Source organism: Altererythrobacter sp. CAU 1644, assembly GCF_029623755.1.
Classification (GTDB): Bacteria; Pseudomonadota; Alphaproteobacteria; order Sphingomonadales; family Sphingomonadaceae; genus Erythrobacter; species Erythrobacter arenosus.
This window is the reverse complement of the sequence record NZ_CP121106.1, coordinates 2789353-2902886: the sequence shown is the minus strand read 5'-3', so window position 1 is coordinate 2902886 and position 113534 is coordinate 2789353. Positions and strand designations below refer to the sequence as shown.

111 protein-coding genes and 2 tRNA genes (2 of these 113 only partly in view) are annotated in these 113534 nt (G+C 61.7%); 63 read left to right on the top strand and 50 right to left on the bottom strand.

The genetic code is table 11. The annotated features are described in order from the left end of the window. Positions 1-784, bottom strand: partial view of an Rne/Rng family ribonuclease gene (locus P7228_RS14440; RefSeq protein WP_278015930.1) — the 5' end (the start) only. 1955 nt of this gene lie to the left of the window's left edge; 784 of the gene's 2739 nt are visible here — the first part of the coding sequence; it begins with the start codon at positions 782-784; its stop codon lies off the left edge, out of view. A gap of 432 nt (positions 785-1216) precedes the next feature. Here P7228_RS14440 and P7228_RS14435 point away from each other — a divergent pair, with 432 nt between their 5' ends. From P7228_RS14435 to P7228_RS14410, 6 genes are all read left to right on the top strand, one after another. Beyond that, a complete protein-coding gene (locus tag P7228_RS14435; protein WP_278015929.1) occupies positions 1217-2098 on the top strand; it encodes an N-acetylmuramoyl-L-alanine amidase family protein in 882 nt (293 codons plus the stop codon). Positions 2099-2178: 80 nt separating this feature from the next. Further along, positions 2179-4692 carry a penicillin-binding protein 1A gene (locus P7228_RS14430; protein ID WP_278015928.1) on the top strand — a complete coding sequence of 838 codons (2514 nt, stop codon included), beginning with the start codon at positions 2179-2181 and terminating at the stop codon, positions 4690-4692. A gap of 33 nt (positions 4693-4725) precedes the next feature. Next, positions 4726-5280, top strand: a complete 555-nt coding sequence (locus P7228_RS14425) for a peroxiredoxin (protein WP_278015927.1) — start codon at positions 4726-4728, stop codon at positions 5278-5280. An 82-nt stretch (positions 5281-5362) separates the two neighbouring features. Further along, positions 5363-6490, top strand: a complete 1128-nt coding sequence (gene prfB, locus P7228_RS14420; protein ID WP_278015926.1) for a peptide chain release factor 2 — start codon at positions 5363-5365, stop codon at positions 6488-6490. Further along, positions 6490-7212 (top strand): class I SAM-dependent methyltransferase, encoded by a 723-nt coding sequence (locus P7228_RS14415; RefSeq protein ID WP_278015925.1) that lies wholly within the window; start codon positions 6490-6492, stop codon positions 7210-7212. Before prfB ends, P7228_RS14415 begins: the two co-directional genes overlap by 1 nt. Positions 7213-7329: 117 nt before the next feature. Further along, positions 7330-8733 carry an NAD(P)H-dependent flavin oxidoreductase gene (locus P7228_RS14410; protein ID WP_278015924.1) on the top strand — a complete coding sequence of 468 codons (1404 nt, stop codon included), beginning with the start codon at positions 7330-7332 and terminating at the stop codon, positions 8731-8733. A gap of 75 nt (positions 8734-8808) precedes the next feature. Here P7228_RS14410 and P7228_RS14405 read toward each other — a convergent pair whose 3' ends face one another. Beyond that, a complete protein-coding gene (locus tag P7228_RS14405) occupies positions 8809-9024 on the bottom strand; it encodes a tautomerase family protein (RefSeq protein WP_278015923.1) in 216 nt (71 codons plus the stop codon). Positions 9025-9143: 119 nt separating this feature from the next. Between P7228_RS14405 and P7228_RS14400 the strand changes: the two genes are divergently transcribed. Further along, positions 9144-10718: a winged helix-turn-helix domain-containing tetratricopeptide repeat protein gene (locus tag P7228_RS14400; RefSeq protein ID WP_278015922.1), complete on the top strand. Its 1575-nt coding sequence runs from the start codon at positions 9144-9146 to the stop codon at positions 10716-10718. A gap of 1 nt (position 10719) precedes the next feature. Here P7228_RS14400 and P7228_RS14395 read toward each other — a convergent pair whose 3' ends face one another. Together P7228_RS14395 and P7228_RS14390 are read right to left on the bottom strand one after the other, a co-directional pair. Next, on the bottom strand, positions 10720-12018 hold the full coding sequence (locus tag P7228_RS14395; RefSeq protein WP_430732479.1) for an ammonium transporter: 1299 nt from the start codon (positions 12016-12018) through the stop codon (positions 10720-10722). A 124-nt stretch (positions 12019-12142) separates the two neighbouring features. Continuing rightward, the gene (locus P7228_RS14390) at positions 12143-13159 is read right to left on the bottom strand and encodes a 2-hydroxyacid dehydrogenase (RefSeq protein WP_278015921.1); all 1017 of its coding nucleotides are present in this window, start codon (positions 13157-13159) and stop codon (positions 12143-12145) included. A 211-nt stretch (positions 13160-13370) separates the two neighbouring features. On the opposite strand from P7228_RS14390, the gene P7228_RS14385 reads away from it, so the two are divergent. After that, positions 13371-13724 carry an SH3 domain-containing protein gene (locus P7228_RS14385; protein ID WP_347402845.1) on the top strand — a complete coding sequence of 118 codons (354 nt, stop codon included), beginning with the start codon at positions 13371-13373 and terminating at the stop codon, positions 13722-13724. A 57-nt stretch (positions 13725-13781) separates the two neighbouring features. On the opposite strand, the gene P7228_RS14380 is transcribed toward P7228_RS14385, so the two are convergent. The 5 genes from P7228_RS14380 to P7228_RS14360 all read right to left on the bottom strand — a co-directional run bounded on the left by P7228_RS14380 (position 13782) and on the right by P7228_RS14360 (position 16792). Further along, positions 13782-14183 (bottom strand): hypothetical protein, encoded by a 402-nt coding sequence (locus P7228_RS14380; RefSeq protein WP_278015919.1) that lies wholly within the window; start codon positions 14181-14183, stop codon positions 13782-13784. A gap of 42 nt (positions 14184-14225) precedes the next feature. Continuing rightward, positions 14226-14492, bottom strand: a complete 267-nt coding sequence (locus tag P7228_RS14375; protein WP_278015918.1) for a hypothetical protein — start codon at positions 14490-14492, stop codon at positions 14226-14228. A 198-nt stretch (positions 14493-14690) separates the two neighbouring features. Continuing rightward, entirely contained in the window at positions 14691-15092 is a 402-nt protein-coding gene (locus P7228_RS14370; RefSeq protein WP_278015917.1) for a hypothetical protein, read from the bottom strand. A 42-nt stretch (positions 15093-15134) separates the two neighbouring features. Then, positions 15135-15521, bottom strand: a complete 387-nt coding sequence (locus P7228_RS14365) for a hypothetical protein (RefSeq protein ID WP_278015916.1) — start codon at positions 15519-15521, stop codon at positions 15135-15137. Between the two features lie 71 nt (positions 15522-15592). Then, positions 15593-16792 carry an acetyl-CoA C-acyltransferase gene (locus P7228_RS14360; protein WP_278015915.1) on the bottom strand — a complete coding sequence of 400 codons (1200 nt, stop codon included), beginning with the start codon at positions 16790-16792 and terminating at the stop codon, positions 15593-15595. 175 nt (positions 16793-16967) lie between these two features. On the opposite strand from P7228_RS14360, the gene P7228_RS14355 reads away from it, so the two are divergent. The 22 genes from P7228_RS14355 (at position 16968) to P7228_RS14250 (ending at position 38647) form a co-directional block, all read left to right on the top strand. Further along, the gene (locus P7228_RS14355; protein WP_278015914.1) at positions 16968-18398 is read left to right on the top strand and encodes a coniferyl aldehyde dehydrogenase; all 1431 of its coding nucleotides are present in this window, start codon (positions 16968-16970) and stop codon (positions 18396-18398) included. Then, the gene (locus P7228_RS14350) at positions 18395-19678 is read left to right on the top strand and encodes a YncE family protein (RefSeq protein ID WP_278015913.1); all 1284 of its coding nucleotides are present in this window, start codon (positions 18395-18397) and stop codon (positions 19676-19678) included. The genes P7228_RS14355 and P7228_RS14350 overlap by 4 nt, the downstream gene beginning before the upstream one ends. Before the next feature lie 120 nt (positions 19679-19798). After that, positions 19799-20173, top strand: coding sequence for an NADH-quinone oxidoreductase subunit A (locus P7228_RS14345; protein WP_278015912.1), 375 nt, complete (start codon positions 19799-19801; stop codon positions 20171-20173). Further along, positions 20170-20733: a NuoB/complex I 20 kDa subunit family protein gene (locus tag P7228_RS14340; protein WP_278015911.1), complete on the top strand. Its 564-nt coding sequence runs from the start codon at positions 20170-20172 to the stop codon at positions 20731-20733. The genes P7228_RS14345 and P7228_RS14340 overlap by 4 nt, the downstream gene beginning before the upstream one ends. 1 nt (position 20734) lies before the next feature. After that, positions 20735-21589 carry an NADH-quinone oxidoreductase subunit C gene (locus P7228_RS14335; protein WP_278015910.1) on the top strand — a complete coding sequence of 285 codons (855 nt, stop codon included), beginning with the start codon at positions 20735-20737 and terminating at the stop codon, positions 21587-21589. Then, the gene (locus P7228_RS14330) at positions 21586-22797 is read left to right on the top strand and encodes an NADH-quinone oxidoreductase subunit D (RefSeq protein ID WP_278015909.1); all 1212 of its coding nucleotides are present in this window, start codon (positions 21586-21588) and stop codon (positions 22795-22797) included. Before P7228_RS14335 ends, P7228_RS14330 begins: the two co-directional genes overlap by 4 nt. Next, positions 22797-23465 (top strand): NADH-quinone oxidoreductase subunit NuoE, encoded by a 669-nt coding sequence (gene nuoE / locus P7228_RS14325; protein WP_278015908.1) that lies wholly within the window; start codon positions 22797-22799, stop codon positions 23463-23465. Before P7228_RS14330 ends, nuoE begins: the two co-directional genes overlap by 1 nt. Then, positions 23465-23662, top strand: a complete 198-nt coding sequence (locus P7228_RS14320; RefSeq protein WP_278015907.1) for a hypothetical protein — start codon at positions 23465-23467, stop codon at positions 23660-23662. The genes nuoE and P7228_RS14320 overlap by 1 nt, the downstream gene beginning before the upstream one ends. After that, positions 23652-24944 carry an NADH-quinone oxidoreductase subunit NuoF gene (gene nuoF / locus P7228_RS14315; protein ID WP_278015906.1) on the top strand — a complete coding sequence of 431 codons (1293 nt, stop codon included), beginning with the start codon at positions 23652-23654 and terminating at the stop codon, positions 24942-24944. Before P7228_RS14320 ends, nuoF begins: the two co-directional genes overlap by 11 nt. Further along, positions 24941-25666: a hypothetical protein gene (locus P7228_RS14310; protein WP_278015905.1), complete on the top strand. Its 726-nt coding sequence runs from the start codon at positions 24941-24943 to the stop codon at positions 25664-25666. Before nuoF ends, P7228_RS14310 begins: the two co-directional genes overlap by 4 nt. A 9-nt stretch (positions 25667-25675) precedes the next feature. Continuing rightward, positions 25676-27691 carry an NADH-quinone oxidoreductase subunit NuoG gene (nuoG, locus tag P7228_RS14305; RefSeq protein WP_278015904.1) on the top strand — a complete coding sequence of 672 codons (2016 nt, stop codon included), beginning with the start codon at positions 25676-25678 and terminating at the stop codon, positions 27689-27691. Next, positions 27688-28743: an NADH-quinone oxidoreductase subunit NuoH gene (gene nuoH / locus P7228_RS14300; protein WP_278015903.1), complete on the top strand. Its 1056-nt coding sequence runs from the start codon at positions 27688-27690 to the stop codon at positions 28741-28743. Before nuoG ends, nuoH begins: the two co-directional genes overlap by 4 nt. Continuing rightward, entirely contained in the window at positions 28740-29225 is a 486-nt protein-coding gene (gene nuoI, locus P7228_RS14295) for an NADH-quinone oxidoreductase subunit NuoI (protein ID WP_061924172.1), read from the top strand. Before nuoH ends, nuoI begins: the two co-directional genes overlap by 4 nt. A 12-nt stretch (positions 29226-29237) precedes the next feature. Continuing rightward, complete coding sequence (locus tag P7228_RS14290; RefSeq protein ID WP_278015902.1) at positions 29238-29861, top strand: NADH-quinone oxidoreductase subunit J; 624 nt, start codon at positions 29238-29240, stop codon at positions 29859-29861. Continuing rightward, entirely contained in the window at positions 29858-30163 is a 306-nt protein-coding gene (gene nuoK / locus P7228_RS14285; RefSeq protein WP_278015901.1) for an NADH-quinone oxidoreductase subunit NuoK, read from the top strand. The genes P7228_RS14290 and nuoK overlap by 4 nt, the downstream gene beginning before the upstream one ends. Positions 30164-30169: 6 nt before the next feature. Continuing rightward, positions 30170-32161, top strand: coding sequence for an NADH-quinone oxidoreductase subunit L (nuoL, locus tag P7228_RS14280; protein WP_278015900.1), 1992 nt, complete (start codon positions 30170-30172; stop codon positions 32159-32161). Then, complete coding sequence (locus P7228_RS14275) at positions 32161-33717, top strand: NADH-quinone oxidoreductase subunit M (RefSeq protein ID WP_278015899.1); 1557 nt, start codon at positions 32161-32163, stop codon at positions 33715-33717. Before nuoL ends, P7228_RS14275 begins: the two co-directional genes overlap by 1 nt. Further along, the gene (gene nuoN / locus P7228_RS14270; protein ID WP_278015898.1) at positions 33717-35180 is read left to right on the top strand and encodes an NADH-quinone oxidoreductase subunit NuoN; all 1464 of its coding nucleotides are present in this window, start codon (positions 33717-33719) and stop codon (positions 35178-35180) included. The genes P7228_RS14275 and nuoN overlap by 1 nt, the downstream gene beginning before the upstream one ends. Positions 35181-35207: 27 nt before the next feature. Next, complete coding sequence (locus P7228_RS14265; protein ID WP_278015897.1) at positions 35208-35918, top strand: biotin--[acetyl-CoA-carboxylase] ligase; 711 nt, start codon at positions 35208-35210, stop codon at positions 35916-35918. 11 nt (positions 35919-35929) lie between these two features. Beyond that, a complete protein-coding gene (locus tag P7228_RS14260) occupies positions 35930-36703 on the top strand; it encodes a type III pantothenate kinase (RefSeq protein ID WP_278015896.1) in 774 nt (257 codons plus the stop codon). Between the two features lie 13 nt (positions 36704-36716). Further along, positions 36717-38378: a ribonuclease J gene (locus P7228_RS14255; RefSeq protein WP_278015895.1), complete on the top strand. Its 1662-nt coding sequence runs from the start codon at positions 36717-36719 to the stop codon at positions 38376-38378. Then, positions 38375-38647, top strand: a complete 273-nt coding sequence (locus P7228_RS14250) for a DUF1467 family protein (RefSeq protein ID WP_278015894.1) — start codon at positions 38375-38377, stop codon at positions 38645-38647. The genes P7228_RS14255 and P7228_RS14250 overlap by 4 nt, the downstream gene beginning before the upstream one ends. A 15-nt stretch (positions 38648-38662) precedes the next feature. Here P7228_RS14250 and P7228_RS14245 read toward each other — a convergent pair whose 3' ends face one another. Then, complete coding sequence (locus P7228_RS14245) at positions 38663-41290, bottom strand: ATPase (RefSeq protein WP_278015893.1); 2628 nt, start codon at positions 41288-41290, stop codon at positions 38663-38665. 70 nt (positions 41291-41360) lie between these two features. Here P7228_RS14245 and P7228_RS14240 point away from each other — a divergent pair, with 70 nt between their 5' ends. The 4 genes from P7228_RS14240 (at position 41361) to P7228_RS14225 (ending at position 45312) form a co-directional block, all read left to right on the top strand. Next, the gene (locus tag P7228_RS14240) at positions 41361-41672 is read left to right on the top strand and encodes an Hpt domain-containing protein (RefSeq protein ID WP_278015892.1); all 312 of its coding nucleotides are present in this window, start codon (positions 41361-41363) and stop codon (positions 41670-41672) included. A 145-nt stretch (positions 41673-41817) separates the two neighbouring features. Beyond that, positions 41818-42939: a hypothetical protein gene (locus tag P7228_RS14235; RefSeq protein WP_278015891.1), complete on the top strand. Its 1122-nt coding sequence runs from the start codon at positions 41818-41820 to the stop codon at positions 42937-42939. A 23-nt stretch (positions 42940-42962) separates the two neighbouring features. Further along, positions 42963-43925, top strand: a complete 963-nt coding sequence (locus P7228_RS14230; protein WP_278015890.1) for a hypothetical protein — start codon at positions 42963-42965, stop codon at positions 43923-43925. 4 nt (positions 43926-43929) lie between these two features. Then, positions 43930-45312, top strand: a complete 1383-nt coding sequence (locus tag P7228_RS14225) for a sensor histidine kinase (RefSeq protein ID WP_278015889.1) — start codon at positions 43930-43932, stop codon at positions 45310-45312. Here the strand turns inward: P7228_RS14225 and P7228_RS14220 are convergent. From P7228_RS14220 to gltX, 3 genes are read right to left on the bottom strand one after another with little or no spacing between them, the layout of a single operon-like run. Continuing rightward, complete coding sequence (locus tag P7228_RS14220; RefSeq protein WP_278015888.1) at positions 45309-45518, bottom strand: hypothetical protein; 210 nt, start codon at positions 45516-45518, stop codon at positions 45309-45311. The two genes, P7228_RS14225 and P7228_RS14220, sit on opposite strands and share 4 nt — an antisense overlap. A 3-nt stretch (positions 45519-45521) precedes the next feature. After that, complete coding sequence (locus P7228_RS14215; protein WP_278015887.1) at positions 45522-46808, bottom strand: citrate synthase; 1287 nt, start codon at positions 46806-46808, stop codon at positions 45522-45524. 30 nt (positions 46809-46838) lie between these two features. Next, the gene (gene gltX, locus P7228_RS14210) at positions 46839-48272 is read right to left on the bottom strand and encodes a glutamate--tRNA ligase (RefSeq protein WP_278015886.1); all 1434 of its coding nucleotides are present in this window, start codon (positions 48270-48272) and stop codon (positions 46839-46841) included. 120 nt (positions 48273-48392) lie between these two features. On the opposite strand from gltX, the gene P7228_RS14205 reads away from it, so the two are divergent. Beyond that, positions 48393-50477 carry a ComEC/Rec2 family competence protein gene (locus P7228_RS14205; protein ID WP_278015885.1) on the top strand — a complete coding sequence of 695 codons (2085 nt, stop codon included), beginning with the start codon at positions 48393-48395 and terminating at the stop codon, positions 50475-50477. A gap of 22 nt (positions 50478-50499) precedes the next feature. Here P7228_RS14205 and lexA read toward each other — a convergent pair whose 3' ends face one another. The 10 genes from lexA to P7228_RS14155 form a co-directional block, all read right to left on the bottom strand. Next, positions 50500-51189: a transcriptional repressor LexA gene (gene lexA / locus P7228_RS14200; RefSeq protein WP_278015884.1), complete on the bottom strand. Its 690-nt coding sequence runs from the start codon at positions 51187-51189 to the stop codon at positions 50500-50502. Positions 51190-51294: 105 nt separating this feature from the next. Then, positions 51295-52467 carry a molybdopterin molybdotransferase MoeA gene (locus tag P7228_RS14195; RefSeq protein WP_278017780.1) on the bottom strand — a complete coding sequence of 391 codons (1173 nt, stop codon included), beginning with the start codon at positions 52465-52467 and terminating at the stop codon, positions 51295-51297. A gap of 5 nt (positions 52468-52472) precedes the next feature. Beyond that, positions 52473-52952 (bottom strand): cyclic pyranopterin monophosphate synthase MoaC, encoded by a 480-nt coding sequence (moaC, locus tag P7228_RS14190; protein WP_278015883.1) that lies wholly within the window; start codon positions 52950-52952, stop codon positions 52473-52475. Between the two features lie 169 nt (positions 52953-53121). Further along, positions 53122-53907 (bottom strand): indole-3-glycerol phosphate synthase TrpC, encoded by a 786-nt coding sequence (gene trpC / locus P7228_RS14185; protein WP_278015882.1) that lies wholly within the window; start codon positions 53905-53907, stop codon positions 53122-53124. 2 nt (positions 53908-53909) lie between these two features. Next, the gene (trpD, locus tag P7228_RS14180; protein WP_278015881.1) at positions 53910-54902 is read right to left on the bottom strand and encodes an anthranilate phosphoribosyltransferase; all 993 of its coding nucleotides are present in this window, start codon (positions 54900-54902) and stop codon (positions 53910-53912) included. Beyond that, positions 54899-55483 (bottom strand): anthranilate synthase component II, encoded by a 585-nt coding sequence (locus P7228_RS14175; RefSeq protein ID WP_278015880.1) that lies wholly within the window; start codon positions 55481-55483, stop codon positions 54899-54901. The genes trpD and P7228_RS14175 overlap by 4 nt, the downstream gene beginning before the upstream one ends. 51 nt (positions 55484-55534) lie before the next feature. Further along, positions 55535-56494: a prolyl aminopeptidase gene (pip, locus tag P7228_RS14170; RefSeq protein WP_278015879.1), complete on the bottom strand. Its 960-nt coding sequence runs from the start codon at positions 56492-56494 to the stop codon at positions 55535-55537. Beyond that, the gene (locus tag P7228_RS14165; RefSeq protein ID WP_278015878.1) at positions 56494-57315 is read right to left on the bottom strand and encodes a phosphodiester glycosidase family protein; all 822 of its coding nucleotides are present in this window, start codon (positions 57313-57315) and stop codon (positions 56494-56496) included. Before P7228_RS14165 ends, pip begins: the two co-directional genes overlap by 1 nt. Further along, on the bottom strand, positions 57312-58811 hold the full coding sequence (gene trpE / locus P7228_RS14160) for an anthranilate synthase component I (protein WP_278017779.1): 1500 nt from the start codon (positions 58809-58811) through the stop codon (positions 57312-57314). The genes P7228_RS14165 and trpE overlap by 4 nt, the downstream gene beginning before the upstream one ends. A 22-nt stretch (positions 58812-58833) precedes the next feature. Then, the gene (locus tag P7228_RS14155) at positions 58834-60768 is read right to left on the bottom strand and encodes a peptidylprolyl isomerase (RefSeq protein ID WP_278015877.1); all 1935 of its coding nucleotides are present in this window, start codon (positions 60766-60768) and stop codon (positions 58834-58836) included. 192 nt (positions 60769-60960) lie between these two features. Between P7228_RS14155 and tpiA the strand changes: the two genes are divergently transcribed. The 3 genes from tpiA (at position 60961) to pyrG (ending at position 63935) form a co-directional block, all read left to right on the top strand. Next, positions 60961-61722 (top strand): triose-phosphate isomerase, encoded by a 762-nt coding sequence (tpiA, locus tag P7228_RS14150; protein WP_278015876.1) that lies wholly within the window; start codon positions 60961-60963, stop codon positions 61720-61722. Positions 61723-61806: 84 nt separating this feature from the next. Then, the gene (gene secG, locus P7228_RS14145; protein WP_278015875.1) at positions 61807-62208 is read left to right on the top strand and encodes a preprotein translocase subunit SecG; all 402 of its coding nucleotides are present in this window, start codon (positions 61807-61809) and stop codon (positions 62206-62208) included. Between the two features lie 92 nt (positions 62209-62300). Further along, entirely contained in the window at positions 62301-63935 is a 1635-nt protein-coding gene (gene pyrG, locus P7228_RS14140) for a CTP synthase (protein WP_278015874.1), read from the top strand. A gap of 359 nt (positions 63936-64294) precedes the next feature. Here the strand turns inward: pyrG and P7228_RS14135 are convergent, their stop codons facing one another. Further along, positions 64295-64765: an Hsp20 family protein gene (locus P7228_RS14135; protein WP_278015873.1), complete on the bottom strand. Its 471-nt coding sequence runs from the start codon at positions 64763-64765 to the stop codon at positions 64295-64297. A gap of 176 nt (positions 64766-64941) precedes the next feature. Here P7228_RS14135 and grxC point away from each other — a divergent pair, with 176 nt between their 5' ends. From grxC to P7228_RS14115, 4 genes are all read left to right on the top strand, one after another. Continuing rightward, complete coding sequence (grxC, locus tag P7228_RS14130) at positions 64942-65205, top strand: glutaredoxin 3 (protein ID WP_278015872.1); 264 nt, start codon at positions 64942-64944, stop codon at positions 65203-65205. A gap of 9 nt (positions 65206-65214) precedes the next feature. After that, positions 65215-66033, top strand: coding sequence for a carbon-nitrogen hydrolase family protein (locus P7228_RS14125; RefSeq protein ID WP_278015871.1), 819 nt, complete (start codon positions 65215-65217; stop codon positions 66031-66033). A gap of 9 nt (positions 66034-66042) precedes the next feature. Then, on the top strand, positions 66043-66516 hold the full coding sequence (locus P7228_RS14120) for a DUF1178 family protein (RefSeq protein WP_278015870.1): 474 nt from the start codon (positions 66043-66045) through the stop codon (positions 66514-66516). 38 nt (positions 66517-66554) lie between these two features. Next, positions 66555-66631: transfer RNA gene (locus P7228_RS14115), tRNA-Arg, on the top strand. A 142-nt stretch (positions 66632-66773) separates the two neighbouring features. Here the strand turns inward: P7228_RS14115 and P7228_RS14110 are convergent. Continuing rightward, positions 66774-67625: a mechanosensitive ion channel family protein gene (locus P7228_RS14110; protein WP_278015869.1), complete on the bottom strand. Its 852-nt coding sequence runs from the start codon at positions 67623-67625 to the stop codon at positions 66774-66776. Positions 67626-67766: 141 nt separating this feature from the next. On the opposite strand from P7228_RS14110, the gene P7228_RS14105 reads away from it, so the two are divergent. The 4 genes from P7228_RS14105 to P7228_RS14090 all read left to right on the top strand — a co-directional run bounded on the left by P7228_RS14105 (position 67767) and on the right by P7228_RS14090 (position 71943). Next, complete coding sequence (locus tag P7228_RS14105; protein WP_278017778.1) at positions 67767-68927, top strand: acyl-CoA dehydrogenase family protein; 1161 nt, start codon at positions 67767-67769, stop codon at positions 68925-68927. Between the two features lie 107 nt (positions 68928-69034). Beyond that, positions 69035-69313: an FtsB family cell division protein gene (locus P7228_RS14100; protein ID WP_278015868.1), complete on the top strand. Its 279-nt coding sequence runs from the start codon at positions 69035-69037 to the stop codon at positions 69311-69313. Positions 69314-69465: 152 nt separating this feature from the next. Next, positions 69466-70539 (top strand): pyruvate dehydrogenase (acetyl-transferring) E1 component subunit alpha, encoded by a 1074-nt coding sequence (gene pdhA / locus P7228_RS14095; protein ID WP_278015867.1) that lies wholly within the window; start codon positions 69466-69468, stop codon positions 70537-70539. A gap of 3 nt (positions 70540-70542) precedes the next feature. Next, entirely contained in the window at positions 70543-71943 is a 1401-nt protein-coding gene (locus tag P7228_RS14090) for a pyruvate dehydrogenase complex E1 component subunit beta (RefSeq protein ID WP_278015866.1), read from the top strand. 26 nt (positions 71944-71969) lie between these two features. Here the strand turns inward: P7228_RS14090 and P7228_RS14085 are convergent, their stop codons facing one another. The 3 genes from P7228_RS14085 to P7228_RS14075 are packed head-to-tail and all read right to left on the bottom strand — an operon-like array spanning position 71970 to position 74187. After that, positions 71970-72446, bottom strand: a complete 477-nt coding sequence (locus P7228_RS14085) for a TadE/TadG family type IV pilus assembly protein (RefSeq protein ID WP_278015865.1) — start codon at positions 72444-72446, stop codon at positions 71970-71972. Continuing rightward, a complete protein-coding gene (locus P7228_RS14080) occupies positions 72443-72850 on the bottom strand; it encodes a TadE/TadG family type IV pilus assembly protein (RefSeq protein ID WP_278015864.1) in 408 nt (135 codons plus the stop codon). The genes P7228_RS14085 and P7228_RS14080 overlap by 4 nt, the downstream gene beginning before the upstream one ends. Before the next feature lie 53 nt (positions 72851-72903). Beyond that, positions 72904-74187, bottom strand: coding sequence for a pilus assembly protein TadG-related protein (locus tag P7228_RS14075; protein ID WP_278015863.1), 1284 nt, complete (start codon positions 74185-74187; stop codon positions 72904-72906). 181 nt (positions 74188-74368) lie between these two features. Here P7228_RS14075 and P7228_RS14070 point away from each other — a divergent pair, with 181 nt between their 5' ends. Together P7228_RS14070 and P7228_RS14065 are read left to right on the top strand one after the other, a co-directional pair. Further along, a complete protein-coding gene (locus P7228_RS14070; protein WP_278015862.1) occupies positions 74369-75025 on the top strand; it encodes a squalene/phytoene synthase family protein in 657 nt (218 codons plus the stop codon). Between the two features lie 39 nt (positions 75026-75064). Next, a complete protein-coding gene (locus tag P7228_RS14065; RefSeq protein ID WP_278015861.1) occupies positions 75065-75526 on the top strand; it encodes an EF-hand domain-containing protein in 462 nt (153 codons plus the stop codon). A 3-nt stretch (positions 75527-75529) separates the two neighbouring features. On the opposite strand, the gene trmFO is transcribed toward P7228_RS14065, so the two are convergent. Further along, complete coding sequence (gene trmFO / locus P7228_RS14060; protein WP_278015860.1) at positions 75530-76909, bottom strand: methylenetetrahydrofolate--tRNA-(uracil(54)-C(5))-methyltransferase (FADH(2)-oxidizing) TrmFO; 1380 nt, start codon at positions 76907-76909, stop codon at positions 75530-75532. 68 nt (positions 76910-76977) lie between these two features. Between trmFO and P7228_RS14055 the strand changes: the two genes are divergently transcribed. After that, entirely contained in the window at positions 76978-77634 is a 657-nt protein-coding gene (locus P7228_RS14055; protein WP_278015859.1) for a lysoplasmalogenase, read from the top strand. A gap of 3 nt (positions 77635-77637) precedes the next feature. On the opposite strand, the gene P7228_RS14050 is transcribed toward P7228_RS14055, so the two are convergent. Both P7228_RS14050 and gyrA read right to left on the bottom strand, forming a co-directional pair. Then, a complete protein-coding gene (locus P7228_RS14050; protein ID WP_278015858.1) occupies positions 77638-78483 on the bottom strand; it encodes a TauD/TfdA dioxygenase family protein in 846 nt (281 codons plus the stop codon). Positions 78484-78493: 10 nt separating this feature from the next. Continuing rightward, positions 78494-81322: a DNA gyrase subunit A gene (gene gyrA, locus P7228_RS14045; protein WP_278015857.1), complete on the bottom strand. Its 2829-nt coding sequence runs from the start codon at positions 81320-81322 to the stop codon at positions 78494-78496. A 305-nt stretch (positions 81323-81627) separates the two neighbouring features. Between gyrA and P7228_RS14040 the strand changes: the two genes are divergently transcribed. After that, positions 81628-82938 carry a hypothetical protein gene (locus P7228_RS14040; RefSeq protein WP_278015856.1) on the top strand — a complete coding sequence of 437 codons (1311 nt, stop codon included), beginning with the start codon at positions 81628-81630 and terminating at the stop codon, positions 82936-82938. Between the two features lie 80 nt (positions 82939-83018). On the opposite strand, the gene P7228_RS14035 is transcribed toward P7228_RS14040, so the two are convergent. From P7228_RS14035 to P7228_RS14020, 4 genes are read right to left on the bottom strand one after another with little or no spacing between them, the layout of a single operon-like run. Further along, on the bottom strand, positions 83019-83726 hold the full coding sequence (locus P7228_RS14035) for an NYN domain-containing protein (protein WP_278015855.1): 708 nt from the start codon (positions 83724-83726) through the stop codon (positions 83019-83021). Positions 83727-83765: 39 nt separating this feature from the next. Beyond that, the gene (locus tag P7228_RS14030; protein WP_278015854.1) at positions 83766-84407 is read right to left on the bottom strand and encodes a carbonic anhydrase; all 642 of its coding nucleotides are present in this window, start codon (positions 84405-84407) and stop codon (positions 83766-83768) included. Beyond that, on the bottom strand, positions 84407-84715 hold the full coding sequence (locus P7228_RS14025) for a P-II family nitrogen regulator (protein WP_278015853.1): 309 nt from the start codon (positions 84713-84715) through the stop codon (positions 84407-84409). The genes P7228_RS14030 and P7228_RS14025 overlap by 1 nt, the downstream gene beginning before the upstream one ends. A gap of 2 nt (positions 84716-84717) precedes the next feature. Beyond that, positions 84718-85695 (bottom strand): sodium-dependent bicarbonate transport family permease, encoded by a 978-nt coding sequence (locus P7228_RS14020; RefSeq protein WP_278015852.1) that lies wholly within the window; start codon positions 85693-85695, stop codon positions 84718-84720. Positions 85696-85811: 116 nt separating this feature from the next. Between P7228_RS14020 and P7228_RS14015 the strand changes: the two genes are divergently transcribed. The 3 genes from P7228_RS14015 to P7228_RS14005 are packed head-to-tail and all read left to right on the top strand — an operon-like array spanning position 85812 to position 87783. After that, positions 85812-86327 carry a hypothetical protein gene (locus P7228_RS14015; protein ID WP_278015851.1) on the top strand — a complete coding sequence of 172 codons (516 nt, stop codon included), beginning with the start codon at positions 85812-85814 and terminating at the stop codon, positions 86325-86327. 47 nt (positions 86328-86374) lie between these two features. Further along, positions 86375-87328, top strand: coding sequence for a lipoyl synthase (gene lipA / locus P7228_RS14010; RefSeq protein WP_278015850.1), 954 nt, complete (start codon positions 86375-86377; stop codon positions 87326-87328). Further along, entirely contained in the window at positions 87328-87783 is a 456-nt protein-coding gene (locus P7228_RS14005; protein WP_278015849.1) for a type II toxin-antitoxin system RatA family toxin, read from the top strand. The genes lipA and P7228_RS14005 overlap by 1 nt, the downstream gene beginning before the upstream one ends. On the opposite strand, the gene P7228_RS14000 is transcribed toward P7228_RS14005, so the two are convergent. Both P7228_RS14000 and P7228_RS13995 read right to left on the bottom strand, forming a co-directional pair. Then, complete coding sequence (locus P7228_RS14000; protein ID WP_278015848.1) at positions 87780-88286, bottom strand: CinA family protein; 507 nt, start codon at positions 88284-88286, stop codon at positions 87780-87782. The genes P7228_RS14005 and P7228_RS14000 overlap by 4 nt on opposite strands. 14 nt (positions 88287-88300) lie before the next feature. Continuing rightward, a complete protein-coding gene (locus P7228_RS13995; RefSeq protein WP_278015847.1) occupies positions 88301-89449 on the bottom strand; it encodes a bifunctional 2-C-methyl-D-erythritol 4-phosphate cytidylyltransferase/2-C-methyl-D-erythritol 2,4-cyclodiphosphate synthase in 1149 nt (382 codons plus the stop codon). Positions 89450-89529: 80 nt separating this feature from the next. Between P7228_RS13995 and dusB the strand changes: the two genes are divergently transcribed. From dusB to hflX, 7 genes are all read left to right on the top strand, one after another. Continuing rightward, positions 89530-90546 (top strand): tRNA dihydrouridine synthase DusB, encoded by a 1017-nt coding sequence (gene dusB / locus P7228_RS13990; RefSeq protein WP_278015846.1) that lies wholly within the window; start codon positions 89530-89532, stop codon positions 90544-90546. After that, a complete protein-coding gene (locus P7228_RS13985) occupies positions 90543-91619 on the top strand; it encodes a two-component system sensor histidine kinase NtrB (RefSeq protein WP_278015845.1) in 1077 nt (358 codons plus the stop codon). The genes dusB and P7228_RS13985 overlap by 4 nt, the downstream gene beginning before the upstream one ends. Continuing rightward, positions 91616-93028 (top strand): sigma-54-dependent transcriptional regulator, encoded by a 1413-nt coding sequence (locus P7228_RS13980; RefSeq protein WP_278015844.1) that lies wholly within the window; start codon positions 91616-91618, stop codon positions 93026-93028. Before P7228_RS13985 ends, P7228_RS13980 begins: the two co-directional genes overlap by 4 nt. A gap of 59 nt (positions 93029-93087) precedes the next feature. After that, a complete protein-coding gene (locus P7228_RS13975) occupies positions 93088-95301 on the top strand; it encodes a sensor histidine kinase (RefSeq protein WP_278015843.1) in 2214 nt (737 codons plus the stop codon). Positions 95302-95341: 40 nt separating this feature from the next. After that, a complete protein-coding gene (ntrX, locus tag P7228_RS13970) occupies positions 95342-96736 on the top strand; it encodes a nitrogen assimilation response regulator NtrX (RefSeq protein ID WP_278015842.1) in 1395 nt (464 codons plus the stop codon). Between the two features lie 142 nt (positions 96737-96878). Further along, a complete protein-coding gene (gene hfq / locus P7228_RS13965; protein WP_278015841.1) occupies positions 96879-97421 on the top strand; it encodes an RNA chaperone Hfq in 543 nt (180 codons plus the stop codon). After that, positions 97400-98740 carry a GTPase HflX gene (gene hflX / locus P7228_RS13960; protein WP_278015840.1) on the top strand — a complete coding sequence of 447 codons (1341 nt, stop codon included), beginning with the start codon at positions 97400-97402 and terminating at the stop codon, positions 98738-98740. Before hfq ends, hflX begins: the two co-directional genes overlap by 22 nt. Here hflX and mazG read toward each other — a convergent pair. The 12 genes from mazG to P7228_RS13900 all read right to left on the bottom strand — a co-directional run bounded on the left by mazG (position 98735) and on the right by P7228_RS13900 (position 109344). Continuing rightward, positions 98735-99499, bottom strand: a complete 765-nt coding sequence (gene mazG / locus P7228_RS13955; protein ID WP_278015839.1) for a nucleoside triphosphate pyrophosphohydrolase — start codon at positions 99497-99499, stop codon at positions 98735-98737. The two genes, hflX and mazG, sit on opposite strands and share 6 nt — an antisense overlap. Before the next feature lie 70 nt (positions 99500-99569). Continuing rightward, a complete protein-coding gene (locus P7228_RS13950) occupies positions 99570-99743 on the bottom strand; it encodes a hypothetical protein (protein WP_278015838.1) in 174 nt (57 codons plus the stop codon). Then, positions 99740-100507 (bottom strand): MBL fold metallo-hydrolase, encoded by a 768-nt coding sequence (locus P7228_RS13945; protein ID WP_278015837.1) that lies wholly within the window; start codon positions 100505-100507, stop codon positions 99740-99742. Before P7228_RS13945 ends, P7228_RS13950 begins: the two co-directional genes overlap by 4 nt. Then, entirely contained in the window at positions 100504-101280 is a 777-nt protein-coding gene (locus tag P7228_RS13940) for a TatD family hydrolase (protein WP_278015836.1), read from the bottom strand. Before P7228_RS13940 ends, P7228_RS13945 begins: the two co-directional genes overlap by 4 nt. Next, positions 101280-102848 (bottom strand): methionine--tRNA ligase, encoded by a 1569-nt coding sequence (gene metG, locus P7228_RS13935; RefSeq protein ID WP_278015835.1) that lies wholly within the window; start codon positions 102846-102848, stop codon positions 101280-101282. The genes P7228_RS13940 and metG overlap by 1 nt, the downstream gene beginning before the upstream one ends. After that, positions 102841-103797 carry a DNA polymerase III subunit delta' gene (locus P7228_RS13930; protein ID WP_278015834.1) on the bottom strand — a complete coding sequence of 319 codons (957 nt, stop codon included), beginning with the start codon at positions 103795-103797 and terminating at the stop codon, positions 102841-102843. Before P7228_RS13930 ends, metG begins: the two co-directional genes overlap by 8 nt. Beyond that, the gene (gene tmk, locus P7228_RS13925; RefSeq protein WP_278015833.1) at positions 103794-104432 is read right to left on the bottom strand and encodes a dTMP kinase; all 639 of its coding nucleotides are present in this window, start codon (positions 104430-104432) and stop codon (positions 103794-103796) included. The genes P7228_RS13930 and tmk overlap by 4 nt, the downstream gene beginning before the upstream one ends. Continuing rightward, positions 104429-105598 (bottom strand): D-alanyl-D-alanine carboxypeptidase family protein, encoded by a 1170-nt coding sequence (locus P7228_RS13920; RefSeq protein ID WP_278015832.1) that lies wholly within the window; start codon positions 105596-105598, stop codon positions 104429-104431. Before P7228_RS13920 ends, tmk begins: the two co-directional genes overlap by 4 nt. A 30-nt stretch (positions 105599-105628) precedes the next feature. Further along, a complete protein-coding gene (locus P7228_RS13915) occupies positions 105629-106528 on the bottom strand; it encodes an SPOR domain-containing protein (protein ID WP_278015831.1) in 900 nt (299 codons plus the stop codon). A 55-nt stretch (positions 106529-106583) separates the two neighbouring features. Further along, positions 106584-107609 (bottom strand): lytic murein transglycosylase, encoded by a 1026-nt coding sequence (locus P7228_RS13910; protein WP_278017777.1) that lies wholly within the window; start codon positions 107607-107609, stop codon positions 106584-106586. Positions 107610-107701: 92 nt separating this feature from the next. After that, positions 107702-108430 carry a sulfotransferase-like domain-containing protein gene (locus P7228_RS13905; RefSeq protein WP_278015830.1) on the bottom strand — a complete coding sequence of 243 codons (729 nt, stop codon included), beginning with the start codon at positions 108428-108430 and terminating at the stop codon, positions 107702-107704. After that, complete coding sequence (locus P7228_RS13900; RefSeq protein ID WP_278015829.1) at positions 108430-109344, bottom strand: aminotransferase class IV; 915 nt, start codon at positions 109342-109344, stop codon at positions 108430-108432. Before P7228_RS13900 ends, P7228_RS13905 begins: the two co-directional genes overlap by 1 nt. 66 nt (positions 109345-109410) lie before the next feature. Here P7228_RS13900 and P7228_RS13895 point away from each other — a divergent pair. The 3 genes from P7228_RS13895 to P7228_RS13885 all read left to right on the top strand — a co-directional run bounded on the left by P7228_RS13895 (position 109411) and on the right by P7228_RS13885 (position 113112). Continuing rightward, positions 109411-109500: transfer RNA gene (locus P7228_RS13895), tRNA-Ser, on the top strand. Between the two features lie 116 nt (positions 109501-109616). Next, positions 109617-110915: a FecR family protein gene (locus P7228_RS13890; protein WP_278015828.1), complete on the top strand. Its 1299-nt coding sequence runs from the start codon at positions 109617-109619 to the stop codon at positions 110913-110915. A 25-nt stretch (positions 110916-110940) separates the two neighbouring features. Further along, entirely contained in the window at positions 110941-113112 is a 2172-nt protein-coding gene (locus P7228_RS13885) for a CHASE2 and HATPase_c domain-containing protein (RefSeq protein ID WP_278015827.1), read from the top strand. A gap of 11 nt (positions 113113-113123) precedes the next feature. Here the strand turns inward: P7228_RS13885 and P7228_RS13880 are convergent, their stop codons facing one another. Continuing rightward, positions 113124-113534: the 3' portion of a hypothetical protein gene (locus P7228_RS13880; protein WP_278015826.1), read on the bottom strand. The gene runs 123 nt beyond the window's last position; only the last 411 of its 534 coding nucleotides appear in the window; its start codon lies beyond the right edge, outside the window — the gene reads right to left on this strand; its stop codon occupies positions 113124-113126.

The following is a 113534-nucleotide window of genomic DNA, read 5'->3' as shown; positions in this document are numbered from 1 at the left end:
CGAGGCTGAGGTAGGTCGTCAGTGCTGCGCCCTTGTTGCCGCGCTCTTCCTTGACGACCTGGACCAGCAGCACCTGGCGGCGCTGGATGACGTCCTGGATCTTGTAGCGCCGGCGCAGCGCCTGGCGCCGGGCACGCACTTCGTCGACTTCCTTGGCGCGGCTTTTGCCACCGCCCTGGCGCCGACCGCGACCGCGGCGACCGCGGCCCCGGCGATCGTTCTTGCCGTTCGATTCCCCGGAGTCCTCTTCGTCGGCTTCGGACGACTCATCCTCGTCGGAATCGTCATCCTCGTCCTCGTCGTCGCCATTGCCATCAACATGGCCGTCTTCGATCGTCGAGACGCGGTCCTTTTCGGAAGTGTCGATTTCCTCGAGCCCGTCTTCGGCAAGGTCCTCGACCAGGGCCTCGGAGCTTTCGTCCTCGGCATCGTATTCCTCGCCCGGCATTTCGCCGCGCTCTTCCTCTTCGGCGCGCAGGCGAGCTTCTTCTTCGGCCGCCTCTGCCTCTTCGGCGAGCAGGCGTTCACGATCGGCCTGGGGTATCTGGTAATAGTCGGGGTGGATTTCGCTGAAAGCGAGGAAGCCGTGGCGGTTGCCGCCAAAATCGACGAAGGCCGCCTGCAGCGATGGTTCTACTCGGGTTACCTTGGCGAGGTAGATGTTACCCTTGATCTGCTTGTGTTCGGCAGATTCAAAATCAAATTCTTCGATCCGGTTGTTTTTGACTACTGCCACCCGTGTTTCTTCCGGGTGGCGCGCGTCGATTAGCATGCGCGTTGCCATTATGAATTCTCCGGGCGCATCCGGGCGGTGACGAAGCCGTTACCCGAGTGCGCGCATATGTGTGGGAACCGGCGACGATCAGCGTCTGCCCGGTCTTGTTTATTCGGCCCCGGGCCTGTGGCCAGCGGGGCGAAAGCTGCGTGTCTGCAGGGAAGCGATCGCAAATTGTGTGTGCGGCCCGGCCCGAAAAGACAGGGACATGCGCCTGGCACATCGTCTGAATTTGCGGGGAGGGAATTCGATTCACTGCATCAACCTGTCTTGATTTCCTTGCAAAAATGTTCCGCAAGGATGCCGGCGAAGCTGTCGGGCGCTGCTCAAACGGGAGCGGCCTGGTTCGACCTTTTCTCGGCTACAGCCTGCTAGCACCGTGCATTACACCTCGCAACTATATTGCGCTTGAGCTTGCCATAGCCCTAACGATGATCTGCGATGTCCCTGCGATTGCACCTCGGTCTGATGTTCCTCGCGCCAATCCTCGTGCTGATGGGGCTTTCGGCGAGTGGATTGAGATTGCCCGTGCCCGAGTTCGGGCGCGAGTATGTGCTGAGGTTCCTGTTGCCCGGCGACGGCGAACTGGCACTTCCGTCCATCCTCGGCTCGCGCGACGACAGCCGACCGCTCGTCGTGATCGATGCCGGGCATGGCGGGAGAGATCCGGGCGCCACTGGTTCGGGCGTCCGCGAGAAGGATATCGTCCTCGGTCTCGCGCTGGCCCTACGTGACGAGTTGGTTGCCAGCGGCGGCATTCGGGTCGCACTGACGCGCGACGATGATCGCCTGCTGGCGCTCGACGAGCGGCCCGAGATTGCGCGCCGACTTGGCGCAGACCTGTTCATCTCGATCCACGCCGATTCAGCGGGCGAGCAGGAGGCGGTAACCGGTGCCAGCGTCTACACGCTATCGAGCAAGGCTTCGTCGCAGGCGGCGGCACGTTTTGCGGCACGCGAGAACGATGCGGACCGGGTCAACGGCCTGTCGATCGAAGGTCAGAGCGAAGAAGTGAGCGCGATCCTGGTCGAGCTTTCACAGCGGCGCACGCAGGAGGTGTCCGATGAGTTCGCGCGCCTCGTTATTCGCGAAGGTGAGGGGAAGATCCAGTTTCACCCCCAGGCGAAGCGTTCGGCCACGCTCGCGGTGCTACGCGCCCCCGATGTTCCCTCGGTCCTGTACGAGGCCGGTTTCGTGACCAATCCGTCCGATGCCGAGCGCCTGACTTCGCCCGCGGGGCGCGAGCGATTTGCCGATGTCATGGGCCGCGCCATACGGGTCTATTTCGCGCGGCGCAGCGCGACCGCGACGACATCCTCCTGACCCGCTCGAATTTTGCATTCATCGCACGGCAAATCCTGTGGCCTATGGCGATTTTTGCGTGCTAAGAGGCTGGCCAAATCATGGAAGAACAATCGACAGTCGAATACGCCCGCTATCGCCTGAGGCGTGACAGCAACGCCGCGTTGGAGTGGTTTCGAAGCAATTGGCGCGAACATCGCCTGTTCCGCTGGGGTGCCCGGGCGCTCGCCGCGGCGGTCGTGCTGGCGATTGTCATCTGGGCATTGCTGGCGCGCGATCTTCCCGATGCCGAATCGCTGGTGGATTACGAGACTCCGCTGCCGACCGTCGTGCGCGGGATCGATGGTGAAATCGTCCATTCCTATGCCCGCGAACGACGCGTGCAGCTGCAGTATATTGATTTCCCGCAACAGATGATCGAGGCGTTCCTGTCGGCGGAGGACAAGACCTTCTTCAGCCATGGCGGTGTCGACCTTACCGGGACCGCCAACGCCGTGTTCGACTATGCGGTCAAGTTCGGTTCGGGCGAGCGCGCGGTGGGCGGCTCGACCATTACCCAGCAGGTCGCCAAGAACCTGCTGCTGGGCGATGAGTATTCGGTGACGCGCAAGCTTAAGGAGATGATCCTTGCCCGGCGCATCGAAGGGGTTCTCACCAAACAGGAAATCCTCGAACTCTATCTCAACGAAATCCCGCTCGGTCGGCGCAGCTTCGGCGTGCAAGCCGCCGCTCGCGCCTATTTCGACAAGGACGTGGGCCAGCTCGAACTGCACGAGATGGCTTTCTTGTCGATCCTTCCAAAGGCGCCGGAGCGCTATGGCCGCAAGGCAAACGAGCAACTCGCCATCACGCGGCGGAATTTCGTGCTCGGCCAGATGGAAGACAACGGTTTCATCAATGCCGAACAAATGCGCGAGGCGCAGGCAAAGCCGCTGGGCCTGGTCACACAGCGACGCGAGCGCTCGGTCGATGCAGGCTACTTCCTCGAGGAGGTGCGGCGCCAATTGATCGAGCAATTTGGAGAGACCGCGGAAACCGGTCCGAACAGCGTTTATGCGGGCGGCCTGTGGGTGCGCACCTCGCTCGATCCCGAATTGCAGGAAGCGGCGCGCGACGCCCTGCGGGCTGGATTGCTGCGCTATCATGGCAACCGCGGGTGGACCGGCCCGATCGCGACGATTGACGTGAGCGAAGGCAATTGGGCCGGCCAGCTTGCCAGCTCCTATCTCGGGATCGGCTACAAGGATTGGCGCGTCGGCGTGGTTACCCGGCGTAGCGGGTCCTCGGCCAGCATCGGGTTTTCCGACGGTTCGGAAGCCCCGCTTTCAGGTCTGCCCGACAAACTCAAGGCGGGCGATATCATCGCGGCCGCACCGCAAGGCAGCGGCTATGTCGTGCGCACAATCCCCGAGGTATCGGGCGGCTTCCTGGCCGAGGCCGTGCAAACCGGCCGGGTGCTGGCCATGCAGGGTGGCTTCGACAATCGCCTCTCCGACTTCAACCGCGCGACCCAGGCGCAGCGCCAGCCCGGCTCGACCATCAAGCCCTTCGTCTATGCGACCGGTCTCGAGACCGGGATGACGCCGGCGAGCGAAGTGCCCGACCAGACGTTCTGCTTCTACCAGGGGGCGAACCTCGGCGAGAAGTGCTTCCGCAACTTCGGCGGTGGGGGTGGCGGCGTCCACACCATGCGCTGGGGCCTGGAGCAGTCACGCAACCTGATGACCGTCCATATCGCGATGGAAGCGGGCATGCCCGAGGTGATCAAGACGTTCGAAAGCGTCGGGATCGGCTCCTATGAGCCCTATCCTGCTTTTGCACTGGGTGCCGGTGACACCACCGTGGGCAAGATGGTCAACGCCTATGCCGCCCTCGCCAATCATGGACGTCTGCACGAGCAGACGGTCATCGACTACGTGCAGGATCGCCGCGGCAACGTGATCTGGCGCGCCGACAAGCGGAAGTGCGAAAGCTGCAACATGCCGCAGTGGGATGGCAAGGCGATGCCCCGCTTCGGCCCGCAGGGCAGGCCGACGATGGATCCACGCACCGCCTACCAGGTCATCCACATGCTCGAAGGCGTCGTCACGCGCGGTACTGCCGTTCGCTTGCGCGACCTCGACCTGCCGTTGTTCGGCAAAACGGGGACGACTTCCGGCCCTACCAACGCATGGTTCGTCGGTGGCTCGCCCGAAATCGTCGCCGGCATGTACGTCGGCTTCGACCAGCCGAGAAACCTCGGCGGTTGGGTACAGGGCGGCAACACGGCGGCGCCGATCTTCAAGGACTTTGTGCAAGCGACCAGGAAGCGCTGGAAGGACGAACCGGCAGTTGCCCCCACCGGCATTCGCATGGTCCGGATCGATCGCCGTTCGGGCAAGCGCGTGTTCGACGCCTGGCCGACCGACGATCCGCTCGCCTCGGTAATCTGGGAGGCATTCAAGCCGGACACCGAACCGCCACGGGCCACCCGCCAAGACGAGATTGCCGCGAGGCGCAACGAGATCCTCGAGCTGATCCGCCGCGGAAGAGGTGGCGGAGAGCAGCAGGTCGTGGCGACAGACGGCGATGGCCAACCGCGAGATTTCGTCGAGGACCAGGGCGGTATATACTGACGCGCACCAGTTCGCGGGAAGGATGATAAAGCGATGACCAGGATCTTGAAGACAATCGCCATGGGCGCAGCATTGGCGCTGGGACTTTCGGCCCCCGCGTCGGCAGAACTGAGCAAGGGCGCTTTCGCCCCGGGCTTCAGCACCCAGGTTGCGCTGGCCGGCAAGCAGTCCGGTTTTTCGCTTCGCGCCGCGCTGGCGAAGGGGCCGGTGGTTCTCTATTTCTATCCCAAGGCGTTCACGAAGGGCTGCACCCTCGAGGCCAATGCATTCGCCGAAGCGATGGACGAATTCAAAGCTGCCGGGGCAACCGTTGTCGGCATGTCCAACGACGATATCGCGACGCTCAAGCGGTTCAGCACGGAAGAATGCCGTGACGCCTTCGCCGTCGGTGTGGCCAGTCCTCAACTGATAAAAGCCTATGATGTGGCGCTGATCAGGGATGGCAAGGACTCGGGTGTGGCAAATCGCACAAGCTACGTCATTGCCCAGAACGGCAAGATCGTTCTGGTGCATTCGGACCTGGACTATCGCGACCATGTCCGGCTGACACTCGATGCGGTTCGCCAACTGAACAAAGGACGCAGGTAGCGGCCCCAACGATCCCGGGTCCGCTTTACTTTCACGGCGCCTCCGCCTAGCGGGCCAACACATTTTTTTCGAAGGATTTGCCATGCGTGCCGAAGGGCAGGCCCATATTGATCGGATCGAAGCGGCTCTCAAGCTCGTGCGCCAATCGCTCGACTGGGAGCGTGCCTTGCGTCGGCTCGACGAGCTGAACGCGCGCGTGCAGGATCCGACGCTGTGGGACAATCCCAAGGAAGCGCAGGCCATCAGCCGCGAGCAGAAACAGCTCGAGACCGCAGTGAATACGGTCAACGAGATTTCTTCGGAGATGGCGGACGCGATCGAGTTCGTGGAGATGGGCGAGGCCGAGGGTGACGACGATGTGGTCCGTGAAGGGCTCGCAAGCCTGGAAGGTCTCGCCAAGCGTGCCGATGCTGACAAGGTCCATGCGCTGCTTTCGGGCGAGGCCGACGGCAACGATACCTATCTCGAAATCCACGCTGGCGCCGGCGGCACGGAGAGCCAGGATTGGGCCGAAATGCTCCTGCGCATGTATTCCCGATGGGCCGAGCGGCGCGGGTTCAAGGTCGAGACGGTCGAATACCAGGCGGGCGAGCAGGCCGGAATCAAGTCCGCAACGCTGCTGATCAAGGGCGAAAACGCTTATGGTTATGCCAAGACCGAAAGCGGGGTGCACCGGCTCGTCCGGATCAGCCCCTATGACAGCTCGGCCCGGCGCCACACCAGCTTCTGCTCGGTTTGGGTCTATCCCGTGATCGACGACGATTTCGAGATCGAGATCAACGAGAGCGACCTCAAGATCGACACCTACCGCGCCTCGGGCGCTGGCGGGCAGCACGTCAACACGACGGACTCTGCCGTCCGCATCACCCACCAGCCGACCGGCATCGTGGTTGCGAGCCAGAACGACCGCAGCCAACACAAGAACCGTGCGACCGCGATGAACATGCTCAAGGCCCGGCTGTATGAGCGCGAGATGGCGGAACGCGAGGCCGCGGCCTCGGGCGAGTACCAGGAGAAGAGCGAGATTGGTTGGGGCCACCAGATCCGCAGCTATGTCCTGCAGCCGTACCAAATGGTGAAGGACCTGCGCACTGGCGTGACCTCGAGTTCGCCGGATAGCGTGCTCGACGGCGCGATCGACGACTACATTTCTGCCGCACTCGCCCAGCGCGTAACTGGAGAAAAGGTGGAAGTGGAGGACGTCGAGTAATGTTTCGTTCCGCGTCGGCGTTGCTTCTGCTGGGTGGCTTGACCGCATGCCAACCCGGTGCAGAACAATCCGACCGTCCCGAGACTTCCCTGGAGTTTCCGCAGCCCGATCGGCCCGTGTCTGAAACGGTGGCGACGGATTTCTCGACCGAAGACGCCCGCGACAGCCGCGGTGAGGCGCAGAAGGTGATGGACCTCGCGAATATCAGCACCGGGATGACGGTGGCCGATATCGGCGCAGGTGAGGGCTATTACACCGTACGATTGGCCGAACGAGTGGGCGAGGGCGGCCGGGTACTGGCGCAGGATATCGATCGCGAAGCGCTGGGCCGGCTTGGCGACCGCGTCGAGCGCGAACGGTTGGACAATGTCTCGATCAAGCTCGGCAGCGAAGATGATCCGCAGCTTCCGGTCGACAGTTTCGACCGAATCTTCCTGGTCCACATGTATCACGAGGTGAGCGAACCTTACGCCTTCCTCTGGCGGTTATGGCCCGCGCTGACCGAGGAAGGCGAGGTGATCGTGGTCGATTCCGATCGGCCGACCGATCAGCATGGAATTCCTCCTCTCCTGCTGTCATGCGAGTTCGAAGCGGTCGGTTACCGGCTCGTCGAATTCGTCGAGAAACCCGATATTCGCGGATACTTCGCGCGCTTCGAAAGAGGCGCCACGCGCAAGAATCCTTCTGAAATCAAGGCCTGCCGGGTGGACCTCGCCGCCTAGGCGACAGCGTCCACATCTTCGCGGAAGAAAAGCCTACGCAAGCAGGGGATTTGTAGGCTAGGGGCAAAGCAACGACCGGTCGACGGTGAAATCCGCGGCCCATAGGGGAGCTTTTAATTGTTCAAGGGACTTAAACCCATCGTTTATGGGGGTCGCGAGGTTTGGCCTTTGGTCGAAGGCGGCAAGGGTGTTTCGGCGACCAATCACGCATCGAGCGGAGCCTGGGCCGCCGCGGGAGGCATCGGCACGGTCAGCGCAGTGAATGCCGACAGCTACGACGAAGACGGCATTCCCATTCCGCAGGTCTACCCGCAGTCCACGCGCAAGGAGCGCTTCGAACAGCTCGTCCGTTACGGGATCGATGGCGCCACCGAACAGGTCAAGCGCGCCTATGAAATCGCTAACGGCCAAGGCGCGATCAACATCAACGTCTTGTGGGAAATGGGCGGCGCCCAGCAGGTGCTCGAAGGCGTGCTGGAAAACTGCAAGGGGCTGGTCACCGGCGTCACCTGCGGCGCGGGCATGCCGTACAAGCTGGCCGAGATCGCGGCGCGCTATAACGTCAATTACCTCCCTATCATCAGTTCGGCCCGCGCTTTCCGCGCCCTGTGGAAGCGCAGCTATTCCAAGGTTCCGGAACTGATGGCTGCAGTGGTCTACGAAGATCCGTGGTTGGCGGGCGGTCACAACGGACTGTCCAATGCCGAGGATCCCCGCAAGCCCGAAGATCCCTATCCGCGCGTCAAGGCGCTACGCGAAACGATGCGCGCCGAAGGGGTTTCAGAAGACACCGCCATCGTCATGGCCGGCGGGGTGTGGTTCCTGCGCGAATGGAACGACTGGATCGACAATCCTGAGCTCGGCAAGATCGTGTTCCAGTTCGGTACGCGTCCGCTGCTGACCAAGGAAAGTCCGATCCCGCAGGTGTGGAAGGACATGCTGCGCACGGTCGAGCCGGGCGACGTGCTGCTGCACAAGTTCTCGCCGACGGGCTTCTATTCCTCCGCGGTCAAGACGCCCTTCCTCTACGACCTTATGCACCGGTCGGAGCGGCAGATCCCGATCTTCAAGCGCGACGAGGAAGAGGGCACGATCCCGCTGCTCGATCATGGCAAGGCGAAATACTTCTTCGTCCACCCCGGCGACCAGCGCAAGGCGCTCGCCTGGATCCATGAAGGCTTCACCGAGCCGATGAAGACGCCAGACAATACGGTGGTTTTTGTGACGCCCGAAAGCGCGGAGCAGATCCGTGCCGACCAGCAAGGCTGCATGGGCTGCCTGTCGCATTGCCAGTTCTCGAGCTGGAAGGATCACGACGATCACACCACCGGTCGCCTCGCCGATCCGCGCAGCTTCTGCATCCAGAAGACGCTGCAGGACATCGCGCACGGCGGCGATCCGGACGAGAACCTCGCCTTCGCGGGCCATGCGGCTTACCGCTTCAAGCAAGACCCGTTCTACTCGAACAACTTCACGCCGACAGTCAAGGAACTGGTCGAGCGCATTCTGACCGGCGACTGATCCCGGACAAGGCGAAACCCGCACCGGGGAGCCGTCGAAGCTCTCCGATGCGGGGATCTCTTTGGGTGTGTAGCTTCAGGCGGCCTTGAGCGCCTGCACGTCATCTGCACCGAGGCGGTTGCCTCCGATCGCCCAGTCGCCCTGTTCGACCTCCATGATGCGAACCCAGGTCACCTGGCGCATTCCTTCGCCTTCGACCTTGATCATGGCTTCAGTGACATTCTCGATCAGCTCGGCCTTTTCCTCGGCGGTGAAGACGTCCTTGATCACATCGATAGTTACGAGCGGCATATTTTCCTCCATTCAAAGTTTGGTCCGGATCGCTCTTGATCCGATGCCCCCTTGATATCCGCGCCAATCTGGGGATGCTTGGAGAGGGTCTGGAGATTTCATGGAGATTGCCTCCATAAATGCCGTCAGATGTCGTCCTTTACCGGTTTGATCGTTTCGAACTCGATCCCGCGCGCTTCGAGTTGCGCGAAGGCGGGGTGCCGGTGCAGATCGAGCCCCAGGTGCTTTCGCTGCTGCTGTTGCTCGTCGCCAATGCCGAGCGCATGGTCGACAAGGATGAGCTGATCGAGAAAGTTTGGGGCGGGCGCATCGTGTCGGAGACAGCGGTCTCCTCGCGCATCAAGTCGGCGCGGCAAGCAATCGGCGACGATGGCAAAGCCCAGCGCCTGATCAGGACGGTGCACGGGCGCGGGTTCCGCTTTGTCGGCAAACTGGAAACGGAGCTGCGACAGCAACGCGGACAATGGGAAACTGCGCCCACACGTGACGCACCGTTGGCCGAGCACGAGACGACGCGGCCATCGATCGCAGTACTGCCGTTTCGTATCGTAGGCGAGCCGGGCCGCTTCGATTTCATGGCGGCAGCACTGCCCGATGAACTCATCACCGACCTTGCTCGCTTGCGTTATCTCTTCGTCATTGCTCGCGGTTCTTCGTTCCGGTTCAACAGCGGCGATGCCGATTTCGCCGCAGTGGGTACCACGCTCAAGGTCCGCTACATCCTGAGCGGGAGCGTCGAGACTGCCGGCAGCGATGTTATCATTCGCGTCGAGCTTTCCGACGTCCGCAGTGGTGGCGTGATCTGGAACGAGCGTTATCGCGGTGCAGCGGACGAGGCGTCGCATTTGCGTGAGACGATCCTCGGCAGCGTCATCGCCAATGTCGAACAGCGCATACCGATGCACGAGGCACAGCGCGCGCGCTTGCTGCCGGATACGCAGCTCGATGCCTGGTCGGCCTATCATCTCGGGCTCGATCACATGTTCCGCTTCAACGGTGCGGACAATCAGCGGGCGGCCGTGTTGTTTGCCCGTGCGGTCGATCAGGACCCGCACTTCGCCCGCGCCTACGGTGGGCTATCCTTCACCCACTTCCAGAACGCATTTCTACATGGCGCGGTCGACCGCGACCGTGAAGTGGCGGCGGCAAAGGCCTTTGCCGAACGCGCGGTGCAAACCGATTCGCTTGATCCATTCGCGCATTTCAATCTCGGCCGGACGCACTGGCTGGAGGGGGATCTCCGCGCGAGCATCACCTCGCTCGAGCACTCGACGGTGCTGAGTCCAAACTATGCTCAAGGTGTCTATGCCAAGGCGTGGGCGGAAACGCTGGCAGGCGAGAGCGAGGCGGGCGACAAGGACGCGGCGCTGGCGCTCGAACTGAGCCCGCTCGATCCGCTGCGCTTTGCAATGGTGGCGACCCGCGCCTTCGCGCATATGACGAGCGGCAATACCGAGGCCGGAGCCGAGCTTGGTGAGCAGGCGGCAAACACTCCCGGGGCGCATCGCCACATCAAGCTGATCGCGGCAATCGGTGCCCACCTCAACGGCGAACCGGACAAGGCGCAGGCGTGGCTGGCGCGATCGCGCCAGTCGGTCGAACCGAGCGCCGCAGAGTTCCTTCAGGCTTTTCCCTTCAGCGAAGGTCCGGCCCGCGAAGTCATCGAGCGCGCGTTAAGGGACCTGGGGCTGTAGATCAGTCCATTTCCCAGCCGCGTTCGCCGTGGCTGGTGATGTCGAGCCCCTCGGTCTCCTCGTCCTTTGAAACACGCATCGGGAACAGCAGGCTGACCATCAGGGCGAGGATCGCGCTCGCGATGGCGCTGTAGACGGCGACGACCGCGATCGCGAAGGCTTGCGAGCCAAGCTGCGTGCCCATGCTCATGCCTTCCGCATAGCCAGTACCGCCGAAAGAGGGCGACAGGAACGCGCCGAGCAGCATGGTGCCGAGCATCCCGCCGATGCCGTGCACGGCGAACACATCGAGCGAATCGTCGATCTTGAGGCGGAATTTCACCAGCTGGATCGCGGCGTAACAGATCACGCCAGCCGCAGCGCCAAACAGGATGGCCGCGCCCGGCGAGATGAACCCGGCGGCAGGAGTTACCGTGGCGAGGCCGGCAATAGCGCCGGTGGCCCAGCCGATGCTGGTCGGCCTGCCGACAGTAAACCGTTCTACCAGCAACCAGACGAGCGCTGCCGAGCTCGCGGCAACATGCGTGTTGATGATCGCGGCCGAGGCATCGTCGGTCGCGGCGAAAGCCGATCCGCCGTTGAAACCGAACCAGCCGACCCACAGCATGGCCGCGCCGATCATGGTGAGCACCGGAGCATGCGGCAGCATCAGGCGGATGGGGAAACCGTCGCGCTTCCCGAGCAGCAAGGCGATGACCAGCGCCGAGACCCCTGCCGTTGTGTGAACTGTGATCCCACCGGCGAAATCGAGCACTCCGAACTGACTTGCGAGCCATCCGCCGCCCCAGACCCAATGCGCGACAGGGGCATAGACCACGAGCCCCCAGAGCGCGCTGAAGCCAAGCACCCAGCCGAAACGGGCGCGGTCGACCCACGCGCCCACCATCAACGCCGGGGTGATGATGGCAAAGGTCATCTGGAACAGCACGAAGGTGCTTTCCGGCATCGAAGTGCCCAATCGCAGGTCGCCGAGATCAATCAGCATCCATGCATTCCCCGCGCCAAGCCAGCCTCCCGACACCTGGCCGAAGGCGAGAGTGTACCCCACCACGACCCACAGGACTGATGCCAAAGCGGCGATCGCGCCGCATTGGAGCAGGACCGAGAGTACGTTCTTGGCGCGGACCAATCCTCCGTAGAACAGGCCAAGCCCGGGCAGGGTCATCATCAGGACGAGCGCAGAGGCTGTGAGGATCCAGGCGCTATCGCCGCTGTCATTGGTTGCGATTGCGGTTTCCTGCGCGGCAACGGCGAAAGGTGTGCTCGCCAGCATCACGAAACATGCGGCCAAACGCTTCATTACCGAATCCTCCCGGCGGTGCGCGAGAACTCTTCGGCGCGCGAACCTTCGCGGGGTTAGGACATTATCACACGGGCGGACAAGTCTGCGCGAAACCTTATTGCCGCAGAATTGCTGGAGGCGACTAAACCAGCCCTTCAAGCACCTGATCGGGCGGGCGATGCCCGTCCATCCAGAAGCGGATATTGGCGATGACCTTCTCGCCCGATGCCTCGCGGCCTTCGGCGGTCGCGCTGCCGATATGGGGCAAGGTCATGACGTTGGGGTGCCGGATCAACCGCGGGTCGACTCGCGGCTCTTCGGGATAGACGTCGAGCCCTGCGCCAAGTAGGTGACCGCTCTCCAGTGCCGCAATCAGCGCTTCCTGGTCGATCAGTTCGCCGCGCGCCGTGTTGATGATCGAGGCGCCGGGCTTCATCAGCGCCAACCTCCGAGCATCGATCATGCCGCGGGTTTCCTCGGTTAGCGGGCTGTGCAGCGTCACGATGTCGGCCTGCGCGAGCAATTCGTCGAGGCTCTCGACATGCCGTGCGTGAAACATGCGCTCGACAGCTTCGGGAAGGCGCTTGCGGTTGTGGTACGCGATCTCGAGGCCAAAGGCGCGTGCGCGGTGCGCCACGGCCTGGCCGATCCGGCCCATGCCGACAATCCCCAGCACCTTGCCGCCGAGTTTGCGTCCCAGCATCCTTGAGGGAGCCCATCCAGTCCATTGCCCGCGGCGGACCAGTTCCACGCCTTCCCGAATGCGTCGGGGCACGCCAATGATCCCGCACATCGCGATGTCAGCCGTGTCATCGGTGAATACGCTTGGCGTGTTGGTGACCATGATCTTGCGAGCTGCTGCCGCCCTGAGATCGATATGCTCGGTCCCCGCGCCGAAACTGGCGATGAGCTTCAACCGTTCGCCCGCCTGGGCAATCATCTCGGCATCGATGCGGTCGGTCACGGTAGGGACCAACACATCGGTATCTTGCATCGCGGCAATCAGTTCGTCGCGCGAGAAGGGGCGATCCTCCTCATTGAGCGTGGTATCGAACAATTCGACCATGCGCGCTTCCACCGCAGGCATCAGGTGGCGGGTCACCACGACCTTGGGTTTGCCCTCGATTGGTTTGCGCATCGTCGCTGCAGTCTCTGCCATGAGAGCGGGCTAGGGCCTAGGCACGGCCTCGGTCAAGCGGCGAACGATGGTCGCTTGAAGGAAGTGGGGCGAGGGCGCTATAAATCGCAAAGATATGAAGCACCTCTCCATCTTCCTTGCATGCTCTTGCGCGTCCCTCCTGGCTGTTCCGCTGACTGCGCAAAATCGCGAAACCCCCTATTGGGCCTCGATCCGGGCCAGTGAGCTCAACATGCGCGTCGGCCCCAGCGCGGATTACCGCATCGACTGGGTGTACAAGCGCAAGGGGCTGCCGGTGAAGGTGGTTCGCGTTCGGGAAGGTTGGCGGTTAATCCAGGATCCTGACGGGACGCAAGGTTGGGTGGTCGCCCGCCTGCTCAGCCCGGAGCGTAGCGCGATCGTGATCGGCGATGGACTCATGCCGATTCGCGAGGCACCCAGCGCGTCAGCCAAATTGAAATGGAATGCCGAGCCCGGAGTTGTCGGGATGCTCGGCAAGTGCGACGGGGGGTGGTGCGAGTTCAACACGGACGGGCACTCTGGATGGGTACCCGCCGACCGACTGTGGGGCGTAGGCGAGCCCTGATGCGAAGAAGGCGGCCCCAACGGGACCGCCTTCTCGGTTAGCCACTGAAGGAAGTCTTCAGCCCTCGCTACGCGATACCGTCAGAACATTGCCGTCAGGATCGGTAGCGGTCCAGGTGCCGTCTTCGGCCGGGTTCGAGATCGCGAAGCAGGTTTCGCCTGCGTCGTCGCCCTCGGGATCGGCGCAGAAGGTGGCTCCGTCGTCACCCGGCGTATTCGAGTAGGTTCCGGTTACCGGGTCCGCCCCATCGGCGGCGAGGGTGAAGGTCCCGTCCTCTGCCAAGGTCCAGACGGCCTTACCTCCGTTGCTATCGGTGGTAGCGTAGCTACCCGCCAGCGGTCCACCATCGACCGCCATCGGGACTTCCACCACCTCTTCCGTCGGCTCGGGAGCGGGCGCTTCGGCCTCGCTGCAAGCGGCCAGGGCCGCGACACTCGCAAGTGCAATCCATCTTTTCATAAATATTCCTTTCGAATAGCGCGAACCCTGTCAGCTGGGACCTTAGCTCTCGGCGGCTGCTTCTTCGGCGCGGCGAACGGTCACGACTTCACCGGTGTCGGAAGTCGAGGTCCAGCTGCCGTCCTCGCCCACTTCGCTGTTGGTCCAGCAGTTCGTCGGCTGCTCGGGATCATCGCCTTCGGGGTCGAAGCAGATCTTGCCGTCGGCCTCGGTAATCGTCCCCGCGCCCGTTTCCTCGCCGATGCTCGCGGTGAATGTCCCTTCAGCGGTGGTCGTGACAGTTCCCACGCTACCGTCGGCATAGGTCACCTCAAAAGTGCCCGGGCCTTCGTTGGCGGCAGGTGCTTCGGCGACCTCTTCAGCGGCTTCCTCAACCGGAGCTTCCGCTTAAGAACAGGCGGCAAGCGCCGCAATCGATACCAGTGCAATCCATTTCTTCATCGCAGTTCCCTTTCCAAGAATGCGACCCAATTCGAATCCGCCCCATGTCGGGGGGCGGCAACGAAATCATTCAGCCGGCACGTCGCCGACCCGCTTGACAGTGATAGGCTCAGCTTCGCCATCGCGAGTGGTACTGAAGGTACCGTCCTCGGCCAGCGGCCCGTTGGTGAAGCAATATTCGGCATCATCCCCTTCGGGATCGAAGCAGGTTCGGTCGCCATCGGTTTTGTATGTGCCCGTTTCGGTGACATTGCCGTCCGGATCGGTGTCGGTATAGGTGCCGTCGTCTCTCATGACGGTCTGCGCGACCCGGCCATCTTCGGTTGCGACTTCATAGACGCCAGAACCGCCGGCCACCACGGACTCGACGCTTTCCTTGTCGGCGATGTTGTCTTCAGGTTCCGGAGCCTCGGCCTGCGAACACGCCGCGAGCACGAGAACCGATGCCAATCCTAACCACTGCTTCATCGCAATTCCCCTTTTGAAAGAATGCGACCCCGTCATATGCCGCTACTCGGCTGCTTCAGCTCCCGCTGCCTTCTCGGCAGGCAATTCGCTTGAATAGGTAATCGTGAAGGTATCACCCGACGCATTTGTGCTCTCGAAGGTTCCTCCAGGCCGTATTGGTCCGTTTGTCCAGCACGCTTCCTGCGCTCCTTCCGCTTCCGCGGTGAAGCAGGTCTTGTCACCCTCGGTCCGAACCTTGCCGCGGGTCGTCGTCTTGCCGAGCGACGTCTCGTAGGTGCCGTCAGCCCGGACCACCGTCGTGTTGAGTACTCCGTCGGGCATCATGCGCGTATAGGTGCCCGGATCGCCCGCGGCGGGACCATCGGGCCCTGCCTCCGCATTGCAGGCGGCGAGACAGATAATTGCAGCGAGACTCGCCCAATTGCGCAAGAAAAATCCCTTCCCGATCGATGGACCGGAAGGGGACCTAACACGAGTCGCCAAAAATGGCGAAATATTGTTCAATCGATCAATTCGACCGCGATCGCGGTTGCTTCGCCACCGCCGATGCAGAGGCTGGCCACGCCTTTCTTCTTGCCCTGCTGCTTGAGCGCGTTGAGCAAGGTGACGATAATGCGGGTACCGCTGGCGCCAATCGGGTGGCCGAGCGCGGTCGCACCGCCGTTGACGTTGATCTTCTCGTGCGGGATCCCGATGTCGCGCATGGCGAACATGGCGACGCAGGCGAAGGCCTCGTTGACTTCCCACAGGTCGACGTCCTCGATGGTCCATCCGGCCTTGTCGAGAACCTTGTTGATCGCGCCGACGGGGGCCACGGTGAAGTCCTTGGGCTCCTGAGCATGCGCGGCGAGGGCGGCAATCCGGGCTACCGGCTTGGCGCCGTTGGCATCGGCCAGGCTGGCGCGGGTCAGAACGACAGCGGCAGCACCGTCGGATATCGAGCTGGAGGTCGCAGCGGTGATCGTGCCGTCCTTGGCGAAGGCGGGCCGGAGCGTCGGGATCTTGTCCGGCTTGCCCTTTCCAGGCTGCTCGTCGGTATCGACGGTTACGTCACCCGCGCGGGTCGAGAAGGAGACAGGCACGACCTCGTCGGCGAAGGCGCCGCTTTCGATCGCGGCGTTGGCGCGGCGCAGCGATTCGATCGAGTAGCCGTCCATGTCCTCGCGCGTGAGCTGATATTCGTTCGCTGTGTCTTGCGCGAAAGTGCCCATTGCGCGGCCTGCATCATAGGCATCCTCCAACCCGTCGAGGAACATGTGATCGTAAGCGGTATCGTGGCCGATACGCGCGCCGGAGCGGTGCTTCTTGAGCAGGTAGGGCGCATTGGTCATGCTTTCCATGCCGCCTGCAACCACGAAGTCGACCGAACCACTGGCAAGCGCTTCGGCACCCATGATGACAGTCTGCATGCCGCTTCCGCAAACCTTGTTGACGGTTGTCGCCTGGACCGATCTCGGCAGGCCGGCCTTGACCATGGCCTGGCGCGCCGGTGCCTGGCCAAGCCCGGCGGGAAGAACGCAGCCCATATAGGCGCGGTCGAACTTCTCGCCTGCAATTCCGGAACGCTCGACTGCTGCCTTCACCGCGGTCGCGCCAAGATCGGTTGCGGAAACATCGGAAAGCGCGCCCTGCATGCCGCCCATCGGCGTGCGAGCATAGGAAAGAATGACGATCGGATCGGCTTCTGAGAACTGGGGCATCGAGATTTCCTGCTTGGATTCTGGGGTTGGCTCGCGAGCGGCTCTAATGCTGCAGTGCGGCAATGGCAAATCGAATACGATTTCGCACGCTCTATCCTTTCGTATGACGTGATGCTTGTTTTCCGCGCCCGCATGCGTAACAACCGATGGCAAATCGAAACCCAAGGAGAGTGTGATGGCTGACGATCAACGGCAGGAAATGGAGCGTATCCTGCGTCTGCAACGCAACGCATTCACGCAATCCCGACCCGAACCCATGTCGATGCGCAAGGATCGCATCAAGCGTGCGATGGCCCTGCTGAGCGAGCATGGTGAGAGCCTGGCCAAGACGATGAGCGCCGATTTCGGCAACCGCAGCACGCTACAGTCGATGATCACGGACATCGCCGCGACCGTGGGTGCGGGCAAGCATGCGCTCAAGCACATGGACAAGTGGGCGCGGACCGAAAAGCGGAAGGTGCAGTTCCCGCTCGGCCTGCTCGGCGCCAAGGCGGAACTGCGTTACGAGCCCAAGGGGGTGATCGGAATTCTCAGCCCGTGGAACTTCCCGGTGAACCTGGCCTTCGCGCCGCTGATGCAGATTTTCGCTGCGGGCAATCGCGCGATGATCAAGCCGAGCGAGTTTACCGAGCGCACCTCTTTCCTGATGAAGGAACTGGTCGAGGAGTATTTCACGCCCGACGAATGCGCCGTGATCACGGGTGGTCCGGAAGTGGCGGCCGCATTTTCCTCGCTCCCGTTCGACCACCTTGTCTTTACCGGCTCGACGCCGACCGGCAGGCGCGTGATGGAAGCAGCCTCCGCCAATCTGGTCCCCGTGACGCTCGAACTGGGTGGCAAGAGCCCTGTCTTCATGGGGCGCAGCGCCGATTTCGCCAAGGCGGGCGAGCGCATCGCGCTGGGCAAGATGATGAACGCCGGGCAGATCTGTCTCGCTCCTGATTACATGTACGTACCCGAGGACAAGGAGAGCGAAGCGATCCAGGGTGTGAGTCAGGGCGTGGCGAACATGTATCCCACGCTGCTCGAGAACGACGACTACGCCTCGGTCGTCAGCGACCGTCATTTCGAGCGCCTGCAAGGCCTCGTGGCCGATGCGCGTGAGAAAGGCGCCGAAGTCATCGAGGTCAATCCAGGCAATGAGGATTTCTCGAACGCCAACCAGCGCAAGATGCCGCTCAATATCATTCGCAATGCCACCGACGAAATGAAGGTGATGCAGGAGGAGATTTTCGGGCCTGTCCTGCCGGTGATGACCTACAAGAATATCGATCAGGCAATCGACTACGTGAACGAGCACGACCGCCCGCTGGGCCTCTATTACTTCGGCGAGGACAAGGGCGAGCAGGAGCAGGTTCTCACCCGCACTATCTCGGGCGGGGTGACGACCAATGACGTGATCTTCCACGTTTCGATGGAAGACCTTCCGTTCGGCGGGGTCGGCCCATCGGGCATGGGGAGTTATCATGCGATCGAGGGCTTCAAGGAATTCAGCCACGCGCGGGCCGTGTATCACCAGCCCAAGATCGACATTGCCAAGCTGGGCGGGTTTAAGCCGCCCTATGGCAAGGCCACGGAGAAAGCCGTCGCGACCATGATGAAATGAGGGCGCTCGCGTTCGCGCTCTTGCTGGCACTGCCGGCTTGCGCTCACGCGCAGGCGGCCGACGGGCCTGCGTCCGCTCCGCTCACTGCCGAATGGCGCGCGGTGGATGCCGCGACGGGCCAGATCCGCGATATCGAGGGTCTCGAGCAACTCGCGCAAGATTTTCCCGACAGCGGGAATGTGCGGCTGCGGCTCCTCCAGCCATATCTCGAAGCCGGTGAAACCGAGAAACTGCTCGACACGCTCCGCTGGCTCAAGGAGCGTGGCTATGTTTTCGGCGAGGTTCCGCAGCAGCAAATTCCCAAGCTGATCGGCGAAGACCGAGCGGCGGCGGCGCAGGCGCTTCTTATTCCACAGGCAGAAGTGATCGCCGGGAGCGAAGTTGTTGGCGTAATCAGTGCAGATGCAGGCCTGATCGAAAGTGTGATCAGGTTCCCGGATGAATTGGCGATACAGGTTCATCCTCGACCCAAGCTCCTCGCGACCTCCGTGACGGTAAAGGCTGTGGCAGCATGGTATCCATCGGGAACGAATTTCTATTTCGACAGAAGCGGTCTCGACAACGTCAGCGGGATGGTGTGGGACCCGCTTCGAAAGAGCCTATGGGTGGCCTCGGGAAACATCGATGGGTCAGAAAAGGGCGAGCTGGACAAGTATGACGTCAGCGGCTTGGTTAGTCTATTCCGTAGCGAGGATCCGCGAGAGGTCATTTCTGCACCTCAAGGCGCCAACCCTTCCGACATTACCGTCGACGCCAACAGCACCCTCTATGCCAGCGATCCCTTGGCTGGAGGGGTCTTTTTTGCGACGAAAGACGATCACGAACTTCGCGCGCTCATCTCACCCGGCACTTTCCGGTCGCCGCAGGGGTTAGCGGTCGGTGACGACAACACCAAGCTCTACGTCAGCGATTATCGCTACGGGATCGCCATCGTCGATCTCGCCACCCGCAAGGTTTCGCGCCTCGCAAGTGACATCCCCGTGATCCTCGACGGCGTCGATGGCATGTGGCGCCATGGCGACGAACTCATCGTCGTGCAGAACGGCACCAGCCCCATGCGGATCGCTGCGTTCAAGTTATCGGAAGACGGGATGCGCGTAGTCGGACATCGCGTGCTCGAGCAAGCCAACCCCGAATGGACCGAGCCCCTCAACGGTTCGATCCATGAAGGCGCGCTGTACTATGTTGGGAACGGCCAGTGGGATCGTTACGTCCAGGGTCAGTCAGCGCAGGACAAGCCGCCGCTCCCGACGCAAATCAGGCGTCTTTCGCTCGACTGAGCGCCTTTCGAACCACCGCAATGCACCGGAAGGTGCAGGGATTACACGATTCCCGCCCTTGCGAAGCTCGGGCGAGGGGCCTAGAGGCACCGGCAGATTCTCACCCCCTAGGATGAATTCGTGATCGATCTCAGCCAATACCTGCCGATCCTGATCTTCCTCATCATTGCAGCGGGATTATCTGCTGCCTTCGTGTTCCTGCCGATGGGCGTTTCGTACCTCACAGGATCGCACAAGCCCGATGCGGAAAAGCTCAGCGAATATGAATGCGGCTTTCCCGCTTTCGAGGAACCGCGCAGCCAGTTCGACGTGCGATTCTATCTGGTCGCAATCCTCTTCATCATCTTCGACCTCGAAGCGGCCTTCCTGTTTCCCTGGGCGGTGAGCCTTGATCTAACCGGATGGACCGGCTGGACCACGATGATGATATTCCTCGGCGAGCTGGCCATTGGCCTCGCATATGCCTGGAAAGTGGGGGCACTGGATTGGGAATGAGCACTCTGGTTACTCCTCCTAACGCCTTGCCCGCCGCGGCGCAGGCCGGCGAAACCCGCCATCCCGACGCGGACTATTTCAGCGCACTTCAGACCGAAGTGAACGACAAAGGCTTCCTCGTCACCTCGACCGAGGAGCTGTTCCAGTGGGCCCGTACCGGCTCGCTGTGGTGGATGACCTTCGGCCTCGCCTGCTGCGCGGTCGAGATGATCCATGTAAACATGCCGCGTTATGACATGGAGCGCTTCGGTGTCGCCCCGCGCGCCAGCCCGCGCCAGTCGGACGTGATGATCGTCGCCGGTACGCTGTGCAACAAGATGGCCCCGGCGCTGCGCAAGGTTTACGACCAGATGTCGGAGCCGAAATACGTTATCTCGATGGGAAGCTGCGCCAATGGCGGCGGCTATTATCACTACAGCTATTCCGTCGTGCGCGGCTGCGACCGGATCGTGCCGGTAGACATTTACGTGCCGGGCTGTCCTCCGACCGCAGAAGCGCTGCTGTACGGCGTGATGCAGCTGCAGCGGAAAATCCGCCGCGAAGGAACGATCGAGCGCTGATATGGCAGTCCTTCATTCCGCCCCCAAGATCGCTTCCAACGAAGGCGTGCTCGACACGCTTGCCAAGGCGTTGGGTGACCGCGTCATTGCTGCCAAGGAAGAGCATGGCGAGATCGTCATCACGGTCCAGCGCGACGCAATCGAAGATGCGCTGCGCATTCTCCGAGACGACCACGCCTATCAGCAGATGATGGAAATCGCCGGGGTCGATTACCCTGATCAGGCCGAGCGGTTCGAAGTCGTCTACATGCTGTTGTCGCTGACCAGGAACCACCGCGTGATGGTCAAGGTCTCGACCGACGAGAACACGCCGGTCCCGACCATCACCACCTTGTGGCCCAATGCGGGTTGGCTCGAGCGCGAGGTGTTCGACCTTTACGGGGTCAAGTTCGCCGGCAATCCGGACCTGCGGCGGATCCTCACTGACTACGGTTTTGAGGGTCACCCCTTCCGCAAGGACTTCCCGCTGACCGGCTATTTCGAGCTGCGCTATTCGGAAGACGAGAAGCGCGTGGTTTACGAGCCGGTCGAGCTCGCGCAGGACCTGCGCCAGTTCGATTTCCTCAGCCCGTGGGAAGGCGCCGACTACGTGCTCCCTGGTGACGAGAAGGCAGCGACACCGCCGGTCGACGAACCCAAGACCACCGAAAGCCCCGCGCAAACCGGAGCGGGCGCGAAGACGGACGCGAAGGCAGCAGAAAAAGTCAGCGCCGAAGCACCAGCCGAGGAAGAAACCGACGTCGAGGCCGACGCGCCCGAGCCGACCGAGGATCGGCCCGACCGCCCCGAACGCGAGGGAGGAGCCAAGGACACGTCGGCCGCGACTGAACCCGAGAACAAGGAGGACGACGCATGAGCATGCAGCTCGAAGAGTCGCCCACCACCGGCGATGAAGTCATCACCAACTACACGATCAACTTCGGGCCGCAGCACCCCGCGGCGCACGGCGTGTTGCGCATGGTCATGGAACTCGACGGCGAGATCATCGAACGGATCGATCCACATGTCGGCCTGCTCCATCGCGGCACCGAGAAGCTGATCGAGCACAAGACCTATCTGCAGGCACTGCCCTATTTCGACCGGCTCGACTATTGCAGCCCGCTGTGCATGGAGCACAGCTATGTCCTCGCGATCGAGAAGCTGCTCAATCTCGAAGTGCCGCTCCGCGCCCAATACCTGCGGGTGCTTTTCGCCGAGCTGACTCGCATCTGCAACCACATGCTCAATATCGGCGCGCACGTGATGGACGTTGGCGCCATGACGCCGAACCTGTGGGTGTTCGAACTGCGCGAAGACTGTATGAACTTCTTCGAGCGCGCTTCGGGCGCCCGCATGCATTCGGCCTGGTTCCGACCCGGCGGCGTGCACCAGGACGTGCCCGAGAAGCTGCTGGTCGATATCGGCGAGTGGCTCGACACGCGTCTGCCGGAACTGTTCGGCGATGCGATGAGCCTCGTGCTCGACAACCGCATCTTCAAGCAGCGCAATGTCGATATCGCCGTGGTCAGCCGCGACGATGCGGTGGCCTGGGGCTTCTCTGGCCCGATGATCCGTGCCGCCGGCATTCCGTGGGACCTGCGCAAGTCGCAGCCCTATGACGTCTATGACCGGATGGAGTTCGACATTCCCGTCGGCACCAATTCGGACTGCTACGACCGCTTTGTGGTGCGCGTGAAGGAAGTTTACGAAAGCGTGAAGATTATCAAGCAGTGCCTCGCCGAGATGCCCTCGGGCCCGGTCGCGAGCACTGACGGGAAGGTTTCACCGCCCAAGCGCGGCGAGATGAAGCAGTCGATGGAAGCCCTGATCCACCACTTCAAGCTTTATACCGAAGGCTTTCACGTTCCGGCGGGCGAGGTCTACGTCGCTACCGAAAGCCCAAAGGGCGAGTTCGGCGTCTATCTGGTCAGCGACGGCACCAACAAGCCTTATCGCTGCAAGATCCGCCCGACTGCTTTCAGCCACCTCCAGGCAATGGATATGATGTGCAAGGGACATATGCTGCCCGATGCCACCGCCATCCTCGGCGCCATCGACGTCGTGTTCGGGGAGTGTGATCGCTAATGGCTGACCGTACTCCCGCACCCGATACGCCCGAGTTGCGCGAGCGCTGGGGTAGTTTCGCTTTCACCGAGGCCAACAAGGCCGCGGCCGACATGCATATCGCGAAATACCCCGAAGGCCGCCAGCGCTCGGCGGTGATGCCGCTGCTCGATCTCGCGCAACGGCAGGTCGGCGAGGAAACCGATACGCAGGGCTGGCTGCCGCTGCCGGTGATCGAATATGTCGCGAAATATCTCGACATGCCGGTCATCCGCGTGCTCGAGGTCGCGACGTTTTACTTCATGTACAACATGAAGCCGGTCGGTAAGTACCACGTGCAGGTCTGCGGCACGACGCCCTGCATGCTGCGCGGCTCGGACGGTCTGTTCGAAACCTGCAAGAAGCGCGGGATGAAGAAGGGCCATATCTCGGACGACGGCCTCTGGACGCTCACCGAAGTCGAATGCATGGGCAATTGCGCCACCGCGCCGATGGTCCAGATCAACGACGACAATTACGAGGACCTGACGCCGGAGCGTCTCGATGCAATCCTCGACGAACTCGCCGCAGGCAAACAGCCCAAGACCGGTACACAGGAGCCGGGCCGTCACACCAGCGAACCGGCCAATGCGCTCAGTTCGCTGCCCGAGATGGTCGAAGCCAACCACGATTACCGGGGAGACTGGTGATGGGTTTGCATAAGCTACGCGGAATGGCCCGGCAGTTCATGGCGATCGGCAGCGTTGCCATCATGCTCGGTGCCGCGATCATGGTTCATGGCGAAATGAACTTCGGCGACGGCGTTCTGATTTTGGGAATCGGGCTCTTCATCATCGGCGTTGTGCTTCTTGCCCAGACTCCCACAGGAGATGGCGATGCTGGCTGACAAGGATCGCATTTTCACCAATCTCTACGGCTTCCAACCGTGGAGCCTCGACGCTGCGCGCAAGCGGGGCGATTGGGATGATACCAAGGCGCTTATCGCGCGTGGTCAGGACAACATCATCGAGGAGATCAAGGAATCCGGCCTGCGCGGGCGGGGCGGGGCAGGTTTCCCCACTGGACTCAAGTGGTCCTTCATGCCGAAGGAATCGCGCGACGGGCGGCCAAGCTTCCTCGTCATCAATGCCGACGAATCCGAGCCCGGCAGTTGCAAGGACCGCGAGATCATCCGGCATGATCCGAACAAGCTGATCGAAGGCGCGCTCTGTGCCGGCTTCGCCATGCGCGCGCGGGCGGCCTATATCTACATCCGCGGGGAATACATCCGCGAGGCCGAAACGCTCCAGTCCGCGATCGACGAAGCCTATGACGCCGGGTTGATCGGCAAGAATGCCAGCGGTTCGGGCTACGATTTCGATGTCTTCATGCACCGCGGCGCGGGCGCTTACATCTGCGGTGAAGAAACCGCGATGATCGAAAGCCTCGAGGGCAAGAAGGGCCAGCCACGCCTCAAGCCGCCGTTCCCGGCGGGTGCGGGACTCTATGGCTGCCCGACCACGGTCAACAACGTCGAGAGCATCGCAGTCGTCCCCACGATCCTGCGTCGCGGCGCAAGCTGGTTCGCCAGTTTCGGGCGCGAGAACAACAAGGGCACCAAGCTCTTCCAGATCAGCGGGCATGTGAACAAGCCCTGCGTGGTGGAAGAAGCGCTCTCGATCCCGTTTAGCGAACTGATCGAGAAGCACTGCGGCGGCATTACCGGCGGCAAGGACAACCTCCTTGCGGTTATTCCGGGCGGTTCCTCGGTCCCGCTGGTTCCGGCCGAGCAGATCTGGGATGCGCCGATGGATTTCGACGGTCTCAAGGACCTCGGCTCGGGCCTGGGCACGGCAGGCGTCATCGTGATGGACAAGTCGACCGACATCGTCCGCGCGATCAGCCGCCTCAGCTACTTCTACAAGCACGAGAGCTGCGGCCAGTGCACGCCCTGCCGCGAAGGCACGGGCTGGATGTGGCGCATGATGGAACGCCTGCGCACCGGCGATGCGGCGATCGAGGAAATCGACATGCTGCAGCAGGTCACCAAGCAGGTCGAAGGTCACACCATCTGCGCGCTCGGCGACGCGGCGGCATGGCCGATCCAGGGCCTCATCCGCCACTTCCGCCCCGAGCTGGAACGCCGGATCCACGAACACAACGCCAAATTCGCGGAGGCGGCGGAATGAGTGCTACCCCAATTATTGCTGCATTGTTCGTGTTGTTGCAGGGGACGACAGACGGTGACCTGCGGCCTACCCAGGAAACTGGTTCGAAGATATTCACGCAGCCCAAGAAGAACGCCGATCCTGCATTGGCCGCGCGGTACAGCAAGCGTGTTGCGGGCTGCACCTACAATCGTATGGGCGGTACGCTGATAGACCGATACCTGCGTGCCAGCGATCCGATCTCGACTAATCTCGACGGTGTTGATCTCGACTGGGCGCGTGTCGAACAGGCGATCGAGTTTTGCATGGGTTACCATATGGAGGAGTATAATGCGGACGTGCGTATGTCGCGGATCGCGTTCAACTTCACGCAGAACCGCTTGCGAGCCCTCCTGTTGGAAGAGGCGTATCTAGCCGAGAATGAATCGTCGATTCAGGTGGCTGCCGATGCAAGCGAGCTGACCAGCCGAGCATTTGTCTCGCAAGGCGATGCGCTCAAGTCTGCTCAAGGACTTGGCAATTTTGCTGATTGTGTCGTCTATCGAGATGCAGCGGGGGCAGATTCTCTGCTGCGTACTGAGCCCGGATCCGATCAGGAGCGTGATGCCGCCAGAGCACTCGCCCCGGTATTGGGGATATGCTTGATTGATGGACAGACGATTGAATTCACTGCCGCATCTATACGGGCCATCGCAGCCGACGGGCTTTGGTCGCGGGCAGCCTATGGTTCGAAGGAAGGTTGAGACCCTACGATGCCTAAAGTCACCGTAGACGGACAGGAAATCGAAGTTCCGGATGGCGCGACCGTCCTCCAGGCTTGCGAACTCGCGGGCAAGGAAATCCCGCGCTTCTGCTACCACGAACGCTTAAGTATTGCCGGTAACTGCCGGATGTGTCTGGTGGAAGTGAAGCCCGGCCCGCCCAAGCCGCAGGCCAGTTGTGCGCTGCCTGCGACCGAGGGTCAGGAAATTCGCACCGATACCGAGATGGTGAAGACCGCGCGCGAAGGTGTGATGGAATTCCTGCTCATCAACCACCCGCTCGATTGCCCGATCTGCGACCAGGGCGGCGAATGCGATCTGCAGGACCAGGCTGTCGCCTATGGCCGCCGCGGCTCGCGCTATGACGAGAACAAGCGCGCCGTCACCGAAAAGTATATGGGTCCGCTGATCAAGACGATCATGACCCGCTGCATCCACTGCACCCGGTGCGTGCGTTTCTCCGAGGAGATCGCCGGAGTGGACGAAATCGGCGCGCTCTATCGCGGCGAGGACATGCAGATCACGACCTATCTCGAGCAGGCGGCCGAGCACGAACTCAGCGCCAATGTGATCGACTTGTGCCCGGTTGGAGCCCTGACTTCGCGGCCGTACGCCTTTGAAGCGCGCCCGTGGGAGCTGAAGAAAACCAACAGCATCGATGTGTCAGATGCGATCGGTGCCAACATCCGTCTCGACAGCCGCGGGCGCGAAGTCATGCGTGCGCTGCCGCGCATCAACGACGACGTGAACGAGGAGTGGATCAGCGACAAGGCGCGCTACCAGGTCGATGGCCTGACCAAGCGCCGCCTCGACAAGGTCTTCATGCGCAAGAAGGGCGGCCTCAAGCCCTCTAGCTGGGACGAGGCATTCAAGGAAATTGCCAAGGCTCTCAAGGGCGACATATCGAGCATAGCAGCCGTTGCTGGCGACATGGTCGATTGCGAAACCATGTTTGCAGCCAAGGCGCTGCTCAAGGCTTGCGGTTCATCGCTTGTCGAAGCGAGGCAGACCGGCATCACCTACGATGCGTCGAACCTAGCAGCGGTGAACTTCAATTCGACCCTCGCCGGGATCGAGACTGCTGATGCGATCCTGATCGTCGGCAGCCACATTCGTTGGGAAGCGCCGCTGATCAATGTCCGCCTGCGCAAGGCTGCCAAACGCGGTGCCAAGGTCTATATCATCGGCCCCGAGTGGGAGCCGACCTATCCCGCGACATTCCTCGGCAGCGATCTGTCGGTGCTGTCGAATCTGCCCTCGGACCTCGTCGATACTTTCACGGGTGCCGAGCGTCCCGCCATCATCATGGGCGGTGCGGCGCTGGGTCGCGGCGCAGTGGCTGCCGGATTGGCGGCGGCGGACACGCTCGGCGTGGTGAAGGGCGACTGGAACGGCTTCAACGCGCTGCATTTCTCGGCCGCACGCATGGGCTCGCTGATGCTCGGTTTCGCACAGCCGAACGGCATGAAGGATATCGCGGCGGCCAAGCCCAAGGTGCTGCTGGCGCTCGGCGCGGACGAGATGGATTTCGAACCCTACGCCGATGCGCTCAAGGTCTATATCGGCCACCATGGCGACAAGGGCGCGCATGCGGCGGACATCATCCTGCCGGCAGCCAGCTATGCCGAGAAGGACGGGACCTACGTCAACACCGAAGGCCGCGTGCAGTTTGCCGAGAAGGCAGTCTTCGCACCGGGCGATGCCCGCGAGGACTGGACGATCCTGCGCGCGCTGGCAGATGCGCTGAAGGTCGAAGTCGGTTTCGACAGCTTTGCTGAGTTGCAGAACGCGATGATCGCAGAAGTACCGGCGCTCGGCGAAGAGGGCCTTGCCGACTACGGCGCGCTGCCGACTGTCGATGCTTCAGCGAAGGCTGAAGGCACGATCGACGCCTATCCGATCAAGGATTTCTACCTGACCAATCCGATCGCCCGCGCCAGTGCGGTAATGCAGCGGTGTTCGGCTGAACTCCTTCATGGCGATGAACTGAAGGAGGCGGCAGCATGACCGAATTCTTCCAATCCCTCGGCATGAATTACGAATGGGCGTGGTTCACCGCCACGATCAGCGGGATCCTGCTGATTGCGCTGCCCCTGATGCTCGCGGTCGCGATGATCATCTATGTCGACCGCAAGGTTTGGGCAGCGATCAACCTGCGCCGCGGGCCGAACGTGGTCGGCCCCTTCGGCCTGCTGCAAAGCTTTGCCGACGGTCTGAAGGTCTTCCTGCAGGAAACGATCATCCCGAGCGCGGCGAACAAGGGCATCTTCATTCTCGCGCCGATCGTCACGTTTACCGTGGCGCTGGCGGCCTGGGCGGTGATCCCGTTCAGCGCGACTGCGGTGCTGGCGGACATCAACGTTGGCCTGCTCTACATCCTCGCGATCAGCTCGCTTTCGGTCTACGGCGTGGTCATGTCGGGCTGGGCTTCGAACTCGAAGTACCCGTTCTTCTCCGCCATGCGCGCCGCTGCGCAGATGATCAGCTATGAAGTCTCGATCGGCTTCATCCTGATCTGCGTTGTTCTTTTCGCCGGCACCTTCAATCTCAACGATATCGTGCGCGCGCAGGAGGGCTTCGGACTTGGCGTGATCAACGCCTATGTCGTGCATCCGCTGCTGTTCCCGATTTGGGTGGTGTTCTTCATCAGCTCGCTGGCAGAAACACAGCGCGTGCCGTTCGACCTGACCGAAGCGGAATCGGAGCTCGTCGCCGGGTACCAGACCGAATACAGCTCGATGAGCTTCGCGCTCTTCTGGCTGGGTGAATACGCCAACATCCTGCTGATGTGCATGCTCAATGCGCTGCTGTTCTGGGGTGGCTGGCTGCCGCCGATCGACTGGGCGCCGCTGTATTACGTGCCGGGCATCGTCTGGCTGCTGCTCAAGGCGTTTTTCTTCTTCTTCATGTTCAGCTGGGTCATGGCGACCGTTCCGCGCTACCGCTACGACCAGCTGATGCGGCTTGGCTGGAAGGTCTTCCTGCCGATGAGCCTGATCTTCGTTTGTGTCATCAGCGGATACCTGATGGCCACCGGCCACTTTGGAGCGACCGCATGACCGTCGGCCAGCTCATCAAGAGCTTCACTCTGTGGGAATTCGTGAAGGCGCACGCCCTCACGCTGAAGTATTTCTTCAAGCCCAAGGTGACGATCAACTATCCGTTCGAGAAGAACCCGCTCAGTCCGCGTTTCCGCGGCGAGCATGCGCTGCGCCGTTATCCCAATGGCGAGGAACGCTGCATCGCCTGCAAGCTGTGCGAGGCGATCTGCCCAGCGCAGGCGATCACCATCGAGAGCGAACCGCGCGAGGACGGCAGCCGCCGAACCACGCGCTACGACATCGACATGACCAAGTGCATCTACTGCGGTTTCTGCCAGGAAGCCTGCCCGGTGGATGCGATCGTCGAGGGGCCGAACTTCGAATACGCGACCGAAACGCGCGAGGAACTGCTCTACGACAAGGCGAAACTGCTGGCCAACGGGGACAAGTGGGAGCGCGCGATTGCCGCTAACCTTGAAGCCGATGCGCCGTATCGATAGGGGGCCGACGCGATGATCCAGACGCTAGCCTTCTACATGTTTGCGGTGCTGATGATCGCCAGCGCGGTGCTGGTGATTTCGGCGCGCAACCCGGTCCATTCGGTGCTGTGGCTCATCCTCGCCTTCTTCAACGCGGCGGGCCTGATGGTGCTGGTTGGCGCCGAGTTCATCGCGATGCTGCTGGTGATCGTATACGTCGGCGCAGTCGCGGTTCTGTTCCTCTTCGTCGTGATGATGCTCGACATCGATTTCGCGGAAATGCGCGCGAGCTTCATCAAGAATTTCCCGCTCGGCCTCCTGGTTGCGCTGGTCCTGCTGGCCGAGCTGGTATTCGGCATTGGCGCCTACCAGGCGGGCAATCTCACGCTGGGGACACCCGACGGCACGGGTGCCGCACCGCTGGGTGAGAGCAATCTCGAAGGCATCGGTTTGCTGCTCTATGGCCGCTATGTGCTGCTGTTCGAAGTTGCGGGCATCATCCTGCTCGTCGCGATGATCGGCGCGATCGTCCTTACCCATCGCCGCCGCCCCGATGGTGCGCGCGGCCACCAGAACATCTCGAAGCAGGTTTCGCGTCGACCCGAAGATGCGACCGTCATGAAGCAGCCGGAAATCGGCAAGGGGGTCGAGCTGTGATCGGTATCGAACACTACGTCGTCGTCAGCGCGATCCTGTTCGTGCTTGGCGTGCTCGGCATCTTCCTCAACCGCAAGAACGTGATCGTCATCCTGATGGCGATCGAGCTCATCCTGCTGAGCGTGAACATCAATCTTGTCGCATTCAGCGCCTTCATGGGCGATCTGGTCGGCCAGGTCTTTGCCATGCTGGTGCTGACCGTCGCTGCCGCAGAGGCTGCGATCGGGCTCGCCATCCTGGTGATCTATTTCCGTAACCGCGGCACCATCGCGGTCGAAGATGCCAACCGGATGAAGGGGTAAGCACCGGTGCAATCGATCCTCTTCATCGTCTTCCTGCCGCTGCTCGCGGCCATCGTTGCGGGACTGACCAACAAGGCCGCGCCGAGCGTCTTTGCCAAGTCGATCACGACGGGCGCGCTGTTCATCAGCTGTTTCCTGAGTTGGCCGATCTTCCTCGGCTTCGTTTCGGGTACCGCCGAAGCGGGCGTGGTCCCGGTGATGACCTGGGTGCAGTCGGGCACGCTGACCTTCGACTGGGCGCTGCGCATCGACACGCTGACCGCGGTGATGCTGGTGGTGATCACCACCGTATCCGCGCTCGTCCACCTCTATAGTTGGGGCTATATGGAAGAAGACCCGGACCAGCCGCGGTTCTTCGCCTATCTGTCGCTGTTCACCTTCGCCATGCTGATGCTGGTGACCGCCGACAACCTCGTCCAGATGTTCTTCGGATGGGAAGGGGTGGGCCTCGCCAGCTACCTGTTGATCGGCTTCTGGTTCAAAAAGCCCAGCGCCAATGCCGCTGCGATCAAGGCCTTCGTGGTCAACCGCGTGGGCGACCTTGGCTTCATGCTCGGCATCTTCGGCACCTACCTGGTGTTCCAGACGACTTCGATCCCCGAGATCCTCGAAGCCGCGCCGGGCATGACCGGAGCGACTATCGGCTTCCTCGGCTACCGCATGCACACGATGGATATCCTGTGTATCCTCCTGTTCATCGGCGCGATGGGCAAGTCGGCACAGCTCGGGCTGCACACCTGGCTTCCCGACGCAATGGAAGGTCCGACGCCGGTCTCCGCGCTGATCCACGCCGCGACCATGGTGACCGCGGGCGTGTTCATGGTTTGCCGCCTGTCGCCGATGTTCGAGGCTGCACCGGTGGCGCTCGGCTTCGTGACCTTCATCGGAGCCGCGACCTGTATCTTCGCGGCGACGATCGGCACGACGCAGTGGGACATCAAGCGGGTCATCGCCTATTCGACCTGCTCGCAGCTCGGCTACATGTTCTTCGCGGCGGGCGTCGGCGCCTATGGCGCGGCCATGTTCCACCTGTTCACGCACGCCTTCTTCAAGGCGCTGCTGTTCCTCGGTGCCGGTTCGGTGATCCACGCGATGCACCACGAGCAGGACATGCGTTATTACGGCGACCTGCGTAAGCACATCCCCTTGACTTTCTGGGCGATGATGGCCGGTACGCTGGCGATCACAGGGGTCGGTATCTACCACCTTGGCGCTGGTTTCGCCGGGTTCTGGTCGAAGGATGCGATTATCGAAGTCGCCTTCGCGCGCGGCACGACGGTAGCCACCTTCGCCTTCTGGATGGGTGTCTTCGCGGCGCTGCTGACCAGCTTCTACAGCTGGCGCCTGATGTTCCTTACCTTCTGGGGCAAGCCGCGCTGGATCGAGAGCGAGCACATCCAGCATACGGTTCACAAGACCCCCGAAGAGGCGGGCGAGGACACCACGGGCGGCTATCATCCACATGAAAGCCCGCTCACCATGCTGGTCCCGCTCGGCGTACTGTCAGTGGGTGCGGTTCTGGCGGGCCAGATCTTTGCGCCATCGTTCCTCGATAGCGCGGCATTCTGGAGCGGTTCGATCTTCTACAACGAACCGCTGATCCACGCGATGCATGCGGTGCCGGGTCCGGTGAAGTACGCCGCCCTTATCGTAATGGTGCTCGGCCTGGTGGGGGCATACTGGGCCTACATCAAGGACACCTCGATCCCGGGCAAGTTCGTCGAGCAGTTCCGCTACGTCCACCAGTTCGTGTACAACAAGTGGTACTTCGACGAGCTCTACAACCTCATATTCGTAAAGCCTGCCTTCTGGCTCGGCCGCCAGTTCTGGCAGCGGGGCGACGTCGGCCTGATCGACCGCTTCGGACCCAATGGCATTGCCGCAGTGGTCCAGCGCGGGGCGCTGGTCGCGAAGAAGGTGCAGTCCGGATATCTCTATAGTTACGCGTTGATCATGCTGCTTGGCCTGGTCGCCGCCATCACCTGGGTTCTTTTCTGATGGACGGGTTTCCGATCCTCTCGCTGATGCTGCTCATCCCGCTGGCAGCGGGCATCGCGTGCTTCTTCCTCGAAGCGGGTGCGGCACGCATGACTGCGCTCATCGCCACGCTAGCCAACCTGGCGCTCGGCATCGTCCTGTGGGCCGATTACGAAATCGGTGGTGCGCAGTGGCAGTTCGTCGAGCGTGCCGAGCTCTTCGCAGGCTTCAGCTATGCGCTGGGTATCGACGGTATTGCGCTGATGCTGATCATTCTCAGCGTCTTCCTGATGCCGATCTGCATCCTCGCGAGCTGGGACAGCATCACTAAGCGCGTCGGCGAATATATGGCAGCCTTCCTGATCATGGAGATGCTCATGATCGGCGTGTTCGCGGCGCAGGACCTGTTCCTGTTCTACATCTTCTTCGAGGCTGGACTGATCCCGATGTATCTTATCATCGGTGTGTGGGGCGGCGATAACCGAATCTACGCCTCGTATAAGTTCTTCCTCTACACGCTGCTCGGCTCGGTCCTGATGTTGATCGCAATGTTCTGGATGGTTGGAACTGCGGGCACGACTGACATCCCGACGCTGATGCAATACGACTTCGCGCCCGAGGCGCAGACCTGGCTGTGGCTGGCCTTCTTTGCCAGCTTTGCGGTGAAGATGCCGATGTGGCCCGTCCACACCTGGCTGCCCGATGCGCACGTCCAGGCGCCCACCGCAGGTTCGGTGATCCTCGCCGGCGTGCTCCTCAAGATGGGTGGCTACGGTTTCATCCGCTTCAGCCTACCGATGTTCCCCGAAGCGAGCGAGCAGTTCGCCTGGCTCGTTTTCATCCTGTCGATGATCGCGGTGGTGGCGACCAGCCTCATCGCGCTGGTCCAGCACGACATGAAGAAGCTCATCGCCTATTCCTCGGTCGCGCATATGGCGATCGTGACGGTCGGCCTGTTCGCGTTCAACGTGCAGGGCCTCGAAGGCGCGATGATGGTCATGCTCGGCCACGGCCTCGTGTCGGGCGCGCTGTTCCTGTGCGTTGGCGTAATCTACGATCGGCTTCATACGCGCGAGATCGATCGTTACGGCGGCCTCTCGATCAACATGCCCAGATATGCATTGTTCTTCATGCTCTTCACCATGGCCAGCGTCGGCCTGCCGGGTACGAGCAACTTCATCGGCGAATTCCTCGCACTCGCCGGAATCTACCAGGTCTCGACGCTTGTGACCTTCGTCTGCACCACCGGTATCATCTTGGGCGCCGCCTACATGCTCTATCTCTATCGCCGCGTAGCCTTTGGCGAGCAGAAGAACGCCGACGCAGCAGCCATGCCTGATCTCACCGCCCGCGAGTGGGCGATGCTTGCGCCGATCGCCGCGGCAGTGCTGTGGATGGGCGTCTACCCTGAAAGCTTCCTTGCGCCAATGCGGGCGGACATTGCCGCACTCAATGCGCGTATCGCCCGCGCTGCGCCGGAAGGAGACAGCAAGCTGCTGGTTGGTGAGCCGACGGGCAGGATTGCCAACGAAATGGCGCATCACGGCGCCGAAGCGGCTGAGGAGGGAGCCCACTGATGGACTACGCAACCTCCCTCGCGCTAATTGCGCCCGAGATCACGCTTGGCGTCGCCGGACTGATCCTGTTGCTGGTGGCCGCATGGGCTGGCGACAAGGCTGCGCGTCTCATCTCGATCCTCGCTGCTGCCGCATTGTTCGGCGCCGGGATCCAGCTTTTCCCGACCCTGCATGACGGGCTGATGGGGCCGGACACCTTCGCATTCGGCGACCTGTTCCGAGCGGATGCATTCGCCGCCTTTGCCAAGGCGCTGATCTATCTCGCCTCCATCGGCTGCCTTATGGTTGCACCTTCCTTCTTTGACCGCATCGGCGCGACGAAGGCCGAATACCCGGTCCTGATCCTGTTCGCCGCGCTTGGCATGAGCATCATGGTGTCGGCGAGCGACTTCCTGACGCTCTATGTCGGGCTCGAGCTCAACAGCCTCGCGGCCTATGTGCTGGCAGCGATCTTGCGGAACGACGGCAAGTCGTCGGAAGCAGGCCTCAAGTATTTCGTGCTCGGCGGATTGGCCTCGGGCATCCTGCTCTACGGCATCAGCCTGCTCTATGGCTTCACCGGAGCGACCAGTTTTAGCGCTGTGGCGGCGGCGCTTTCGGGCGAGCTCGGTACCGGAGCGCTGTTCGGGCTGATTTTCGTACTCTCGGGCCTCGCGTTCAAGATTGCCGCCGTGCCGTTCCATATGTGGACGCCGGACGTCTACGAGGGCGCGCCGACGCCGGTCACGACGTTCTTTGCCACCGCGCCAAAGGTCGCAGCCGTGGCGCTGACCGCACGGGTCGCGCTGGAAGTGTTCGGCAACCAGTCCGACGCCTGGCGCCAGATCGTGATTTTCGCAGCACTCGCTTCGATCGTGGTCGGCGCGCTCGGCGCGATCGGCCAGCAGAACCTCAAACGCCTGCTCGCCTATAGCTCGATCAACAATGTCGGTTTCATCCTGCTTGGCCTGGCGGTAGCAACCGCAGCCGGGGCGAGCGCCATGCTGGTCTATCTCTTCATCTACGTCGCCATGTCGCTCGGTAGCTTTGTCGCCCTGCTGATGCTGCGCGATGACGAGGGCAAACTGTTTGAGACATTTGCAGACATCAGCGGCCTTTCGACCACGCGGCCATTGCTGGCGTGGAGCCTCCTGCTGCTGATGTTCAGCCTTGCCGGGATCCCGCCGCTGCTTGGGTTCTACAGCAAGTTCGTGGTGTTCCAGGCGACTGTAGAGGCAGGGCTGGTGGTGCTGGGAGCGATCGGGATCGCCGCCAGCGTGATCGGTGCGTTCTATTACATCAAATTCGTGAAGGTGATGTTCTTCGACGAACCGGCGGGCGTGGTCACCGGCAAGAGCGAAACCGGGCATTGGGTGATCCTGCTTATCTGTACGGCGATTATTTCGCCGCTCGGCTATTTGCTCACACCATCGCTAAGCGATCTGGCTAACAAAGCTGCTTCGGCGCTGTTCCTCGCGCTTTGACCTGTCGACGGGCTCGGGGCGGTCGGTTTGATTGAGTTCGTCGCAGAAACCGGCTCCACCAATGCGGACCTCCTCGCGCGCTTGAGCGATGGCGACCGTGTCGCCGAGGGGCGCTGGCTGGTCGCACGACGTCAATCTGCCGGTCGCGGTCGCCAGGGACGCACCTGGTTTGACGGGTCGGGCAATTTCATGGGCTCGACAGTCGTGCATGTGGGCGAAAGTGATCCGCCCGCGCAATCGCTCGCCCTGCTGGCAGGGCTGGCCGTCTATGAAGCGGTCTTGCCGCTATGCCCCGATCCGCACAGCCTGAGATTGAAGTGGCCCAACGACCTGCTGCTGGGCGATGCGAAGCTGTGCGGAATACTGCTCGAGGGGCAGGGCAAGGCGGTGGTAATCGGGATTGGGGTCAATCTGGCTGTCGCGCCCGATGTGCCCGATCGGAAGACCATCGCGCTCGCCGATGTCACAGCCGCTCCCGGTGTCGATGAGTTTGCGGGGTCGCTTGCGCGTTGCTTCGACCGGGAACTTGAGCGCTGGCGCACCTTCGGATTGGAACCATTGATCCGCCGCTGGCGCGCCGCCGGAACGCGGGAAGGAACGTCCCTGGCGGTTCATGAACCGGACGGCGCGATCGCGTCCGGGACGTTTGCCGGGCTCGACGATCAGGGAAATTTGCTGCTGCGCTTGGAAGATGGGCGCTTGCGTGCCATTCACGCCGGCGACGTCACGCTCGCCTAGTGGAGAGATAGATGCTGCTCGCTGCCGATGTCGGAAATACCAATGTCGTCTTCGCCGTCTTCGACGAGGGCGAGATTCGCACGCGCTGGCGCATCGCCACGGATCCCCGGCGAACCGGTGACGAATACGCGGTGTGGTTACTGCAATTGCTCGAGATCGAGGGGATCGATCGAACCGCGATCGACCGGATCATCATCGGCACGGTCGTGCCCCGGGCAATCCACAATCTGACGGTGTTGAGCGAGAAGTATTTCGACGTTACGCCGATGATTGCGGGGCAGGGAAAAGTCGACTGGGGCATGGCCATCGATGTCGAACAGCCAAGTTCGCTGGGTGCCGACCGCGCACTCAACACAATCGCTGCGCACGCCAAGTACGAAGGCGACCTGATCGTGGTCGACTTCGGGACCGCGACAACCATCGATGCAGTCGATTTCAACGGCGCCTACAAAGGCGGGATTATCGCCCCTGGCATCAATCTCTCGCTCGATGCGCTGGTGGGCAACACGGCCAAGCTGCCGCGCATTGCGATCCGCTCACCCGAAAGCGAGAGCGTCATTGGTCGTAATACCGAAGACCAGATGCTGATCGGCGTGTTCTGGGGCTATGTCGCCATGCTCGAAGGACTGATTGCCCGCATGAGAGCGGAAATTGGTCGGCCGGCCAAGGTCATCGCAACCGGTGGGCTTGCCATCCTGTTCGACCAGCATAGCGACATGTTCGACGCTATCGACGCGGACCTCACTCTCGAAGGTCTCGCCATGTTGGCGGATCGCGCCAACTGACAAGACTGGATCGATGAAGAAGGATTTCACACCCGAGAACGAACTGCTGTTCCTTGCCCTGGGCGGGTCTGGAGAGATCGGCATGAACGTCAATCTCTACGGCTGCAATGGCAAGTGGTTGATGGTCGATCTCGGCATGACCTTCTCCGGCAATGAGTACCCTGGCGTCGACCTGGTATTCGCCGATCTCGAATTCATCGAGGAGCGCACGAAAGACCTGCTCGGGATCGTCCTCACCCATGCGCACGAGGATCATATCGGTGCAGTGCCCTATTTCGCCGGCGAACTTGGTGTACCGCTTTACGCCACCCCGTTCACTGCCGACCTGGTTATGCGTAAGCTCGAAGAAGCCGGCATCGCCTGCGAGATCGAGCTCAACATCATCCCCGATGACCACGGCAGCTTCGACCTTGGGCCATTCAACGTGACCTATATCCCACTGGCGCACTCGATCGCGGAAGGAAATGCTCTGCTGATCGACACGCCGTATGGCCGGATTTTCCACACCGGCGACTGGAAGCTCGATGAGGAACCGATCATCGGCGAACCGACGACCGAAGCCGAACTGACGGCGATGGGTGACGAGGGGATCCTGGCGCTTGTTTGCGACAGCACCAATGTCTTCAACCCGGCACCGAGCGGCTCGGAGGGCGCCGTCCATCGCGGGCTGATGGAAGAAGTTGCGCTCCACACGGGCAAGCGGGTGGTTGTAACGACGTTCGCATCCAATGTGGCGCGTCTCCAGACTTTGGGCGATGTCGCGCGCGAGACCGGCAGGCAGCTATGTGTTGCGGGCCGATCGCTCGACCGGATTATCGAGGTCGCGCAGGACAATGGCTACCTGCAGGATTTTCCGGAGCTGATCGATTTCGACACTGCGATGGGGCTGCCGCGCGGCGAGGTACTGATCCTCGCAACCGGTGGGCAGGGCGAGCCGCGCGCCGCTCTGGCCCGGATCGCGGAGGAGAATCATCCGATCGAACTGGTCAGAGGCGATGTCGTGCTGTTTTCGAGCCGCCAGATCCCGGGCAACGAGTTGTCGATCGGGCGTGTACAGAACCAGCTGGCCGCGCGGGGTATCACCATGGTGACCGATCGCCAGAGCGAGATCCACGTCTCCGGGCATCCGGGCCGCCCCGAGCTCGAGGCGCTCTATGGCTGGCTGCGTCCAGAGGTGCTGGTGCCGGTCCATGGCGAGATGCGGCATATGCAGGAACAGGCCCGACTTGGCCTTTCCAGTGGCATACCGAGCGCTGTGGTGCAGCAGAATGGCGATATCGTGCGGCTCGCCCCAGGGGCGCCGGGAAAACTGGCCGAGGTGCTTGCGGGGCGCCTCGTGCTTGATGGCGACATCATTGCACCGGCCGACGGCGAGGCGATCACCATGCGTCGCCGAATGGCGCGCGACGGGATGCTTATTGTCGTGCTTGATGAGCGGATGCGCCCAACGCTGGAGAGCATCGGCCTTCCGCTCGACGAGGATTTGCAAGACTTCCTTGAGGAGGCCTCTGCCGATGTGGTCGCGGCGCTTGGCAAGCTGAAGGGCAGGGCGGCGAAGGACGTCGACGAGGTGACTGAGACGGCGAGGCTCGCTGCGCGCCGCGCCGCGAAGCGATGGTCCGGCAAGAAGCCGCAGGTCCGTGTTATTCTGTCAGGAGCTACGTCAGCACGATGAACTGGACCTCGATTGTCGCGATCTATGTTCTGTTCTGGGTAATGTCGGCATTCGTCCTGCTGCCGTTCGGCGTGAAGACGCATGACGAGCTCGGGATCGAGAAAGTGCCCGGTCAGGCCGATAGCGCCCCGGGCAATTTCCGCCCAGGCCGGGTGGTTCTACGGGCGACCGTACTCGCAGCGACCCTGACCGCCATTTACGTTGGAAATTACATATATGGCTGGATCACGGTCGAGGACCTCGACATTCTATCGAGGCTCATTCGCTGAGATAGACGTACCGAGCTAATTGCGCAGGCGTTCGATCGCCTGTGCCAGCGCAACGTAAAGCTTGCCCATATCAGAGCTGAGGATCGTGACGCCAAGGGCATTGCCGTCGCGGGTCGAAAGCAGCGACCGCAGCATGGCCTCGAAGTCATGGATGTAGCGGCTGACATGCTCCCGGAAATTCTCGTCGCTCTCGTACAGATTGACGATCTCGCGGCTTTCCGAGTTGTCGAGCAGGCGTACGGCGCGGCGGGTGAAGATCCCGCGGTCGCCCTTCAGATAGGACGCCCATTCCGTATCGGTCACGTCGCGTGACATTGCCTGCATGATATCGATCGCGTTGGAATTGAGGCTGTCGGTGATGAGTGCCATGCGGCGGGCGAAATCGTGATCGACCTGCTCTTCGGCAATTTCGCGCGCGCGGGTGACGCGCTGTTCGAGATTGCCCGCAAGCTCGTTGACCTTGGCCAATTGGTCTCGCAGCTGGATCGCGATCTCCCGCCCGCGCTGCGAGGCCTTCGTCGCGGCCGCCTCGATATCTTCGATTGCAGCGCCGCTGTTCTCGCGGAGCGACCGTTGCACTGCATCGCTCGCAAGGCTTCCGATCTTCTGAGCTGCTTTGTCGACCACCTCTTCCGCATTGCTCTCGAGGAGTGTGAACGCATGGTGCGAGGCATCGAGCAGCGCCTTGATAGAGGCCTGGAGCTTCTCGCTCGTATGCGTGGTGAGCCGCTCGCTGTTCTTCTCGAGTTCGCCCAGCACTTCTTGCAGGGAACTGAGCTGCGCGAGGGCATCGCGCGAATGTTCGCCCTGCCGTGCGTGAATATTGTCGATGTGCTTGGCGACTTGCTCGACATTCCCCTGCGTCGTGATCAGGTAATTCGACAGGGCCGCGCCCCGCTTGCCGGCGTCGTCGAGCGTTTCGCGCAGCATGATTGCCCGATCCTCGAAGCCGCCCAACGTGGCGGTTGCTGCATCGATCGCCTTGGGCAGGTCGGTACCCGTCTGCCGCGCGCCCGACTGTATAATCTCGAGCAGCCTTATGCTCGAATCTGTCAGAGCTGAGAGCGCGCGCTCGGTCGCGTCGAGGTTTGCCTTCTGTCCGGCCAGGCGCCCATCGAGCTCGGTTAGGCCGCTTGAAAGTCGTGTTTCGGCTTCGCTGGCATGCGCAGAGACACTGGCAAAGAGTGTGTTGAGCTGTTCGACCTTGTCCGCGATCTCGGCACCGTGTCCCGCGAGCCGCTCGGCTTGCGCGATCTGCGCCTGCTCGCGTTCCGTAAGTGCATCGTCGAGATCGGCCATACGCTGGGCAAGCGCTTCACTGGCCTGGGTTTCGCGGGTGTCGAACTGGTCCTGACGCCGCGCGATCTCCTCGTTGAAGCGCGCGTCACGCGCGGCAAGCAAGTCATCGAAGCGGCCGGCCTCTTCATGGAGGGCGGTAACGCGGGCTTGTGCCGCGGCAAGGGCCTTGGCGTCGAGATCGTCGAGGTTGGCGATAACTTCGACAATCTCTTCGTGTAGCCGGTCCTTCGCCTGGCGCAGGGCCGCAAAGGCATGGTCTTCTGCCTCGCGCAGCTTGGCCGAGAGGGTTTCGCCTTCGCCACGCAACGCGCCCAGTCGCGCGCGGAGCGAGGTCAGGCTCTTGTCTTCCTCTGCAGCAAACTCGTCGCGCAAGTCGTTGAGACCGCTCCGCAACTCGTCGGCACGGTGGCGCATGGCAGCAAGCGCATCGATCTCACGGCTGTCGAGATCGACCCTGAAATCCTCGCTCTTCTCCTTGAGCGCGTCGAACCGCTCGGTGGCGATCCCGTCGAGTCGGTTTACCTGTTCCTCGAAGGCAGTGATTGTCGTTTCGACCTTGGCGCTGAGCGCGTCGACCTGTTTGCCGCTGGCGAGACCGAATTGGTTCAGTCGCTCAAACCCAGCGACCAATTTTTCGAGTTGTTCGTGTGCGGTGCGGCCGGCGTTACCGACCTGGTTGGAAACATCCTTTGCAGAGTTGGAGATGACAGGTAGATCATCCCGAAGTTTCTGCATATTTTCCAAAGCCGTAGTGCTGACACTTGCAATCGAATCAACTTGCGCGCCGTTGCTGTGAATCAGCGATTGCAGCTCGCTCGCATGGGTAGAAATGCGCTCGCTCGCCACTCGGCCCAGGGATTCGAGGTCGCGCGACTGCGCGCCGAGAAATTCTCGCGCCAGGCTGAGTTCTCGATTGACGATCACCAGCCGCCCTTCGAGCGCCTGGGATTCGCGGGCGAGGGCGGCTGCGGCATCTGCGAAACGCACTGCTTCGCGCCGGCTGTGCCGCATGGCCAGCAGCCATACCGAAACGATCAACAGGACCGGCACCGACCAGTTGATAATCCATCCGACCCATTGCTGGGCGGTCCCACCGGCAAGTATCTCGTCGCGAAACGCCCAACCGAAAAAGCCGGTCCAACCAACGAGGGCCAGGAGAGCTACAGAGGGCAGGATCCAGCCGCGATGGCTCCGCACGGAATCATCCTCGGTGTCCTCGACCCAATCCTCCTGCCACTCCTCGTCGAGGGCGAGCGTATCGTCCGCCAGACCCTCTACAGCGGTGCCCTGCGCTTCCTGAGCGCCCTCGGGCCCAACGGCCCGGATGTGAGATCCCCCGGTCATATTATGGAATCTAACATGTTTCTGGCCGTGTTAAACCCTGCTTTAACCCTGTTGGTATTATTGCGGCTCAATGGCTTACGAAAGCGGAGCACTGGATGCCACTCTGGCGGCTGCAGCGGGCGAGGATCGCGCGCTGATCGCGGAGTTGCGCAGCGCCTTTATCGACAGTGCGCAAAAGCAGGTCGAACTGCTCAAGCGGGCACGCTGCGACGGCAACTGGCACGTGGCTGCGATGCGTCTCAAGGGATTGGCTGCCTCGTTTCATGCCAGCAATCTCTATGACCTCGCGGAAGAAGCCCTGGTTGCCGCTCCGGGCGAACCGACCGTAGTGCGCAAGATCGAAAGCGCGCTGGCCGAATTCGGCCCCTCGATCGACACTTAAGCCCGACTTTCCGTCGCTTCACAGCTTGGCAGCAGCCGATTGCTCGGCATAGTGTGATCTCTGCCTTCGGAGATCCCCGTCCTTGCGTATCGCGCTTCTTTCAGCCCTCGAAAATGCCGACAACGGCAAACCACGTGCGTTTCTAATGATCGGGGGAAGATCGCTGATCGCCTGGCAGGCCGATCTCGCGCTGCGGCTTGGCTGCGAAAGGGTGGTCTGCCTGGCGAGGGGGCTGGTTCCAGAGCTGATCGAACTACAACGCGAGATCGAGGCGCGAGGCCGCCAATTCCAGATCATCAGGGGGCCCTTGCAGCTAGTCGGCCTCACATCGGCTGATAACGAGCTATTGGTCTTGGCGGATGGTCTCGTGATCGATCCGGAACTGGCCGACAGCATCGTCGGCAAGGGCAGGGGAGTGGCTGCCCTTCCGGCCGATGAGGGGATCGCAGCAGGCTTCGAACGGATCGACGCTGACCGCTCGTGGGGCGGAATATTGGTCGCGCGTGGGCAAATTGTCGAACGGCTAGCTGACATGCCGCCCGATATCGACACCGTCTCCTTGCTTCTGCGTTTGGCCTTGCAGGCCGGGACACAGGTGGTTCTGCTGGAAAAGCAAAAGCTTGCCTCTGGTGAGTTGATCCTTGCGAAGGGCGAGGCAGCGCTTGAGAAGCGCGAGACCGCCCTGCTTGACCGGGCCGCGCAATCGAACCCGTGGACGGCGCCGGGTCTGGCTCTCGCCAATCGACTGGCGCGGCGCTTCTCGCCCAAAGGCCTCGATCGGGGTCCCATTGCCGGCCTCGTCGCGGGCGGCATTGCGGGATTGGCCGCAATTGGCCTCGCCGCGACCGATTACCCGTTCCCAGCACTGATTCTGGTTGCTCTCGCCAGTTTCTCCCTGCGGCTTTCCGCGGCCTTCAAGGCGCTCGCCAGCCGTCTTCGTGGGATAGGCGGAAGTTCGAAACACCTGTTTTGGAACAATGCATTAGTGGACGTACTTCTGACGGTTGTTCTGGTGCTTCCCACAACAGCGCCGATGATCCCCCGGCGCCTGTTTCTTCCGCTGATCCTGATCGGTCTGTTGAGATTGGGGGCACGGCACCCAAACCGGCGGATTTCCGCCCTTTTCTCCGATCGTATCCTCCTGGCGCTGGTGCTTGCCCCTGCCGCGTGGTTTGGCGTTTTGACCCAAGCGATGGCGGTCTTGAGCCTGCTGATCTTGGCCGTGCTGCTCGGCAGCGGGCGCCAATCTCAGATAACAGGCGGTTAACCCTATAGGGTTATGAGCAAAGGATGAGCGAAACCTCGGCGGACATCTCGAACGCGACGAAGGTCGAGGCGCTGTTTCGCAGCGATCTCGAGCAGGGTGATCGCGCCCTCGCCGGCGTTGCTCCGGTCCTGAGTTACCTGCTCGCCAACTCCGCACAATCGCTGATCACCGACGATCTTCTTGCCCGGATGCGCGGAATGCTCGCCGACATTTCCGGTCAGCTGATGCGTATCGAAGCCGATGCGGCCGCGCCGCTGCCCCCGTCGGCGCAGGGAGATGCCGCGCAGGATCGCCTGATCGAAAGGCTCGCGTCGGACAGCACAATCCTGAGCCACTGCTTCGCGATGGCGGCCGAGGCCCAGTTGAGCGAGGAGCTCGAGCAGCGATTGGGGATAGACCAGGTGCTTACCCCGCTAATGCAGGAATTGATCGCCTCCGACGACGCGAAGACCGCAGAACTGGCGATGGCGGCCATGTCTGCGCAGGCCCGCTTCGTGCAGGCGCGACGTCGAATGGGGCTCTCGCTGGGCGATCTTCCGGCCGATCTTTTCGACCAATTGTGTTCGGCATGGAGCGACATCGCCAATCGTTCCGCTGCAGCCACCCGGGCCAAGGGCGAGGCCATGCTTCGCGCCAGCTACGACGAAAGCGCTGGTCGCGCAGCTCTCCTAACGCGCCTGGTGGGCGCGATCGGCGGAGGGGCGCAGGCCGCATTGGCGATCGAGCACGGGGGCGTCGCGCTCTTCACCACGGCGCTCGGAAGGCTGAGCCGGCAACCGCGTGAGCTTGCCGTGCTGTCTTGTCACGCCTCGCAATCGTCCCGGCTCGCGCTGGGCTTGCGAGCCGCTGGTTTGTCGACCGAGCGGGTCGTGCAGCAAGTGCTCCAGCTTCATCCGGAATTCGCGTTTCCGGCGAATTTTGGCGAACTGAGCGCCGAACGAGCCCGCGAATTGCTGCGTGAATCGCGCAACGGGGCTGGTAAGTAGCGCCATGGCATCGAACTCCCACCTTCTCGCGGCACGCGGCGTTACTGATGCTGAGGATCGCTTGCTGGAAGCGGATCCCCCGCTTGCCGAGCTGCAGGAACGCTGTGGTGGTACAATCCCGGGCATCCTGGCAGTGCCGGAACTCCTCGATCTGGTGCGGCAGGGGCGCCAAATGGGCCTGCGCCTTGCACGCGAATTCTCTGCCTTCGATGGTGTCGGGAAAGTCAGCGGCTTTGTGAGGATCAACCCGATTACCGATGACGATGGCGCCGTTTGCGAATTGCTGGTCGAAAACTGGCAGCGTGACGCCGTTCCTGCCGAGGATTCGCGCGATGCGGCCGCACGACTCGATGCGATCGATCGCGCGACCGCCGAACTTACCGCCAGGCTGGATGCCAGCCAGCGACTTCTGACGGTCGAGACGCAGGCGAGCGATCTTGGTATGCTGGCGGCCTCGATGCGGGCCGCGCCGGGCAAGCTGTGGAACGAGTATCTGGAACTGATTGGCATCGCGCACCAGCATCCGCTGCATTGGCGGCTGCTCGATGGTGCAGACTGCGTGGTCGAGGGATCGGATCGGCAGTGGAATGCACGGCTGCTCCCGATTGGCGGCACGAGCCAGGAGCCCCACGGATTCGAGCTTCTCCTGTCGGCTCGGCATCCGCTTGATCCTGAGGGGGGTAAGAGCCAAGCGAGCGCTGAGCCTTCGCCGCAAGGTCTTATTGGCGACGCTCTGGCACCCGCACTCCGCCAACCCGTGGCGCGCATCATTGCGAATGCCGAGACGATCAAGGCGAAGCTCGCGGGCCCATTGCGACCCGAATACAGCGATTATGCTGCCGATATTTCGGCTGCCGGACAGCATCTCGCGGGCTTGCTCGACGATCTTGCAGACCTGGAGGTAGTCGAGGCGGAAGGTTTCACTGTCGCCAAGGACCGGATCGACCTTGCCGATGCTTCACGGAGAGCCGCTGGCATCCTCGGCGTCCGGGCGCGCGACAAGGAAATTGCGGTCATCTTGCCCGACGAGGACGAAAACATGCTCGCAACTGGGGAGTTTCGCCGCGTGTTGCAGGTGCTCCTCAACCTCATCGGTAACGCGATCAACTATTCGCCTGAGAGAAGCTCGATATCGGTCGCAGTGGCGCGGGACATGCTGGGCCGCTCAACGGTAAGCGTTGCCGATGAGGGCCCCGGAATCTCGCCCGAACATCGCGCGCGCGTGTTCGACAAGTTTGAACGCCTCGGACGCGACGGCGACGGTGGATCAGGGCTCGGCCTTTATATTGCCCAGCGTCTGGCAGTGGCGATGGACGGCGAACTTCTCATCGAAAGCGAGGCTGGCGAAGGAACGACCTTCACGCTCGTCTTGCCTCCCGCCGACTAGCCTTTCAGTCGGCCGGAGAACCACAGCAGCAGGCCTCCGACAACAATGGTAATGGCGCCGTTCACCGCCCAACTGCGATCAGCCAACATGAAGCTTTCTGCTGGCCACATGACGATGCCGAGGCCCTGGAGGGTCCAGAGTCCGCCGGCCAGGACCAAGGCTACGCCGAGAACCTGGCACAGCAGGCGGAGAATCTTGCGCCCCACGGATCAGCGCTCGCCGACGTGCACGTAATCGCGCTGGGTCGGACCGGTATAGAGCTGGCGCGGGCGACCGATGACTTGGCCTGGATCGGAGATCATTTCGTTCCACTGGGCGACCCAACCAACGGTGCGGGCGAGGGCAAACAGCGCGGTAAACATCGTGGTGGGGAAGCCGATCGCCGAGAGGATGATCCCTGAGTAGAAGTCCACGTTAGGGAACAGCTTCTTCTCGATGAAATAATCATCGTTCAGCGCGAGCTCCTCGAGCCGCAATGCGGTCTCGAACAGGGGATCATTGACCTTGAGAGCATCGAAAACTTCGCGCACGGTTTTCTGCATCACGGCCGCACGGGGGTCGTAGTTCTTGTAGACTCGGTGTCCGAAGCCCATCAGACGGAACGGGTCGTTCTTGTCCTTGGCGCGATCGATATAGTGCGGAATCTTGTCGGGCGTGCCGATCTCCCGCAGCATGTTGAGCGCAGCCTCGTTGGCACCGCCGTGGGCCGGTCCCCACAGGCAGGCAATACCGGCAGCGATACAGGCGAAGGGATTGGCGCCCGAAGATCCGGCGAGGCGCACGGTTGAGGTCGACGCATTCTGTTCATGGTCGGCGTGGAGGATGAAAATCCGGTCCATCGCCCGTTCGACCTCCGGGACTACCTCGTAAGCCTCGGCCGGGACGCCGAAAGTCATCCGGAGGAAGTTGCCGGTGTAGCTCAGCGAATTGTCGGGGTACATGAAGGGCTGACCGACGGCATATTTGTAGGCCATGGCAGCAATGGTCGGCATTTTCGCAATCAGGCGATGGCTCGAGATCTTGCGATGTTCGGGATCGGAGATGTCGGTCGAGTCGTGGTAGAACGCCGACAGCGCGCCGACCACGCCGCACATCACTGCCATCGGGTGCGCGTCGCGGCGGAAACCGCGGTAAAGCACCGAAAGCTGTTCGTGCAGCATCGTATGGCGACTGATGGTGTAGGTGAAGTCGTCGAGTTCTTCCTGCAGCGGCAGCTCGCCGTTTAGCAGCAGGTAGGCAACCTCCATGAACGAGGAATGTTCGGCCAACTGGCCGATCGGATAGCCGCGATGGAGCAGCACGCCTTCGTCACCGTCGATGTAGGTGAGGGCGCTCTCGCACGAAGCGGTCGACTTGTAGCCGGGATCGTAGGTGAAGGCGCCGGTCTGTCCGTAAAGCTTGCGGATGTCGACGACGTCAGGACCGACACTGCCTTGCAGTACCGGAAGATCGTAAGTTTCGCCGCCCAGTTCCAACCTAGCTTGATTGTCCGCCAACGTCTTTCTCCTTAATTCAATTGCCCACGCTCAGCCTGCCGACGCGGCTTGCGCGTCGATCCGCGCCAGCGCCTCATCCCGCCCCAGAAGGACCAGAACATCGAAAATACCGGGCGAGGTCGTCGTCCCGGTAAGGGCTGCACGCATGGGCTGCGCGAGCTTGCCGAGACCCAGTTCGAGCTCCTCGGCGATTGCTTTGGTAGTGGCTTCGAGAGCCTCGATTGTCCAGCTATTTTCGGCCTTGAGGCGGTCGGAAACGAGGCCCAGGCGGGCGCGCGCTTCATCATCGAGCAGTTGAGCCGCCTTCTCGGTCATTTCGAGCGGACGACGTTGGAACAGGAAGGCTGCGCCTTCGGCCAACTCGTTGAGATTGCGGGCGCGGGTCTTGAGCACCGGCATTGCGCTGGCGAGCAGTTTTTCGTCAACCTCGGCTTCGATCCGGGGGGCCACCAATGCCGCGAGCCGCGCGTTATCTGCCTCGCGAATGTAATTGCCGTTGAGATGCTCAAGCTTCTTCAGATCGAAGCGGGAAGGGCTCTTCCCCACGCCGTCGATGTCGAACAGCTCGATCGCTTCTTCGCGCGTGATTTCTTCACGATCGCCATAACCCCAGCCCAGTCGCAGGAGGTAGTTAAACAGCGCCTCGGGCAGGATGCCCATCTCGTCACGATATTCTTCCACCCCAAGCGCGCCGTGACGCTTCGAGAGCTTGGCGCCGTCGTTTCCGTGGATCAGCGGAACATGGGCGTAGGCCGGGATTGGCCAACCACCTTCGATCGCCTGCATTGCATGATAGATCGGCAGTTGGCGGAAAGCATTGTTGAGATGATCGTCTCCGCGGATGACATGGGTCACGCCCATGTCGTGATCGTCGACCACGACCGCCAGCATATAGGTGGGCGTGCCGTCCGCGCGCAGAATGATGTAATCGTCGAGTTCTTCGTTGCGGACTGTCACCGAGCCCTGGACCAAGTCTTCGATCGTGGTCTCGCCCGACTGCGGGGTCTTGATGCGCACGACGAAAGGAGCGCCTTCGGGAGTTTCAGCTGGATCTCGATCGCGCCAACGACCATCATAGCGCATGGGCTGCTTGTTGGCGCGCTGCTGGGCGCGCATTTCCTCGAGCTCTTCGGGCGTAGCGAAGCATTTGTATGCGAGACCTGCATCAAGCAGCTTATGGGCTACCTCGGCGTGCCGCTCGGCGCGTTGCGCCTGGAAAACGGTGTCGTCGTCGAAATCGAGTCCTAGCCAGTCGAGACCGTCAAGGATTGCGTCAATCGCTTCCTGTGTCGAACGCTTGCGATCGGTGTCCTCGATACGAAGCAAGGTCTTGCCGCCGTGGTGACGGGCGAACAACCAGTTGAACAACGCGGTGCGCGCGCCTCCGATGTGCAGGAACCCGGTCGGCGAAGGGGCAAAGCGGGTGACGACCCCATCGGTCAGAGCTCCGCTTTTGCTTGCCATAAGTCCTTCAATCCTTTCAATAAAGCCATGGCCACACGTCACGCGCCTATGGTACCCATGGGGGATGGTGCCGATAGCGGTAATGCTGCAGTGCAGCGCAATTGGCGCAGCGCAGCGCAAATGTCCAGTGTGGCGAAGCATTTCGAGCGTTTTCTGGCTCTTGCGGGGTTCGATCGCGGGCCCTGGATAGCGGTTGCATTCGGGCTCGGGATTGTCGCCTGGTTCTTATTGAGCGAGCCGTGGCAGTGGAGTGCCGGGATCGGCGCGGGAGTAATCTGCGCGATCTTCGGCGCAACGCTCGGGAGGCCCGACGGTCATCTGCAACTTCTGCCAAGGGCGATGATTGTGGTCGGTTTGGTCTTCTCGCTCGGCATGGCGACGATCTGGGCCCGCTCGTGGATGGTCGGGGCGGAGCCGATCGAAAGGCCTGCTGTGATCACGCTCCAGGGCCATGTGCTTGAGCGGCAGGACCAGCCGGCAGAGTCGCGGGTCAGGCTGGTTCTGGCAATCCGCGACGCCGAAGCAGGTGTGGCGCGAAAGATCCGCGTAAACGTTCCAGCCGAGGATATTGGCGAAGGCATGTCCGAGGGAGCTGTTCTCCGCCTGCGGACCCGGCTGATGCCGCCAGCAGCGCCAATGTTGCCGGGCGGCTATGACTTTGCGCGGACGGCATGGTTTGCCGGGCTCGCGGCGACCGGGAGCGTCATCGGACCAATCGAGGTCGTCGAGCCTGCGCCGAAGCGCACAGCACTAGCGAATATTCAGCGCCGCCTGTCCGGCCATGTCCGGAGCCAGCTGGACGGGCCAGAGGGCGCCATTGCGGCCGCTTTCGCCAGCGGGGATCGCGGTGCCATCGGCCAGGCTGACGAGGATGCGATGCGCGATGCAGGGTTGACGCATCTCCTCTCGATCAGCGGGCTCCATGTCAGCGCGGTCATCGCGGCAGCCTATGTCCTGGCGATCAGGTTGCTGGCCTTGTGGCCAGCACTGGTGTTGCGAATACGCCTGCCGGTGGCCGCTGCGGGCATCGCTGCTCTTGCCGGTATTGGATACACCTTGCTGACCGGATCGCAGGTGCCGACTGTGCGTAGCTGTATCGCGGCCTTGCTGGTCCTCGGCGCGGTGGCATTGGGTCGAGATGCGCTCTCGCTGCGAATGGTGGCGGTCGCCGCAGTCTGTGTGATGATTCTCTGGCCGGAATCGATCGTCGGCCCAAGCTTCCAGATGAGCTTTGCCGCGGTCATCGCCATCGTTGCGCTGCATAACTCGGCTCCGGTGAAGCGCTTTCTGGCGCCGCGAGAGGAAGCCAGGGTTATTTGGTTCGCACGCCGCAGCGTGATGTTGCTTGTCACGGGATTGGTGATCGAGATCGCGCTGATGCCGATCGTTCTGTTCCATTTCCATCGCGCCGGAGTCTACGGCGCGCTGGCCAACGTGATCGCGATTCCGCTCGTTACCTTCGTGTCCATGCCGCTGATCGCGCTGGCTCTTGTGCTGGACATCGTTGGAGCAGGAGCGCCGGCGTGGTGGCTGGTGGGACATTCGCTCGACCTGCTCTTGTGGTTGGCGCATGTAACCGCCTCCCAACCGGGCGCGGTGAAGCTGATGCCGCAAATGAGCGATGGCACCTTTACACTGTTCGTCGCCGGGGGCCTCTGGATTGGACTGTGGAGCGGACGCGCCAGGCTTTTGGGACTGATCCCGGCGGGCTTCGCGACGATCCTGCTTCTGCTTACGCCGGTCCCTGATGTCCTGATCTCCAGCGACGGGAGGCATGTGGGGATCACCACGCAAGACGGCCGTTTACTGAGTCTGCGCGACAGTCGATCGGATTACGCCCTCGAGAACCTGATGGAGTTGGCGGGTGTCGAAGCGGAGCCGATTCCGCTGGAGGATTGGCCGACGGCGGGTTGTACCAGCGAATTCTGTGTCCTCTCGCTTGAGCGGGGAGGCAAGACCTGGTCCCTACTCATGGCGCGCAATCGCGTGCGGGTAGAGGAACGTGCGCTGGCCGCTGCCTGCGAGCGGGCCGATATCGTTATCGCAGATCGCTGGCTGCCGTCATCATGCCGTCCGCAGTGGCTCAAGGCCGATGCGCGCTTTCTTGAGCGCTCGGGCGGTTTGTCGCTCGATCTGGAGAATGGAACGATCACCAGCGTCGCCTTGAGCCAAGGCAAACATGGCTGGTGGCGCGGCGCCGATTAGCGGTTGAGGCCAACGGGCCAGATCAGTGATAGCGGCGCAAGAGCCCCGCGAGCTTGCCCTGCACGACCACTTCGTGCGGATCGTAGACCTGCGGATCGTACATGCCGTTGGCCGGATCTAGCCGGATCTTGCCGTTCTCGCGCCGCAAATACTTGAGCGTCGCTTCCTCATTGCGGACCAGTGCGACCACGATCTCGCCGTCTCGCGCCGTATCGGTCCGTCGCACCAGCGCGAAGTCGCCGTCGAAAATTCCGGCCTCGATCATCGAGTCGCCCGAAACTTCGAGCGCGTAATGCTCGCCCGGCCCAAGCAGCGCCGCAGGTACCGGCATCGAGGACTGCCCCTCGATCGCCTCGATAGGCGCGCCGGCCGCGATCCGGCCATGCAACGGCACTTCGATGATGTCGTTGGCCGGTTCGCGTGCAACCGCCTTGGTGGCCAAAGCCATGGTGATAGCGTCATTGGCGGGCATGGGGCGCTTGGCTGCCGGCGTCACATCCTCAGGCTGCTTGATAACCTCGAGAGCGCGCGCTCGATTGGGCAAGCGGCGAATGAAACCGCGCTCTTCCAGAGCGGATATCAGGCGATGGACGCCCGACTTGCTTTTCAGGTCGAGCGCATCCTTCATCTCTTCAAAAGAGGGCGAAATGCCCGTCTCTTCGAGCTTCTGCTGAATGAAGCGGATCAACTCGTGCTGCTTTGCCGTCAGCATGGCGAAAATCTCCCTTGGTCGCCCATTGTCGCCGGTTATTTCGCGCACCGATAAGGTGAACGAATGTGGAACAATTAGGAAACGATTTTCAGCAAGTCAAGCTATTCAGCCATTTTCCAACAGGTAGCATTCGACCGCTTCACCTGCGGATATGGGCGAAGCATCGATACCGCGAGCAATCAGACAATTGCTCGCAGCGAGAGCAGCCAGTGCCGAGGAATCCTGCGAATCGGCCGGTGTCACCGAAAGCCCGTCCCAAGACCCGCGAATGAATTCCTGCCGCGAACCACCGGCCGGAAGACTGCAACCTGCCTTCAGCGTAACCAGCCGCGGAAGAGTTTCGGCCGCACCCATGGCCGCCCTGACGCTGGGCAGAACGAACAGGAACGCGGTGACGAAGCTCGACACCGGGTTGCCGGGAAGGCCGAAGATGAGCTGATTCTCGCGCTGTGCGATGAGCAACGGCTTGCCAGGCTTCATCGCCACCTTCCAGAAATCGAGCGATGCGCCCCATTCCTCCAGTGCAGGGCGGATGAGGTCATGATCGCCGACCGAGGCGCCGCCGCTGGTGATCACGAAATCGGCTCTTTCGGCACTCGCAAACGCATCGACCAACGCCTGGCGATCGTCGGGGACGGGCCCGATGCGTTCCACGCGGCACCCCATCCGGGCGAGCAGGGTTGTTAGCATGGCGCCATTCGAGGCAGGGATCTGGTGCGGAGCGCAATCTTCCGGGGTCACCGAAAGTTCATCACCACTATCGATCACTGCGACCAGCGGAGCCTCATGTACGGGCAGGGTGGAGTGACCGGCGGTAATTGCGAGCGCCACCTGGGCAGCGCCGATCCGAGATCCGGCACCAAGCACCAGATCGCCTTCGGAAAAATCGAATCCGCAAGTGCGGACGTGTTTGCCGCGACCGGGCATGTCCTCGGTACAGCGAAGATGATCTCCGGTGCGTTCGGCGTTCTCCTGAATGAGCACCCGATCGGCTCCAGCGGGCATGTGCGCGCCGGTCGAAATTCTCACCGCCTGACCATCGATCAATGCGCTGCCAAAGGGGGCGCCCGCGCGACTTTCTCCGATCACGGTCCAGGGTCCGTCGCCCACTATCGCGTAGCCATCCATGGCAGACAGGTCGGCGGGCGGCTGGGTGCGGCGAGCATGGAGGTCTGAAGCGAGGTAGCGCCCGGCGGCCGCCGCCGCATCGAGCTCCACCACCGGCATCTTGGGTGCGAGGGCGAGGGCGCGCGCCTGCGCCTCCGCAACGCTGAGCATGGCGCTCAAGGGCGTGCCTCCGCTTGCCAATGGCCGGACTTCCCGCCGAGCTTTTCGAGCAAGCGAACCTCCTCGATCACCATCCCTTTATCGAGAGCCTTGGCCATGTCGTAGATTGTGAGAAGCGCCACCGTGGCTGCGACCATGGCTTCCATCTCTACCCCGGTTCTGGCCGTGAGCGAGGCGGTGGCGGTGACGCGCACGCCGCCTTCCTCGAAGGCGAAATCAACAGTTACTGCGTCGAGTCCCAGCGGATGACAGAGCGGGATCAGGTCTGAAGTCTTCTTCGCCGCCATGATCGCCGCAATGCGCGCGGTGCCGAGCACGTCGCCCTTGGGAGCATCACCAGCCTTGATCGCGGCGAGCGCGGCATCGCTCATGCGGATAAAACCCCCGGACACCGCCTTGCGAAGCGTTTCGGGTTTGGCGCCGACGTCCACCATGTGCGCGGCTCCACTGTCATCGAGGTGGGTCAATTTGCTCATTCGCTTGCTCATCACCGGTTCGCTCAAATCCTACTGGATGGAACACATGGAACACAGTCAAAGAGAAGGAAACCGCCAAGTTTCGACCACGGAAAATCTGAAGGGCGACAGCAGGCGAGTGCGCGGAGACATCTGGGCATGATGGCACGCCTCGCGGCAGTAGGACAGGTCAGCCGTGCAACAGCGCCTTGGTAGCAGCAGATACATCAGCTTGCCGCATGAGGCTTTCCCCGACGAGGAAGCTGCGCACTCCGTTGCGTGCCAGCCTCTCGCAATCGGCATGCGAATTGATACCGCTCTCGCCGACAAGCAACGCACCTTCAGGGGCGAGAGGAGCTAGTCGCTCGGTAGTTGCCAGATCGGTCGTGAATGTTTTGAGATCGCGATTATTGACCCCGATCAGACGTGAGTTGAGCCGCGCGGCGCGTTCCATCTCTGCCTCGTCATGGACTTCGACCAGCACATCCATTCCGCGTTCCAGCGCGGCCGCCTCGATCTCCAGCATCTGTGCATCGTCAAGCGCCGCGACGATGATGAGAATGGCATCTGCACCGATACTGCGGGCTTCGGCGACTTGCCACGGATCGATCATGAAATCCTTGCGCAGCACCGGAAGATCGCAGGCAGCCCGCGCCTCGATCAGAAAGTCCTCGTGCCCCTGAAAATAGGGCGCGTCGGTAAGGACCGAGAGGCAGGCTGCACCGCCCGCTTCGTAGGCACGCGCATGATCCGCTGGATGAAAATCGGCACGAATGAGCCCTTTGGACGGAGAAGCCTTCTTGATCTCGGCAATCAACCCATACCGGGCTGCGCTCGCTGCGCGCAGGGCGGATTCGAATCCACGCGGTGCGGTCTGGCTCACGGCTGCATGGTCGAGAGCGGTTACGGAGCGCTCGGCGCGGCGCTGACCCACCTCGACCGCCTTGCTGGCACAAATCTCCTGCAATTTGTCCATCGTTATGCGGCCATTTCGATCCAGCGCGCCAGCAGGCTTTCGGCGGCGCCGCTGTCAATCGCCTCGCCCGCGCGGTTGGCAAGCTCTGCCCAGTCTCCAGAGTCTCCGGCGACCATCAGGGTTGCTGCAGCGTTGAAGCAGACCGCGTCGCGATAGGGGCCGGGCGCTCCGCCCAGCAGGGCTTTGAGCGCGGCCGCATTGTGTTTCGCATCCCCACCGCGGATCGCCTCGATGGGCGCCTGCGGCAAGCCTGCCATAGAAGCATCCAACCGGCGCATCTCGAAATCATTGCCGACGACATCGGCCAGCTCGTTGCCACCTGCGAGGCTCAGCTCGTCGAGTCCTTCGTCGCCTGACGCGATAAAGGTGCGTTCGGTGCCGAGCTTGGCCTTGGCCTCGGCATAGATCGGGACGTAGCCGGGGCGGGCGATTCCGATAAGCTGGCGCTTTACCTCGGCAGGGTTCGACAGTGGCCCCATCAGGTTGAAGATCGTGCGCTTGCCCAGCTTCTGGCGAATGGGTTGGATGCGCCCCATCGCCGGGTGGTGGTTCTTGGCGAAGAGGAAACAGATGCCGATTTCGGCCAATGTCCTTTCCGCCGTCCGGCCGGCGGCCTCCATATCGAGGCCCAGCGCCTCGAGCGTATCGGCGGCGCCCGATTTGGACGAGGCTGCACGGTTGCCATGCTTGGCGACCGGAATGCCGCAGGCAGCAACCACCAGGCTGACCGCGGTCGAAACGTTGAGCGTGTGGTGACCGTCGCCGCCGGTGCCGCAGCAATCGACCGCGTTGTCCGGAGCCTCGATAGGGATCAGGCGTGCGCGGAGCGCTCGTGCGGCTCCGGCGATCTCGTCGGCGGTTTCGCTGCGCTCGGTCATGGCAAGCAGGAAACGCGCAATCTCTTCGTCGCTCGCCTCGCCATCGAGTATCCAGCCGAAGACTTCCTCGGCCTCTTGCTCGTTCATGTGCGGAACGGCGAGCGGCAGCGTCTTCATGCGGGTACCCCGGCGTCGAGCCCGCACAGCCTGAGGAAGTTCGCCAGCAGGGCATGCCCGTGTTCGGTGGCGATACTCTCCGGGTGGAATTGGACGCCGTGAATAGGCAACTCGCGGTGGCGGAAGCCCATCGTGTAGCCGTCGTCCGAAGCGGCGTTGACCAGCAAATCTTCAGGCTGATCCTGCACTACCAGGCTGTGATAGCGCGTTGCGGTGAAGGGCGAGGGGAGGCCCTCGAAAACGCCGGTGCCGTCATGGGTGACCGGCGAGGTCTTGCCGTGCATCAGGCCGCCACGCTCGACCCGCCCGCCGAAATGCTGGCCGATCGACTGGTGGCCGAGGCATACGCCGAGCAGCGGTTTGCCTGCATCCGCGCAGGCGGCAACAAGATCGAGGCTGATGCCGGCCTCATTGGGTGTGCAGGGGCCGGGCGAAATCAGGAAGCCCGCGGCGTTGGTGCGCAGAGCGTCTGCCGCGCTCATCGCATCGTTGCGCTCGACCCGCACCTCTGCGCCCAGCTCCATCAGGTAATGGACGAGGTTGAAGGTGAAGCTGTCGTAATTGTCGATGACGAGGATCATGGTTCCAGCGCCTTTGCCGCTGGGGACCGGCGGATCAAGAGAGTTTTGCTATCAGCCACTCTTGCCGGCAAACCTGTCGGTGGCCCGCACCAAACCGTCGGTGAGGCCCGGCTCGGTGTAGAGATGCCCCGCATCGGGCACGATCTGCAGCTCGACTTCGGGCCAGGCCTTCTTGAGATCATAGGCCGCCGCGGGCGGCGTGCAGCAGTCGTGACGACCCTGCACGATCACCCCGGGAATGCCCTTGAGCCGATGGGCATTGGCGAGCAGCTGGCCCTCTTCCAGCCAGCACTTGTGGCGGAAATAGTGGTTCTCGATCCGTGCGATGGCGAGCGAATTCTCGCCCATCGCGGTCTCTTCGATCATCGCCTCATCAGGCAGCAGTGTGACGGTGTTGCTCTCCCACCGGTTCCATAGCTCCGCTGCCTTGCGTTGGGTGGTCTCATCGCCGGTATTGAGCAGGCGGTGATAGGCTTCGGTCAGGTCGCCGCGCTCCCCCTCGGGCACGAATTCGACCAGGGCTTCCCACGCTTCGGGATAGAGTTCGCTCGCGCCGTATTTCATCAGCCAGTCGAGTTCGGTCTGACGCGAGAGGAAAATGCCGCGCAGCACCAGTTCGGTCACGCGTTCGGGATGGGTCTGGGCATAGGACAGCGCCAGCGACGAGCCCCAGCTCCCGCCGAAAACCATCCAGCGCTCGTGGCCACACATTGCGCGCAGCTTTTCGATATCGTCGACGATGTCCCAAGTTGTGTTGTTGTCGAGGCATGCAAATGGCGTCGAACGCCCGCAGCCGCGCTGATCGAACAGCATTATGTCGTAAAGCTCAGGGTCGAACTGGCGACGCTGTCCGGGGCTGCATCCCGCGCCCGGGCCGCCGTGCAGGAACACGACCGGCTTGGCCCCCGGCGTGCCGCACCTTTCCCAGTAGAGGACATGCCCGTCGCCGACGTCGAGCATGCCGCTGTCGTAAGGTTCGAGCTCCGGATAAAGGCCGCGTTCGTACTGCATCACTTCTCTTTGTTGGTCACGACGATCATCGGGCCGATCCGGGCGCCACTGTCGATTCGCTCGGCCAGCGGATCCCATAGCGACGATACGGTTCCGTCGAGATACAGGGCATTGGCGATCTTGAGCTCGTCGCGGAAATAGCGCGCCAGTTGCCCGAAACTGACCGGACCTTCGGTGATGACGAAATGCGCGTGACCTTCGGCATCGATCCCGACCCCGTTGCGCACCGTTTTGGACGGCCCATCGTCCTGGAATTGCGGATGCAGCTTCCCGTTGATCAGGAGCATCGGCCCTGATTGCGTTCCAAACCTGGGGCGGTCGCCGACCGTTCGGAAGAAGTCGTCGCTGGTCTTGATTTCCCACTTTCCGTTGGTGCCGTAAAAGACGCCATTCGGCTTCATGTGGAAATTGCCGGTGCCGTCGGCGAGGTTGAGTTCCTTCAACCGTTCGGCGTCTTCGACGTAATAGCCGATCGGTTTGCCATCTTCACCGTACATGCCGGCATTGACAGCGAACGCGACATTGACCGCTTCTTCGCCCAAGGATTCGCCATAGGCGCGCAGCGAGCGGAATGGATCGCCCTCCGCGTTGCCCAGAACGGTCTTGATCGCATGCTTGGCAGGATCGGCAACGCAGTGGGTGTAAGGAACATCTTCGAAGATCGTCACGCTGCAGGGCGACTTGGCCTTGCGGGCGGCCTTCATCTCCTGCGAGCCCTTGCCGATCTCGGTGCGAACGACAGGCTCGCCGCCTTGCTGCATGTCGCAGGCGGCCAACAACAGAAACGCTGCGCCGAGAAATGCTGCCGAACCGAATTTCACTGACCATACCTCGCTTCGCTGGCCACGCGGGCAGCTTCGCGCGCTGCCGCGATCAGCGCTCCCGCCTTGGCCTTGCATTCATTGAGTTCGTAATCGGGATCGCTGTCGGCAACGATCCCGGCGCCGGCCTGAACATGCATGGTGCCGTCCTTGACCACCGCCGTTCGCAGGACGATGCAGCTGTCGACCGAACCGTCGGGCGCGAAATATCCAACCCCGCCTGCGTAGGCACCGCGCGTTTCGGGCTCTAGCTCGGCGATGATCTCGCACGCCCTGATCTTCGGCGCGCCGGAAACGGTGCCCGCCGGGAAACCGGCGAACAAAGCATCGAGCGCATCGCAATCCTTGGCCAGTCTGCCCACGACATTGCTGACGATGTGCATCACGTGGCTGTAGCGCTCGATCGTGAAGCTATCGGTGACCTCGACCGTACCGCGCGCGGCAACGCGCCCGACATCGTTGCGGCCCAGGTCGAGCAGCATGAGATGCTCGGCGCGCTCCTTGGGATCGGCCAGCAGGCTTGCCTCGTTGGCGCGATCTTCATCGGCAGTGGCACCGCGCGGCCGCGTCCCGGCTATTGGGCGGATAGTGACTTCGCCATTGCGCACGCGAACCAGGATTTCCGGGCTCGAACCGACCACGGCAAAACCGGGCAGGTCGAGAAAATAAAGAAAGGGCGACGGATTCACCCGGCGCAGCGCGCGATAGAGGTCAAAGGGCGGCAAGGGGAAGGGGCAGGTGAAACGCTGCGCAAGCACGACCTGGAAGATGTCGCCCGCGACGATGTACTCCTTCGCCCTTGCGACGAGTGCCTTGTAATCGTCGGCGGCTAGCACGGGCTCCAGCGCCATTTCCGGCAGCGCGCCATCGCGGGTCGCGACCGGCGCCGCCTGGGTAAGCGTGCGCAAGACTTCGTCGATCCGCTCGCCCGCGCGCAGGATCGCAGCCGCAGGGTCAGAGGCTTCCCAAACGGGTGCGATGCAGAACAGTTCATTGGTAAGCCCGTCGAACACGAGGATCAGCGTCGGACGCACAAACAGCATGTCGGGCAGATCCAGCGCGCTTTGGGGCGCACGCGGCAGGTCTTCGACCAGACCGATCGTCTCATAGCCGAAGTATCCGACCAGGCATGCGAGCGCAGGCGGAAGTGCGTCGGGGACATCGATCCGGCAGTCCTCAGCCAGCTGTCGAAGTTCGGCCAGACTGTCATTCGCGCAGGCGACGAAAGCCTCGCGATCATGCCTCCACGAACGATTGACCTGTGCAGATGCCCCAGAGGCACGGAACACCAGATCGGGATCGAGGCCCAGCAGGCTGTAGCGCCCGCGCACTTCACCGCCCTCTACCGATTCGAGCAGGAAGTCGCCGCGGCCCGGCTCGATCAGTTTGGCTGCGGCGCCCACCGGTGTTTCGGTGTCGGCGATGACCCGCCGCCAGACGAGCGCCGGCCGGCCGTCACCTAGCTGGCGTTCGGCACTCTCGGCATTCTCTGGCAGGTATGCGTCCAGGGTGGCCTCGTCAGCTCTCGCCGGTCAACTGCTTGCGAACCGCGTCGATCGCGGCGTCGTTACGCTCGACGCCCAGCTCATTGCGCATGGCAGCAACCATCTGGTCGGCCAGCTCGTCACCCAGTGCGCTGCGGAGGTCGTTCTTGGTGGCTGCCACCAGCGGATCGTCGGCGGCAATCGGCTGCACGACGATGTCGTCCAGATCGACGATGAACCAGCCCACATCGTTATTGGCCTCAAGCTTCTTGGTGGTCCCTTCAGCCATGCTGAACAACAATGCCATCGGGGCAGGGATCTGCTGTGAGCGAGCGGCCAGTTCCTGCCGGTCGAGGTTGATCGCTTCGACGGGAGGGAGCGAGGCCTTTTCCTGCCGCAGCGCGGCGGCAACGGTATCGCCCTTCTTCACCCGAGCAAGGACCCGGTCGGCGGCTTCACGCGACTTCTTGGCGCCTTCCGAAAGTCGCCACGCCAAGGTGAGGTCATCCTTGATCTCGTTAAGCGGCGCAGTGGCCGAGGGCGTGATTTCGCCAACTTCGAAGACGATGAACTGCTGGCCGCGCACGACTTCGGCGAGCTGTGGTTCGCCCTCTTCCATCTGGAAGGCAGTGTCGAGCGTCGGGCGAAGCACTTCCGGAGTGCCGCTGTTGGGCTGGCCGTAGATGCGCCCATCGGCAGTCAGAGCCGGGGTCGTCTGTAATTGGAGGTCAAAGGCCTTGGCGATATCGCTGAGCGAGGCCCCGCTGTCGATTTCCTCCTCGATCTCGGCGCTGAAGTCCGACAATGCACGGGCCCGTTTTTCTGTGGTCAGCCGTTCGCGAATCTCCGGGGTTACCTGCGCGAGCGTGCGCGCTGCCTTGGTATCGATCGCATCGACGCGCGCGACGTGCCAGCCGAGCGCACTCCGCGCAGGCGCCGCAATACTCCCTCGATCGGCCGAGAAAATGGCGCCGGCGACGGCGGCATTGGCGGTTTCCGTCAGTTCCGCCCGGGTTACCGGCCCGATGCTGGTGGTGCTGAACCCGGCTTCACGGGCAAGCGATTCCAACGTGGCGCCGGCCTGCGCGCGGGTGCGCATGGAATTGGCGGCCTGCTGCGTCGGGACGATCAGCTGGGTCACGCGGCGGGTTTCGCTGGCCGCATATTGTGCCTTGTCGCGCTCGTAACGCGCTGCAATCTCAGCATTGGTGGGTGCGATCCGGCTCTCGACGATGCCCGCGTCGAAGCCGATGTACCGCAGTGTCCGCCGTTCGGGGCGGATGAAGCGCGAACGCGCCGTCTCGTAGAAGCTCCTCAGCTGCGCATCGGTTGGATCGCCGCTGGGCATGAATGCCTGGCTGGGCAGGAATCCAATCGAGCCCTGGCGGCGCTCGCGCAGGAGCGAGGCATACCGGCGCGCAACCTTGTCGGGCATGGTGGTGCCGATCAGCGTCGGAGCAACGAGCTGCTGGGCGAGCAAGCTGCCGCCCAGTTCCTCACGCACCATGGCATCGGTCAACCCCTGGTTGCGGATGGCTGCCTGATATGTGGCCTGGTCGAAATTCCCGTCAGGACCACGGAACGCGCCGATCTGCAGCAATTCGCTGTTGATTAGATTGTCGCCCGCACGAAGCCCGTATTCGAGCGCGTATTCGCCGATCGCGTAGCGGTCGATCAGCCGGGTCAGCACACTCTCAAGGCCATCATTCTCGACAAAGGCCTTCATGCTGAGGGTCGGATTCTGCTGCCTGACCTGGTCGAGTGCATTGGTGGTTGCGCGCGCCAGTTCGGCAGTGCCGATCTTGGAATCGCCGACCACCGCGACCCGGTCGCCACCGGCAACGCCGCCGAAGGTCGCATTGCCCGAGACGTCCATACTGGCGAAGGCCAGGCCGATCAGGCCCACGAAAGCGATGGTGATGGCAAGGCCGATCTTCGAATTGAAGAACCTGCGGAAGAACGTGATCATGAAAGAGGTCGATTCCGAAACGCGATGAAACAGGGGAGGGCGGTTAGCCCGAGCTGTGCGCTTTATCGGCCCTGCGACCTCCCCGCAACAGTTTGCCAAGGGTTTTGACTGGATAGCCAAGGTCGGCTAGCGGACGCGCCCCCGCCATCCCTATATGCGGGCGAGATTCGCAAGTTACTTCAGGAAATGTGCATGGCCCAGCGGCCCTATATCGTCGGTAATTGGAAGATGAACGGCAATCGCGCGATGCTTTCCGAAGCGCGCGCCATCGATCGTGCCGCCCAGCGCCACATGAAAACCGAGGTCGCGATCGCGCCTCCTTACACGCTCATTCACGCCGTGCACCGCGAAGCCGAACAGATCGCCGTCGGGGCGCAGGACTGCCATCCGGGCGAGGAAGGCGCGCATACCGGCGATATTTCGGCGACGATGCTGGCCGATGCGGGTGCGAAGTTCGTCATCCTGGGCCACAGCGAACGCCGCACGGCGCACGCCGAAAGCAACGAGCTGGTGCGCGAAAAGGCCGAATCCGTGCTTGCAGCAGGCATGCGCGTGATCATGTGCTGCGGCGAAGACGAGAAAACGCGCGATGCCGGCAAGGCCGAGAAGTTCGTGCTAGGCCAATTGCGCGCCTCGCTTCCCGAGTTCCAGAACGCAGCCGAGCAATTGACGGTTGCCTACGAACCGATTTGGGCGATTGGCACCGGCAAGACCGCGACGGTCGAAGACATCGAAGCGATGCACAAGGCCATCCGTGGCCTGCTCGTCGAGCTTTTCGGCGAAGAGCAGGGCGGCGAAGTCCGCATCCTTTATGGCGGTTCGGTCAAGCCCGAGAATGCCCGCGAGATACTGGGTGCGGCCGAGGTCGGCGGCGCGTTGGTTGGCGGCGCAAGCCTCACGGCCGACAGCTTCATGGGCATCGCCCTTGCCGCTGGCGAAGCTGCCGAGGGCTGATACCGCCCCTATCCGCAGACCTTGTGCAACAGGGCCCTCGGCCCTAAATGCGCTGCAACCGAATTCTGACAAAGTAGATCACCAATGTCGCTCTTCCTGTTCCTTACCGTTCTCCAGGCAATCGTTGCCGCCGCTCTGGTCGGAGTCGTGCTCATGCAGCGATCGGAAGGCGGCGGCCTCGGGATCGGCGGCAGCCCGGGTGGCTTGATGGGCGCGCGCGGCGCGGCCGATTTCCTCACGCGGACGACCAAGTGGCTCGCGGTGGCTTTCGTCATTCTCTCGATTGCGCTCGCTGCGGTCGCGGTCGAAACCACCGGCACCAGCGAAGTGAGCACCACGCTCGATCGCGCCGTTGCCCCGGCCGATCCGCTCGGCGGCGCACTGGGTGGCGATCCGTTGGGCGAGGCTCAGGCCCCGGCGGAAGAACCCGCTCCGGCGCAGGAGCCCGCCCAGGCGGATGATCCGCTCGCCGGCGCGACCGAATAAGCCCAATTCGCCGACACACTTGTGGATTGCGGCATTCCCGCAATCCTTATCGCTTGCATCCGATCCCCAACAAGGCTTAAGGCCCAACTCCCATGGCGCGGTACATTTTCATCACCGGCGGCGTGGTCTCATCGCTCGGCAAAGGTCTCATGGCAGCATCGCTTGCTGCCCTCCTTCAGGCGCGTGGATACAAGGTCCGCATCCGCAAGTTCGATCCCTATCTGAATGTCGATCCGGGCACGATGAGCCCCTATCAGCACGGCGAGGTCTATGTCACCGATGACGGTGCGGAGACCGATCTCGACCTCGGCCATTACGAGCGTTTCACCGGGGTCTCGGCCCGGCAGAGCGACAATATCACCTCAGGTCGAGTGTATCGCGACATCATCGCGAAGGAACGTCGCGGCGATTATCTCGGCGCGACCGTGCAGGTGATCCCGCACGTCACCGACGCGATCAAGGAATTCGCGCTCGACGATCAGGACGACCACGATTTCATCCTGTGCGAAATTGGCGGGACAGTGGGCGACATCGAATCGCTGCCCTTCATGGAAGCGATTCGCCAGCTTAGAAATGAGCTCGAACCTGACCAGACCGTCTCGGTTCACGTCACGCTGGTGCCATATATCGCGGCTGCGGGCGAACTGAAGACGAAGCCGACGCAGCACTCGGTCCGTGAATTGGCGAGCCTCGGCATCAAGCCCGATATCCTGCTGTGCCGGTGCGAGCACCCGCTGCCGGAGGGCGAGCGGCGCAAGATCGCGCAGTTCTGTAACGTTCGGGCCGAGGCGGTAATTCCCGCACTCGACGCGCCGTCGATCTATTCGGTACCGCAGCAATACCATGCCGAGGGGCTCGACGCCGAGGTGCTGCGCTCGTTCGGGATCAAGGACGCGCCGGAGCCCGATCTTGCCAGCTGGGAAGATGTCACCGATCGCTATTTCAATCCCGAAGGGGAAGTGACGATTGGCGTGGTTGGCAAATATGTCGGACTGCCCGATGCCTACAAGTCGCTCAACGAGGCGCTGATCCACGGTGGTCTGGCCAATCGGGTGAAGGTCAATATCCGCTGGATCGATGCGGAAATTTTTGAAGGCGACGAGGCCGATATCGCGTCGAAACTGGAGCCGATGCACGGAATTCTCGTGCCGGGTGGTTTCGGCGAGCGTGGTAGTGAAGGGAAGATCTCGAGCGTTCGCTTCGCGCGCGAGCGCAAGGTCCCGTTCTTCGGCATCTGCCTCGGCATGCAGATGGCATGTATCGAGGCGGCGCGTTCTGCCGGCTACGGCAAGGCCAGCTCTACAGAGTTTGGCGAAACCTCCGAGCCGGTGGTGGGGATCATCACCGAATGGATGAGCGAGGAAGGGCTGCAGAAGCGTGAGGCCGGTGGCGATCTCGGCGGAACCATGCGGCTCGGCGCCTATGATGCCAAGCTGTCGGCGAACAGCCATGTGTCGCAGATCTATGGTGGAGCGACGACCATCTCGGAACGCCACCGCCATCGCTACGAGGTCAATGGTGCCTATATCGATCCACTCGAGAAGGATGGCTTGGTATTCTCGGGCATGTCGCCGGACGGACTGCTGCCTGAAATTGTCGAGCGCCCCGATCATCCGTGGTTCGTCGGAGTGCAGTTTCACCCCGAGCTGAAATCGAAGCCCTTCGATCCGCACCCACTTTTTGCCGGGTTCATTTCAGCTGCGCTTGAGCAATCTCGCCTGGTGTGATCAGCGTGCGATAGGCCGCTTGTTTGGCTGCTCTGGGGCGACTTGAAGCGCGCAGACGTCCGAAAATTTTTTTGTCGGATTTGTACAATTTTTCGATTTTACGCTTGCGCCGGTGGTCGGAATAGACTTACCCACGGCTTGTATCCCTTAAGTTTTTCTCAAGGGGGGCAGGGTGGCACGAAAATATTGCCCAAATCTCTTGGATTGGCGTTGGCCGATCCTGCTGGGCTCGACCCGGGATTGACCGTCTTCTGCGACCCGGACGGTGAATCCCGGTCGAGGCGACTTAAAGGTCGCGGGGGCGGATTGCGATCCGCCCCCACATTATTTCAGCCTTGGAAGAATCTCAGCTACGCGCCTCAGGCAGCGTCGGCTTCGTCGTCCTTGGTCGTTACTGCCTTGAGAGTCGGCTGACCATTCACCGAAATCTTTTTCGGCTTCATCGCCTCCGGAATCTCGCGGACGAGGTCGATAACGAGCAGTCCGTCGGCCAGGTCGGCGCTTTCGACACGCACGTAGTCAGCCAGTTCGAAGCGACGTTCGAAGCCGCGGTTGGCGATGCCGACATGCAGCATCTCACCCTGCGGCGCATCGTCTTCGCGCTTCTTGCCCTGGATGACGAGCAGGTTCTGCTGGGCTGTGATATCGAGGTCTTGCGGACGGAAACCGGCAAGCGCCAGCGTGATGCGATATTCGTCATCACCGCGGCGTTCGATATTGAAAGGGGGATAGTTGTCGCCATTGTTGCGGACCTGGTTTTCCATCAGGTCGAACAGGCGATCAAAACCGACGGTCGTGCGACGGTAAGGGGTGAAATCGAGTCTGGACATCGAAACAAATCCTCTTCTGAGCAATTTGAACTAAGGTGGGACCTGCCGGCGGCAGCGCCCCGCTTGTGTCGATCAGCCCCGGATGGCGGCCGTCGACGATACTGATTTAGGAGCGCATAGACGCTTTTCAAGCCGGTTCGGCGATGCCAATCGGACAGCCAGAAGAAGGGATTCGCATGGGTCAGCCGAAGATCGACATCTATACCAAGTTTGGGTGCGGATTTTGTTTTCGCGCCAAGCGCCTGCTCGATTCAAAGGGGGCAGACTACAACGAGTTCGATATCACCATGGGTGGCCCCAAGCGCGACGAGATGCTCGAGCGTGCTCCGCTGGCGCGCACCGTGCCGCAGATCTTCATCGGAGAGACCCATGTCGGCGGGTCCGACGAATTGCATGAACTCGAGAGCGCGGGCAAGCTCGACGTATTGCTGGCTGGATAAGCCGCACCGATGACGCGTATCGCCGTCCTTCAGATGACCACGGGCATCGAACCCGCCGCCAATGCGAAGCGGATCGTCCGGGCCATCGAGGACGCGGGCGACCGCAAGGCGGCGATGCTATTCACGCCCGAAATGTCCGGCCTGCTAGATCGTGACCGCGAGCGAGCAGGGCCCAATATAGTCCCCGAGAGCGAGAACGAGGTGTTGTCCGCAGTGCGGGAAGCTGCGGTGAGCAACGGGATATGGGTGTGCCTGGGCTCGCTTGCCGTGGCGCGCGAGGATGGACGCTGGGCCAATCGCAGCTTTGTCATTTCCCCCGATGGGGGCATCGCGGCACGCTATGACAAGATCCATATGTTCGATGTCGAATTGTCGACCGGCGAAAGCTGGCGGGAAAGTTCCGCCTACCAGCCGGGCGAAAGCGTGTCAGTCGTAGAAGATACTCCGCTGGGCAGGCTCGGACTAACGGTCTGCTACGATCTGCGTTTTCCCGCGCTGTTCGAATTGCTGGGCCAGGCGAAATGCGATGCCATCGCCATTCCTGCCGCCTTTACCGTGCCGACCGGGAAAGCTCACTGGCACGTGCTACAACGCGCGCGGGCCATTGAGGCGAGCGCTTTCGTGATCGCTGCGGCGCAGGTGGGCAGGCATGAGGACGGTCGCGAAACCTATGGCCATAGCCTGGTCATAGACCCGTGGGGCGAGGTGCTTCTCGACATGGGCGGCGAGGGGACCGGCCTCGGCTTTGTCGATCTCGATCTGTCACGGACCGCGGAGGTTCGGGCGCAATTGCCAAGCCTTGCCAACAAGCGGCAAATCGCCACATAGGCAGGTGAAATGATCGTTTACGACCTCTCTTGTGACCAAGGCCATCGCTTCGAAGGCTGGTTCGGCAGTTCATCGGACTTTGCCGATCAGCAGGCGCGTGGCCTGGTTTGCTGCCCCGAATGCGGATCGCCTGCTGTGGACAAGGCGCCGATGGCACCCGCCGTCCCGGCGAAGGCAAACTCACGCCGGGAGGTTGCTCGCGCCAGCAGCGGCGAACAGCATCCCGTGTCTAACACGCCCATGCCGGCAGAGGTGCAAAAAGCGCTCGCCGCGCTTGCCGATGCTCAGGCCAAGGCGCTCAAGCAGAGCACCTGGGTGGGCGACAAGTTCGCGGAGCAGTCGCGCGCCATGCATTACGGCGAACGGGACGAGAAGCCGATCCACGGGCGGGCCAGCGCGGAAGAGGCGCGGGGATTGATCGACGAAGGGATCGCGGTCGCGCCGCTCCCGTTCCCCGTTTCACCGCCTGAAGAACTCAACTGATTGATTTAGGTGAATGCCGCCACTAAACGCGGCGGCGTGCGCCCGTAGCTCAGCAGGATAGAGCACCAGATTCCTAATCTGGGGGCCACAGGTTCGAATCCTGTCGGGCGCACCAGAAGCGGCCGTACCCTCGGGGTGCGGCCGTTTGTGTTGGGTCATGGCGCGATGCGAACTTCGGAATCGAGGCGCAGCCGAGATGAGCGAGCCCGGCAGGGCGAGAACAATCCTGTCGGGCGCACCAACTCTTCAATCAGGCGCTAGTCCTTGTCGCCGAGCGGCACCTTTTCCTTGAACGTGTGCGTCACGTAGGGGAACGGAATTTCGATCCCGGCCTGGTCGAGCGCGCTCTTGATCGCGCGGACAATCTTGTCGCGACTCTCATGGCCGGCGCGCGGGGTGGAACCGGCCCACCAGCGGACGAGGAAATCGACCGAACTCGAGTTGAACTCGCTGGCGAAGACATCGATGCCCTTGTCGACATCGACCGCGTCGACGGTCTCCACCGCCTTGCGGATCACTTCGGCCGCCTTGTCGAGATTGGTGTCATAGGACACGCCGACCACGACTGTGTGGCATCGTTGCTCGACATCGGTCAGGATTTCGACGGGGTTCTTGAACAGGATTGAGTTGGGCACGATCGTCAATTCACCCGAAGCAGCGCGAACGTGCGTTTCACGCAGGGTTATGTGTTCGACCTTGCCGTCGATCCCCTCGCATTCGATGACGTCCCCGATGCGCATCTTCTCGCGCAGCATGATGAGGACGCCCGCGAGGAAGTTCTCGAAGATATCCTGGAAGGCAAAGCCGATCGCGACCGCACCGATGCCGAGCCCGGCTACGAGCCCTCCGACCGTCATCCCTGGGAACACGATGATTGCAGCGATGAAGATCCCGATCAGCCAGACGCCCAGCTTCACCAGTGTCTCGATGAGGTTGCGGAGTGACGGGCGAATCTCGGTCTTGCCGACCAGGGCATCGGAAATCTTGACCGCGAAACTTGCGACGATGCCTGTCACCATCAGGATGATGAGCCCGATCGCGATGCTCGGGATCGCCTCGACAAAGGCGTACCACATCGTGCTGAGCTGGTTGTCGATGGTTTGCATCATGGTGCTGAATTTCCCCCGTTTCGATTCTGAACGGCATTGGCGGCGACATGGTTCCGCCCGTCCGCCTCGAGCCTATCAGTTGCAAAGGTAGACTTGTCCGATCCTCTCCGGCAAGCATCGCGGCGAAATCGAGGGGTAATGATGAACGAAAGCGAAGAACTGGCCGAAATTCGCCGCGCGGTGCGAGCGCTGTGTGAGGAGTTTCCCGGTGAGTATTGGCGCGAGAAGGATCGCACGCGCGACTATCCGGCCGAGTTTGTCGATGCGCTGACCCGTTCGGGGTTTCTTGCAGCCTTGATACCGGAGGAATTCGGGGGGAGCGGGCTCAAGCTCGATGCGGCCGCCGTGATCATGGAGGAGATCCAGGCGTCCGGCTGCAACGGCGCAAGCGCCCACGCGCAGATGTACATCATGAATACGCTGCTTCGCTATGGCAGCGACGAACAGAAAGCGACCTACCTGCCAGGCATCGCCAGCGGCGAATTGCGCCTCCAGGCGTTCGGAGTGTCGGAACCGACCAGCGGGACCGATACGCTTTCGCTCAAGACGCGCGCGGTACGCGATGGCGATCACTTCGTCGTCAACGGCCAGAAGATCTGGACCAGCCGTGCAGAATACTCCGACCTGATGCTCCTCCTCGCCCGCACCACCCCGCGCGACCAGGTCCAGAGCAAGACCGAGGGCTTGTCGATCTTCCTCGTCGACATGCGCGAGGCGCGCGAGGCAGGTGGCCTGACCATCAAACCGATCCGCACGATGATGAACCACTCCACGACCGAGGTGTTCTTCGACGACATGCGCATTCCCGCGAGCGCGCTGATCGGCGAGGAAGGGAAGGGCTTCCGCTACATTCTTTCGGGCATGAACGCCGAACGCATCCTGATCGCGGCCGAGTGTATTGGTGATGCCAAGTGGTTCATCGAAAAGGCGAGCGGCTATGCCAGGGACCGTCAGGTCTTCAATCGACCGATCGGCCAGAACCAGGGCGTGCAATTTCCGATCGCTCGTTGCTATGCGCAGATGCGCGCGGCTGAACTCATGGTCCACCATGCAGCGCGGGTTTACGACGAAGGTGGCAATCCGGGCGAAGAAGCCAATATGGCCAAGCTGCTCGCCAGCGAAGCAAGCTGGGCCGCTGCGGACATGTGCGTGCAGACCTTTGGCGGGTTCGGATTCGCAGAGGAATACGACGTCGAACGCAAGTTCCGCGAGGCGCGGCTCTACACGGTGGCGCCGATCTCGACCAATCTGATCCTGTCCTATCTGTCCGAGCATGTGCTCGGACTGCCTCGCTCCTACTAGATTCGATCGGATATGTTCGAGAAACCGCTTGAATCTGCGGGTTAACTATGATTCTGTGGCGTTCGGACGAGGTTCGGGGATCAATGCGTAAACCACCCAAGGAGCAAATGAGGCAGGCACTGGCCCTTGGCGGCCTGCTTCTGCTCACGGGATTTGCGATTGCCGGACCGACCGGCCTGCTTGCCTGGAGCGAAAATTCCAAGCTGCTCGACCAGCGACATGCGCAGATCGCGCAGCTCTCGCATGAGCGGGACGAACTGCGCAATCTCGTCGACGGACTCGACCCCGAAGCTGCCGATCCCGACCTTGTGGGCGAGCTCTTGCGGCGCAACCTCAACGTCGTGCACCCGGATGAGGTGGTGATCACCATCGACGAGCAAGAATAGCGCTGCGCGCTTCTCCTTTTTACGACCCGAAGAATTCCAAGATTTCGTATGCAGCATGGTCGGTTGACGTTGCGTCATCCGTAAGCTTGCTACTATAGGGCCAGCGGCCTCAACACTCCCCGGGGGCCTCGAACAGACAAGAGGATACGAGCTTGGCCAAAGCGTCGAAAAAGCCTGCGAAGGTAACGCCAGCAGCGGACAATCCGGAATTTGTGCTGCATTCACTGCAGGAGCAGCACGAGAAGAATCCGCGCTACGACGCGAGCACCGACGAGATGCTCAAGTTCTACGAGCAGATGCTGTTGATCCGCCGGTTCGAGGAGAAGGCTGGCCAGCTATACGGCCTCGGGCTGATTGGCGGTTTCTGCCACCTCTACATCGGTCAGGAAGCAGTTGCGATCGGCCTGCAGAGCGCGCTCGATAATGATCGCGACAGCGTGATCACCGGCTACCGCGACCATGGCCACATGCTCGCCTATGGCATCGATCCCAACGTGATCATGGCCGAACTGACCGGACGCCAGGCCGGAATATCGAAGGGCAAGGGCGGGTCGATGCACATGTTCTCGACCGAGCACAAATTCTACGGCGGACATGGCATCGTGGGTGCACAGGTCTCGCTGGGCGGTGGCCTCGCGCTCGCGCACAAGTACAATGAAGATGGAGGTCTGTGCCTCGCCTATTTCGGCGATGGTGCATCGAACCAGGGCCAGGTCTACGAGACTTTCAACATGGCTGCGCTGTGGAACCTGCCGATCGTCTTCGTGATCGAGAACAACCAGTACGCCATGGGTACCGCGGTCAAGCGCAGCTCGGCCGAAACCGAATTCCACCGCCGCGGTACAGCGTTCCGCATCCCCGGGATGGATGTGAACGGCATGGATGTGCTCGAGGTACGTCAGGCGGCGGAGATCGCGTTCAAGCACGTCCGCGATGGCGGCGGTCCGGTGCTGATGGAATGCAATACCTATCGCTATCGCGGGCATTCGATGTCCGACCCGGCGAAATACCGCAGCCGTGAGGAAGTGCAGGACGTGCGCGAACACAAGGATCCGATCGAGGGCCTGAAGAAAGTGCTGCTCGAGAAGGGCAAGACCGAGGACGAGTTGAAGGCCATCGACAAGGCAATTCGTGCCCGCGTAGCCGAAAGCGCCGACTTTGCCGAAAGCTCGCCTGAGCCGGAGCCGTCTGAACTCTACACCGATGTTCTGGTGGGGGAGTACTGAGCCATGGCGATCGAACTGAAAATGCCCGCTCTGTCGCCGACCATGGAAGAAGGCACGCTCGCACGTTGGCTCAAGCAGGAAGGTGACCCGATCACCTCGGGCGATATCATTGCCGAGATCGAAACCGACAAGGCAACGATGGAATTCGAAGCCGTCGATGAAGGTACTCTGGCGAAGATTCTTGTTGCTGAGGGCACCGAGAATGTCGCCGTCGGCACCGTGATCGCGATGCTGGCGGGCGAGGGCGAAGATGCTTCCGACGTCGAGGCGCCGAGCGAAAGCGCGGCTGAACCCGCGCCAGTCGCTGAAGTGCCGGGTGAGGGCAAGGATGTCGGCCGCGACGACAAGGACGGCTCGATCACGCCCGAGAAACCCAAGAGCGAGCCGAAGTCGGACCCGACCATTCCCGAAGGGACCAGCTTCTCTCAGGTTTCGGTGCGCGAAGCGCTGCGTGACGGCATGGCCGAGGAGATGCGCCGCGACGAACGCGTTTTCGTCATGGGCGAGGAAGTCGCCGAGTACCAGGGAGCCTACAAGGTCACCCAGGGCCTGCTCGACGAGTTCGGACCCAAGCGCGTAATCGATACGCCGATCACCGAATATGGCTTTGCCGGTATCGGCACGGGCGCGGCCATGGGCGGCCTGCGTCCGATCGTCGAATTCATGACCTTCAACTTCGCCATGCAGGCGATCGACCACATCATCAACTCGGCGGCCAAGACCAACTACATGTCAGGTGGCCAGATGCGTTGCCCGATCGTGTTCCGCGGACCCAACGGCGCTGCGAGCCGCGTCGGTGCGCAGCACAGCCAGAACTACGGTCCGTGGTATGCCTCGGTACCGGGTCTGATTGTTATCGCGCCTTATGACAGCGCGGATGCCAAGGGATTGATGAAGGCTGCGATCCGCAGCGATGACCCGGTCGTGTTCCTCGAGAACGAGCTGGTCTATGGCCGCAGCTTCGATGTGCCCGACATTGATGATTACGTGCTGCCGATCGGCAAGGCGCGGATCATGCGGGAAGGTTCGGACGTGACTATCGTGAGCTACTCGATCGGGGTCGGCTTCGCGCTGGAAGCGGCAGAGACGCTTGCGGCCGAGGGAATCGAAGCCGAGGTCATCGACCTGCGCACCTTGCGCCCGCTGGACAAGCAGGCGATCCTCGACAGTCTGGCCAAGACCAACCGCCTGATCATAGCGGAAGAGGGCTGGCCGACCTGCTCGATTGCATCGGAAGTGATGGCGATCTGCATGGAGGATGGCTTCGACCATCTCGACGCGCCGGTGCTGCGCGTTTGCGACGAGGATGTGCCGCTACCCTATGCGGCAAACCTCGAGAAGCTTGCTTTGATCGATGCACCGCGGATCGTCGCGGCGGCGAAAAAGGTCTGTTATCGCGATTGAGAGGGATAGGTGGCTGGCCTAGAGGGTCAGCCGTCCTCCTCTTCTTCTTCCTCTTCGGCATCGGCTTCCGAGACGACGAATATCGATCGCTCGTAATTCATCTCGAATGCGTCGAAATCGATGAGCGGCATGAAGCTCTCGCCCCGATAGGCGAGACTGATAGTGTACTCAGTGGCACCTTCGACGCGGCTCGTCGTTTCCTCGGTGACGTCGAGCTTGAGCTGATCGGTATCGAGCAGATAGGGCGCCCCCACCGCAATGCTGCGGGCTATGGCGCTGATCTCGCCGGCCGAAAGCTCGTTCTCCTTCTGGTACTCGACCATGATCCGGCGCGAGGTGTCGGAGGCGACCGACCGCAACGAATTGTGGTTCTGCATGTAGATCGCGACATGGAATACGCCGATCATCGCCATGATGATGACGGGGGCGAGCATGGCGAACTCGACCAGGATCGATCCGCGCTCGTCGCGGCGAAGTCGCAGGTGGAGAGGGCTTGCGCTCACGGGAGCAGTACCGTGCGTTCGACCTGCATGTCGACCGGCTTGCCCACCCCGAAATCGGTCCAGATCGGGGTGTATGTGTCGCTGATTACCAGGCGAACGTAGTCGGTAACGACATCGTCCTCATTGCAGCTTTCGGGAGTGCTGACGGTCTGCGCATTAGCATTGCAGCGATAGAAACGCGAGATCGTGATCTGGCTGTCATCGAGGTCCGCCGATGCCTTGAGGATATTCTTCAGCTTGGTCGTGGAGGTTTCCGCTCCGCTCGCGGTGGCGATGGCGATGACCTCTGCTTCACCGGCGACCGACTGGAGCTCGAACTGGCGCGAAACGATACGACTTGTCTCGAACCCGCCTAGCGACATCACGATCAGGATCGGCAGGATGAAGGCCGTTTCGATTGCCATTGCACCGCGGCTGTCACGGCAAAGTCGATCGAAGAAACGGGGCGTGACGGCGATCATGCGACCAGTCTCACCTTGGCTTTCGACGATCCGACATTGGTAGCTTCGTCGGTCGGGCAAAGTGTTTCGAGCTTGGCTCCGCCGCGAACGTCGACACGATAGGCCGAAATCAGCAGACACTGCGAACTGACGTCTGCGGTGCCGTTGATGCGGAGCGAGCCGGAGGGCATGTAGATCAAGCCCTCGATCAGCGAGTTCGAGTTGCCGTTCATGATGTGGCCCGGCTCGGCCGGTTCATTGTCGCGTTCCTCGAAGATCAGGATATCCGAAAGCCGGTCAGCCTGATCGGCATATCCCGCAGTGGCGACATCGGCCGCCGTCATCGGCGAAAGGCGGATCGAATTCCCGTTGCCGTTACCGCCCAGCTTCAGACGCGCGCCGTTGCGCAGGACGAACATGACGCCGGTTCCCGTGACGTTGTAATTGGCGGACAGGTCGAGCTCGCCGCCATTGATGACATAGATGCCGGAGGACAGAACCGTGGTGCACTTCACTACCAGCCCGGCATAGGTCCCCGGGAGGAGAGAGGCCTGCTTGTTCTGGCCCTTGCCGGTGCAGTTGTAGGTGCGATTGGCATCATTCGTCGGCGGTTCGAGGTCGGCATATTCGTCGACCAAATTGTCGGCATCCTCGATAACCTTGTCATCGAGATCTGTGGGCGCATCGACCTTGCCGCAGGCCACGATGATGTCGGTCTCGACGGTGGCGCTGCCGTCAATGGTGATCGCGTCGTCACTGCATGAAAGCGCGGCGATCCCGCATTGCGCCTTGATGGAGGCGTTGCCGCCGATGGTCGTCCCGGCTCCGTCGTCAGCGAGCGAGACGATGCATGCGCTGTAGCTTGCGCCCTGGGCAAAGCTGGCCTGGGCTGTGGCGGACACTGTTACGGGTCCCCCGGTCAGGAAGCTGCTGAAGGGCAGGCGACGTGTCGCACTCGCCCTCGCAAGCACGCTGTTATCGTCACCCCCGGCGTAATCGACGATGTCGATATAGAGGTCCGAAGCGAACTCCTTCGTCACCGAGAGATTGGCGCTGAATTCCTGATTTGCGCGATCCGAATACAGATCGGCCGAGTCCTCGTTGGCGAGCGCCAGCGCACCGGCATAGGCCGCCTGGTCAACCGCCTGCTGCAGTTCACGCTTCCACAAGTACCACTGCGCCGTATCAACGGCGAAACCGGTACCGCCGATCAATGCCGGGGCGCCCAAGGCAACCAAGAGAGCGGCATTGCCTTGCTTGCTGGCTCTTAGGCGTCGGCAAAGATCTCGAAACCTGATCATGAAGCGTGTGGACCCTGCGAATACGACGATGCGGGCACTGCATTTGACAAGTTTAGGTGAGCTTATCGTTAGCTGGCATGGTTAAGGCGAGGTTACTGAGGCAGGCCATGCCCTTGGCAAAAGGCCATACTTCCTAGCCTGTGCCCTTGACAGGCGCGCTTAACGTGAGCCTACCGCGATCATGCACCTGTCCGAGACGGAAGAACTGCCAGCCGAACAGAAATTGGCGATCGCTCACTGCGCTCCTGCCATTCGCGGACGGTTGGCAGCCTTCTTCGGCCTTGATCGGCGTCTGGGTCGCATTGTCGCCAATGCGGGCGAACCGATGCTCGCGCAGATGCGCCTCGCGTGGTGGCGGGACCAACTTGCCCAACCGCCGGAACAAAGACCGGGCGGAGATGCCGTGCTCGATGCGATCGCAGTCGAATGGGTCGATCCTGATCCATTGATCGCGCTGGTCGACGCGTGGGAGGTGTTGGTAACGCATGAGGAGCTTGCGCAGGCCACAATTCAGGACTTCGCGGAGGGGCGGGCGACACCATTGGGGCATCTGGATGCAGGGGCCGGCGAGGCTCTTCGGCGACGGCTGCAATCGGCCGGACGGCGCTGGGGGCTGGCGGACGCAGCCGCGCATACGAGTTCGAACGAGGAAAGGCTGCAGATCGTTGCCGCAGGCTTGGCCGAGGATGGCCCGAAGAACGGGCGGCCCCGCCATGTGCGTGGAATCATGATCCTGGAGGCCTTGGCAATACGGGCGCTCAGGCGAGGGGGGTACCCATTGATGGAGGGGCGTGGCGCGGCACTAGTTGCGCTGCGCGTTGGCTTGCTCGGGCGCTGAAAAGCGTTATTCTCGAGATACTTGTCAGGGGGTATATGCATGGGCCGGATGGCGCTGGGACTGTTCTTGGGGCTCGTGATCGCATCTGTTGGCCTGTATTGGTGGCAGGGCGTGGCGCAGGTCGAGAACAATGCTCCGCCACCTCCCGAAGTCGAGGCATCTCGCTCTCCAGACGAGCTACCGCTGACCGATCCTACCGATATGACCGGCCCCGAACCCCCCGAGGCGAGCCAGTTGACCCGCGAGCAGATCCGCTTCTTTCGTTACGACCGTAATCGCGACCTCGTGATCACGCGCAACGAAATGCTTTCGACCCGCAGCGACGGGTTCCGTGCGCTTGATGTCGATGGCAACAACTTGCTCACCTTCGAGGAATGGGCAGTCACGACCGTGGAACGGTTCGATGGGGCAGACGCCAACGGCGATGGCAAGCTCGACGCGAAGGAGTTTGCTACCACCGCACCCAAGAGAAGCGCGAAAAGGACTCGCTGCCGCTGCTGAGAGCTAGGCAGGGATTGGATCCGTTTCTGCCAGCCATGCCTTCAGATCTCCCTTGGCGCGCGAGGTATAGGCTTCCTTGCGCGCTTTCTTCTTCACGTCGTGGAGCGGCGGGAATAGGCCGAAGTTGACGTTCATGGGCTGATAGGTCTCGGCCTCGGCATCGCCAGTGATGTGACTGAGAAGTGCGCCGAGCGCGGTAGTCGCGGGGAGGGGCGTCCATTCGCGTCCTGCCAACTCGGATGCGGCCATCATTCCCGCAATAAGGCCAACAGCGCTCGATTCTACATAGCCTTCGCAGCCTGTCACCTGTCCGGCGAACCGGATATGCGGCGCATTCCGCAGCCGTAGCTGGCGATCGAGCACCATGGGCGAGTTAAGGAAGGTGTTGCGGTGCAGGCCGCCAAGCCGGGCGAATTCGGCGTTCTCGAGGCCGGGAATGGTACGGAACAGCTCGATCTGTGCGGCATATTTGAGCTTGGTCTGGAAACCGACCATGTTCCACAAGGTGCCGAGCTTGTTGTCTTGCCTGAGCTGCACCACGGCATAGGGCCAGCGGCCCTGCGGAAATTCCGGTGTGGTGTCGCGCGGATTGTCTAGCCCGACGGGCTTCATCGGGCCAAAGCGCAATGTGTCGACCCCGCGCGCTGCCATGACCTCGATCGGCATGCAGCCCTCGAAGTAAGGCGTGTCCTTCTCCCACTCGCGAAACTCGGTCTTTTCGCCATCGAGCAGGCCCTGATGGAAGGCGAGATACTGCTCCTTCGTCATCGGGCAATTGATGTAGTCACCATCTTCGTTCGAGGCTTCGTTACGCTTGTTCCAGCGCGATTGGATCCAGCAGATATCCATGTCGATGCTGTCGCGGTGCACAATCGGCGCGATCGCGTCGAAGAATGCAAGCCGTTCTTGCCCAGTCGCCTGGACGATACTCTGGGCGAGTGATTGTGCGGTCAGCGGGCCGGTGGCGACGATCGTCATTCCGGCTTCGGGCAATCGGTCGATCCGTTCGCGCACCACGGTGACGTTGGGATGTTCGAGCAGGCGCTTTTCGACCTCGGCCGAAAACACATCCCGATCGACCGCCATGGCGCTGCCTGCGGGGACGCGCGCGACCTCGCCCGCAGCCATGATCAGGGAATTCAGCTCGCGCATCTCATAGTGCAGCAAGCCGACGGCGTTCTTGTCGCTGTCATCCGAACGGAAGCTGTTCGAACAGACCAGTTCGGCGAGACCGTCGGTCTGGTGGGCCGGGGTCATGTCGCCCGACCCGCGCATCTCCGACAGGCGGACCTTGAACCCACCTTCGGCAAGCTGCCAAGCGGCTTCGCTTCCGGCGAGACCGCCGCCGATAATGTGGACGTCGTGTGTGGTGGACATGTTCATTGCGCTGCGCACCTAGTGCTTGCGCCCCCCATTCATCAAGTCCAAGAGCGCCGAAGGAGGGAAAACATATGCCCAAGCGTGCGTTGGTAGAACACAGGCCCTGGCTGCTTGCGAGCCTTGCCGCGGCAATCGCGTTCTATTTCCTGCGCGACAATCCCATCGGCGGTCTTTGGCTGATCCTGCTGAAGGGGGCAGGGGTCGCCTTCCTCGCCGTTTATACTCTGCGCCGTGGACATGGCGTGGCGGCTCTCCTGATCGGCCTGACTATGGCTCTGTCGTCGATTGGCGACATGGCCATCGAGTTATCGCTCGAAGCAGGCGGGGCGGCGTTCTTCCTGTCGCACCTCGCGGCGATGTCCCTCTATCTCAAGCATCCGCGCCAACACACGACCGGCAGCCAGAAAATGCTGGCTGTCGCCCTGCTTCTAGGAACACCCCTGGTGTGCTGGATGCTCTCACATAACTGGCAGGTGACGCTTTACGGCCTCGCTCTTGGCGGGATGGCGTCGACCGCATGGATGAGCCGCTTTCCGCGTTACCGCGTCGGCCTTGGGGCGGTCCTGTTCGTAATATCCGATTGGCTGATCTTCAGCGAGTTGGGCCCGGTCGATCTGGGAGACATCCCGCAATATGCGATCTGGCCGCTGTACTACGGCGGGCAGTTCCTGATCGCGACGGGCGTGGTGCAGACGCTGCGTCACGAGCTTGCGGAAGAGGACGGTTAGAACCTAGCCAGCCCAGGCGGCGATGGTCGTGCGATGCAGTTCGCGCCGGTGCCCCTCGTATCCGCCGGTTGCCTTGTGCAGCACGCTGCGATTGTCCCACATCACCACCATGCCAGGCTCCCAGCGGTGGCGGTAGACGAACTCGTCGCGGCCCTGCCATAGCGCCAGCTCGCCCAGCAAACCGATGGCCTCGGCCTGATCCATGCCTTCGATGCCGATAATGTAGCCGAGCGTCGAGAAAATGGCTTCTTTGCCCGTTTCGGGGTGACGCCGGATCAGCGGGTGAGTCTGTGTCTCGAGCGCGCTTTCGCCGGGCCGGATCGCCATGGAGCGGCCTTCATCCTTCTCGCCATAGGCACCGTCAGGCGCGTAGGCGAGCTTGGCACTGTGAATGGCGGTGAGCGATCGCAAGTATTCCTTCCGCTCCTCTGGCAGTGCGGCGAAGGCTGCGACCTGGTCGGCGAACATCGTGTCGCCGCCAATCGGAGGGATGTCGATCGCCATCAGGCAGGTGCCAGCGGGCGGTTGGGCCAGGAAGCTCCAATCGCTGTGCCAGTTCTCTGCAAACAGCGGTGTCTGCTCGTCGGCTTCTCGCAGGATAGCGGCAATGTGCTGGCGACCCTCGATCGGTGCGAAGAAAGGATCCTCGCCAAACCCGCCCATTGCCTCGGTGAAGCGCTCGAGCGCGTCGTCGTCCATTGCCCCTTGGTCGGGGAAGGCGACGACCTTGTGCTCGAGCCAGGCGGCGCGGATTTCCTCGGTCAGTGCAGGGGAGAGATCGCTCGACAGGTCGACCCCCGTCACTCGTGCGCCGCAGCTCGAGTCGGACGGTTCGACCGTGAGCGTCATCTATCTCTCCCTAGCCGCCCGGTTCACCCTCGATATTCTTGTCAGAATGCGCCGTGGTGTAGGGCGTGGTTTCCTGTGCCTCGCGACCCGCCATTTCCTCGGCGATCGCCTCTTCGGCATCATTCTCCGGTTCTTCGGTTTCGTCAATCAACGCGGCGCCAACGACCTGTTCGTTATCGGCAACGTTGAAGATCCTTACGCCGGCAGAAGTCCGACCGATGATGCGGAAACCACCCGGATCTTCGCCCTCAAGCATGTGGCGGAAATCGATCGGCAGACGGATCAGCTTGGCCTGGTCGGTCACCAGCATCAACTGCGAGCCATGCTTGATCGGGAAGCTGGCGACCACCGGGCCATTGCGATCCGGGTTGCTTTCGGGCGTGCCGATATTCGTCAGCCCCTGACCGCCGCGACCAATCGTGCGATATTCGTAGGCAGAAGAGATCTTGCCGTAGCCATTGGCGGTGATGGTGAGGACGAACTCCTCGGCTTCGGCCATTTCCGAGACCTTCTCGGCGTCGATCGCGGGTTCGGCGTCGTTCTCCTTCCACGGCGCCGCGCGGAGATAGGCGTCGCGAATCTCGGTGTCCCTTTCGCCCGCGTCCAGCACGGCCATCGAAACGACCTTGGCGCCATCCTTGAGCGTCATACCGCGCACGCCGATGCCGGTGCGACTCTTGGTCTCGCGCGCATCGGTGGCAGAGAAACGGATTGCCTTGCCTGCATCGCTGGCGAGGAAGACCTCCTGGTCCTCTGTAAGAAGCTCGACGCCGATCAACCGATCGCCGCTACCCTCGACAAAGCCCATCGCGTATTTGCCATTGGTGGGAACGTTGGTGAAGGCGTCCATCGAATTGCGGCGGACCATGCCCTGTTCCGTCGCAAAGATGATGTTGAGCTTGGACCACTCGTTCTCGTCCTCGGGCAGGGGCAGGACATTGGTAACGCGTTCGTCGTCACCCAAGGGCAGCAGGTTGACCATCGGGCGGCCCTTCGTCTGCGGGCCTCCTTCGGGCAGCTTCCAAACTTTGAGCCGATAGACGCGGCCGGTGTTGGTAAAGAACAGGACCGGATTGTGGGTCGACGTGACGAACATCTCGACCACGGCGTCCTCGTCCTTGGTCGCCATGCCGCTGCGACCCTTGCCGCCACGGTTCTGCGCCCGGAAGGTGTCGAGCGGGGTACGCTTGATGTAACCGCTATGGGTGACGGTTACGACCATGTCTTCCTGTTCGATTAGGTCCTCGTCTTCGAGGCCGTCCCAGGCAGGCGCGATTTCCGAGACGCGCGGCGTCGCGTAGGTCGAGCGGATTTCTTCGAGTTCCTCGCGCATGACGCGATAGAGCTTCACGCGGTCGGCGAGGATCGATAGATATTCCTCGATGGCAACCGCCAGTTCCTTGAGCTCATCACCGATCTCGTCGCGGCCCAACGCGGTCAGGCGATGCAGGCGGAGTTCGAGGATTGCCTTCACCTGGCGCTCCGAGAGGCGGTAAGTGCCGCCTTCCTGTTCGGCATCGGGTTCGATGGCTTCAACCAGGCGGATATACTGTGCAATGTCACCAATCGGCCAGTCGCGCGTGAGCAACTTCTGCCGTGCTTCGGCCGGGTTCGACGAACCACGGATGATCGCCACGACTTCGTCCAAATTGGAAACCGCGACAACCAAGCCGAGCAAGATATGCGCGCGGTCGCGTGCCTTGTTGAGCTCGAACTTGGTCCGGCGGGTAATGACCTGCTCGCGGAACTGGATGAATGCCTGGATGATGTCGCGCAGCGCGAGCACCTCGGGCCTGCCACCGCGGATCGCGAGCATATTGGCGGGAAAGCTCGCCTGGGCCGGCGTGTGGCGCCACAACTGATTGAGCACCACTTCGGGAGTTGCATCGCGCTTGAGCTCGACAACGACCCGCACACCTTCGCGCGAACTTTCGTCGCGGATGTCCGAGATTCCCTCGATCCGCTTCTCCTTGGCAGCGTCGGCGATCTTTTCGACCAAGCCCGACTTGCCGACCTGATACGGAATCGACGTGAGGACGATCGAACGCCGGTCGTTGCGCCCGGTCTCGATCTCGTGGCGAGCGCGCATGAGGATCGATCCGCGCCCGGTCGTGTAGGCTGCGCGGGCGCCGGACTTGCCGAGGATCAGCGGCGCGGTCGGGAAGTCGGGGCCGGGAATAATCTCGAACAGTTCTTCGCTGGTGATGCCCGGGTTCTCGATGAAGGCAAGGCAGCCATCGATCACTTCGCCCAGATTGTGCGGCGGGATATTGGTTGCCATGCCCACCGCGATGCCGCCAGCGCCGTTGACCAGCAGGTTGGGGAAGCGCGCGGGAAGCACGGTCGGCTCCTGCCGGGAGCCATCGTAGTTGTCGGCGAAATCGACCGTGTCCTTGTCGAGATCGTCGAGCAGGCTGTTCGTCACCCTGGCCAGGCGCGCTTCGGTATAACGCATCGAGGCTGGCGGATCGGGGTCCATCGAGCCGAAGTTGCCCTGGCCATCAATCAGCGGGACACGCAGCGACCAGGATTGGGTCATGCGCGCTAGGGCGTCGTAGATCGCAGCGTCGCCGTGGGGGTGGTAGTTACCCATCACGTCGCCGACGATCTTGGCGCTCTTGCGGTAAGGGCGACCTGCGACAAAGCCGCCTTCCTGGCTGGCGAACAGTATGCGACGATGGACCGGTTTGAGGCCGTCGCGAACGTCGGGAAGCGCGCGGCTGACGATCACGCTCATCGCGTAATCGAGATAGCTGGTCTTCATCTCGTCGACGATGTCGACGCGCTCGAAATCGCCCATCGGGCTACCAGGGATCAGGGTATCGGTTTCGTCGCTCAAAACTTGGCCGTTTCTGCTCTGTTTTTGGGGCTTGGTTTACACCTGCCAATGTAGGGAAGGGGGAGCCCTTTCGCCACTCGGCGAGCGGAACAAAACCGGGCTCTGTTCGCTTTATCCACATATAGCCGCCCCGCCTCAGGCGGAATAGGCAGATGCCAGTTGAACGCGCCATTCAAAGCTCGTTCAGCCCGTTTCACCTAGGTGGAATTGCAAATTGCGGGAATGCAGTCCAATAAAACCTGCGCAATCGATTTTTCCGGCGCCCTGCATGGCGCCGTTCCATTGTTTTCAGGAGAGACCCTAAAATGCGTTCATTCGTTGCCTCACAGCGTGCCTCGAAGATGCGAGGCTCCTCCTTTGCACTCGCCGTGGCGCTGGCGATGGGCACCGCAGTCGGTGTTACCGGCTTCGCCGAGCCCGCGCATGCTGCAAAGAAGGAAAAGAAAGCCAAGTCCGAGTATTCGAAGGAATTTATCGCGGCGTACAAGCCGATCGAGGAAGCTTTCAACACGGAAGGTGCCGACCTCGCAGCGCTCAAGGGCCAATTCCCTACCCTCGTTTCCCTTTCGCAGTCGGCAGATGAGCGGTTTGCGACGGGCAATCTGCTCTACAATGCTGGGGTCAAGACTCAGGATCAGACGCTTCAGCTCCAGGGTATGGAACTGATGTTGGGCAGCGGCAAGGTAGCACCCGAACAGGCCGGTCAGTTCAACTTCGTCGCCTATCAGCTTGCTTATGCTGGAAAGCAGAATGAGAAAGCGCGTGCTTACCTGCAGAAGGCTATGGACGCTAACTACGCTAATGAACGCGTGAGCGCTGCCGATTTGCAGGCGGCGATGGCGGAAACGTATCTTTCCGAAGGACGCCACGAAGAAGGTGTGCGCGTCCTTACCGACGCGATTGCTGCACGCAAGGCTGCGGGCTTGCCGGTCGAGGAGAACTGGTATCAGCGCGGCCTGTCGGTCGCCTATAACAACAAGGTTCAGCCGGCTGTCTACGACGTGATCGCCGTCTGGCTGGCGGATTATCCGAGCGAAGCGAATTGGCGGGACTCGGTCAATATCGCCCGTAATCTCAACGACTTCCAGTCAGACGAGATGCTCGACCTTTTGCGTCTCAGCTATCGCGTCAACGCAATGAAGAACAAGGTCGAGTATATCGACTTCATCGATGCTGCCGACCCGCGCAAGCTGCCCAAAGAAGTCGAGATGATTATTGAGAAGGGCTATTCGAGCGGCCTTGTCAGCAAGGACGATATCTACGTGTCGGACTCGCTCAAGACTGCGAAGGGCCGCATTGCATCCGACCGGGCTGAATTGCCCTCGCTGGAGCGTGACGCCCGAGCGTCTTCGGCTAGCCTGCGCACCGTCATTGCCGCAGGCGACGCATTCCTCAGCTACGGCGAGTACGCCAAGGCCGAGGAATTCTACCGCAAGGGTCTCGGAATGCCAGGCGCCGCAGCTGCCCAGACGCAGACCCGTCTCGGCATCGCACTGACCGAGCAGGGCAAGTACGATGCTGCGCTCGAGGCGTTCGGTAAGGTCGATGGCCGTCGTGCTGCGATTGCCCGCCTGTGGTCGACCTATGTCCACCAGAAAATGGGCCACGGCGGTTAAGTCGGACACATACTGGAGAAATTTCGGCGCGGGCCTTTCGAGGCTCGCGCCGTTTTCTTTTGCTCAAGTGCAAATCCGCCCTAGCGAAGTCGCCTGACGTAAAGCTGGTCGTCGGTACCGCGCTTCAGCTCGAAACGATCAAGCGAGCGCATGAGCTCAGAGAGCCGCTTGAACCCGTAGTTGCGGACATCGAAGCTCGACCGGTTGCCGGCGATTTGGCCCACTTCCTGCAACTTGGCGAAACCGTCGTCGTCTCGGCTCGAGGCTTTCCAGGCTCCCCCCAACAATTCGATCAATTCATCGTCGACCTTGTTGGATTGCCTGCCCGCGCCGTCCTTATCGTCGCCTCCGATCAGCTTAGCGATGTCGATGAAGCGGGTGCAGGCCGTGCGCAATGCCTCGGGCGTCTTGGCATCACCGAAGCAGTAGACGGGGTGCCCGTCCTGCCTCAGACGCGTTACGAGCGGTGTGAAATCGCTATCCGAGCTCATTATCCCGAAGCCATCGACCTTGCCCTGGTAGAGCAAGTCCACCGCATCGATCGTCATCGCCATGTCGGTGGCGTTTTTCCCGCGGGTAAGGTCGAATTGCTGATGCGGCCTGATGCCATAGCGGTTGGTGATGTCGCCCCAGCGCTTGAGCGCGTCCTTGGCCCAATTGCCGTAGGCGCGGCGGATATTGACCTGGCCCAGTTCGGCCAGGACAGTCAGCACCGCGTCTATCCCATTGGGATCGACGTTATCCGCATCGATGAGCAGGGCGATATTCTTGGCGTTGATCTCGGACATGCGCGCTAGATGGTCGCAGCCGCAGCAAGGAGCAAGGGATTATTCCGCCGGGCGAAATTCGCCGGTCTCATCGTCGAGAACGTGGAGCACGCCTTCCGAAATCGCAAAGAAGCAGCCTCGCAGCTTGAGCGCGCCGCTCGCTTCCTTCTCCTTGACGCAGGGAAAGGTGCGCAAGTTGGCAAGGCTGACCTTCACCCCCGCCAGTTCCATCGCGCGTTCCGCCTCGCGGCCATCGGTACCGTGGCTTTGCGCCACCTCGTCGCGAGCATCGTCGAGGAGATGGATCCAGTTGGCGATAAATCCGCCCTGGCCGGGCTCGCTGCCGTGCAGGTCGCGAGTGAGAGCTGCCTTGCAGCCTCCGCACATGCCGTGGCCCATCACCACAATTTGCTTCACCTCGAGAAATTGCACAGCAAATTCCAGCGCGGCCGACACGCCGTGCAAGCCGGGGGTGGTTTCGAACGGCGGCACGAGCGCGGCGACATTGCGCACCACGAAGATTTCGCCGGGATCGACGTCAAAGATCTGCGCCGGGTCGACCCGGCTGTCGCTGCAGCCGATGATCATCAGCTTGGGGTGCTGCCCCTCGGCGACGAGGCGATCATAGCGGGCGCGCTGGCGCGGATAGCCTTCGGTGCGGAACCGGCGATAACCTTCGAGCAGTTGAGCGAACTCGGGCATCAGAAACGCTCGCCCCTGATTACCTCTACATCCCACATCGTCAGCAACAATCCATGCGATGTCAGAATGGGTGCGAGGTTTTCTGCCAGAGCCATTGCCTTCTCTTCGGGTGCAATCGTCAGGACGAAGACCTTGTCGGTGCCCATCACTCGCTCCTCACGCCAGTGGCCGTCGCGGCCCTTGCCCGAATTCACCGGGGTGACGGTCCAACCGGTGATTTCCGCTCGGTCAATCGCGTCGGTGACGCGTTTGACGAGGGCAACGTCGGTGAGGATTTCGATCCGCTTTCGGGTCACCATCTCGATCATGGCTAGCCTCCTGTCGAGCTGGCTATGGCTGATGCAAGCGCACTTATCAGCCCGATATTTATAAGGATGTTGAACGGGAATGTGATGCTGAGCGACATTGTGAGATAGATGCCAGGATCTGCCTCGGGCAATGCCAGCCGCATGGCGGCCGGAACCGCGATATAGCTCGCGCTGGCGCAAAGTACTCCGAACGCCGCAGCCGAGCCCACATCCAGGCCGATCGCCGTACCCAAAGCTGTGCCGACCACGCCGTTAACGAGCGGCAGGCCGATAGCGATCACCGCCAACCGCCAGGTGAGCGCACGGGCATCCATGATGCGCCGGGCTGCGATCAATCCCATATCCAGCAGGAATATGCAGAGCACGCCCTTGAATCCCGCCTCGAAGAAAGGAGCTACGTCGGCGAAACCCTGCGTCCCGGCGATCATGCCGATAGCAAATGCGCCAAGCAGAAGGACGACCGATGCATTGAAGAACACCTCGTGCAGCAATTCGCCTGCTCGCTGTCCGTCCTTGCTGCCAAAGCCGCGCGCCAACAGCAGGCCCGTGAGAATGGCCGGCGTCTCCATTGCCGCCATGACCGCGACCATATAGCCGCCCGGCGGCTTCGACTGTGCTTCAAGGATCTCGACCGCAGTCACGAATGTCACCACGCTTACGGATCCGTAGTGGGCAGCCACGGCCCCAGCATTGATCCGGTCGAGCTTCCCAAATCCCTTCAAGACTGCATTGGCGACGAAGGGGAGCAGGAAACTCGCCGCGATACCTGCGGCAAGTGCGGCAAGTACTATGCTATCGATGCCCGACTTCGAAACCGCGACCCCGCCCTTGAGGCCGATCGCGGCCATCAGGTAGAGCGACATGCCCTTGGCGAGAGCTTCGGGAATAGCGAGATCGGACCGCGCAAACGCAGCCAGCAGACCAAGCACGAAGAACAAGACTACCGGAGAGGTGAAGGTCTGTAACGCGGTCGCATCCATGGATTTTGCTCGTAGCGCCGCTCCATTGCGGCGACAAGCGCGAGATCGCCTGGATTGTTCAGAACCGGTTCAGCGCTCGGCGCTCTTTTTTCCGCTCAACTACAGGGAGGTGATAGATGCGATCGAGGGGTGTGTTTCCGGTCTTGCTGGCAAGCGCAGTTGCTGCGTGCGGGCCCAATTACTTCGTGAAGGGGCATTCGCTCGCTCCCGCCGAATCTGTGACCATTGCCACCTATCCTACCGGGGCGCTCGCGACCAACGCGCAAGGCAATCGTTGCGTAACGCCTTGCAAGCTGCCCTTGCTGACCGGTGATGGGGGAGAAATCACCATCTCCAAGGAAGGTTATCACACCGAACGCCATTACGTCGGAGTGCAGGATTCGAAACGGAAGCTCGCGATGCGATCTGCCGATCTGGCGGTTGAGGCCATCGACCCCGATCCGGTCACCATGGGGCTTACATTGCTCGCCCATGCGGCCAGCGGGAAGGGCGGCGTGCAGGAACTCGACGTTCGATCGATCCAGAGCGAACTCATTCCGCTAAAGGAAGGAGAGGAAGACCTGCTCGCGCCTGCGCAACCGGTCACGGGGGAACGGATTCCCATCGATTTGTCCGACTCCACTGCACCATAGGTATGCATCGCCTTGCGGGGCGGGGCTCTCCCGCCTAGATGGGCGCCATGAACGACCTCTCTTCACCGCCAAGCAGCGACGCGCCGCGTCCAGCGCGCCAGCGCAAGCCCGACTGGATCAGAGTCAAGGCGCCTGTCAGCCAGGGCTACAACGAGACGCGCAAACTGATGCGCGACCTGAACCTGCATACGGTGTGCGAAGAGGCCGCTTGTCCCAATATCGGCGAGTGCTGGACCAAGAAGCACGCGACGGTGATGATCCTGGGCGACACCTGCACGCGGGCCTGCCGGTTCTGCAACATCAAGACCGGGATGCCGATGCCGGTCGACCCGCTCGAGCCGGAGCACACGGCCGCCGCCGCCGCCGCAATGGGGCTCGAGCATATCGTCATTACCAGCGTTGATCGCGACGACCTGCCAGACCGGGGTGCAGGGCAGTTCGTCAAGGTCATCAACGCGCTCCGCCGCGAGACCCCGAACACGACGATCGAAATCCTCACGCCCGACTTCAAGGGGCGGATGAAGCAGTCGATCGAGGAAATCTGCGAGGCTGGGCCCGACGTCTTCAACCACAATCTCGAAACGGTACCGCGGCTCTATCCGACGATCCGGCCGGGCGCGCGCTACTATGCCTCGCTGCGTTTGCTCGAAGAGGTCAAGGCACACAATCCGCTGATCTTCACGAAGTCGGGCATTATGCTCGGCCTGGGCGAGCAGCGGCTCGAAGTGCACCAGGTAATGGACGACATGCGCAGTGCCGACATCGATTTCATCACCATGGGTCAGTACCTCCAGCCGACGCCCAAGCATGCCAATGTCGAGGAGTTTGTGACGCCGCAGGCGTTCAAGGCCTATGGCTCGATCGCGCGGGCCAAGGGCTTCCTGCAAGTCGCGTCGAGCCCGCTGACCCGATCGAGCTATCACGCCGGGGATGATTTCGCCGAAATGCGTGCAGCGCGCGAAGCCAAGCTGGCGAAACAGGCGGCCAAGCAGGACAACTGATGCCGGGCATTCGCGAGGTTCACGCGCTCCCTTATTCGCCGGAGCAGATGTTCGATCTCGTGGCTGATGTCGCGCGCTACCCGGAATTCCTGCCCTGGGTGGTTGCGACGCGGATCAAGTCGAACACCGACACCGAGATGGTCGCCGACATGCTGGTCGGGTTCAAGGCGATCCGGGAAAAATTCACGTCCAAGGTGATGAAGGACCGCCCGCGCCAGATCGATGTCCATTACCTAGATGGGCCATTGCGCGATCTCGACAACAACTGGACCTTCAAGGAAATGTCGGACGGCGGCTGCGAAATCCATTTCTGCGTCGACTTCACGTTCCGCAATGCAATGTTCGAAGCCATGGCGGGACAGTATTTCGATCGTGCCTTCAGGCGCATGGTCGATGCTTTCGAGCAGCGTGCGGACCAGCTCTATGGCCGCGATGCCGCGCCCGGAGCGACCTAGTTCGGGAGCAAGAGCTCCAGCGCGCAGATCGTCGCCTGCTGGCGGATCTCGGCCCGGTTGGCCCCATCGAAATTCTTGAGCTCGCCCTCGGGCTCTCCTTCGCCATTCCTGAATGCCCGGGCAAACACCACCGTGCCGACCGGCTTTAGCTGGGTTCCCCCGCCCGGACCCGCAACGCCGCTGATGGCAACTGCGACATCGGCATCGCTGCGCTCGAGGGCCCCCTGGGCCATGGCCCACACGCAGGCGATGGATACCGCGCCGAAGGTCTCGATGATCTCGCTCGATACGCCGAGCATCTGCATCTTGGCATCGTTTGAATAAGTGACGAAGCCGCGGTCGAGCACCGCCGAGGAGCCGGGAATCTCCGTCAGTGCCGCTGCGACAAGGCCCCCAGTGCAGCTCTCTGCCACCACGACCTTGCGCCCGGCGGTTGCGTTCTCATCGACCACTCGCTGGGCGAGCAGTGCAATGTCGTGTGGGAGCAACGCACCCTGGTCCATAAGATTCTCCGAATTCAAACCCGATACAGGCTGGCGATCGCCTGTGCCGCGATACCTTCGCCGCGGCCGGTAAAGCCCAGCCTTTCGGTCGTAGTAGCTTTCACACTAACATGTCCGGCATCAACGCGCAGAAGTTCCGCGAGTTTCTCGCGCATTGCGGGGCGATGAGGGCCGATCTTCGGTTCCTCGCAAATCAGGGTCAGATCGATGTTGCCGATCGCATAACCGGCCTTTTCGACCAGCTTGACCGCATGTTCGAGGAACAGGGGGGAGGGGGCACCCTTCCATTTCTTTTCAGTCGGCGGAAAGTGAGTGCCGATATCGCCATCGCCGATCGCGCCGAGCAGCGCATCGACCACGGCATGAATCGCGACATCGGCGTCGGAATGGCCCGCCAGCCCCTTGTCGTGATCGATCTTGATCCCGCAGAGCCACAACTCCTCACCTTCTACGAGGCGGTGGACGTCGAAGCCCTGACCGATGCGCACTGCGGGAATGTTGGTCAAGAAGTCCTCCGCGAACGTCATTTTCTTGAGCCGCTCACTGCCTTCGACTAGGCACACTTCGCGACCATAGGATTTCAGCACCTGCGCATCGTCGCCGGCCTCGCTTTCGCGATCCCAGGCGCGGTGTGCGGCCATGATTTCGTCATACCTGAACGCCTGCGGGGTCTGGACCCGGCGCAGAGTTTCCCGTTCCGCCTTGCCTGACATCATGTCCCCGTCGGCAACGGCGATGCTGTCCACCACCGGAAGCACCGGGATCGCTCCGACATGCTCCTCGAGTGCCTCGAGTAGGAGTTGGGTGACTTCGGGGGGAAGGTCGGGCCGCGCGGCATCGTGGATGAGGATATATGCCGGAGGCATGTCGGCGAAGGCTTCCAGCGCTTTCAGGACCGAGGCCCGGCGCGTTTTCCCGCCCATGATCGTCCGGACATTCTTCAGGTCCGATAGGATCTTACCGGCGAAATCTGAGAAACCCCGGGGTATCACCACGACGACTTCCTCGGCGCCCTGGGCGAGCAGGGCTTCCACCGAATGCCGGACAAGCGGCTTGCCTCGCCAGTTCTGGAATTGCTTTGGTTGCTCGCCTCCGGCCCGCAGGCCCTTTCCAGCGGCGACGACGATGGCCGCAAACGGGTGATGAGGGGCGCTTCGGGCCATTGCGCGCCAGCGCTTAGGCACTGGACTGGAAATGCGCAATCCACTATGCGCTGCCCAAATTTTAGGCACATGATCAGAAAATGACTTCGCTTCCTCCACCGCCGCCGCTCAAGCCGATCGAGATCGGTGCGGTCAGCATCGCTACCCCGGTGATTCTGGCTCCCATGACGGGCGTGACCGACCTGCCGTTTCGGCGCCTCGTGCGACGCTACGGTTCGGGGCTCAACGTTACCGAGATGATCGCCAGCGAGGCAGCGATCCGCGAAACCCGGCAATCCATTCAGAAGGCCGAGTGGGATCCGATCGAGGAACCGGTTTCAATGCAGCTTGTCGGCTGCGATCCGACCAGCATGGCTGAAGCGGCCAAGTTGCAGAAAGGCAATGGCGCCGCAATCATCGACATCAATTTCGGGTGCCCGGTGCGCAAGGTCGTGGGTCAATTGGCGGGATCGGCCCTCATGCGCGAGGTGCCGCTCGCGACAAGGCTCATGGAAGCCACAGTGAAAGCGGTCGACGTCCCCGTCACGGTCAAGATGCGTATGGGCTGGGACCATGCCAGCCTCAATGCGCCTGAACTTGCGCGGATCGCTGAGGATCTGGGGGTCAAGATGATCACGGTGCACGGGCGGACCCGTAACCAGATGTACAAGGGCGAGGCCGACTGGGCCTTCATTCGCAAGGTCAAGGAAGCGGTCTCGATCCCGGTCATCGTCAATGGCGATATCTGCACCATCGCCGATGCAGCCAAGGCTCTGGAACAGTCTGGCGCGGACGGAGTGATGATCGGTCGCGGCGCCTATGGCAAGCCGTGGTTGCTGGGGCAGGTCATGCATTGGTGGCGGACCGGAGAAATGCTCGATAGCCCGAGCTTCGACGAACAATACGAGACCCTGGTTGAGCACTACCGCAGCATGCTGGAACTCTATGGCCAGAACGTCGGCACCAAGATCGCTCGCAAGCATCTGGGTTGGTACACCAAGGGGATGCACGGCTCTGCCGAGTTTCGCAACAAGGCCAACTTCATCGACGATCCGAAGCAGGTGCTGGGAGAGATCGAACGGTTCTACGAGCCGTTTCTGCGGCGTACGGCAGCGTGAGCGAAGTCCTGACCCGACCCGACCCCGCAAGCCAGATCGGCGGGCTGATCTTTGCAGTCCTGCTCGTCGATCCGGACCTGCGCATCGCCGAAAGCAATCACGCGGCGGAAAACCTGATCGGTCACAGCTCCAGCAGACTGGCGGGAAGACCTCTCGGCGAAGTCCTCGAACTGCTTGACGAGCGGGTGTTGGACCGCCTGTCCGAACCGGATGCGGCGATCGTGGCCCGCGATATCATGTTGCGCGTCGCCGGGCAGGAGCGGCGGGTGAACGTCACCGTCTCGCCGCTTTCGGCCCATCCGGGGTGGCGCGTGATCACTCTGTCGGACGCGGGGCGGGGCGACGAGGGGCAGGAAAAGGAACAGGATATCGCGCTCGGCGCGCCCTCTATCCTGGCGCATGAGATCAAGAATCCCCTGTCGGCCATCCGCGGGGCCGGACAGCTGGTCGAGCGTAAGCTCGGGCCGGAGGATCGCGCACTCGCACGGATGATCACCGACGAGGTCGACCGTATCGCGCGCCTGATCGATCGAATGCAGGCGCTCGGCAGCACGACTCCCGAACCGGTCGCCCCGTGCAATCCGCATGAAGCGATCCGAGCGGCGATTGCGACCGTGCGGGCCGCAGGCAAGGAGAATGTCGAAATTCGCGAGGAGTTCGATCCTTCGCTCCCACCTGTCCTGGCCAGCCGCGATGCCCTCGAACAGGTGCTGATCAACCTGATCTCAAATGCCCGCGACGCCGCTCTGGATGGCGCGGAGCCGCGAATTGTCGTCAGTACGCGTTTCGTGAGCGGTCACGTTTTTCGTGCGATCAGGCTTGGGCAATCGGTGCAACTGCCGGTCGAAATCACGATCACCGACAATGGCCCCGGAGTCGAACCTTCGCTGCGCGACCACATTTTCGAACCCTTCGTTACTTCCAAGAAGTCGGGGCAGGGGCTGGGACTTGCGCTGGTGCGCAAGCTGGTGCGCGACATGGCGGGCCGGATCAGCCATCAACGCGATAGCCGCGAGGGGCTGACACACTTTCGCATCCACTTGCCGCTGGCGAGCGAAGGCGAATGCAAATGAGCGAGCGTATTCTCCTCGTCGAGGACGACGGCGCCATCGCTACGGTCATCACCGCGGCGCTGGAGGACGATGGCTATGTCGTCCACCGCTGCGATAGCATCTCGAAGCGCGACAGGCTTCTGGGCGAGCACAGCTTCTCCGCCATGCTGACCGACGTCATTCTGACCGATGGCGATGGAATAGCTTCTCTCGGCTCTGTGCGAGAGGCGGACGCGACCCTTCCTGTGATCGTGCTATCGGCCCAAAACACGCTTGATACCGCTGTACGCGCGAGCGATGGACAGGCGTTCGAATACTTCCCCAAGCCGTTCGATCTCGACGAACTGGTCCGCGCGGTAGGGCAGGCGGTAGGTTCGCGCACTCCGCGTAGTGCAGCGCCGGAATTCGAAGGAGACGGCCTCCCGCTGGTAGGACGAAGCCAGGCGATGCAGGGCGTTTACCGGATGATCACCCGGGTCCTGCGCAACGACCTCACGGTATTGGTTACCGGCGAAAGCGGCACTGGTAAGGAACTGGTAGCCGAGGCGATCCACCAGCTGGGTGCGCGCAAGTCCGGTCCATTCGTGGCTGTCAACGCAGCGGCCATTCCGCGCGACCTGATCGAGAGCGAGCTATTCGGCCACGAAAAGGGCGCCTTTACCGGCGCGACTGCGCAGGCCATCGGGAAGTTCGAACAGGCCAATGGCGGCACGCTGTTTCTCGACGAGATCGGAGACATGCCGCCCGAGGCCCAAACCCGGTTGCTGCGCGCGTTACAATCGGGCCGGATCCGCCGTGTGGGCGGAAGGCAGGAAATTTCGGTCGATGTAAGGATAATCGCGGCGACAAATCGCGATCTTGCGCCGATGATCGCGGCCGGAACCTTCCGCGAAGACCTGTTCTATCGGCTTAATGTCGTTCCGATTGAGCTGCCACCGCTGCGCGAAAGGCGCGAAGATATCGGGGTCCTGGCTCAGCACTTCCTGCAGCTCGCAGCGGAGGAGGGATTGCCCCGGCACCAGATCGGTCAGGATGCGATCAAACTGCTCGAAAAGCGCGAATGGCGCGGGAACGTGCGCGAGCTGCGTAACGTCATCTTTCGCCTCACGCTGCTGGCACGCGATGAGAACATTGATTCCGCGACAGTTAGAGAAACGATCGGCGATGAACATCGGGCGGAGGCCGAACTCGAGGCCCGCGGCTTCGGAGCAGCCTTGGCGAACTGGCTTTCCGTCAGCCAGCCGCAGCCCGGCGCCCTGCATCATCAGGCCCTGGCCGCATTCGAAAAGCCGCTGCTCGAATATGCATTGGGAGAAACCGGCGGCAACCAATTGCGCGCCGCGCAGCTTCTCGGCATCAACCGGAATACCCTGCGCAAGCGGCTGAATGAATTGGCGATTGACCCTGACCGCTTCGCAAAACCGGTCTGACGCAAAAGCCACATTTTCCACTTGCATCTTTGCAACAGTGTAGTTGTAAGCATGCAACGATGGACGTGAAGGCTGCAGTACCGGTAAAACGATCGCCGCGCTGGTGGCGCCGTTTCGTGGTCGCGTCCCGTCGTGCAAACCTTTTCCTCTGGCTTGAGATTGCTGCCGGCCTTGCGCTGTTGCTGGCGATCTGGACTACGTGGTTCGCCTTCACCAGCGCGCCGCCCGATGGCCAGCTCTTGCCCTCGACCCAGGTATCGGTGCTGCTGATCGCAACGCTGATACCGGCCATGATGCTGCTGGTGCTTGGGGGCAGACGGCTTGCGCTGAGGCGCGCTGCCGGCAGCACCGCCAGGCTTCATGTGCGCCTCGTATTCTTCTTCTCTCTCATCGCGGCGGTTCCGACGCTTCTCGTGGCGGGCTTTGCCGCCTTCCTCTTCCAGTCGGGGGTGAATTTCTGGTTCTCGAGCGATTCTCGCGGCCTCATGGAAAATGCCAACCAGCTCGCCCAAGGCTATTACGAGCAGAACCAACTCGACGTCGGCAACGAAACGGTCGCAATGGCGGGCGACATGCGTTTCTACCTCGAGCGCGGATCGCTGCGGGACTCCGGCTTTGCCGATTTCTACAGCTACCAGGCGCAGGCGCGCGATGTCACCGAAAGCGCGATCCTACAGCGCATGCCCGACGGATCCATGCGGACAGCGGCGATCTATGACCTCGTAGCAGGCAACCGGCCGCTGGACTTTGGGACCAAGGCGTTTCCACGCCTTGATGATGGAGAACTCGTCGTGGTCGAGGGGAGTCCCGAGCGCATCGCGGCTTTAGCCCCGATCGACGAGGCGGGAGGAGTCTATCTCTACAATGCCCGCGATGCCGAGGCTGCATCATTCAACTATTGGGAGCGTGCCAAGTCGGTCGTTGCCTCCTACGATGTCCTGACCAAGCGGGCGAGGGCGCTCCAGCTACGCTTCAATCTCGCCTTGTTCGTGGTCAGCCTGATGCTGGTAGGACTTGCTGTGTGGTTTGCCTTGCGATTTGCCGACCGCCAGGTCGAACCGCTGACCGATCTGGTCGGAGCAGCTCGAGAGGTCGGAGCAGGCAACTTCGCCATGCGCGTCGTCGGCCGGACCGGGGCCGACGAGATCGGCCTGCTCAACCGGGCTTTCAACCGGATGGCGGCGCAGATCGAGAAACAGACAGATGCGCTGGTTGGTGCCAACCGGCAGATCGACGATCGCCGTGCTTTCATGGAAGCCGTGCTGGAATCGGTCACGGCGGGGATCATTTCGGTCGACGGGGAGGGCAACGTCCTGCTCATGAACAGCTCTGCCCAGGCGCTGTTGATGGAGGACGAACGGCGCCCGCCGGTAGGGCTCAAGCTTGCCAAGCTTTCCGCTCAGATTTCGCAGCTGGTCGATGCAGGACTGACCAGCGGTGTAGTCTCTCACCAGAAGGGCGGCGAGCTCCTGACCCTTGCGGTCAAGGTCGTTCCGGAAAAGGGCGGTCATGTCATCACTTTCGAGGACATCACCCGCCAGTTGCTCGATCAGCGTCAGGCGGCATGGTCAGACGTCGCTCGTCGCATCGCACATGAGATCAAGAACCCGCTGACGCCGATCCAGCTCGCGACCGAGCGCCTCAAGCGACGCTATCGCAAGCAAATCGAAAGCGATGGCGAGTTGTTCGACGAACTGACCAGCACCATCGTTCGGCAGGTCGGTGACCTTCGGAAGATGGTCGATGAATTCTCCTCGTTCGCCCGCTTGCCCAAGCCGCATTTCCGCACCGAGGACGCGGTCGATCTCGTCCGCCAATCGCTGTTCCTGCAAGAGGTCGCACACCCGCAGATCAACTTCGACCTTTCGACCGAGGGAGTCAGCGCGCCGCAGATCAGCTGTGACAGGCACCAGCTGGGCCAGGCGATGACGAATGTGCTGAAGAATGCGGTCGAGGCGGTCGAAGCGCGCGAAGCCTCCGCCGATGTCGATTACCGCGGCAAGATCAAGGTCACTATGTCCTCCGACGCCGAGATGATGACGATCTGCGTCGAAGACAACGGCGTGGGTTTGCCGCAAGAGCGCGAGCGCATTGCCGAACCCTATATGACGACCCGCGAGAAGGGCACCGGCCTCGGCCTCGCGATCGTCAACAAGATCGTCGACGAGCACGGCGGCGAGATGATTTTTTCAAGCAGCGATGACGGCGGCACGAAGGTCGTTCTTCGCTTTGCCCGAGACCCCCTCGGCAAGTCCGACGAGGCTGCCGCATGATCGGGCGCATCCCCAAAATTGAGCTGGAGGTTTGGCCGCAATGGCACTCGATATCCTGATCGTCGACGATGAGCGCGATATCCGCGAGCTGGTTGCGGGGGTCCTCAGCGACGAGGGGTACAGCTGCCGGACGGCGGCCAACAGCAGCGATGCACTGGCGGCGATCGATGAGCGTCGGCCCAGCCTCGTCCTGCTCGACGTGTGGTTGCACGGCAGCGAGATGGATGGTCTCGAAGTGCTCGATGCCATCAAGGCGCGTGAACCCGAGCTTCCGGTGATCATATTCTCGGGCCACGGCAATATCGACACGGCCGTATCGGCGGTCGGCCGCGGAGCGATGGACTTCATCGAGAAGCCTTTCGAGGCGGAACGCTTGCTCCTCCTGGTTGAGCGCGCGACCGAGACCGAGCGCCTGCGCCGCGAAAACTCGCAGCTTCGCGAACGGGAAGGATTTGCACGCGGGGAGGAATTCACCGGCAATTCCTCGGCGATCAACGCAGTGCGCGCCACGCTCAAGCGGGTGGCGAATACCGGCAGCCGGGTCCTCATCTCGGGTCCGGCAGGCGCGGGCAAGGAGGTTGCGGCCCGTCTGCTGCATAGCTGGAGCCCGCGTGCACAGAGCGCCTTTGTAATTGTGAACTCGGCGCGCATCACTCCTGAGCGGTTCGAGCAGGAGTTGTTCGGCGAAGAGGCCGATGGACGCCTGGTCCGGCCAGGGCTGCTGGAGCTAGCCGACGGCGGCACACTCTACCTCGATGAGGTCGCGGACATGCCACTCTCCACGCAGGCACGGATTCTGAGAGTGCTGACCGAACAGAGCTTTGTCAGGGTTGGGGGATCGCGCCAGATCGGCGTCGATGTGCGGGTGGTCTCCTCGACCTCGCGCGACCTTGCCGTGGAGATGGAGGAAAAACGGTTCCGTGAGGACCTGTTCTATCGGCTGAATGTAGTGCCAGTGACGATCCCGTCGCTGTCGGACCGTCGAGACGACATTCCAGCACTCGCCGAGCACTTCTTCACTCGATATTCGGCCGAGCAGGGCGTCACCCCACCGGAAATCAGCGACGAGGCGATGGCCGCGCTCCAAGCCTACGATTGGCCGGGTAACGTGCGCGAGCTTCGCAACGTGGTCGAGCGGACGTTGATTCTAGCTCCGCGCGACCGTCTCGACACGGTCGAACCTGACATGCTGCCGGCCGAGATCACCGGCGGTGAGATCGCGGATACGAGGCAGGGCATGACGACCATGATGGGTGTGCCATTGCGCGAAGCCCGCGAAAGTTTTGAGCGCGAATACCTCAGCGTCCAGATCCGCCGCTTCTCCGGAAATATCTCGAAGACGGCGACATTCATCGGCATGGAGCGTTCGGCACTGCACCGGAAATTGAAGCTGCTCGGGATGACCGAGCGGAAAGAAGGGGTAGGCAAGGACTAAGAATAGCTCGGCGGGTCGCGAAAATCCGCCATTGCCCGTGGTTTACAAATCCGGCATTATGTTTCCGATTGAGCGGTGCTCTGCGAGCGACGGGCACCAGATTGCGGACTGCAAAAGCGGCCGCCAAAAACAGGAGACACAAATGTCCTCAGGCCGGACCCTTACTGCCAAACCTCGAGCTGAGGCGGATACCCCGTCGAATAAGGATGGCCGCCCGGCCAACCTCCAGGATGCGTTTCTCAACTTGCTGCGGCGAAACAAGACCCCGGTGACGATGTTTCTCGTCAAGGGTGTGAAGCTGCAAGGCATCGTGACCTGGTTTGACAATTTCTCGATCCTGTTGCGCCGCGATGGCCAGTCGCAGCTTGTCTACAAGCATGCGATCTCGACCATCATGCCGGGCCAGCCGATCGACGCGACGCAGTTCGCTAACCAACCCGGAAACAAGAAACAGCGCCTGCTGCAGGACGTATTCCTCTCGCGCGTCAGCGAGGTCGGGGTTCAGGTGACGATGTTCTTGGTCAACGGCGTGATGCTGCAGGGCCGGATTGCGGCCTACGACCTGTTTTGCATGCTGCTCGAACGCGATGGGTTCGTGCAGCTGGCTTACAAGCACGCGGTTTCCACCATCCAACCCGCAGCGCCGGTCGACTTGACCGACGATTGGGAAGGCGAGGACGACTGAGCTTCGACGACGACCTGCTGGGCGAAGTGACCCGCGGTGCGCGGGCTCTGGTGCTGTGCCCCGATATCCGTTCGATCCGGTACGATCTCGACGCGCAAGAGAGGCTGGCCGAGGCGTGCGGGCTTGCGCTCGCGATCGGAGTGGAGATTGCCGACGCAAGGGTAGTCCCGGTGCGAGACGTCAGGCCCAACACGCTGTTCGGGGCAGGGCAGGTGGAGACCATTGCAACCGATTGCGAGCTGCATGAGGCGGAGCTCGTCATCGTCGACGGCGCGCTCAGCCCAATCCAGCAGCGGAACCTCGAAGAGAAACTCAAGCGCAAGGTCATCGATCGCACCGGCTTGATCCTTGAGATATTTGGCGAGCGGGCGGCAACAGCCGAAGGGCGATTGCAGGTCGAACTGGCCCATCTCGATTACCAGCAGAGCCGGCTCGTGCGCAGCTGGACCCACCTCGAGCGCCAACGCGGCGGTTTCGGCTTCCTCGGTGGTCCCGGCGAAACACAGATCGAGGCCGATAGGCGGATGATCCGGCAGCGGATGGGCCGCCTGCGCCGAGAACTGGAGCAGGTTCGCAAGACCCGTGGCCTTCATCGCGAGCGCCGTGAACGTGCTCCTTGGCCCATTATTGCGCTGGTCGGGTACACCAACGCAGGCAAATCTACCCTGTTCAACCGGATTACCGGCGCCGAGGTGATGGCGGAAGACTTGCTCTTCGCAACGCTCGACCCGACCATGCGGGCTGTAGCGCTTCCGGGAGTGGAGAAGGCCATCTTGTCGGACACGGTGGGATTCATTTCCGACCTGCCGACACAACTGGTCGCCGCATTCCGGGCAACTCTCGAGGAAGTGACGGCCGCAGACATTATCCTCCATGTGCGCGACATGGCCAACCCGGCCAATGAAGCGCAGAAGAAGCAGGTCATGTCAGTGCTCGCCGATCTTGGCGTGGTCGATGCGGAAGACGGCATCAGTCGTATTCCGATCCTCGAAGTCTGGAATAAGATCGACCTTGTCTCGGGCGAGGATCGTGACGAGCTCATGACGGTCGCACAAGCGCGCGACGATGTGGCGCCAATTTCTGCTGCTACGGGCGAAGGGATTGAGGCCTTGCTGGCGCAGATTGGCACCATGCTCACTAGCAGCGCGAGGGAATTATTTGTCACGGTTCCCGCGAGCGATGGGAAACGCATCGCTTGGCTCTATGCCCACGGTGATGTGCTGTCGGACGAGGAGGCGGGCGAGGGCGAGGGCGGCCCGCAACGCGCGCTCAGGGTCCGTCTTAACCCCAAGGAATTGGGTCAGTACGAAACCCTATAATTTTTCGGCTGACTTGACCTGCTGCCAGAGCGCTTCCTGCTCATCGAGGGAAAGCTCAGGAAATCCGTCTCCCGCCAACGCCTCCATCGACTTGAAGCGCCGTTCGAATTTGTGATTGGCGGCGCGCAGCGCTTCTTCGGCGTTGATGCCATAGGCACGAACAAGATTGACCGCGGCGAACAGGAAATCGCCCGCTTCCTCGAAGCGATCCGTTTGCGAAGTCGCTGCGGCAAGCTCTTCCAATTCCTCGCGGATCTTGTCGGCCGGGCCCTGAACATCTGGCCAATCGAAGCCGGTGCGCGCAGCTCGCTTCTGGAGTTTCTGTGCTCGAAGGAGTGCCGGAAGTGCCAGCGCAACCCCTTCAAGCGCGCTTTTTGCTCCCTTATCGGCGCGTTCAGCGGCCTTGAGCGCTTCCCAGCGTTCTTCCTGCATTCCGCCTGGGAGTGATTCTTCGCCGAAAATGTGCGGATGGCGAGCCTCAAGTTTGTCCGACATCGCCTTGGCGACGTCGTCGATGTCAAAATGACCGGATTCTTCGGCAATGCGGCTTTGGAACACGACTTGGAAAAGCAGATCGCCAAGTTCGTCGCGAAGATCGGTCAACTCGCCACGTTCGACAGCCTCTGCGACCTCATAGGCTTCCTCGATCGTATGCGGCACGATTGTCTCGAATGACTGCGCGCGATCCCATTCGCATCCGATTTCCGGATCGCGGAGTGTTTTCATGATCGTGAGGAGGCGGTTGATCTGTTCTGACATCTGGGAATATTGGAACGATAATATATATTATGTTAAATCAAGAACGGGTGAGATTCTGGAGCAATCCCCCTCATCCGGCTGAAACCAAGTCGAAAAGCAGGAACAATCCCACAAAAATCGCGACCCACGTGAAACCCATTTTGAGAGCCTTGCCCCAATTCATGCGATACGAAGCCAAGGCGCCGACCGCGAGAATGAGCCAGCCGATCAGAGCGACTATCCGAACAGTCTCGTACTCGTTCATGCGCGCATCTCCAGCCCGTCGAACCCAACCACCACATGATCCGGCGTTTCCGCCTCCAAGGTGGCATAATCCATGCTCTTGTCGAGATGGCTCAATACCAGTTTTCCGGCGCCAGAACGCTCGGCCAGCTCCATCGCCATCTCGAGATTGGCATGGGTCGGATGCGGATCCCGGCGCAGGCAATCACTTATGAGAATATCCACGCCGCTGTAGAGATCGACCATCTCGGCAGAAATCTCACTAAAATCCGTAGCATAGGCAATACTCTTGCCATCTGCATCGAAGCGATATCCAGTTGTTTCGGTGGGTCCGTGCGGCATTTGACACCATTCCACTCCGAAACCGGAGAACATCCGTAACCGATCGAGTGATTCCAGGCTCACAATCGTCGGGTAGCCGTGCTGGCCAGCAAATACGTAGCTGAAGCGGCGCCTAAGGCTGTGAACCGTCTCTTGCGAAGCAAATCCAGGAAGAGGACCGCCTCGACCATATCGCAGGACCCGAAGGTCATCGACACCATGGCAATGATCGGCATGATCGTGTGTCCAGAACACGCCGTCGATACGGTCGATCTCATTGGCCAGAAGCTGTTGCCGCAGATCGGTAGATGTATCGATGAGCAGCCGACTTCCGGCATCGCTTTCGATCAAGACCGAAACGCGCGTTCGGCGGTTCTTCGGCTCATTCGGATCGCAATCGCCCCAATCGTTGCCGATCCGCGGCACACCTGTCGAGGTGCCCGAACCGAGCATCAGGAACTTCAACGCTGCGCCTTTCCGAACAGGCGGAAGAAGTTCTGGGTGGTGTTTTCCGCGAGCTGTTCAAATTCCTCGTCGCGCAGGTCAGCCAGGAAGCGCGCCGTATCTGCCACGAAAGCCGGCTCGCACTTGCGCCCACGATGCGGCACCGGGGCCAGGAACGGGCTGTCGGTTTCGACCAGCAGGCGTTCCGCGGGTACGGACTTGCCAACTTCCTGCAATTCCTTCGCATTCTTGAATGTCACAATCCCGGAAAGCGAGATCGTCAGACCCATTTCCAGCACTTTGCGGCCGAATTCGGCTGAAGCGGTGAAGCAGTGGATGAGGGCGGGGAAGTCGCCCTTCCCCTTCTCATCCTCGAGGATCGCCAGCGTATCCTCTTCTGCATCGCGCGTATGGATGATGAGCGGCAACCCAGTTTCCCGCGCGACACCGATATGCATGCGGAACAGTTCTCGCTGCGTCTCGCGCGCGGAATTGTCGTAATAATAGTCGAGCCCCGTCTCGCCGATGGCGATGACGCGGGGATATTCGGTCGCTGCCAGCAGGACGTCGCGCCCAAGATCCTCATGCGCGTCGGCTTCATGAGGGTGGATGCCGACGCTGGCCCATATATCGCCTTCGCGTTCCGCCGTTCCCACGACCTGGTCCCACTCGCGCTCGCGGGTCGAGATATTGAGGAAGCCCCCTACCCCTGCTGCACGCGCCCGCTCGAGCACGCCCTGCCGATCCTCGACCAGCCCCTCATATTCGAGATGGCAATGGCTATCGATGAGCATCAGGCTGGCTCTTCCTCCGGCATCTCGAGGCGGGGGAAGATCGGCGTCGGCTTGTCGACAGTAAAGCCACTCGTAACAAGGGCATCGAACCAGCCATCATCGGCAAGATCGGCATAGGCGCGCGCGCCCTCGGCAATGCCGAGTTGGTCGAGCAATGCATCGGCCTTCTCAGGCACTACCGGGCGGATCGCGATCGCCAGGTCGCGCAGTGCAATGAAAAGCGTCTGAAGCACGGCTTTCATGCGCTCCGGATCGGTTTTCTTGAGCCCCCACGGAGCCTGCTCGTCGACATACTGGTTGCACGCATAGACCGCGCGGATCCAAGCTTCGATACCGATCGAGAAGTTCAGCTTTTCAAATTCTCGAGGCAACTGTGTCCTGCAGGCGTCTCTTACCAAATTGAACAAGGCGATGTCTTGCTCGTTGGGAGAAAAGATCTCCAGTTTGCCATCCATGTTCTTGTTGATCATGGACAATGTACGTTGCGCCAGATTGCCGAAACTGTTGGCGAGTTCCGCATTCGCGCGATTGACGATCGCCTCCGGGGAATAACTGCCGTCTTGCCCGAAAGCGATCTCGCGCAGGAAGAAATATCGCAGATTGTCGACGCCGAAACGGTCGGCCAGTTCCATCGGATCGACCACATTTCCGGCGCTCTTGCTCATCTTCTCACCGCCCCGAGCGAGCAGAAAACCATGGCTGAACACCTGCTTCGGCAGGGGCAATCCCGCACTCATCAGGAACGCCGGCCAATAGACTGTATGGAAGCGAGTAATGTCCTTGCCGATCATGTGAATGTCGGCGGGCCAGTAGCGCTGGTACATCTCACCTTCGGCATCGGGAAAGCCGACACCCGTCATGTAGGTGGTGAGCGCGTCGACCCAGACATACATTACGTGGCCGTCTGAGTTCGGTACCGGGACACCCCAATCGAAACTGGTGCGCGAAACGCTCAAATCCTTGAGGCCGCTTTCAACGAACCGCATCACCTCGTTACGCCGACTTTCGGGCCGGATGAAGTCGGGATTGTCGCGATAATGCGCGAGCAGTTTGTCCTGGTAGTTCGAAAGCCGGAAGAACCAGGTCTCTTCGGCTGTCCATTCAACCGGAGTGCCTTGCGGAGAAAGCTTCTCGCCCCCCTCCCCGTCGACCAGTTCGCTTTCGTCGTAGAAGGCCTCGTCGCGAACCGAGTACCAGCCTTCATAGCGATCAAGATAGAGATCGCCTGCTTGCTCCATCCGCCGCCAAAGCTCGATGCTGGCAGCGTGATGGCGCGGCTCAGTGGTGCGGACGAATTCGTCGTAAGAGATGTTCAGCTTGTCCGCCATGTCGCGGAAGTGTCCCGACATCTCATCGGCGAGATCGATCGTTGCACGTCCCATTTTCCGTGCGGTCTGATCCATCTTGAGCCCGTGCTCGTCAGTTCCGGTGACGAAGCGCACGTCGCGCCCCATCTGGCGTTGGAATCGGGCCATGACGTCGGTCGCAATGCCCTCATAGGCATGCCCGATATGCGGTCGTCCGTTGGGATAGTTGATCGCGGTGGTAATATAGAAGGGTTCAGACATTGGCGCGCTCGCTAGCCCCAGCGGCGCGCGCAAGCAAGCTGCCGATTTCCTGCGCCAGCAGCCCGGCATCGAAATTGAAGGTCGGCGCCTGGGTCGAAAGCTTCACCAACGCCGCATGTGCCTCGATGAGTGCCAGCTGTCGCTGCCGATGCGCATTCGGCAGTTCCTCAGCGACGAGCGACTGCGCAAGCTCGAAGATTGCCCTCAATCGTTGCTTGTCGGGCCGCGCGCCAATCGCCTTGGCGAGTTGACCGCGCTTTTCGAAACCCGCATCGCCATCGGCCAGAAGCCGCCGCATCAACGAAGCTGCCTCGGACAGGTCCTGCTCGAGGAATGTCAAAGCCGAACCAAGCGAACCACCCGCAGCTGCCAAGGCCGCCTCGCGCCTTGCAGGATCGACCAGCGGAGCCTCCTGATCGATCATCAGGGCGATCTGTTCATCGCTCAAGAGTGGGAAACGCAGGATTCGGCAGCGCGAACGTATGGTTGGAAGGAGCTGGGCCGGCCGGTGAGTGACGAGGAGGAAGAAGGTACCTTTCGGAGGTTCCTCCAGGCTCTTGAGAAGCGCGTTCGAAGCATTGCGCTCCATATCGTCAGCCGGATTGAGGATGACGACACGACGGTCGCCCAGCGTCGGACGTGTCGTGAGCCGGTGCTGCATTTCGCGGATTTGCGAAATCCGGATGCTGCGGGCGAGTTCGAACTCCTTGCCGTCGGCGCGTTTGCGTTCTTCTTTCTCGTCCTTCGGACCATAGGTCAGCAGCAGGATGTCAGGGTGATGTTCAACGGAGGGTGCTGCACCGACCAGCTCGCGCGCCGCCGCCTCGGCGAAAGCGTGCTTGCCGAGGCCGGACTTGCCCGCGAGGATCCAGCCGTGGTGCATGCGGCTGCCTTGCATGGCATCGCGCCATTCGCGCCATGCCTCGGTATGATTCGGCCAATCTATCATGCTGAATCTGCCAAGAGCGGTTCGAGGGCCCGCATGACGCGGTGATGCACCTCCTCGGCGCTGCCGTTCCCGTCGACGACCGTGAAACCTTCCGGATCGGCTGCGAAAAACCGTCGGAAGGACGCGGCGACTTCGCGATGGTAGTCGATGTCTCGACCACCGATAGCATCGGATTCGTCTCCATCGCGCGCTGCCAATCGATGAGCGACCGCGTCTTCGCCCACTTCGATAAGGACAGTGCAATCCGGGCGCAGCCCCCCGCTACCAATCCGGTGGAGCGTCACGATAGTTTCGTCGCCCAATTCTCCTGCGCCACCCTGGTAGGCGCGGCTTGAATCGACAAAGCGGTCACTCACAACCCATTCGCCTCGCTCCAGAGCTGGCTCGATACGCCGTGCGACATGGTCCGACCGTGCGGCCGCGAACAAGAGGGCCTCGGCCTCCGCGCCCCATCCTTCGCCGGGCGGGTCAAGCAAGAGGGAGCGGATCGCCTCAGCACCCGGCGTTCCGCCTGGTTCGCGGGTCAGGTCTACCGTGAGGCCACGTTCCCGCAGTGCGTCGACCAACAGTCGCGCCTGAGTGGATTTGCCGGCCCCCTCCCCGCCCTCGAAGGCGATGAACTTTCCTCTCATCACGAGAACCACCCCGCCACACCATTCCAGATCCGTTCGAAGGCATTCGCTTCGTCGACGGTCTGGCGTGCAACAAGCGGGATGCGCGATGTCGGCATTCCTGCGACCGTCAACTCGAGCTCGGCGATTTCATCGCCCTCGTCGAACGGGGCACGGATCGGACCATCGTATTTCAATCTCATGCTGATGTCGGGATTGCTCCCACGCAGCACGGCCACGTGGATGGGGGCAGCCGGCACCAGATCGACATGGCGGCGTGAGCCATCCTGCACCTTCGCTTCGGCAACGACCTGATCCGCCAAATAGAGCAACTGACGATCGAATGCGGCAAATCCCCATTCAATCAGTTCTCGAGACAGCTTGTCACGGGCGCGAGCACGATCGGCGCCGGCTACAACCAGCACCAACCGGGTACCATTGCGTTCGGCGCTGCCCAGGAACCCGAATCCCGCTTCATTGGTGAAGCCGGTCTTGATCCCGTCGGCCCCGCGCACCTTGCCCGTAATCGGGTCATGGTTTGGTTGGGCGATGCCTTTGTGCTCGAGCCCGATCTGGCCGAAGTACCGCGCATATTTTTCCGGGTGACGGGTGATGATGGCGCGAGCCAGGCGCTCGAGGTCGCGGGCGCTGGTGAAAGTACGCCCTTCGTCCATCCACCCGTTGGGTGTGTTGAAATGGCTGTCGTTCATGCCAAGCCTTCGCGCCTCGGCATTCATTCGCTCGGTCCAGGCTTCGACCGAGCCTGTCGCGCCCTCGGCTAGCACAATGCTGGCATCATTGGCCGAAACCGAGGTAATCCCGCGCAGGAGCAACCAGACGGGAACGGATTCCCCTGCGTCGAGGAACATGGTGGAACCAACACTGCGCCACTTCTCTGCCGACTCCGGACGGAAGACGAACTGCTGGCGCTCGTTCAGCTCGCCCGCCTCGATCATTTCGAAAGCGACAAATGCGCTCATTACCTTGGTGATCGATGCCGGCATGAAGCGGCGCGTCGCTTCTTTTTCAAGTAGCGTCTGGCCCGAACGCAGGTCGACCAGAAGGACGATGGGAACCTCAATGGAATCAGGTGGTGCAAGCTCGACCACAGTCTGGTCGATCCCGTGTGCCGCGCTGGCAAGCAGGGCCAGCGCCGCAAAGCTACCTGAAGTTCGTATGAAACCGTGCACTACCTGTCCCGCCGCCGGCGGAACCGGGGCCTATCCAGCTTTAATAACTCTCGCGTCGCTATAACCCGCTGCCTTCACCTTGGCGAGCGCGGCATCGGCCTGTCCACGACTTGTGTAAGGGCCGGTGCGAACCCGGAACAGTTTGCCGCTCGAATCGACGAAGCCTTTGAGGGTTTTGGCCGCCTTTTCAGCATTTTCCTTGCTCGAGAAAGCAGCGGCCTGGATGACGAATCCGCCAGCGACCGGTGCGGTGCGCTCAGTGAGCGGCGTGGCCTCGATACGGGCGACGGAAGGTCCCGCGGGTTTCGCTTCTGGCGCCGGTACTTCGGTCACATCCTCGATCGCGATCCGCGGTACCTCGGTTGCCGGTGAGCTTTCCGTCGGCGAAGGTTCCGCAGGCTTCTTGGCGGCCGCCAGCGAAGCAGTCCCGGAAGCCGGCAGCTTGCGCAACAATACCGTGACCAGGGACATCGGCATATCGAGCCGATCTGAAGCAGGCTCGCCTGCTCGGAGTAGCGCTCGTTCGGCCTCGGGTGGATTGACGCGGCGGATGCGGACAGGTGTGGACTCGGACGCTCCAAGAACGGATTGCGCTTGGGCGGAGAGCCCAACGACATGCGCATTGGTCAAGGGGCCGCGCCGCTCGACACGCATGAGCACGGTTTTGCCGCTTTCGAGCGAGGTGACCTCGACGTAGCTCGGCAGTGGCAAGGTCTTGTGAGAAACCGTTACGCCTTCGCCCACGTCAGCCGTGGCATAACCGACTTCGTCATAATTCCACGTGTCGGCCGGAACATACTCGAGGCCGTCAATCTTGTAGGGCTCGCCCAGGACAACGGGGTAATCGGCTGCCGGCCCATTGGCCGCGACCTGCTCAGCCTCCTGGGTGGTTGGCTTGCCGGCTTCTGCGCGCGGCGCACCCCCAATCATGCTGCAGCTTGCAAGCGTCAGAGCGGCAATTAGGGCAAGGCCCCCACGCAAACTGTCATCTCGCAATCTCATCTGCCAGCAATCCCACACTCATTGCGTAGTAATTCGAGCAGTTATATTCGAGGATAACCCGATAATTTGTGGTTAACAGCCATGCAGGGGCGCCCGGTCCGTCGGGCTGGAACAGTGAAGCCATCACATTATCGCCCAAGGGGCGCTGGGGCTGCACCCCAAGCGCGCGCCACTCCCTTACCGTCTTCCATTGGCTGTGACGCTCATGAACACGCGGACACACGGGCGAATTGATCTTGGTCTTGTAGGCGTCGACTTCGAAACCGGACGGGATGAAGGCGCGCACGCCCCACGGCTGACCTGTCCGCCAACCGGCATCGCGGAAATAGTTGGCAATGGAAGCAAAGGTGTCCGAGCGGTTGTTGAAGATATCCGCCCGCCCATCTCCATCGCCATCCTTGGCAAGACGCATGTAGACGCTTGGCAGGAATTGCGGGTTGCCGAACGCCCCGGCCCAGCTGCCGACCAGCGTTGAACGCGGATAACCCTTGTCAGCTACCTTCAGTAAGTCGACGAATTCACTTGCGAAAAGGTCACGACGACGACCCTCCCAGGCAAGCGTCGCGAGCGAGCGCGCCAAGTCGAAATTGCCCTTCACCTGGCCGTAGGCCGTTTCGTGTCCGAAGATTGCAACGATGATCTCGCCGGAAACGCCATACTCGTTCTCGATCCGCAACAAGGTCGAGCGATGGGTGCGAAAGACGCTTCTGCCACCATCTATGCGGGCATCGTCGACATGGCGCGAGATGTAGGGTGCCAGTGCTGGATATCCATCACGGGTCGGAGTGCCTGGTTGTGCGCGGTCCAGCCGAATGACGGTTTCGTTGGGCGTCAAGTCGCTGGTCATGCGCCTGATCGTCGCCTCGCTTACTCCTTCGGCCCGGGCCCGCGCGACGAGCAGTTGGAGGTACGCATCGAACGATAGCTGCGTATCCTGGGCAATGGCTACCTCAGCTTGACCGAGCGAAAGTGTGGCGGCGAAGGTGAGGAGAATGCGCTTGAATGACATGGCGTCCATTGTGTCAGCGCCAAGCTTAAACGCCAATGACTAAAGGGAATAATTCGACGAAAAGCATGACATTTGGCGCGAATTGACGGCCGCTAGAGCGCGAATACCTTGAGAGCCTCGTAATCCGCACGGCATGCCTCGGCGATAGCGCGATATTCGCCTGTCAGTTCGGGCATTGATTCAGGTGGAGCGCCAAATCCGTTCGACTTGTTGACCTTGTCGTACCAATGGACGCCCCAGATACCGTCCTCGGGATGAGGCCCGGCCTCCCATGACTGCATCGCCTCGTCCCAGGGAATGCCGAGCGAATGGCACAGGCGCGTCAGAACGCCAGCCGCATCAGTGAGAATGTCATCCGAATCGACTACGGGTGGCGCCCTTCCAGTCCGTTGTCGCTCGAACTCGAAGTACTGTCTCAACCTCGCAAAGCCCAAGGCCTCGGGATCTGCCAGTTCGTTCTTCTTGCGGTAGCTCGCCACCACGCGTTCGGGCGAGCGGATCAGGAATGCGTGCCGGTGTTCGGGCATGTCGGCGAGGCTGATCGGTCCGACCATATGGTGCGGCATATGTTTTTGATACCAGACGGTCTTTCCCGACGGGATCGCGCCAGATTGTGTAGCGAGGACACTCCGCCAGTCACAATCCATGTCCGCGATGATCTCTTCGGCCATCGGGTGCGGCTCCCCGCTATCCTTGAGAAAGGCGCCGTAGAAAGGCTCGTCCGAGACCGCGCAATCGGCGCGCGCGCCAAAACTGCGCATCATCGCCGTCGAAATGTTGCGAGGGCCCGACCACATCGCGATGCGGATCGGTTCTCCCATCAAGCGACATCCCGCTCGATCAGTTCGCGGTAGATGCCCTGCAGCCGTTTCACCATTGGGCCCCTTCCCACGGTCAACCTGCGGCCGTCGACCTCGGTAACCGGCACGACCCCGGCAAAGGTTCCGGTTACAAAGGCTTCGTCGGCGCCGTAGACATCGGTGAGCGAGAAGTTCTTTTCGAATACCGGAATACCAGCGTCCCGACAGATCCGAATGACGTTGGCGCGCGTGATCCCGCCGAGGCAGTAATCCCCGCTCGAAGTCCACACTTCACCCTTGCGGACGATAAAGAAGTGGGTCGAATTGCAGGTCGCGACGAAACCGTGCGGATCGAGCATCAGTGCCTCGTCCGCGCCGGCCTGCGCCGCCTGAATGCAGGCAGTAATGCAATTGAGCTTGGAGTGTGAATTGAGCTTCTGATCCTGAACGGCAGGATCGCCGCGCCGCACATGCACGGTGAAGAGCCGGATACCGCTTTCCACCGTCGACGGCAGCGGCTCCTTGAACTCCGCAATGATTACGATGGTCGCAGGAGAGATGACCACGCGCGGATCCTGATAGGGTGTCGAACGAATTCCCCGCGTCACCATCAAGCGGATGTGAACGCCCTCCTCCTCGCGCATCCCGTTGCCGTCGATGGTGGCGTAGAGGCGTTGGGTGAGTTCCTCACGGCTCAGGCCCACATCCATCGCGATCGCCTTGGCACCCTCGTATAGCCGGTTCAAGTGAGCATCGAGAAACGCGATCTTGCCCTGGTGGACACGCAGCCCCTCCCAGACCCCGTCACCCAACATGAATCCGCTGTCGAATACGGAGACGGTCGCCTCGGCCCGCGGGACCAGCTCGCCATTAACATTGATGAGGATGGATTGATTGCGCGGATCAGGCGCAAAATCGTGGGTGCCGTGAGCCATGCGCGTGTTCTATCGGCGCAAATGCTGGTGACAACCGCAATCTGCCACGCTAGCGAGCGCGTCAACGGACAGGTGGCAGAGTGGTTGAATGCAGCGGTCTTGAAAACCGCCGTGGGTGCAAGCTCACCGTGGGTTCGAATCCCACCCTGTCCGCCAGTTTTCCTTCGGCTTGAAAGCTCCCATCCTTGTAAAATCGTGTGAAGGCACGGCGGGCTGCGCTTTGGCATCTGCGCTCAATTCGGTAAAAGACCACCGATAAGGACTGGAAGCGCATGAAACTACCGACGAAACTGCTCCTTGTGGCCTCGACCGCCCTCCTTGCTGCGACGGCGTCCGCGCGCGACGATGGAACGGTCGATTACCGGGTGGCAAAGGGCGACACGCTCTACCAGCTAGCTCAGGATTACTTTTCAGATCGGTCCGGTTTCGTGCGCGTCCAGCGGATCAACCGAATCCGCAATCCCAGGGAACTCCAGCCGAACCGTCTCATCAAGATCCCTCGGGATCTGCTGAGATATGAACCGGTCGATGTCCGCGTAATCGCATTTAATGGCCCGGTTACGATCGCAGGAGCCGGCGAAGAGGGGCTTCCGACCCTCGGCATGGTCCTGCGTGAAGGCGCTGTGGTTTCGACCGGAATGAAGGGTTTTGTCTCGCTTGCAGGCCACGAAAATTCCCGAATATCGCTGCCCTCCAACTCACGGGTCCGGATCGACGGTGCGCGAAGATACCTGATCGACAATTCGGTCGACTTCGATTTGAAGGTCCTCGAAGGTCGCGGGGAGGTGGTAGCCCCGAAGCTCAAGAGCAATGAGCGCTATCGGGTCGGAACCCCGGTCGCCGCGACTGCTGTGCGCGGAACCCAGTTCAGGGTATCGTTCGATCCAACAGCCGAAATCGCCGCGACCGAAGTTACCGAAGGCACAGTGACCGTCGCAAACGACGTCACCGACATCGCCGCCGAGGCGGGTTTCGGTGTTTCTGCAAGGGCCGGAGCAATGGGTGAGCTCGAAGCGCTGCTCCCCTCCCCCGAGCTTATCAATGCCGGAAGAGTTCAGACTGCGGACACTGTCGCGTTCGCAATCGTGCCGCTGGATGGCGCCAAGGCCTATCGCACGCAGCTCGCTCGCGATGCTGGCTTTATCGAAGTCGTTTCCGAAACCATTGAGCCGGACACCCAGCCAAATTTCGACGAATTGGACGATGGTCGCTACTTCGTGCGGAGCCGGGGGATCGCGCAGAGTGGACTTGAGGGTTTCTCGGAGGCCTATTCCTTCCGCCGCAAGCGTGTGGGCGTCCAGGCGTCTGTCGCGAACGATCCAAATGCGGACGCGTTCAAGTTTGCGTGGTTGCCGGAAGGCAGCGGCAAGTCATTCCACGCGTTCCAGCTCTGGCGCGAGGGTCAGGAAGGCAGTCTGCTGTTCGACGAGGTAGGCCTTGAGCAATTCGACCTCCTTATCAGCGAGCTAGACCCGGGAAGCTATCAGTGGCGGGTCGGCGCATTCCAGATCGACGAAGGCGACGTGATAAAGGTATGGGGGGAAGCACAAACCCTCAACATCACCGAATAGACGGCAGGATCGTCGCCATCTCCAGATGAACAACAAGCGCCTTTCGATCGAGTGGAGCCTCTTGCTCCTGGCAGCGCTTGCCTTCGTCATGCTGGGGCTTGAAAGAGGGTTCGGGGAACGCCTGGACCAGCGTGCGCTGGATTTCGGCATGGAGGCGATCGCCGGGAGCGCTCCAGACGACATCGTTCTTGTGACCATCGACGACCGCAGTCTCGCGGATATCGGAACATGGCCATGGGATCGGGAGATCTTCGCACAGCTCGTCGATGCAGTCGCCACAGCAGAACCCGAAATTGTGGTGTTCGATATTCTGCTGATCGAACCAAGTACGGCTGAGAGCGACAAGGCACTAGAACAAGCCTTGGCCGAAGCCGGCAAGGTTACCCTGCCCCACACCTTTGCCCCCAAGCCCGGCGCGATCGATGAAGTAGTTCCCGTCATGCCGTTGGCGGCGTTTTCCGCAGTCGCCGCCGGGATCGGACATGTCGCGGTGTTTCCCGACAGCGACGGTATCGTGCGGCGTTTCTCAAGCCACTATCGTGCCGACGGCGAGGACTATCCGCACCTTGCCCTGGTCACCGAGCGACTACGCGGTGAAGTTGGCCCCCGCGGCATCTTCACTCATCGGGATGTCCCGATCTTTCCTGTCGAGCCATCGGGCAGTTTTCGCACGATTTCCGCCTCCGATATGCTGAACGGAACCGTTCCGCCCGAATTCCTGCGCGGACAACGCGTGTTGATCGGCGCAACCGCCCAAGGGCTAGGCGATCGATATTCGGTACCGGACTACGCAGGTCGCATCATGAGCGGGGTCGAAATCCAGGCGAACATGATGGCAGCGATCAGCGAAGGTCGCATCGTCAAGCCGGTCCCGCTGGCGCTGAACACGCTTATTCTTGCGTTGTCTGTTATTGCGTTGATGCTGGTCTTCTGGAAGGCAACGCCGCGAACCTCCTTGCTATTTGCATTTGGGCTGCTGGCGGTCTTGCTGCTCGTTGCCATACTTTCGGTTTGGCTCGGACAAATGTGGTTGCGGATCGCTCCTGCCCTTGCGGCAATAGTGATCGCCTATCCCCTTTGGGGATGGCGGAGACTGGCCATGGTGAGCCGGTTCCTCGAGGCTGAGGCTCGCACGCTGGAACAAAGTGCTCCCGGCAAGACTAGCGTAGAGGGCTACGGCTTTGATGCCGTCGCGCGGCAAGTTTCGCAGGTCAAGCGGCTGACCGACGAGGTCAAGCAGAGCTTGTCTTTTATCCGCGGTGTCATCGACGCGGCCCCTGATCCGATGCTGGTGTTTGATAAGCAGCGCCAGGTTGCGCTGATGAACGACAAGGCAATGGAATTGTTCGCGCATTGGTCGATTGAAGATCAACCGCATTTTGCTGAGCTGGTCGCAGGGGTCCGTGCCCGGTACGATCCAGAATCGCAGGAGATGATCCTCCAGGACGGTCGAGCATTTCTGGTGGCCAATGCTCCGCTGGATGCAGACATAGGAAGCGAGGTCATGATCCTGCGGGAAGTCACCGAACTGCGCAATGCCGAGAGGCAACGCCAGGAGATGCTCGAGTTTCTTTCCCACGACATGCGCTCGCCACAGGTGGCGATCATCGGACTGACCGGCAAGTCGAGCGAGGAATTGGTGAAGGAAGAGCGTCTCGCCCGGATCGAAGGCCAGGCGCGACGCACGCTCTCGCTGGCCGAGAACTTCGTCCAGATCGCGCGGTTGGGGTACGATGGGATAACGCGTGAAGACTGTGATATCGGCGCGCTGCTCTATGAAGCTGCCGACCGGGCGTTCCCGGCGGCGAAACGCAAGGGCGTATCGATCGAGACCCGAATACCCGATGACCCGGAATTCTGCCTCGTCGATCCCTATGCGATCTCACGCGTCGTCGACAATCTTCTCGACAATGCGATCAAGCACACGCCAAGCGGACGCCGGATCACTCTCGCGCTCGATCCCATAGATGACGAGAGCATTACGATTGTCGTCAGCGACCAGGGCGAAGGCTTTCCGGAAGATCGCCTAGAGCAACCGTTCGAACGTTTTGGAGCGCAGTCTGGTGATGCCGGACTGAGTGTTGGCCTTGGTCTCGCTTACGTGAAGCGCGCAGTCGACGAACACGGCGGCACGATCAGCCTGAAATCGAGCCGCGAAGAGGGCTCCGAGATTGCTATCCGTCTGCTCCGCGGTTGACACTGGATTGCCTATTCGGAAGTTTCGGTCGCAACCTCGCCCAGAGCATCGCCAACAAGTCGTTCGGCAAGCACTGCGACCGGGACAGGCTTGCCCCGACATTGGTCCGACTGGACCGACCCGCGGTAATTGAGCGCACCACTCGATCGATCGAAAACCGCCAGTGTTGCACGAAGTCGCTCGCCGTCGCAGCTCTCGAACCACTTGCCCTCGCGGCCGTCAGACTTGATCGGCCCGGTCGATTCCTGGGTCTGGGATTGAGCACCGGGAATAATTGCGGTCTCCGCGCTTCTCAGGGAAATCGCCAGATCGGCAACCGCCTTCGAACCCTCGGCAATTCCGATCCCCCGTCGACCGAATGCATCGACAACAGCTTCGCGGAATTGCGAACGTAACGCACCGTCGTCTTCCGATGCGACGAG

Excerpts from the sequence above, each read along its gene's own strand:
- P7228_RS14350 (WP_278015913.1), top strand. The coding sequence starts at position 18,395 with ATGAGGGCGCTCGCGTTCGCGCTCTTGCTGGCACTGCCGGCTTGCGCT.
- dusB (WP_278015846.1), top strand. The coding sequence starts at position 89,530 with ATGACTTCGCTTCCTCCACCGCCGCCGCTCAAGCCGATCGAGATCGGT.
- tpiA (WP_278015876.1), top strand. The coding sequence starts at position 60,961 with ATGGCCCAGCGGCCCTATATCGTCGGTAATTGGAAGATGAACGGCAAT.
- P7228_RS14340 (WP_278015911.1), top strand. The coding sequence starts at position 20,170 with ATGAGCACTCTGGTTACTCCTCCTAACGCCTTGCCCGCCGCGGCGCAG.
- P7228_RS14425 (WP_278015927.1), top strand. The coding sequence starts at position 4,726 with ATGACCAGGATCTTGAAGACAATCGCCATGGGCGCAGCATTGGCGCTG.
- P7228_RS13980 (WP_278015844.1), top strand. The coding sequence starts at position 91,616 with ATGAGCGAGCGTATTCTCCTCGTCGAGGACGACGGCGCCATCGCTACG.
- P7228_RS13950 (WP_278015838.1), bottom strand. The coding sequence starts at position 99,743 with ATGAACGAGTACGAGACTGTTCGGATAGTCGCTCTGATCGGCTGGCTC.
- secG (WP_278015875.1), top strand. The coding sequence starts at position 61,807 with ATGTCGCTCTTCCTGTTCCTTACCGTTCTCCAGGCAATCGTTGCCGCC.
- nuoG (WP_278015904.1), top strand. The coding sequence starts at position 25,676 with ATGCCTAAAGTCACCGTAGACGGACAGGAAATCGAAGTTCCGGATGGC.
- P7228_RS14020 (WP_278015852.1), bottom strand. The coding sequence starts at position 85,695 with ATGGATGCGACCGCGTTACAGACCTTCACCTCTCCGGTAGTCTTGTTC.
- P7228_RS13890 (WP_278015828.1), top strand. The coding sequence starts at position 109,617 with ATGAAACTACCGACGAAACTGCTCCTTGTGGCCTCGACCGCCCTCCTT.
- moaC (WP_278015883.1), bottom strand. The coding sequence starts at position 52,952 with ATGAGCAAATTGACCCACCTCGATGACAGTGGAGCCGCGCACATGGTG.
- P7228_RS13940 (WP_278015836.1), bottom strand. The coding sequence starts at position 101,280 with ATGCTCATCGATAGCCATTGCCATCTCGAATATGAGGGGCTGGTCGAG.
- P7228_RS14205 (WP_278015885.1), top strand. The coding sequence starts at position 48,393 with ATGTCCAGTGTGGCGAAGCATTTCGAGCGTTTTCTGGCTCTTGCGGGG.
- P7228_RS14230 (WP_278015890.1), top strand. The coding sequence starts at position 42,963 with ATGAGCGAAACCTCGGCGGACATCTCGAACGCGACGAAGGTCGAGGCG.
- P7228_RS14335 (WP_278015910.1), top strand. The coding sequence starts at position 20,735 with ATGGCAGTCCTTCATTCCGCCCCCAAGATCGCTTCCAACGAAGGCGTG.
- P7228_RS14035 (WP_278015855.1), bottom strand. The coding sequence starts at position 83,726 with ATGTCCGAGATCAACGCCAAGAATATCGCCCTGCTCATCGATGCGGAT.
- P7228_RS14435 (WP_278015929.1), top strand. The coding sequence starts at position 1,217 with ATGTCCCTGCGATTGCACCTCGGTCTGATGTTCCTCGCGCCAATCCTC.
- nuoH (WP_278015903.1), top strand. The coding sequence starts at position 27,688 with ATGACCGAATTCTTCCAATCCCTCGGCATGAATTACGAATGGGCGTGG.
- P7228_RS14260 (WP_278015896.1), top strand. The coding sequence starts at position 35,930 with ATGCTGCTCGCTGCCGATGTCGGAAATACCAATGTCGTCTTCGCCGTC.
- P7228_RS14415 (WP_278015925.1), top strand. The coding sequence starts at position 6,490 with ATGTTTCGTTCCGCGTCGGCGTTGCTTCTGCTGGGTGGCTTGACCGCA.
- P7228_RS14225 (WP_278015889.1), top strand. The coding sequence starts at position 43,930 with ATGGCATCGAACTCCCACCTTCTCGCGGCACGCGGCGTTACTGATGCT.
- pyrG (WP_278015874.1), top strand. The coding sequence starts at position 62,301 with ATGGCGCGGTACATTTTCATCACCGGCGGCGTGGTCTCATCGCTCGGC.
- P7228_RS14080 (WP_278015864.1), bottom strand. The coding sequence starts at position 72,850 with ATGGCAATCGAAACGGCCTTCATCCTGCCGATCCTGATCGTGATGTCG.
- P7228_RS14320 (WP_278015907.1), top strand. The coding sequence starts at position 23,465 with ATGGGTTTGCATAAGCTACGCGGAATGGCCCGGCAGTTCATGGCGATC.
- P7228_RS14120 (WP_278015870.1), top strand. The coding sequence starts at position 66,043 with ATGATCGTTTACGACCTCTCTTGTGACCAAGGCCATCGCTTCGAAGGC.
- P7228_RS14055 (WP_278015859.1), top strand. The coding sequence starts at position 76,978 with ATGCCCAAGCGTGCGTTGGTAGAACACAGGCCCTGGCTGCTTGCGAGC.
- nuoF (WP_278015906.1), top strand. The coding sequence starts at position 23,652 with ATGCTGGCTGACAAGGATCGCATTTTCACCAATCTCTACGGCTTCCAA.
- P7228_RS14195 (WP_278017780.1), bottom strand. The coding sequence starts at position 52,467 with ATGCTCAGCGTTGCGGAGGCGCAGGCGCGCGCCCTCGCCCTCGCACCC.
- P7228_RS14235 (WP_278015891.1), top strand. The coding sequence starts at position 41,818 with ATGATCGGGGGAAGATCGCTGATCGCCTGGCAGGCCGATCTCGCGCTG.
- P7228_RS14380 (WP_278015919.1), bottom strand. The coding sequence starts at position 14,183 with ATGAAAAGATGGATTGCACTTGCGAGTGTCGCGGCCCTGGCCGCTTGC.
- P7228_RS14400 (WP_278015922.1), top strand. The coding sequence starts at position 9,144 with ATGCCGTCAGATGTCGTCCTTTACCGGTTTGATCGTTTCGAACTCGAT.
- lipA (WP_278015850.1), top strand. The coding sequence starts at position 86,375 with ATGAACGACCTCTCTTCACCGCCAAGCAGCGACGCGCCGCGTCCAGCG.
- P7228_RS14385 (WP_347402845.1), top strand. The coding sequence starts at position 13,371 with ATGCGCGTCGGCCCCAGCGCGGATTACCGCATCGACTGGGTGTACAAG.
- nuoI (WP_061924172.1), top strand. The coding sequence starts at position 28,740 with ATGACCGTCGGCCAGCTCATCAAGAGCTTCACTCTGTGGGAATTCGTG.
- P7228_RS14065 (WP_278015861.1), top strand. The coding sequence starts at position 75,065 with ATGGGCCGGATGGCGCTGGGACTGTTCTTGGGGCTCGTGATCGCATCT.
- P7228_RS13930 (WP_278015834.1), bottom strand. The coding sequence starts at position 103,797 with ATGATAGATTGGCCGAATCATACCGAGGCATGGCGCGAATGGCGCGAT.
- P7228_RS14135 (WP_278015873.1), bottom strand. The coding sequence starts at position 64,765 with ATGTCCAGACTCGATTTCACCCCTTACCGTCGCACGACCGTCGGTTTT.
- P7228_RS14245 (WP_278015893.1), bottom strand. The coding sequence starts at position 41,290 with ATGACCGGGGGATCTCACATCCGGGCCGTTGGGCCCGAGGGCGCTCAG.
- trpC (WP_278015882.1), bottom strand. The coding sequence starts at position 53,907 with ATGGACAAATTGCAGGAGATTTGTGCCAGCAAGGCGGTCGAGGTGGGT.
- hfq (WP_278015841.1), top strand. The coding sequence starts at position 96,879 with ATGTCCTCAGGCCGGACCCTTACTGCCAAACCTCGAGCTGAGGCGGAT.
- P7228_RS13995 (WP_278015847.1), bottom strand. The coding sequence starts at position 89,449 with ATGGCCCGAAGCGCCCCTCATCACCCGTTTGCGGCCATCGTCGTCGCC.
- P7228_RS14155 (WP_278015877.1), bottom strand. The coding sequence starts at position 60,768 with ATGATCACGTTCTTCCGCAGGTTCTTCAATTCGAAGATCGGCCTTGCC.
- P7228_RS14360 (WP_278015915.1), bottom strand. The coding sequence starts at position 16,792 with ATGCCCCAGTTCTCAGAAGCCGATCCGATCGTCATTCTTTCCTATGCT.
- trmFO (WP_278015860.1), bottom strand. The coding sequence starts at position 76,909 with ATGAACATGTCCACCACACACGACGTCCACATTATCGGCGGCGGTCTC.
- grxC (WP_278015872.1), top strand. The coding sequence starts at position 64,942 with ATGGGTCAGCCGAAGATCGACATCTATACCAAGTTTGGGTGCGGATTT.
- P7228_RS14070 (WP_278015862.1), top strand. The coding sequence starts at position 74,369 with ATGCACCTGTCCGAGACGGAAGAACTGCCAGCCGAACAGAAATTGGCG.
- P7228_RS14015 (WP_278015851.1), top strand. The coding sequence starts at position 85,812 with ATGCGATCGAGGGGTGTGTTTCCGGTCTTGCTGGCAAGCGCAGTTGCT.
- P7228_RS13900 (WP_278015829.1), bottom strand. The coding sequence starts at position 109,344 with ATGGCTCACGGCACCCACGATTTTGCGCCTGATCCGCGCAATCAATCC.
- P7228_RS13915 (WP_278015831.1), bottom strand. The coding sequence starts at position 106,528 with ATGATTGGGGGTGCGCCGCGCGCAGAAGCCGGCAAGCCAACCACCCAG.
- P7228_RS14355 (WP_278015914.1), top strand. The coding sequence starts at position 16,968 with ATGGCTGACGATCAACGGCAGGAAATGGAGCGTATCCTGCGTCTGCAA.
- P7228_RS14050 (WP_278015858.1), bottom strand. The coding sequence starts at position 78,483 with ATGACGCTCACGGTCGAACCGTCCGACTCGAGCTGCGGCGCACGAGTG.
- P7228_RS14240 (WP_278015892.1), top strand. The coding sequence starts at position 41,361 with ATGGCTTACGAAAGCGGAGCACTGGATGCCACTCTGGCGGCTGCAGCG.
- P7228_RS14290 (WP_278015902.1), top strand. The coding sequence starts at position 29,238 with ATGATCCAGACGCTAGCCTTCTACATGTTTGCGGTGCTGATGATCGCC.
- P7228_RS13910 (WP_278017777.1), bottom strand. The coding sequence starts at position 107,609 with ATGTCATTCAAGCGCATTCTCCTCACCTTCGCCGCCACACTTTCGCTC.
- P7228_RS14275 (WP_278015899.1), top strand. The coding sequence starts at position 32,161 with ATGGACGGGTTTCCGATCCTCTCGCTGATGCTGCTCATCCCGCTGGCA.
- P7228_RS14405 (WP_278015923.1), bottom strand. The coding sequence starts at position 9,024 with ATGCCGCTCGTAACTATCGATGTGATCAAGGACGTCTTCACCGCCGAG.
- trpD (WP_278015881.1), bottom strand. The coding sequence starts at position 54,902 with ATGAAGACGCTGCCGCTCGCCGTTCCGCACATGAACGAGCAAGAGGCC.
- P7228_RS13905 (WP_278015830.1), bottom strand. The coding sequence starts at position 108,430 with ATGGGAGAACCGATCCGCATCGCGATGTGGTCGGGCCCTCGCAACATT.
- P7228_RS14430 (WP_278015928.1), top strand. The coding sequence starts at position 2,179 with ATGGAAGAACAATCGACAGTCGAATACGCCCGCTATCGCCTGAGGCGT.
- P7228_RS14110 (WP_278015869.1), bottom strand. The coding sequence starts at position 67,625 with ATGATGCAAACCATCGACAACCAGCTCAGCACGATGTGGTACGCCTTT.
- P7228_RS14255 (WP_278015895.1), top strand. The coding sequence starts at position 36,717 with ATGAAGAAGGATTTCACACCCGAGAACGAACTGCTGTTCCTTGCCCTG.
- P7228_RS14105 (WP_278017778.1), top strand. The coding sequence starts at position 67,767 with ATGAACGAAAGCGAAGAACTGGCCGAAATTCGCCGCGCGGTGCGAGCG.
- P7228_RS14040 (WP_278015856.1), top strand. The coding sequence starts at position 81,628 with ATGCGTTCATTCGTTGCCTCACAGCGTGCCTCGAAGATGCGAGGCTCC.
- P7228_RS14100 (WP_278015868.1), top strand. The coding sequence starts at position 69,035 with ATGAGGCAGGCACTGGCCCTTGGCGGCCTGCTTCTGCTCACGGGATTT.
- P7228_RS14310 (WP_278015905.1), top strand. The coding sequence starts at position 24,941 with ATGAGTGCTACCCCAATTATTGCTGCATTGTTCGTGTTGTTGCAGGGG.
- mazG (WP_278015839.1), bottom strand. The coding sequence starts at position 99,499 with ATGTCAGAACAGATCAACCGCCTCCTCACGATCATGAAAACACTCCGC.
- P7228_RS13975 (WP_278015843.1), top strand. The coding sequence starts at position 93,088 with ATGGACGTGAAGGCTGCAGTACCGGTAAAACGATCGCCGCGCTGGTGG.
- P7228_RS14000 (WP_278015848.1), bottom strand. The coding sequence starts at position 88,286 with ATGGACCAGGGTGCGTTGCTCCCACACGACATTGCACTGCTCGCCCAG.
- P7228_RS14175 (WP_278015880.1), bottom strand. The coding sequence starts at position 55,483 with ATGATCCTCGTCATCGACAATTACGACAGCTTCACCTTCAACCTCGTC.
- P7228_RS14125 (WP_278015871.1), top strand. The coding sequence starts at position 65,215 with ATGACGCGTATCGCCGTCCTTCAGATGACCACGGGCATCGAACCCGCC.
- lexA (WP_278015884.1), bottom strand. The coding sequence starts at position 51,189 with ATGCTGACGGCAAAGCAGCACGAGTTGATCCGCTTCATTCAGCAGAAG.
- P7228_RS14330 (WP_278015909.1), top strand. The coding sequence starts at position 21,586 with ATGAGCATGCAGCTCGAAGAGTCGCCCACCACCGGCGATGAAGTCATC.
- pip (WP_278015879.1), bottom strand. The coding sequence starts at position 56,494 with ATGCAGTACGAACGCGGCCTTTATCCGGAGCTCGAACCTTACGACAGC.
- P7228_RS14005 (WP_278015849.1), top strand. The coding sequence starts at position 87,328 with ATGCCGGGCATTCGCGAGGTTCACGCGCTCCCTTATTCGCCGGAGCAG.
- P7228_RS14390 (WP_278015921.1), bottom strand. The coding sequence starts at position 13,159 with ATGGCAGAGACTGCAGCGACGATGCGCAAACCAATCGAGGGCAAACCC.
- P7228_RS14025 (WP_278015853.1), bottom strand. The coding sequence starts at position 84,715 with ATGATCGAGATGGTGACCCGAAAGCGGATCGAAATCCTCACCGACGTT.
- gltX (WP_278015886.1), bottom strand. The coding sequence starts at position 48,272 with ATGGCAAGCAAAAGCGGAGCTCTGACCGATGGGGTCGTCACCCGCTTT.
- P7228_RS13885 (WP_278015827.1), top strand. The coding sequence starts at position 110,941 with ATGAACAACAAGCGCCTTTCGATCGAGTGGAGCCTCTTGCTCCTGGCA.
- metG (WP_278015835.1), bottom strand. The coding sequence starts at position 102,848 with ATGTCTGAACCCTTCTATATTACCACCGCGATCAACTATCCCAACGGA.
- P7228_RS14250 (WP_278015894.1), top strand. The coding sequence starts at position 38,375 with ATGAACTGGACCTCGATTGTCGCGATCTATGTTCTGTTCTGGGTAATG.
- nuoN (WP_278015898.1), top strand. The coding sequence starts at position 33,717 with ATGGACTACGCAACCTCCCTCGCGCTAATTGCGCCCGAGATCACGCTT.
- P7228_RS14370 (WP_278015917.1), bottom strand. The coding sequence starts at position 15,092 with ATGAAGCAGTGGTTAGGATTGGCATCGGTTCTCGTGCTCGCGGCGTGT.
- P7228_RS14030 (WP_278015854.1), bottom strand. The coding sequence starts at position 84,407 with ATGCCCGAGTTCGCTCAACTGCTCGAAGGTTATCGCCGGTTCCGCACC.
- P7228_RS14090 (WP_278015866.1), top strand. The coding sequence starts at position 70,543 with ATGGCGATCGAACTGAAAATGCCCGCTCTGTCGCCGACCATGGAAGAA.
- prfB (WP_278015926.1), top strand. The coding sequence starts at position 5,363 with ATGCGTGCCGAAGGGCAGGCCCATATTGATCGGATCGAAGCGGCTCTC.
- nuoE (WP_278015908.1), top strand. The coding sequence starts at position 22,797 with ATGGCTGACCGTACTCCCGCACCCGATACGCCCGAGTTGCGCGAGCGC.
- P7228_RS14075 (WP_278015863.1), bottom strand. The coding sequence starts at position 74,187 with ATGATCAGGTTTCGAGATCTTTGCCGACGCCTAAGAGCCAGCAAGCAA.
- P7228_RS14395 (WP_430732479.1), bottom strand. The coding sequence starts at position 12,018 with ATGAAGCGTTTGGCCGCATGTTTCGTGATGCTGGCGAGCACACCTTTC.
- ntrX (WP_278015842.1), top strand. The coding sequence starts at position 95,342 with ATGGCACTCGATATCCTGATCGTCGACGATGAGCGCGATATCCGCGAG.